The following is a 113,589-nucleotide window of genomic DNA, read 5'->3' as shown; positions in this document are numbered from 1 at the left end:
TCAGCGGGGGGATGGGCCGACGGCCGCTGCGGGGGCGCACCGCGGGACGGTCGGTCGGCGGCGCGCTCACGGGCTGTCTCCCCCTCGCTTGCTGGTGGTCGGCGGGAGTCTAGGGCCGGACGGCGGCGCTAGATCGCACCGTCGTCCAGAGCGGCGCGTCCCCGCTCCACGCAGGGATCGATGCGCTCTGCGTAGCCGGAAGTGTCCTTGCCGGCCATCGCTCCCGCCTTGGAGCGGGCGACGATGCCGGCGACGATCGCGGCGAACTTGAAGTAGGCGAACCCGACGTACCAGTTGAGGTCGGCGAGGTCCAGGCCGGTGCGGCCGGCGTAGCGCTCGGCGACGTCCCTGCGCGTGGGGAAGCCCGGCAGCGCCGTCACGCTGCTCTGGCCCGCGACGCTCTCCTCGCCGGGCTGGGGCCAGTAGACGAACAGCATCCCCAGGTCGGCGAGCGGGTCCCCGAGGGTGGACATCTCCCAGTCGAGCACCGCCCGGATCCGGCCAGGCGTGTCCGGGTCGAGCAGGCAGTTGTCCAGCCGGTAGTCGCCGTGGACGACGGCGTCCCGCTGGGTGGTCGGCACCGTCTCGGCCAGCCGGGCGGCCAGCGCGTCCAGGCCCGGGCGGTCGCGGTCGCGGGTGGCGTCCCACTGCTTGGTCCAGCGGCGGACCTGCCGGGCCATGAAGCCCTCGGGCCGGCCGAAGTCGCCCAGGCCCACGGCCTGGTGGTCCACCGAGTGCAGGTCGGCGAGGACGTCGACCAGGCCCTCGCCGATCCGTCGGCGCTGGGCGGGCTCGTCGGCGTAGCCGGGCGGGATCGTGTCCACGACGTGCAGCCCCACCACGCGCTCCATCACGTAGAAGGGCGCGCCCAGGACCTCGGGGTCGGTGCACAGGTGGAGGGTCCGGGGGACCGGGACGGGTGTCGGTCCCAGGGCGCTGACCACCTTGTGCTCGCGCTCCATGTCGTGCGCGGTGGCCAGCACGGCCCCGGTCGGCGGCCGGCGGAGGATCACCTCGTCACCGGGTGCCCCGCCGTCGGGCGTCACGACGTACGTGAGGTTGGACATGCCCGCGGCGATGAGGTCGATGCGCACCTGGCGCCAGCGCTCGTCGCCGAAGACCGAGGCCAGGTAGGGCCCCACCACGGACGGATCGGCACCCACGGGAGTCGACACGGCCGCAGGGTAACCTCTGGCGCTCCGCATCCCGTTCGACCCGATCCCGTGCCGATGTGTTCGACCCGTCGCACCGGGCACAAACGGGGACCGCGCGACGTTGGGGGGTCCGCCGGTCAGTCCCGAGCCGGAGTCCCCGTCGCCGGGGGCCGACCGGCGCGGACCGCAGCACCCGGTCGGTGCCCGCTCCCGCGGGTGCCGGCCACCCGACCACCGGTCGCCCCCGGCGACCGGCCAGGACGGCGGCGTTCCGGCGCCGTCGTCAGACGATGCGGGCGCCGACGCCCGAGAGAACCCCGGAGGAGGGGCACACCCCATGGCCACCGACTACGACGCCCCGCGTCGCAACGAGGCCGACGAGCTCGGCGAGGACTCGCTCGAGGAGCTCAAGGCCCGGCGAGCCGAGGCGCAGTCCTCGTCGGTCGACGTCGACGAGACCGACTTCAACGAGAACCTCGAGCTCCCCGGCGCGGACCTGTCCAACGAGGAGCTCACCGTCCGCGTCCTCCCCAAGCAGGAGGACGAGTTCACCTGCTCCCGCTGCTTCCTGGTGCAGCACCGCAGCCGGCTGGCCGCCACCAAGGGCGACCAGCTGTACTGCCGCGACTGCGCCGCCTGAGGAAGACCCCAGGAGGACCCCGTCCTCCCGCCGGAGGAGGCGCCCGTCCCCCTCACGGCCCGCGCGCCCGCGGTGAGCCGTGGGACGGGGCCGCGGCGGACCGGGGACGGGGCCGCCGGGACCCTGCGAGGGGCGGCTCGTCCCCTGACCGCCGCTCGCAGGCGCAGGACGGGCCAGGAGGCGCTCGATCGAGGAGGAGCCGATGACCGAGGACCGCGATCGCACCGCCGCGGTGCGGGACGTCCCGCCGCCGCGCCCGGTGGGGGCGGGCGCGGCCGACACCCCGGCCGAGGAGGGCCCGCTGGCCCGGGCCGGCCGGCTGGTCGCCGACGCGGTCTCCGGCCTGATCGGCGGCTCGGCCGGCGCCGCCACGGAGGACGGGCGCCGGCCGGCCGCCACGATGCTGCGGGAGGTCGTGTCCGCGGTCGCCGCGGCGGCCGGGGCGCGGCTCGGGGCCGGCGCCGACCGGGCTCGCGACCGCGCCGGCGCCGCCGCGGCTGCGGATGCCGACCCCGACCGGGCACCCGGTGCGGTCCTGGGCGACCTGCTCGCGGCCGCGGCCCCGCGGCTGCCCATCCGGGACCGTGCCCGGCTGCGGGCGGCCCACCCCGGGGCGACGGACGACGAGATCGCCGACGCCCTCATCGCCCGCGCCGCCCGGCTGACCGCGGGCATCGGCGCCGCCACTGGAGGTGTCACCGCCGCGTCCTGGTTCGCACCCGCGTCCCTGCTGGCGCTGCCGCTGGAGCTGGGCGCCGAGACGGTGCTCACGGCCGCCGTGGAGGTCGTGCTGATCGGCGAGCTGCACGAGCTGTACGGGCGGCCCGCTCCGGGCGACGCCCGCGCCCGCGCGGGCGCCTACCTGTCGAGCTGGTCGGCGCAGCGCGCCGTCGACGACTCGGCCGCGGTGCCGGCCCTCGGCGTCCTGCTGACCGGTGCCACCCTGCGGACCCTGCGCCGCCGCATGACCCGCCGGCTCGCCCGCACCGTCCCGGCAGCCGCTCCCTTCCTGGTCGGGGCGGCCCTGGGCGGGCGGGGCAACCGCAAGCTCACCGAGGCCCTGGCCCGCCGGGTGCTCGCCGACCTCCGGGCGGCCCGACCCTGACGCGGCCGGGCCAGGCGCGCGGCTAGGGTCGCCGACGTGCCCGACCCCGTCCTGCCCCGCCCTCCCGCGCCGGGACCACCCGAGCCCGAGGGCACCGTCCCGGACGTCGAGGTGCCGGTGCGGCTGACCTCCCCGGCGGACGTCGTCCCCGCCTACGCGCTGCCCGGTGACGCCGGTGCCGACCTCTCCGTCGCCGAGGACGTCGAGCTCGCCCCGCTGCAGCGCGCCCTCGTGGGCACCGGGGTGGCCGTCGCCATCCCGGAGGGCTACGCCGGGTTCGTGCACCCGCGGTCGGGCCTGGCCCACCGGCTGGGGCTGAGCCTGGTCAACGCACCGGGCACGATCGACGCGGGCTACCGCGGCGAGATCAAGGTCAACCTGGTCAACCTCGACCCCACCACGCCGCTCACCCTCCGCCGGGGTGACCGGGTCGCCCAGCTGGTGGTGCAGCCGGTGGTACGGGCCCGGTTCGTCCCCGTCGACCGGTTGCCGGACAGCTCGCGCGGCACCGGCGGGCACGGCTCCACCGGCGGGCACGCGAGCGCAGAGTCGAAGGGGCGCAGCTGAGATGCCGTTCGGACGCCGTCGCAACCGGATCGACCGCAGCCTCCGCGAGCGGGGGGTGCCCCCGGAGCCGCAGCACCGGCCGCGCGAGGTCGAGGAGACCACCGGCCCGTGGGACGACGCCGACGCGCCCGACGACGGCCTCGCCCGCATCGACCTGGGCTCGCTGCGCCTGCCCGCCATCCCGGGGACGGAGCTGCGGGTCGACGTCAACCCGCAGCAGAAGGTGGTGGGCGCGACCCTGCGGATGGGGGAGTCCCTGCTGCAGGTGTCGGCGTTCGCGGCGCCGCGCGCGGCCGGCATCTGGGACGAGGTCCGGGCCGACCTGGCCCGCAGCGCCTCCGGGCAGGGCGGGCGACTGCGGGAGGTGGAGGGGCCGTTCGGGCTCGAGCTGGTCGGCACGGTGCTCGCCGCCGCGCCGGCGCAGCCGGGACAGCCCGCTCCCAAGCCGGTGCGCCGCGCGGCGCGGTTCCTCGGCGTCGACGGTCCACGGTGGTTCCTGCGCGGCATGATGAGCGGGCCGGCCGCCGAGAGCCCCGAGGCGGCCGCCCCGCTCGAGGAGGCGTTCCGGCAGATCGTCGTCGTCCGGGGCAACGAGCCGATGCCGGTCCGCGAGCAGCTGCCGCTCACCCTGCCCCCGCAGGCGGCGGCACAGGTCGCCGCGCAGCAGGCGGCCCGGCGGCAGGCCCCCGGGGGCACGCCGCCGAAGACGGCCGGCCCGCCGTCGGCCCCCGGCGCGTGAGCACCACCACCGCCGCCTACGGGCCGCACCCCGACCAGTTCCTCGAGCTGACCGTGCCGGAGGGCCCCGTCCCCGTGCCGGTGGTCGTGGTGCTGCACGGCGGGTTCTGGCGGGCCGCGTACGGGGTCGAGCTGGCCCGCCCGCTGGCCGACGACCTGGCCCGCGCCGGCTTCGCGGCCGTCGCCGTCGAGTACCGACGCGTGGGTGCCGGCGGCGGCTGGCCGGCGACCCTGGAGGACGTCGCCGCGGCCGTCGACCTGCTGCCCGACCTGGACGACGCCGGCCGGCTCGACCTGACCGACGTTGCCGTCGTCGGCCACTCGGCCGGCGGGCACCTGGCCGCGTGGGTCGCCGGCCGCGGCCGGCTGCCCACGGGGGCACCCGGCGCACGGCCGCGGGTGCGGGTGAGCGCTGCCGTGCTGCAGGCCGGGGTGCTCGACCTCGAGCGCGCCGCCGTGCAGCGGCTGGGGGACGGGGCGGTCCAGGCGCTGCTCGGCGCCGAGCCCCAGGACGACCCGGAGCGGTACGCCGCCGCTGATCCGGTGCGGCTGGTCCCGGCCGGCGCCGACCTGCTGTGCGTGCACGGCACCGCGGACGACGTCGTCCCGCCGGAGCAGAGCGAGCGGTACGCGCGGGCCGCGGAGGCGGCGGGGGAGCGGGTCGACGTGCGCCTCGTGGACGGCGACCACATGGTGCTCATCGACCCCGCGGGAGCGCCGTGGGCCCTGGTCCGCGACTGGCTGCGGGAGCGCGCCACCGCCCGGCGGTCCCGATCTACGCTTCAACCGTGACAGAGACACGTTCGGGCGGTTGGCTCGCGCGGACCTTCCAGCGGCTGACCGCGGACGACCACACCATCGACGCCGAGCGGCTGCGTGCCGGGTCGGCCATGTCCGGCTGCGAGCCGGTGAGCGCCTGTCGCAAGGGCGAGGTCGTCACCGTCACCGGGCGGCTCAAGTCGGTGGTCTACACCCCGCGGGAGACCGTCCCCACCCTCGAGGCCGAGCTGTTCGACGGCTCGGGCTCGGTCACGCTCGTCTGGCTGGGCCGGCGCCGGATCCCCGGCATCGAGCCGGGCCGCACCCTCAGCGCCCACGGCCGGTTCGCCTCCTTCGACGGCCGGCAGGTCATCTACAACCCCCGGTACGAGCTGAGCGCCGGGTGACGGCTGCGCCCGAGGGGGACGGGCGGCCCGGTCCCGGCGGCTCCGAGCCGGCCGACGGCGGGACGGCGCCCGGCCCCGTGGTCTTCGACCGGCACCTCGTCCTGGACCAGCTCGGCGGCTGGCGGGGCATGCTCGACGCGTCCCTGCCCACGGTGGCGTTCATCGTGGGCAACTCCCTCGGCGGGCTGCGGGCCGGGATCTGGTCCGCCATCGGCGCCGCCGTCCTGGTGTTCGGCCTCCGGCTGGTGCGCCGGGAGAGCGTGCAGCAGGCGTTCAGCGGGCTGTTCGGGGTCGCGATCGCCGTCGCCATCGCCGCCGCCTCCGGCCAGGCCCGGGACTTCTTCGTGCCGGGGCTGATCCGCAACGCCGCGCTGGGCGTCGTGCTGATCGGGTCGATCCTGGTGCGCTGGCCCCTGGTCGGGGTGATCGCCGAGTTCCTGGCACCGAGCCACCTGGGCGCGATGGCGTCGCACTCCCTGCCGGGGCTGCGGCGGCGGATCGGCCAGGTGAACGCCACGCTGCACCACCGACCCCAGCCCGACCCGGCCACCGGGCAGCGGCCGCCCGAACCCCGCCCCGAGCGGCACTGGCGCGACGACCCGCGGATGTACCGGGCCTACGCCTGGCTGACGGTCCTGTGGGGCGTCACGTTCCTGGTGCGGGTCCTCGTGCAGTGGGTGCTCTACCGCGCCGACGAGGTCGAGCTGCTCGGCACCGCGTCACTCCTGCTCGGCCTGCCGGTCACCGCCGTGGAGGTGCTGGTGACCCTGTGGGTCGTGGCGCGGCTGCACCGGCACCGCGCCGAACCGGCCGGCCCGGAACAGGAGCCCGGCGGGGAACAGCGCCCCGCCGCCTGACGACAGCCCCGGGAGCATCGCAGCGAGCGCCGGCGAGCGAGGAGCGGACCGGGGCGCGGAGTCAGGCCATGGACGTCGCCTGACGACAGCACCGGGACGGGGTCCCCTCTCAGGCGATCGGCGCGGGGGAGAGCACCTGCTGCAGCTGCTCCTCGACGTCGGCGTGCGTGACGAACAGCAGCTCGTCGCCGACCTCGAGCGGCTCGTCGGGGCTGGGGGTGATGACCCGCTCGCCGCGCAGGATCGCGGTGAGCACCGTCTCCCGCGGCAGCGGCACCTCGCGCAGCGGCTTGCCGGCCCACGGGGTGTCCTCGGCGAGGGTGATCTCCACGAGGTTGGCCGCGCCCTTCCGGAAGCTCATCAGCCGGACGACGTCGCCGACGGTGACCGCCTCCTCGACGAGCGCGGCGAGCACGCGGGGCGTGGAGACGGCGACGTCGACGCCCCAGGCCTCGGTGTAGAGCCACTCGTTGCGGGGGTCCTTGACCCGGGCGACGACGCGGTTGACCGCGAACTCGGTCTTGGCCAGCAGCGAGACGACCAGGTTGGCCTTGTCGTCACCGGTGGCCGCGACCACGACGTCGCAGGTCGCCAGCTGCGCCTCCTCCAGCGAGGAGACCTCGCAGGCGTCGGCCTGGACCCACTCGGCTCCGGGCACCGCCCGCGTGCGCACCTTGCGGCCGTCCTTCTCGATGAGCATCACGGTGTGCCCGTTGGACAGGAGCTCACCGGCGATGGAGCGGCCGACCGCGCCCGCGCCCACGATGGCAACGCGCATCAGTGTTCCCCTCTCTCGGGGCCGCGCTCGACCACCTCGTGCACCCGCTCGGTGATCGCGTCGGTCGAGGCGACCACCAGTTGGTCGCCGTCCTGCAGGACCGTGGCGGGCGTCGGCAGCTGCGCCTCGCCGTAGCGGACCAGCCAGGCGGCGCGGGCGCCGGAGGCGGCCTCCAGCTCGGCCAGCCGGCGGCCCACCCAGCCCTCGGTGACGGTCACCCGCATGAGCAGCACCTGGCCGGTGGGCTCCCGCCACAGCTCGCTGACCTTGACCGACAGCAGCTCGCGGAGCAGCCGGTTCACCGTCCACGGGACGGTGGCCACGCTCGGGATGCCCATCCGCTCGTAGACCTCGGCGCGCTTGGAGTCGTAGATCCGCGCGACCACGTGCTGGACACCGAACGTCTCCCGCGCCACGCGGGCGCTGATGATGTTGGAGTTGTCCCCGCTGCTGACCGCGGCGAAGGCCCCGGCGGAGTCGATGCCGGCGTCCAGCAGCGTCTGCCGGTCGAAGCCGAGGCCGGTCACCTGGCGGCCGGTGAACTCGGGACCGAGCCGGCGGAAGGCCTCCGGGTCCTGGTCGATGACGGCCACGCTGTGGCCGATCTCCTCCAGCCGGCGGGCGATCGCCGACCCGACGCGGCCGCAGCCCATCACGACCACGTGCACTGGGTTCTCCCCGCTCGTGCGCCGGCGCCGTCCGCCCGCGCTGTCGGGCGCGAAGCTACACCCGGCCAGGGGGGACGCCGCCGTCCGCAGCGCCGCACGTCACCCTCGCGGCGGGGGCGCGGGAGCCCCTCCCGTCCGTACCATCGCCGCCGTGCCAACCCTGTCCGACCTCGGACACCTCCCGAAACGGCTGCTCCTCGGCCGTGCCGTCCGCAGTGACCGCGCCGGGGAGTCCCTGCTGCCGAAGCGGCTCGCCCTCCCCATCTTCGCCAGCGACCCACTCTCCTCGGTGGCCTACGCCACACAGGAGATCCTCATCGTCCTGACGCTGGCCGGCACCGCGTTCCTGTACCTCGCGCCGTGGCTGGCGATCGCCGTCGTCCTGCTGCTGGGGACCGTGGTGCTCTCCTACCGGCAGGTGGTCCGGGCCTACCCCTCCGGCGGCGGGGACTACGAGGTCGCGTTCAAGAACCACGGGCAGTTCGCCGGGCTCACCGTGGCCAGCGCCCTGCTCGTCGACTACGTGCTCACCGTCGCGGTGTCGGTCGCCTCCGGCACCGACAACATCATCTCGGCGTTCCCCACGCTCAACGAGCACCGCGTGACGATCGCCGTCGGGCTGGTGGCGCTGCTGGCCGCGGCGAACCTGCGCGGGCTGCGGGAGTCGGGCCGCACCTTCGCCGTCCCGACCTACCTGTTCATCACGGGGATCCTCGTGATGGTCGGGACCGGGCTGGTCCGCGACCTGTTCACCGCCTCCCCGGTGGTCGCCGAGACGGCGGCCTACACGGTCACCCCCGAGCCCGGGTACGAGAACCTGGCCGGGCTGGCGCTGCTGTTCTTCGCGCTGCGCGCGTTCGCCTCCGGCTGCACCGCGCTCACCGGCGTGGAGGCGATCGCCAACGGCGTGCCGGCGTTCAAGCCGCCGAAGAGCCGCAACGCCGCGACCACGCTGGCGCTCATGGGCGGGATCGCCGCGACCATGTTCGCCGGCGTCACCGCGCTGGCGCTGGCCGCCGACGTCAAGTACGTCGAGCACCCCTGCGACCTCGTGGGCTTCGCCGACTGCGAGACCGAGCCGCAGCGGACGGTCATCGCCCAGGTGGCCGCGGCGACGTTCGGCGGCGACACGTCGGTGGGCTTCTTCTACATCCAGGCAGCCACCGCGCTGGTGCTGATCCTGGCCGCCAACACCGCGTTCAACGGCTTCCCGCTGCTGGGGTCGGTGCTGGCGCAGGACCGGTTCATGCCGCGGCAGCTGCACACCCGCGGCGACAAGCTCGTCTACAGCAACGGCATCCTGCTGCTGGCCGGCTTCGCCGCGCTGCTGATGGTCGCGTTCGACGCCGACGTCAACCGGCTGATCCAGATGTACATCGTCGGTGTCTTCACCAGCTTCTCCATCGGCCAGTGGGGGATGGTGCGCCACTGGAACAAGGAGCTGCGCACCGAGACCGACGCCCTGGCCCGCCGCCGGATCCGCCGGTCGCAGGCGATCAACGCCGTGGGCGGGTCGCTGACCAGCGTCGTCCTGGTGATCATCGTCATCACCAAGTTCACCCGCGGCGCGTGGCTGGTCATCCTGGTGATGCCGCTGCTGTTCCTGCTCATGAAGGCGATCAACCGGCACTACTCGCACGTCGCCGAGCAGTTGGTGCCCGACCCCGAGTCCCGGATGCTGCCCAGCAAGGTGCACGCCATCGTGCTGGTCTCCAAGGTGCACAAGCCGACGCTGCGGGCGCTGGCCTTCGCGCGGGCCACGCGCCCCGACGCGCTGACCGCCCTCACGGTCAACGTCGACGACGCCGAGACCCGGGCGCTGCAGTCGCAGTGGGAGAAGTACGACATCCCCGTGCCGCTGACCGTGCTGGAGTCGCCGTACCGGGAGATCACCCGGCCGGTCCTCGACTTCGTCAGGGGCATCCGTCGGGACAGCCCCCGTGAGCTGGTGGTCGTCTTCGTCCCCCAGTACGTCGTGGGGCACTGGTGGGAGAACGTGCTGCACAACCAGAGTGCGCTGCGGCTGCGGGCGCGGTTGCAGTTCATGCCCGGCGTCATGATCACCACGGTGCCGTGGCAGCTGGAGAGCTCGGTCGGCCGGGACGACGACGGCCGCGGCAACGGGCCGGCACCCGGTGACCTGCGGCGGGGGCTGACCGAGCAGACCGAGGCGACCCCCTATGGCTGAGCACCCCCGGTCGACGAGGCCCGCAGGAGGCTGTTGTGGCTGAGCGGCGGCGTCGTCCCGGGCGGCGTCCGCCCCGCCCGGCCCGCCCGGACCGCGGCGGTGGCTGGACCGGCTCGGAGTTCGAGGTCACCGTCGGCCGGGTGGCCCACGGCGGGCACTGCGTGGCCCGGCACGAGGGCCGGGTGGTGTTCGTGCGGCACGCCCTGCCGGGGGAGCGGGTCGTCGTCCGGGTGACCGAGGACCGCCAGCCCGGCTTCTGCCGGGCCGACGCGGTCCGGGTCCTCGAGGCCTCGCCCGAGCGGGTCGAGCGGCCCTGCCCTTACAGCGGGCCGGGGCGGTGCGGCGGTTGCGACTGGCAGCACGTCACGCCGGCCGAGCAGCGGCGGCTCAAGGCGGCGGTGGTCCGGGAGCAGCTGAGCCGCCTGGCCGGTCTGCCGGACGTCGAGGTCGTCGTCGAGGAGCTGCCGGGCGGCCCGCTGCGCTGGCGGTCGCGGGCGCGGTTCGCCGTCGACCGGACCGGCGCGCCCGGCCTGCGCAGGCACCGCTCGCACGACCTGGTGCTGCTGGAGGACTGCCCGATCACCGTCGAGGCGGCCGCGCGCGCGGTGCTGGGCCGCCGCTGGCCCGGCGCCGGGGCCGTGGACGTCGCCGTCGACACGACCGGGACGATCACGACGACCCGGCTCGACCGGCAGGGCCGGGCGCAGTCCACCCGGGTGTCCCGCGCCGGTGAGGACGCGGGTGACGAGGGCGACGGCGCCGAGCCGGCCGGCCGCGCCGCGCGTACCGCGGCGGGGCGGGACTGGGAGGTCGAGGGCACCGGCTTCTGGCAGGTGCACCCGGCCGCGGCCGACGCCCTCGTCGGCGCGGTCGAGGAGTTCGCGGCCGTCCGGCCGGGGGAGACGGTGCTGGACCTCTACGCCGGCGCCGGCCTGTTCGGTGGCGCGCTGGCGCCCGCGGTCGGCTCGGGCGGCCGGGTGGTGTGCGTCGAGGCCGACCCCGGAGCCTGTGCCGCGGCCGACGCCAACCTGGCCGACCTGCCGCAGGCGGAGGTGTGGCAGGGCGAGGTGGACGCCGAGGGGCTGGCCGACCTGCTCGACGAGCTCGGCGCCCCGCCGGACGTCGTCGTGCTCGACCCGCCCCGGGCCGGCGCGGGTCAGGCGGTGAGCCGCGTGCTGGCAGGGGCGGGCCCGCGCGCCGTCGTCTACGTCGCCTGCGACCCGGCGTCCCTGGCCCGCGACGTCGCGGCGTTCGCCGCCGCCGGCTACCGGCTCGCGGCGATCCGCGGGTTCGACGCCTTCCCCATGACGCACCACGTGGAGTGCGTCGCGCTGCTGGTCAGCGACGCCGAGTCGTGAGTGGTGCCGGTGACCGCACCGCGCGGCGTCTCGTGCGGACCGGGGTCCGGGACCCGCGGTGATCGGCGCGGTCGCGGGTCCGGTCCTGCTCGGGGTCCTGGTGGCCTCCACCGGCGTCGAGGAGGCCGCCGAGTTCTCCGTGCCGTGACGGAGCTGCCGCGGCTGGGGTGAGCGCCCCACCGCCGGCGTCCTGTCGCCGTCGCACGGGGCCGGGACGACGTCCCGCACGGACCCGAGCAGGCACCGGCCGCGTCGGCGGAGCCGTCCTGGAGCACTCCGCCCGGTGCGCGCTCAGATGGCGCAGCCGCCGCCGCTGGCGATCGGGGCGGCCGTGACCGGCAGGCCGGGGGCGGGGTCGACGACGACCGGGTGCACGCCGGTCAGCCGGCCCATGCAGCTGTCCGCGGACGACGAGCTGCCGTCGCGCCCGTCGACCCACACGTCCAGCCAGGTGGACGCCGACGACGGGTAGCCGGTGTGGCAGGCGCCGTCCTGCGGGGAGTCCCCGTCGCCGCAGGTGTCCTCGACGATCAGGTAGCGCTTCATCGAGGGGACGTAGAACCGCGTGCCGGCGGCCCAGTCCAGGGTGTGCTGCCCGCCGGCCTTGGAGTGGCCCACCGCGACGGTGATCGGGTCGTCGTAGGTGCCGGTCCCGCCCGCGGTCCGGTGCACCTGGGGGTGGGAGATGCTCGGGCTGCCGGCAGGGGTGTTGTCGAAGTAGGAGTACCCGGTCAGGTAGGCCTGGATCTGCCGTCCGCCGGATGCCGCGGCGGCCGCGGGCTGGGGCGCCGGTGCGGGGGCCGGTGTGGTGCGGCGCGGTGCCGGGGCGGGTTCGGGGGCGTCGTCCGCGACGACCGGCTCGGGCTCGGGCTCCTCGACGACCGGCTCCGGCTCCGGCTCCGGCTCGGGTTCCGGGGTCTCGGCCGGGGTGGGCGGCGTCTCGACCGGGGGCGTCGTGGTCGGCGCGGCCGGGCTGGGGGTGGCCGGCGCGGTGGCCCGGGAGGCGTGTCCGATCGAGCTCTCGCGGTCCGCCGCCCGACCGGCCACTGCGTCCTCGGGCGCCTCTGCCGCGGCCGCCACCTCCGTCGCGGTGAACGAGGCCGGCCGGGAGGCGTCGAGGGCGATCGCGCCGAGCCCCGCGGCGATGCCGACCAGGGACAGGGCGCCGAGGACGGCCGTCGCCGTCCGGGATCCGCGCCGGTTCCGGGGGGAGACGGCAGGGCGGTGCGACGACGGCATGGGTGTCCCCTCGGGGCGGGTCCGGCAATGGGCAGCGCCGCGGCCGCGAGGCCGGGGGACGGAACTCGTTGGAGTCGGTCCAGCGCTGTGCGTCACCGTAGCCTGACCAGGGGAGGTGACGGAAGGGTCCTGCTCGGTTTCTCTCCGTGATCGGGGTCGCGGTCGCCGTCGGGAGGCCCGGAGGGCTCGACTACCGTGCGACGGGTGACCACCTGGGAGTACGCCTCGGTCATCACGGCCAACGACGCCGAGTCGCAGCGAGCCGGGGTGAGCGTGAAGCTCCCCGGCGGCCAGCTCGAGCGGCAGGCCGGTGACACCAGCTCGGTGCTCAACCGGCTGGGCAGCGAGGGGTGGGAGCTGGTCAGCTACCACTCCAGCGGCGCCGGGACCTGGGGCTTCGAGCAGTTCTGGCTGAAGCGGCCCACGTCCGCCTAGCGAGGACGCCGACACGGCGTCCCGCGCCGCGTCGTCGAACGTCTGTTCGACGCGTGCGGCAGGATGGCGGGGTGGACGGGACGCTGCCGCCGGGCTGGCCGGACGCGGTGCGGCCGCCGGGTGCTCCCGACTGGGAGCAGAGCGCGGTCGCCTGGCTGTTCGACCTGGTCCCGCCGGACTACCGGGCGCACGAGGTGCTGCGCCGCTACCCGGTGCTGCTGGCCCGCTTCGCGCGCGACCACGTGACGGCGGGCCTCGAGGCGGCGCGAGCAGGCTGGCGCACCGTGCGCGTGGAGCTCGCCGACGACCTGCCGGCCGACGCGATGGAGGCGGCGATCAGCGCCTACGAGCGCGAGGGCGCCCGTCTGGGAGCCGCCGCGCGCGGGGTCGAGGTGGTCGCCGGGGCGCTGCGCGGCGAACGCTGGGTGCCCCGGTTGTGACACCGGTCCCGGTCGGTCCCGCGCGGTGACCGAGGGCACCGGGAGCCCGCATCCGGCTCCGGTGCTCGACCGGAAGAGCCGGGTGAACGCGGCTACAGTTGATCGGCGGCCGTTGCCGAGCCGTGCACCTGCCGCCGATGGAGAGGACGCTCCCCCCTCGTGTCGCTCCTGCGATCGCTCCGCACCCCCGCCGACCTCAGGGCGCTGACCCCCGAGCAGATGCCGGCCCTCGCCGCCGAGATCCGCGACGCCCTGGTCACCAGCGTCGCCCGCACCGGCGGCCACCTCGGGCCCAACCTCGGTGCGGTCGAGCTGACCATCGCCCTGCACCGCGTCTTCGACTCCCCGCGCGAGCCGATCGTCTTCGACACCGGCCACCAGAGCTACGTGCACAAGATGCTCACCGGCCGCGTCGAGGGCTTCGAGCGGCTGCGCCAGCGCGGCGGCCTCTCCGGCTACCCCAGCCGGGCCGAGAGCGAGCACGACTGGGTCGAGAACAGCCACGCCTCCACCTCGCTGTCCTACGCCGACGGGCTGGCCAAGGCCTTCGCCGTACGGGGGGAGCGGCGGCCGGTGGTGGCGGTGATCGGCGACGGCGCGCTCACCGGCGGCATGGCCTGGGAGGCGCTGAACAACATCGCCGCGGCGAAGGACCGCCCGGTCGTGATCGTGGTCAACGACAACGGCCGCTCCTACTCGCCGACGATCGGCGGCGTCGCGGACGCGCTGGCCACCTTGCGGCTGCGGCCCGGCTACGAGCAGGCCCTGCTGCAGGTGCGCCAGGCGCTGCACCGGGCCCCGGTGCTCGGCTCGGCGCTCTACGACGCGCTGCACGCGATCAAGAAGGGGCTCAAGGACGTCCTCTCGCCGCAGGGCATGTTCGAGGACCTCGGCCTCAAGTACCTGGGCCCGGTCGACGGCCACGACGTCCGGGCGATGGAGTCCGCGCTGCGCCGGGCGCGCTCGTTCGGCGGGCCGGTCATCGTGCACGCCGTCACGACCAAGGGCTTCGGCTACCCGCCGGCCGAGACCGACCAGATCGACGCCTGGCACGCCACCGGCGTCTTCGACCCCGACAGCGGGGCCTGCGCCGCCACGGCCCGGGACTGGACGGCCGCCTTCTCCGACGAGCTGGTCCGGATCGGCACCGAGCGCTCCGACGTCGTCGCGATCACCGCGGCGATGCTGCACCCGACCGGGCTGGCGCCCTTCGCCGAGCGCTTCCCGGACCGCACCTACGACGTCGGCATCGCCGAGCAGCACGCCCTGACCTCCGCCGCGGGCCTGGCGATGGCCGGGCTGCACCCGGTCGTCGCCGTCTACTCGACGTTCCTCAACCGCGCCTTCGACCAGCTGCTCATGGACGTCGCGCTGCACCGCCAGCCGGTGACCGTCGTCCTGGACCGGGCCGGGGTGACCGGCACGGACGGCGCCTCGCACAACGGCATGTGGGACATGTCGATCCTGTCGGTGGTCCCCGGCCTGCGGCTGGCCGCCCCGCGCGACGAGCCGACCCTCCGCGAGGCGCTGCGCGAGGCCGTGGCGGTGACCGACGGGCCGACCGTCCTCCGCTTCCCGAAGGGCGCACCTCCGGTCGACATCCCCGCCCTGGAGCGGCGCGGCCCGGTCGACGTCCTCCGCCGTGGCGCGGCTCCGGAGGTGCTGCTGGTCGCGGTCGGGTCGATGGTGCCGACCTGCCTGGCCGCCGCCGAGCGCGCGGCCGACCACGGCATCGAGGTCACCGTCGTCGACCCGCGCTGGGTCCTCCCGGTCTCGCCCGAGCTGGTCGACCTCGCTGCCGAGCACCGGCTGGTCGTCACCGTGGAGGACGGCGGGCGCGCCGGCGGCGTCGGCTCCACGCTGACCCAGGCGCTGCAGGACCGCGGCTGCGACGTCCCGGTGCGGACGATGGGCCTGCCGCAGGAGTTCCTCCAGCACGGCAGCCGCGGTCAGGTGCTGGCCGACGCCGGGCTCACCGAGCAGGACGTCGCCCGCCGGATCACCGAGTGGACCGCGGTCCTCGCCGAGCGCAGCGAGGGCAGCGTCGCGGAGGCGGTGGAGGAGACCCCGTGACCGACGGGGTCACGGTGATCGCGGAGATCCAAGTCGCGCCGTCGCCGCCCGGTACGCCGGAGGACCCCCACGCACACGTGGAGGCCGCCATCGCCGTCATCCGGGCGTCGGGGCTGCACCACGAGGTCGGCGCCCTCGGCACGACCCTGGAGGGCGAGGCCGACGCGGTGTGGGCGACCCTGCGGGCGGCACACGAGGCGATGCTGGCAGCCGGGGCGACGAGCGGGATCTCGCACGTCAAGGTCGCCACGGTCGACCGGACGATGGAGAGCCTCACCCGCAAGTTCCGCTGACCCCTGGTCGACAGGCAGCCGGCGCCATCCGCGCCGCAGCCGAGCTCGCGCACGGCGTACCACGAGGGAGGACGCGCGGGGATCAGGTCCCCTGGCCGTCGCCGACCGCTGGCGGGCCCGGGACGGCAGCGGTCAGGCGCGGTCGAGTGCGTCGGTCAGCAGGTCGCGGGTGAGCTCGATCTGCCACTCGCGCGCACCGCCGGCGCGCAGGGTCGCCGCCACGCTGTCGGCGTCCCGCGACGGCGGCGGGCTCCACATCAACCGGCGGACCAGGTCGGGGGAGAGCAGGTTCTCCACCGGCACCCGGTGCTTCTCCGACAGCTCCGCCAGGCCGGCCCGGGCGACCTGCAGCCGGGTCGCCGCGGCGGGGTCGCGGTCGGCCCACCGGCTGACCGGCGGCGGGCCGTCACCGGGCTTGCTGTGCTGCGGGAGGTCCGACTCCGGCAGCTCCCGGCCGCGGGCCAGCGCACCGAACCAGGTGCCCACCAGCTTGCGGTTGGCCCGGCCGCGGAAGACCGGCAGCTCGAGCAGGGCCGCCTCCGACCGGGGGTCGGCCTGGACGGCGGAGACCATCGCGGCGTCGGGCAGCACCCGCCCCGGTGCGACGTCGCGGCGCCGGGCCAGGTCGTCGCGGGCCTGCCACAGCGAGCGCAGCATGCCCAACTGCCGGCGGTTGCGCAGGCCGTGGACGCCGGAGGTGCGCCGCCACGGGTCGGGCTTGGGCGCGGGCGGACCGGCGGCGAGGATCGCCTCGAACTCCTGGCGGGCCCACTCGGTCTTGCCCTGCTCCTCGAGGATCGCGGCGAGCGCGTCGCGCAGGTCCACGAGCACCTCGACGTCCAGGGCGGCGTAGACCAGCCACTCCTCGGGCAGCGGCCGGGTGCTCCAGTCGGCGGCCGAGTGGCCCTTCTGCAGCGAGTACCCGAGCAGCGACTCGACGACGGCACCCAGGCCCACCCGCGGCAGCCCGGCCAGCCGCGCGGCCAGCTCGGTGTCGAAGACGCGGGTCGGCACCAGGCCGATCTCGGCCAGGCACGGGAGGTCCTGGTTGGCCGCGTGCAGCACCCACTCGGCGTCGGCGATCGCCTCCTGCACCACCGACAGGTCCGGCAGCGGTACCGGGTCGACGAGCCCGGTCCCCGCACCGGCGCGGCGCAGCTGCACCAGGTAGGCGCGCTGCCCGTAGCGGTAGCCGGAGGCGCGCTCGGCGTCGACGGCCACCGGGCCGGTGCCGGCGCGCAGCGCCTCGGCGTACTCCACCAGCGCGGTCGAGGTCTCGATCACCGGGGGCAGCCCCTCGCGCGGGGCGAGCAGCGGGATGGCCGGAGGAGACGTCGGCTCCTCGTCCGGTGCCGGGATGGGCTCGGTGCTCAGCGCTCGTCCACCTTCTCGCCCGTGTCGTCGACCAGTGCGGTGCCGGGAGCACGCAGCCTGCGCGGAACGGGACCGCAGGAGGCCGGGGAGGGCAGCCGGCGCGGGGCCTGGCGCCCCCGTCGGACACCGATGTTACGGAGTCCCGTCGGCGGGGGGATCGGAGGGACCCAGCAGCCGCACGCCGGGCGGGGGGAGGCCGGCCGCGTTGCCGAGGACGTCGAGCCAGGCGGTGAGGTGGCGGTCGAGCGCGGAGTCCTCGGCCGTCCACGACGCGCGGATCTCGACGTCCACGGAGTGCTCGGGGCCGGCCAGCTCGCCGAACCGGGTCGACGCGGTGCGGGTGACCGTGCCGCCGACGGCGTGGTACGCGGCGCCCGCCTCGGTCAGCGCCTCGGTGAGCCAGCTCCACGCCACCTCGGAGAACATCGCGTCGTCCACCATGTGCTCGTCGGTGGCCGCCGACAGGTAGCCGACGCAGCGGGTCGTGCCGGCCCAGGACTCGTGGCCCGCGGGGTCGTGCAGCACGATGAACCGCCCGCTGGCGACCTCGACCTCCTCGTCGCCGTCCAGCTCGGTCACCAGCGCGCCGATGGCGTGGGCGTAGGGCGCCAGCCGCTGGGGCGCCGGGATGTGCTCGAGCTGGATCTCCGGGCGGACGGTCACGCCGGCCAGCGCCTGCAGGGCAGCGCGGAACTCCTCCGGGGGATCGTCGCCGGGGCGGTCCCCCGGGCCGCGCCCGGCGCCGGCCAGGCTGGAAGGCTCCACGCTCGCAGGGTAGGACCAGAACCGGGCCCGCGCCGCAGGCGCGCCGCACCGTTCTGGGAGGATGGACGGTCGTGACCCGCGCTGGCGACCCCCGGACCCTCCCCGCCGACTCGGACCTGGTCAGGGCCGCCCGCGGCCTGCCGGTGTCCCGGACCCCGGTCTGGTTCATGCGCCAGGCGGGGCGGTCGCTGCCGGAGTACCGGGCGCTGCGGGCCGGCACCCGCATGCTCGAGGCCTGCCAGGACCCCGACCTGGTCACCGAGATCACCCTGCAGCCGGTGCGCCGGCACGGGGTGGACGCCGCCATCCTGTTCTCCGACATCGTGCTGCCGCTGGTGGTGGCCGGGATCGACATCGAGATCAAGCCCGGGGTCGGCCCGGTCGTCGCCTCCCCGGTACGCACCGTCGCCGACGTCGACGCGCTCCCGCCGCTGGAGCCCGAGCGGCTGGCCTTCCTCGAGACGGCGGTGCGCCGTCTGGTCGCCGAGCTGGGGTCGACCCCGCTCATCGGCTTCGCCGGCGCGCCGTTCACCCTGGCGACCTACCTGATCGAGGGCGGGCCGTCGAAGGAGCACGCCCGCACCAAGGCGTTCATGTACGCCGAGCCGGAGGCCTGGACCCGCCTGCTGGACCGGCTGGCGGTCTCTGCGGCGACGTTCCTCCGCGCCCAGGTCGACGCCGGCGCCTCCGCCGTCCAGCTGTTCGACTCCTGGGCCGGCGTGCTCTCGGCCGCCGACTACGCCGAGCGGGTCCTGCCGCACTCGCGCGCCGTGTTCGACGGGCTCGGCGACCGCGACGTCCCGCGGATCCACTTCGGCGTCGGCACCGGGGAGCTGCTGGCGCTCATCGGGGACGCCGGCGCCGACGTCGTCGGCGTGGACTGGCGGGTGCCGCTGGACGAGGCGGCTCGCCGGGTGGGGCCGCAGCGCTCCCTGCAGGGCAACCTCGACCCCGCCGTCCTGCTGGCCGACCGGGGGACCGTCGACCGGGAGGTGCGCCGGGTCGTCGAGCAGGGCCGGGCCGCCCGCGGGCACGTGTTCAACCTCGGTCACGGCGTCCTGCCGGAGACCGACCCGGGCGTGCTCACCCACGTCGTCGAGCTGGTCCACGAGCTGACCGTCCGATGAGCCGGCTGGTCGTCGTCGGCGCCGGGATCACCGGCCTGGCCGCGGCGTTCGAGTGGCGTCGCCGGCGCCCCGACGACGAGATCGTCGTGCTCGAGGCCGGCGACCGGGTCGGCGGCAAGCTGGGCCGCGTCGAGCTGGCCGGACACTGGTACGACACCGGCCCCGAGGCGATGCTCGCCCGGGTGCCCGAGGCGGTGCAGCTGGTGGAGCGCCTGGGTCTCGCCGACCGGCTGGTCGCCCCGGCCACGACGCAGGCGGCCGTCGTCCTGCCCGACGGGCGCTTCCCCCTGCCGGCCGGGACGGTCCTCGGCGTCCCCGCCTCGGCCGACGGGCTCGACGGGGTGCTGACGCCGGACGGCGTGGCCCGGGTGGCCGGCGAGGCGCAGCTGCCGCCGCTGACCCTGGACGGCGACGTGGCGGTGGGGGCGCTGCTGCGCGAGCGGCTCGGCGACGAGGTGGTCGACCGGCTGGTCGAGCCGCTGCTCGGCGGGGTGTACGCGGGGCGGGCCGACGAGCTGTCCCTGACCGCCACGATGCCCGCCCTCGCCGCGCACCTCCCGCGCCAGGGCTCGGTGCTGGCCGCGGCCGCCGCCGCCCGGGACGCCGGCGCGCGCAGCCGGTTCGACGCCGACGGGCCGGTGTTCGTGACCGTGTCCGACGGCATCGGCGGGCTCCCCGACGCGCTGGTGGCCGCCGCGCGGGCCGACGTCCGGCTGCGGACCCCCGCGCACGCGCTCACGCGGACGGCCACCGGGTTCGAGCTGTCGGTCGGCCCGGTCGCGGCCCCCCAGCGGCTGACCGCGGACGCCGTGCTCGTCACCGCCCCGGCGCCCAAGGCCGCGCGGCTGCTCGGGCAGGTGGCGCCGGCCGCGGTGGAGCCGCTGCAGGGCATCCCGTACGCGTCGATGGCCGTGGTCGCGATGGCCTTCCCCGCGCAGGAGGTCGCCGCCGGGTCGGGCCTGCTCGTGCCGCCGGTGACCGGCCGGCTGGTCAAGGGCGTCACGGTGTCGTCGGCGAAGTGGCCCCACCTGGCGGGGGAGCACCTGCTCGTGCGCTCGTCGGTCGGCCGGTTCCGCGACGAGTCGGAGCTGCAGCGCACCGACGAGGACCTCACCGCGGCCGTGGTGGCCGACGTCGCCGACCTCCTGGGACTGTCCCGCCCGGAGCCGGTGGCCACGCGGCTGGTGCGCTGGGGCGGCGGGCTGCCGCAGTACCTCGTCGGGCACGCCGACCGGGTGGACGCCGTCCGGGCCGCGGTGAGCGACGTGCCCGGGCTGGCGGTCGCGGGCGCGGCGTTCCGCGGCGTGGGCGTGCCCGCCTGCATCCGCGACGCGTACCACGCCCTCGACGCGCTGGGCTGACCCTCAGGGTCCGCGCCGCTCGGCGACCGGCCGCTCGTCGCCGTCCTCCCGGTACAGGACGACGACGTCGTGCCCCAGCGCGTCGAGCTCGTGCTGCAGCGCGGAGGCCAGGTGCAGCCCGTCGCGGGTCCACGCCGCCCACTCGACCTCGTCGTCGGCACGGTGCTCGGGCGGGGGCGGGCCCCAGTCCCACCGGGCCGCGTGCTCCGCGTACCGCTCGTTCCAGCCGGTCAGCCGGGCGGTCAGCTCCGCGGAGATGCCCAGCGTCCCCGGCTCGACCTCGCCGACGCCGCCGGGGGAGCGGTCCCAGAGGAACGCCCCGCCGTGCTCGGCCATGAGCAGGACGACGGGAGGCGGCCGCCCGTCCCCGTCCTGCTGCATGCGCGCAGTCTCCCCACCCGCGCAACCGGCGTCCGGAGCCCGCGCGCGAGAATGGGCGCATGAGCGAGCAGACCGACCAGCGCAGCATCGGCAAGCGGGCCAACGACCTCAACGCGACCATCCGCTACACGATGTGGTCGGTGTTCCGGCTGGCCCGCCCGCTGGGCGACGAGGGGCGGCAGCGCGTCGCCGACGAGGTGGTCGAGCTCGTCGCGGAGCTGGCCGGCAAGGACGTCGTCGTCCGCGGGACCTACGACGTGAGCGGCCTGCGGGCCGACGCCGACCTCATGGTCTGGTGGCACGCGCCGTCGGCGGAGGCGCTGCAGGAGGCCTACACCCGGCTGCGCCGCACGGCGCTGGGCCGGCACCTGGAGCCGGTGTGGTCGCAGCTGGCGCTGCACCGGCCGGCGGAGTTCAACCGCAGCCACATCCCGGCCTTCCTCGCCGACGAGGAGCCGCGCCGCTACGTCTGCGTCTACCCGTTCGTCCGGTCCTACGAGTGGTACCTGCTGCCCGACGAGGAGCGCCGGGCGATGCTCGCCGAGCACGGGCAGATGGCCCGTGGCTTCCCGGACGTGCGCGCCAACACCGTCGCCTCGTTCGCGCTGGGCGACTACGAGTGGATGCTGGCCTTCGAGGCCGACGAGCTGCACCGCATCGTCGACCTCATGCGCGAGCTGCGGGCCTCGGCGGCGCGGCGGCACGTCCGCGAGGAGGTGCCGTTCTACACCGGCGTCCGCAAGCCGGTCGCCGAGCTCGTCGCCGACCTCCCCTGAGACCTCCCGCGACGATCATGGAGTTCGGGAAGGGACACCCCGTCGACGCGGGGCGAGTCGCTTCCCGGACTCCATGATCGCGGGTCAGGACTGGGCGGGCTCGAGTCGGATCGACACGCTGTTGATGCAGTAGCGGTCGCCGGTGGGGGTCTGCGGGGCGTCCTCGAAGACGTGGCCCAGGTGGCTGTGGCAGGTGCCGCAGAGGACCTCGGTGCGGACCATCCCGTGGCTGCGGTCCTCGCGCAGGACCACGTTGTCGGCGGTCGTCGGCTCGTAGAACGACGGCCAGCCGCAGTGCGAGTCGAACTTCGTCTCGGAGCGGAACAGCTCCGCCCCGCACGCCCGGCAGGTGTAGACGCCCTGCGTCTTGGTGTCGACGTACTCACCGGTCCAGGGCCGCTCGGTGCCGGCCTGGCGGAGGACGGCGTACTCCTCCGGGGACAGCTGCGCCCGCCACTCCTCGTCGCTCTTGGTGACCTTCGGCTGGTTCTCCGCGGACGTCGTCATGCGCTCCACCGTACGACGCCTGAAAGCGCCGGTCAGCGGCCCAGCCCGGCCTCCCGCGCCCGCACGATCGCCTGCGCCCGGTCGGTGACCTGCAGCTTGGTCAGCACGTTGGAGACGTTGTTGCGCACCGTCTTCGGCGACAGGTACAGCGCCGCGGCGATCTGCGCGTTGGACCGCCCGGCCGCGACCAGGTCGAGCACCTCCCGCTCGCGCGCGGTCAGCTGGGGGAACGCCGTCTCCGGGCCGGCCGGCCCAGCCGCGAAGAACTCCGCGATCCGGCGGGCCAGCGCCGCGCCGAACACCGCCCCGCCGCCGGCCACCGTGGTGATCGCGCGGACCACCTCCTCCTGGTCGGCGCCCTTGAGCAGGTAGCCGCGGGCCCCGGCGCGGACCGCGGCGAAGACGGTGCCGTCGTCCTCGCTCATGGTCAGCACCACGACGCCCACGGACGGCGACTCGGCGGTGATCCGCCGGGTGGCCTCGATCCCGTCGAGGACCGGCATCTGGACGTCCATCACCACGACGTCGGGCTGCTCCTCGCGGGCCAGTTCCACCGCCGCGGCGCCGTCGGCGGCGGTGCCCACGACGGTCAGCCCCGGCACCGAGCCGAGCAGCACCGCCAGCCCGTCGCGGTAGACCGGGTGGTCGTCCACCACGGCGATCCGCAGCGGTTCCTCCGGCTCAGCCACGGGACCTCCCTCCGTCCGCGGGCAGCACCGCCCGCACCACCGTGCCACCCTCCGGTGGGCAGCTCACCGAGCAGCGGCCGCCGAGCTCCGCGGCGCGCTCCCGCAACGACACCAGCCCGACGCCGGCCGGCGCGGCCGGGTCGATGCCGACGCCGTCGTCGGCGACGGTGACGACCAGCGCGCCGTCGCCGTCGCAGGCCAGGGACACCCTCACCGCGGTCGCCGACGCGTGCCTGGCGACGTTGGCCAGCGCCTCGGAGGCGATCCGGTAGGCGGCCACCTCGACCGCCGCGGGCAGGTCGGCGAGCTCCCCGGCGTCCACGGTGACGGCGACCCGCGGGGCCAGCAGCCGCTCGGCCTGCTGGCGCACCGCGCCGGCCAGGCCCAGGTCGTCGAGTGCGGGCGGGCGCAGGTCGTGCACCAGCCGGCGGACGTCGCCCAGCGCCGCGGAGACGTCGTCCCGAGCCTGGCGCAGCAGCCGGTCGGCGTCCTCGGGGCGGGACGCGGCCAGGTTGCGCGCGGTGTCGATGCGCAGGACCACGGCACCCAGCGAGGGCCCCAGCCCGTCGTGCAGGTCGCGGCGCAGCCGGCGGCGCTCCTCCTCCCGCGCGGCGACCAGCTGCTCGCGGCTGGCCTGCAGCTCGGCGGCCAGCGCGCTGGCCCGCGCCGCCGCCGCGGCCTGCCGGACGACGTCGGCGAGCAACCGCTCGTCCCGGTTGACCAGCTGCGCGCGGACGCCGTCCCGCGGGAGCAGCAGCCGGCCCACCTCCTCGCCGCGGTAGGCGATCGGCAGCGACTGCACCGCGGCCGGGTGCAGGCCGGACTCCGCCAGCAGCTGCTGCCCCCCGGGCTGGTCGACCTCGACCCCCACGTACGGCGAGCGGAAGGCCTCGGCGATGCCGGCCGCGACCGCCATGAGCTGCTCCTCGGCGCCGTCGGTGCGCTCGAGCCGCTCGGCCAGGCCCGAGACGACGCGGTAGGGGTCCTCCCGCTCGCCCAGCACCCAGCGCCGCACCAGCCGCCACGCCTGCGCGCGCAGCGGCACGTAGAGCCCGGTGACGACGAGCAGGGCCAGCAGGGTGGCGTCCCGGTCGCCGAGCCGGTCCCCGAGCAGCGCGCCGGCGGCGGCGATCACCGCCAGGTCGAGCAGGACGACGGCGATGGCCAGCCCGCCGTAGACGAGGGTGCCGCCGAGCAGCCGGTCGACGTCCACCGCCTGGGGACGCAGGACGCCGACGGCGATCGCGGCGCCGGTCAGCGTGACCGCCACGGAGAGGGCGAACGACGCCTCGTCGCCGGGGACGAACATCGTCGTGACCATCACCAGCAGGTCGACGACGGCCGCCCACAGCAGCCACCGCATCCGCCGCCGCTCCTCGCCGCCGGCCCGCCGGTACCGGGAGACGACGGCCGCGACCGGGACGACCACGCCCAGCAGGGCCGCGGGGAAGGCCAGCTGCAGCAGCGGCAGGGCGACGGCCTCGGGCAGCGGCAGGCTGGTGGGGTCGAGGTCCAGCGAGCGGTAGATCGCGGGGGTCTCCGAGCCGGCGCGGGCGTCGGCGATCTGCGACGGCACCACCAGCAGCAGCGTCGGCAGCAGCGCGGTGGACGCCAGGCTGAGCACGGCCACGGGGCGCCAGCGCCCGGCCGGCAGCCTCCCGTCGGGGTAGAGCAGGAGCAGCAGGGGCAGCCCGAGCAGCAGCCAGGCACCGAAGCGGTTCACGAACCAGAAGGACGCCGTGGCACCGGGCAGCGGCGGGTCGTACTGCAGCGCGAACGTCAGCCAGGACTGCGCGACGCCGTCCAGGGCCCACAGCAGGCCGGTGCCCCCCACCACCCAGGAGACGGCGTTGCCCGGCACGCGCCGCAGGAGGAGGGCGGCGGGCACCGCGAGCCCGACGGCCGGCAGCCCGATGATCCAGCCCGGTGTGGCATGGGCGGCCTCGCGAGCGGTGGCCGGGGTCAGCACGTCGAGGACGGTGGCGCCGACCGCGGCCACCACCGTGACGGTGACGAGCAGTCGGCCGAGCAGTCGCAGCCTCGCCGTCGGGCCCTCGTGCGGGCGCTCCGGTCGCGGCGCGGGAGGGGGCTCCGGCGCCGTGGGGGTCGACCCGGCGACCGGGACTCCTGCCTGCACGCGCGAGATCCTCGCCTGCCGGCGTCCCGGCCGTCACGAGGCAGGCGTCCCGTGTCGCCCGGGACGACGACGGGGACCGGATCGAGGGCGCCGCGCCCTGGCTGCCCGGGACGGCGCCCCGAGACGGTTCTCCCAGGCGGTGCACAGGGCACCGCGACCACGACCAGGGAGACCCGATGTCCCTCAGCACGACGCCCGCGCCGGCCCGCACCGACACCGCCGCGGTCCCGAGCACCCCCACGCCCCGGACGGCGTCCACCCGGGCGGTCCGCCGGGCCGGCATCGCGGTCGCCGTGGGGTCGTCGGCCTGGGCCGGCTGCATCCTGGCCTTCGGCTTCAACGGCGAACCCGGCTGGCAGAACGTCGTCTACGAGATGTCGGGGCTGCTGTTCCAGATCGGCCTCGTCGCCCTCGTGACCGTGCAGCTGCGCACCGGCGCCATCGGCACCGGCAAGCTCGCCCGATTCCTCCTCCACACCGAACACGTGCTGCTCGGCCTGGCGATGGTCTCCACCGTGCTCTACGCGCTCATCCCGCAGTACTACGAGGAGCCCTGGTTCCTCGCGCTCGACGCCTTCTGGCCCATCTCGATGATCGGCATGTTCCTCATCGGCATCCGGATCGCGATCGCGGGCCGCTGGACGGGCGCCGCCCGCTTCTGGCCGCTCGGTGCCGAGAGCTGGGCGCCGGTGAACATCCCGATCGCCCAGGCCCTCCCGACCCTGTCGCCCTACGTCGCCGCCGGTCACCTGCTCGTCGGCTACGCCGCACTCGGCGTCGTCCTGGCCCTGCGCCCCGAACTGACGGGTGCCCGCGACTGAGGAAGGGCCCGGCGCCCCGCCACCCCGTGACCCCGGGTGGCGGGGCGCCGCCGTGTCCGGCGGAGACTGGGCCGGTGAGCTCGCTGGACACGCCCCTGCCCGACGTCTGGTTCACCCGCGACCTGCCGGTGCTGCGAGCGATCGCCCGGCTGGTGGACGAGCCGAGGTACGGCGGCGCCCCGTACCTGGGGCAGGTGGTGCCGGCCAGCGGGCTGCCCAAGCCGGAGGTCGTCGCGGCGGCGCGGGCGCTGGTCTCGTCCGGCTACGTCGAGGCGCTGACCAACTACGCCGGGGAGATCGTGCGGTTCACCGGCATCTCCCCGGAGGCCCGCCGGCTCACCGGGCTGTGGCCGACGCCGCAGGGGGAGTGGGACCGGCTGCTCGAACAGCTCGCCGCGCGGGCGGAGAAGGCCCCCAGCGACGTCGAGCGCGCCCGCTGGCGGGCGTTCGCCGACGCCGCGGCCGCCGTCGGGCCCGACGACGGGGCGCTGCTGATGTCGGCGCTCATCGGCGGCTACGTGCCGCGGGCACGCTGACCCCGGACGCGACAGCGCCCCCGCCCGGCGAACCGGACGGGGGCGCTGCGACTGATCAGGAGATCAGAGCGGGTTGACGTTCGCCGCCTGCGGGCCCTTCTGGCCCTGCTCGATGTCGAACGAGATCCGCTGGCCTTCGTCGAGCGAGCGGTACCCGCTGGTCTGGATGGCCGAGTAGTGGACGAACACATCCGGTCCGCCACCGTCAGGGGTGGCGAAGCCGAACCCCTTCTCCGCGTTGAACCACTTGACAGTTCCTTCGGGCATTGCTCGCTCCTAGCTGAGGTGGTGCATCGGGGTCCTGCCATAGCGCAGGGCCTTCCCGACGCCGACGACCATAGCCGCCGAAGGGCGCTCGCGGGGGAGGGGGCAGCCGCCGGGGAGTTCCAGCCGGGTCTTGCGGGAATCGTGCGACTCCCTCGTGGGGAGCCTGCGGCGCGCCCCGGAGAGTCCTCGGTGCCGGGACGGACCCGGCGTCGACCACCGAGGAACGGACTCCCGCCATGACCGCCGCCCCGCTCCCCACCACCGCCTTCGCCCTCCGCGACATCGAGGACCTCGCCGAGGCCGACCTCGAGGCCGACCTCGCCGAGCGCATGGCGGCGGCCGGCTGGGTGCTGAGCGCGCCGGCCGACGTGCAGGCGCTGGCGCAGTCGATCGGCGAGGCCGCCGCGGACGCCGTCGCCGCCCACACCCTCGACCCGTGGGCGGTCGCCCTGCTCGGCTGAGCCCGACGGCCGGGGACCGCCCGGCGACCCTCCGCGCCGTGGGTGCGCCGTCCCCGCGCGGTGCGGCGAGGTCGGCGACGACACCGCGCAGCCGGCTCAGAGCAGGCGGCCGGGTTCCTCCGGGAAGGCGCGGCCGGACGACGGCGCCCCCGAGTAGTCCGGGTCGCGGACCGGGGACGACGGAGCGCCCACGGGCAGCGCCAGGGGCTCCGCACGCCAGGACGGGACCTCGATCGGCGGCTGCTCGGCCCAGTACTGCTCGGCCGCCCGCTCCCGCTCCTCGCGGCACTCCCGGACGGCGCGCCGCCAGCGCCGGCCGCCGACGTCGACCCCGACGAGGACGGCGATGCCCACGGCCACGGTCAGGCAGGCGTTGGCCACCGCGGTGGCGACGTCCAGCGGGGTCAGCTGCGGCCACCCGATGGTCTCGAGCTGGTGCCCGACGATCTCGACGAGGACGTAGAGCACGCCGTACACCAGGAACGACACCCGCACCGCGCTCACCTCCGCCCGAAGGAACCGACGCCCTCCCAACGGCAGGTCCGGTACCCGGGTGCAGGCTGGACGGTGCCCGGACGGGCTCCGCTCACCCTCCCGGGTGAGGGCTCAGGGCTGCAGGACCTCGTTCCACGGCCGCACCGTCCAGCTCGCGACCACCCCGTTCCGCACGAACGGGTCGCCGGCGATGAACTCCTCCGCCGCCTCGCGCGTGGTGAACACCCCCATCGCCTCGCCGTTCATCGGCTCGTCGAAGGTGCCGACCATGAGCAGCACGCCGCGGTCGCGGAACTCGTGCAGCCGGGCCACGTGCGCCGGGCCGTGCTGCTGGGCCAGGGGCAGGAAGTCCTCGACCGCGCGGTAGGTCATCACGTACTTCATGGCCCGGCATCCTGGCCCCCACCCCCGACCGTCCGGGCGGTTCGCGGCCACGCCGGGCGGTTGCCGGGCACGCCATCGTGGTCCTCGTGGCCCACGAGGGCGTCGAACAGCTGGTCGGTGCGCCGGGAGAGGACCGCGCGCAGCGGCCGGGCCCGCGTGACCGGTCCCGGGCAGCGGCCGAGCGATGAGTTCCACCGGTCGACGCCGTCCACCCCATGACCGACACCGGCCGACCGAGGAGATCGACCTGATGGGCCACACGACGAACGCCGAGCTGCTGGACGCCTCGTTCACCGCGGCCATCCAGGAGGACGGCGCCTTCCCGACCTACCTGGAGCTCGCGGACTCCCACGAGCTGCTCGGCACGCGTCGCGCCGTCAAGGTCACCGGCACCCTCGACGGTCATCCGTTCGAGGCCACGCTCATGCCCTCGGGCCGGGGTCCGCACTGGCTGCCGCTGCGGTCGGCGCTGTGCGAGCTCATCGGGAAGGCCCGAGCCGGCGAGCAGGTCGACGTCCACCTGCGGCAGCGGGTCAGCTGAGGCCCGCGCACCGTGACGAGGACCCCCGAGGCACCGCGCCGGCTCCGCGGCGCGGACGCGTGGGCGCTGGTCTCCGCCGAGCGCGCCGCCCTGGCGGACGATCTGGCGGACCTGGGCGACGAGCAGTGGGCCACCCCCTCGCTGTGTGAGGGACTGAGGTGCGCGAGGTGCTCGCCCACCTCACCGCGGCCGCGACGCTGGACCCGGTGCGGTGGATGGCGGGCGTCGTCCGCGCCCGGTTCGACTTCGACCGGCAGGTGGCCGACCGGCTGGCCGAGCAGCTCGGGAGGACGCCGGCCGAGACACTGGCCCGCTTCCGGCGCGTGGTCGGCAGCACCACCAAGCCGCCCCTGCCGACCGTCGCCATGCTCGGCGAGGCCGTCGTGCACGGGGAGGACATCCGGCGACCGCTCGGCCTGCGCCGACGTCAGCCGGTCGAGGCGGTCGCCGCGGTGGCGGAGTACTACGCGGGCTCCGACCTCGTGGTCCCCGGCAAGCGGCGGATCGCGGGTCTGCGGCTGGCCGCCGTCGACGGGCCGCTCGCCGTCGGGTCGGGTCCCCTCGTCGCCGGCACCACCCTGGCCCTGACCATGGCGATGGCCGGGCGGGCCGGCTACTGCGACGAGCTGCACGGGGACGGCGTCGCCACGCTGCGCTCCCGCTGCCGGTCGGTCACCTGACCCGCCGGGCACATCGGATCTCGGCGCGGGCCGACGCCGGAACGAGCCCGCCGGTGGGTCGGGCAGCCGCGAGGCGTCGTCCAGGGCGGGCCACGGTGGTCACCGACCCGACGCCGCCGGCTCGGCGGTCGCGCCGTCCCGGCCCGCCCTCTCGAGCGGCCGCCCGGGACCGGGACCGCGTCCCGGTCCGCGGTCGGCGACCTCGACGAGGGACGACACGTCCTTCCCCACGAGCGTGTCCCACGTCGTGTGGTCCTCGCTCGCCGGCAGGTCGACGTAGAAGGGCACCGCCACGACGGCCGCGCCGGCCGCGACCCCGGCGGCCACGCCCGGCGGTGAGTCCTCGAGGACGACGCAGCGGGTGATGTCGACACCGAGGAGCTGCGCGGCCCGGAGGTAGGCCTCGGGGTCCGGCTTGCCCCGGGCGACCTCGTCACCGGTGACCACGACGTCGAACGCGTCGAAGGGGATGTTCGCGACCACGGCGTCGGCGACGGTGCGGAAGGACATCGTCACCAGGCCGGTGGGGATGCCGGCGGCCCGGACCGCCGCCAGGAGCTCCAGCGCTCCGGGCCGCCACGGGATCCCCGTGGCCAGTCGTCGCTGCACGTCGGTGAGCACGTCCGCGACGATCGCGGGGGCCCTGTCGCGGGCGCCGGCCGCGATCGCGATCGCGGCCATGTCCCACAGGTTCGCCCCCACGAGGGCGACGTGGTCCTCGTCGGTCAGGACGCCTCCGGCCGCGGTCACCAGCCCGGTCACGGCGTCGGTGAAGTACGGCTCGGTGTCGACGATGGTGCCGTCGAGGTCCCAGAGCACCCCGGCGGGGAGGCTCACCGGGCGACCGTCGCCGCGCAGAGCGTCAGTGCCTCGTCGAGGCGCTCCAGCAGCAGCGCGACGTCGGAGTCGCTGTAGGTGAGCAGCGGGCGGATCTTGAGGACGTTGTTGTGCGGCCCGGCGACCGAGACGAGCACCCCCAGGTCGCGCAGGGTGTTGACGACGGCGAGCGCCAGCGTGCTGTCCGGCGTCCGGGCCTCGCGGTCGGCCACGATCTCGACACCGAGGAACAGGCCCGCCCCGCGGACGTCGCCGATGGCGGTCTGCCGCTCGGCCACCGCGCGCACGCCGCTGCGGACGACCTCGCCCAGCTCCTCCGACCGGGCGGCGAGGCCCTCACCCTGGATGACGTCGAGCACCACCTGCGCGGCCGCGATCGGGACCGAGCTGCCGCCGAAGGTGTTGAAGTAGGGCACCTCTGCGCCGAACCGGCCGACGGACTCCCGCCGGCCCACCATCGCCGCCACCGGGATGCCGTTGCCCATCGGCTTGCCCAGGGTCACCAGGTCGGGCAGCACGCCGTGCCGGGCGAAGCCCCAGAAGGCGGCGCCGGTCCGCGCGAACCCCGGCTGCACCTCGTCGGCGATGAACAGGGCGCCCGCCGCGTGGACGGCCCGGACCGCCGGCGCGAGGACGGCGGGGTCGGAGAGGACCCCGTCGGAGGCGAAGATCGTGTCGGCGAGGAACGCCGCCGGCCGGATCCCACGGCTGCGCAGCCCGTCGAAGGCGGCGGTGATCTGTGCGGCGAACCAGGCGCCCAGCTGGTCCCCGCCACCGAGCCGGTAGGCGTCCGGCGCCGGGACGACGGCGGTCGAGGGTCCGAGCGGGTGGTCCCTGCCCATCGCGGGGGAGACCTCGGCGACCAGCGCGGTCGTGCCGTGGTAGGCCTCCGCCGTCACGACGACCCCGGTCCCACCGGTGGCGTGGCGGGCGACCCGGAGGGCCAGGTCGTTGGCCTCCGACCCGCTGTTGGTGAACATCACCGTGTCCAGCGCGGCGGGGAACGTGGCCAGCAGCTGCTCGGCGTAGTCGAGGATGCCGCGCTGGAGGTACCGCGAGTGGGTGTTGAGCGTCCGCATCTGCCGCTCGACCGCCTCCACGACGGCCGGGTGGGCGTGCCCGATGCTCGCCACGTTGTTGTAGGCGTCGAGGTACTCCCGCCCCTCGGCGTCCCACACCCGTGTCCCGGCGCCGCGGACAAGGTGCAGCGGGCGGCGGTAGAAGAGCCGGTAGCTGGGGCCCAGCACCCGCTGCCGGCGGGCCACCAGGTCGCTGTCCGCGGCGGACAGCAGGTCGGCGTCGGTGGGGGAGAAGCTGTTGCCGTCGAGGATCGTGGAGGTCATGGACGGGCCTTCCGGGGCTCGTGGGGGGCGGGCGGCGGGGTGCGGCGGGTGGTCACAGAGCGGCCAGCCACTGCGGCCAGCGGGGGTCGGCCATCACCGCGCGGGCGCGGGCGAGCTTCCAGGTGCCGTACTTGTGGTAGTCGAAGTCCCAGCTGTCGTTGAGCTGCTGGTTGACGCAGCCCCACAGGCCCCACTTGACGTCGGCGAGTGCGACGCACACGCGGACCCGGGACACCACGTCCCAGGACGCCGTCCCGTAGAAGTCCTCGATGCACGCCATGGCCCGGGCCTCGTCGTAGAAGAACTCGGCCAGCACGAGGGCCAGGTCGTAGGCGCGCTCGTTGTTCGAGGAGAACTCGAAGTCGATGAGCTTCATCGGCCCGTGCGGCGAGGTCAGGAAGTTCCCCGGCATCGGGTCGTTGTGGCACGGGACCACGTCCAGCCCCGACGCCTCCAGGGCCGTCCGTGCGGCCCGTGCCTCGCGGAGGAGGGCCGGCGCCGTCGACGGGAGCACGACGCCGAGCTCTCGCACCTGCTCGAGGTGCTCGTCGATCATGTCGAAGACGGTCTTGGTGACCGGCAGCGCGCCGACCGTGTGGAACGTCCTGAACAGCGACGAGACGCCCTGCGCGATGTCCCAGGACTTCATGTCGCCGTTCGTGCAGGCCCGGTAGCCGTCGAGGAACTCGACGATCTCGACACCGGTCTCCGGCTGGAAGGCGACGATCTCCGGGCTGATGCCCGCCCGGGCGGCCAGCACCCCGGCGGTGTGGGCGTTGCCGCGGTCGATGAACGTCTCGGTGCCCGCACCCGGGAGCTTGACGAAGTACTGCCGCTCCTCGTCGTCGAAGCGGACCCGCCAGTTGCTGTTCTGCAGCCCACCGAACACCGGGGTCGCGGTGAACCGGCGGCCGTGCCAGCCGGGGACGGCGCGCACGGCGCGGCGCACCGCGTCGAGCCCCTCGGCCTCCGGGGTCGGCTCGGGATCCGGCGTCGCGGGCACGGCGACGGGAGCTGCCTGGTCGATGGTGGTCATGCCGTCCTCCTCAGAGGTTGCGCAGTCGGTCGTCGAGAACGGGGGCGGCCAGCGCCCAGCGGGCCCGCAGGAACTGCCAGTCGGAGAACTTCGAGTACTCGAAGGTCCCGGGGTCGACGCTGTCCACGTAGGCGCCGAGCAGCCCCCACCGGACGCAGTCGGCGGCGCCGTAGACGCGGGCCCGGTCGAACAGGGCGGCGTCCCACGTGCCCCAGGCCGACTCGAACAGCTCCCGCGCGTCGTCGTCGGACGGCGCGAGCTCGGCCAGGGCCACGCCGACGTCCTGCAGCGGGTCCATGACGGCGGCGCTGTCCCAGTCCACCAGCAGCGGGCGGCCGGACCGGTCCACCAGCACGTTGGAGACGTTGCCGTCCCCGTGACAGAAGGCGGTGTCGAAGCCGGTCGCGACGATCCGCCGCTCGACGTCCTCGAGGACGCGCAGCATCCACGGGACGTCACCGGGGAGCACCGTGCCGTGCGCCCGGGCGAGGGCGGTGAGGCTGCGGACGTCGTCGAAGACGGTGGCCCGCCGCGCTCCCGGGACCTCCAGCGACCGGACGTCGCGACGCAGGGACAGGTACCGGTGGACGAGGCCGGCGTCGAGGAAGTCGTCGAGGGTGGCCGTCTTCGCGCGACCGGTCAGGTCCTCCGTGACGAGGGTCCGCGCCGGCACGGAGGCCTCGACCACCGCCGGGCCGAGCCCCGCCCGGCCGGCGGCCACCGCGGCACGGAAGGTCGTGGGCAGGTCGACGTAGGCGGTCGCCGCCGGCCGCATGACCTTGACGAAGGCGGCCCGCGGCCCGTCCGGGCCGGGGGCGACCCGGTGGCGCTCGGAGTCGGCTCCCCACCAGCTGGGGCTGGCCATCGTCGGGGGCGCCGGCAGGATCAGCCCGGCGTCGAGGGTGGTCGTCATGTGCGTCTCCTCCGGGGGGCGGTGAGCGGGCGGCTCAGGCGGACGCCGGCACGGCGCTGGCGCGGGGGACGAGCGGCCAGTCGGGGGTGAAGCCGCGGTGGGCCTCCAGCCGGCGGGTCACGGCCAGCACCCGGCGGTCGGCGAAGCGCCGGCCCACGACCTGGACGCCGACCGGGTGGCCCTCGGCCATGCCGAAGCAGAGCGCCGCCGCCGGTTGGCCGGTCTGGTTGAACCAGCACGTGTACGCGCAGTGGGCCAGCGGCTGGTCCGGGTCGAGCCCGACGCTCTCGGCCGGGAAGGACACGACGGGGAGGACCGGCGCCAGGACGACGTCGTAGCGGGCGAGGTGCCGGGCGATCCGGTCCCGGGAGCGGGCGACCGCGTGTGTCGCCCGCTCGAGGTCCGTGGCCGACAGCCGGTCGGCCGCCGCCGACCAGGCGGCGAGCTCGGGGAGCACCCGGTCGCGCCCGGCGGCGTCGAAGGCCTCCCACTCGGTGCGGGCGCGGACCTGGAACAGCGCGTCGAGAGCCGGGTAGGGGTCCTCGTCGAACGGCGGCGGCACGAGCTCGATCGACGCCCCCGCCGCGGCGAGGGTGTCGGCGGCCCGCCGGACGACGTCGGTGACCGCGTCGACCGCCCGGTACCCGTAGCCCATGTCGAGGAGGAGCCCGACCCGGGACCCCCGCACGGTCGCGTCGGCCAGCGGGTCCCGGCCGGGAACGGCCTCCTCGCGCGGCAGGGACAGCTCGTCGCGCGGGTCGGGCCGGCTGATGACCGAGTAGAGGTCCTCGAGGTCGCCGACGGTCCGTGCCATCGGGCCGGCCGAGCGCACGGTGCTCGAGGGCAGGTGCGGGATGCGGCCCTGGGTCGGCTTGAGCGCGACCAGACCGCAGTGCCCGGCCGGCAACCGGACCGACCCGGCGATGTCGGAGCCCACCGCAGCCCAGCCGATGCCGGCGGCCAGGGAGGCACCGGCGCCGGCGCTCGACCCGCCCGGGCTGGCGGCGAGGTCCCAGGGGTTGCGGACGACCCCGTACAGGGAGCTGACCCCCGAGGCGAGCATCCCGAAGTCGGGCATGGTGGTCTTGCCCACGATCACCGCTCCGGCCTCCCGCAGCCGAGCTGCCGGCGGCGCGTCCACGTCGTCGTCGGGCAGCCCGTCGTTGGGCGCGGTCCCGTGGCGCCACGGCATCCCGGCGGTCCGGACGCTGTCCTTGACCGTCACGGGGACGCCGTCGAGCACCGAGAGGGGCGTTCCTGCGGCCCACCGGCGCGCCGACTCCTCGGCGGCCCCCGTCGCGCGCCCGGGGTCGACGGCCACGACGGCGTTGACCTCGTCGTTCACCGCCTCGAGCTGGGCGAGGGTCGCCTCGAGGGCCTCCAGCGGGGTGGTGGTCCCCGCGGCGAACCCCTGGCGGAGCTCGACGGCGGTGCAGGTGAGCGGCGGGTGCACGGAGTCGACCGTCCAGGGGGAGGGGATGGGTCCTCGTGCGGGCGGAGTGGTCCGGCCCGCGGACACCGAGAGGTTCGCTCGGGACCATTTCTGGTCGCGGTGGTCTGCGGTTACTTCGCCGTTAAGGTCCGCCCGCCCGGCGCCGCGGACGCGCGGCGCGCGGGAGGATCGCGCCTCACGACCACCGGCGGAGGAGCCAGACCGTGACCTACGAACAGGTCCACCGGGCGATCGTGCGGCTCGCCGAGGACCTCGCCGCGCGGGCGCACGCGAAGCTGCCCTCCGAGCGGGAGTTGGCGGCGCGGCTCGGTGCGTCGCGGGCCACGGTGCGCAAGGCACTCGCCGACCTGGAGGCGCGGGGGGTCGTCCGCAGGGTGCAGGGCCGCGCCGGCGGGGCCTTCCTCAACGGCGTGGACACGAGCCTCCGGGGACCGGAGCAGGTGGCGGTCCCGGGCTCCAGCCGCAAGGTGCAGCGCAGCCTCAACCGGGTCAACAGCGTCCCGGACATGCTCAAGTCCCAGGGCTTCAGCACCGGGACCCGCGTCGTCGCCGCCGTCCTCGAGCTCCCGCCGCCCCCGGTGGCCGAGTTCCTAGCGCTGGGGGCCGGTGACCTCGTCGCGTCCATCCTGCGGGTCCGGTTCGCCGACGGCGACAGCCTCTCGCTGGAGCGGATGTACGTCAGCTCGCGGCGCTTCCCCGCGCTCATCGAGTGCGACCTGCAGGGCTCGATGTACGACCTGTTCGAGACGCGGTTCGGCGTGGTCGTCGGGCGGGTGGAGGAGACGATCGAGGCGGCGGCCGCGCCACCCCAGGTCGCCGCGCTCCTCGGACTCTCCGACGGGGATCCGCTGCTCACGCTGACCCGGACCGCCCACGACGCCGACGGGGCTCCGTTCGAGTACTCCATCGACCTGTTCCGCGCCGACCGGACCCGCCTGACGGTGCAGACGAGCAACCCGGCCGGACGCGTGCGGTCAACGACCTCCGACGCGGGGGGTTCCCGGACCGACGGACCTTTTACGCGTTCGTAAAGAGCGACCGCTGCACCAGTAATGGTCTGCCCGCAGTCTCTGGGCACTGCCCCAGGGAGTACGGGCCGGCGCCGACGAGGGCCCGCGCGCCATCCCCGGCAGGTGTCCTGCAACTCCAGTTCCCGCCGGGTGCCGTGGCCTCCCGTCACGGTCGCGGCCGTCCGCGGACGGTCGCCCGGTGCGTACGACCACGAGGTGGACCGTGAAGTCCTTCATCAGAAGCCTGCCGTCGTCGGCCATCCAGACGACCTTCGGCGTGATCTACGGCATCACCCTGCTCATGGCCCTGTTCCCGCCGCTGTACCTGGCGGCCAGCGGGATCCGGGCGAGCGTGCTGGGGATGCCCTTCAGCATCTTCTACTGGATCGCCGACGCGGCGGTCATCGGCCTGGCCCTGTGGGCCAAGTACGCGATCGAGGACATCCGGGGCGAGCTCGACGAGGAGATCGAGCCGGTCCCCGCCGTCGCCCCGGCCCGGGCCGAGGGGAGCGCGGCATGATCACCATGCTCGGCATGCTGGCGGTGTTCTACGGCATCGTCATCGTCATCCTCTACGCCACGCAGCAGACGACGAAGCCCAGCTTCAACGAGTACGCGGTCGGCGGGCGCAGCTACGGCCCCTGGTACGTGGCCATGTCGTACGTCAACTCCTGGTGGCCGGGCTCCACCTTCATCGCCTTCTTCGGCCTGGCCGCCGGTGCCGGCGTCTTCGGCCTCTACGGGCTGGCCTACTCCACCCTCGGCGTCACGTTCATGTACCTGATGGCGACCCGGGCCTGGCGGTGGGGTGCCCGGTTCAACCTGCGCACCCAGCCGGATCTGCTCGGCATGCGATTCGGGTCCCCGGGCGTGAAGCTCGTCGCCAGCATCATCGGTGTCGTCTCGCTGTTCCCGTGGGTCGTCCTCGGGATGCAGGCTCTCGGCAGCCTCTTCGAGATCGCGAGTGGCGGGGCCTGGTCGGTCACCGCGTGCCTGGTCATCGGGTTGGCCGTGATCGTCGTCCGTCAGTTCTGGACGGTGAAGATGGGCATGCGCGGTCTGATCATGACCGACATGTTCCAGGGCGTCGTCGCCTACGTCGTCGCCGCCATCGTGTGCGTGGTGATGCTAACCGGCATCGGCGGCTCGCCGATCAGCTTCGCGGACCTGGGCCGCGTCGGTGACGAGATGCTGCGGATGCCGGGCGACGGCGGGGACTACGGGCCCTGGTACATCTTCAGCCTGATCTTCACCGGCGTCGTCGGCTCGCTGTGCTGGCCGACCAGCTTCCAGCGGATCTACACCGCCTCGGGCGTGCGCTCGGTGAAGGCCGGGACGATCCGGACGATCCTCATCTCCGGTGTCTTCTACACGCTCCTCATGCTGGTCGGCATCGCCGGCACGAGGATCCCGGAGGTGCTCGAGGACCCGCAGAACGGCTGGTTCACGCTGCTCGACCAGTTCGGCGGGACGTGGCTGCTGGGCCTGGCGGTGGTCATCGTCTTCGCCGCGTCGATGGGACACATCGACGGCGCCGTCCAGGTCTGCGGGCTGCAGATCGCCAACGACATCGTCAACAGCGGGAAGCGCACGTTCTCCGACAACCAGCTCACCGCGATCGCCAAGACCAGCATGGTCGTCTTCATGGCGCTGGCGGGGGTCGTCGCCTACCTGACGTTCAGCATGGACCGGCTGCAGCTGCTCGCGCAGATCTCCTACCAGGGCATCGTCCAGCTCGGTGTGCCGCTGTTCCTGGGCATCTTCTGGCGCGGTGGCAACAAGTACGGCGCCATCTCCGGCATGGTGTCCGGCTTCGTCGTCGCCGGCGTCCTCACGCTGGTCTACCCCGACGACATCCGCGTCCTGGGCAGCATCACCGGCGGCATCATCGGCTTCGCCGTCAACCTGGCCGTCTTCCTCGTCGTCTCGGCGGTCACCGGCCAGTCCGACGAGGAGCGCCGGCGGGTGTCCGGGATGTTCGAGGCCGCCAAGCGCTCGGTCGCGCGGATCCCGGAGCCGCGGCCGAGCTCGCCCGCGGCTGTCGCCGCCGAGAAGGACCCGGTCGGCTGACCGCCCGGCCGGCCCCGGGCGCAGGACCCGCCCGGGGCCGGCCGAGCGGGCCCCGCCACCCACCCACCGCGGTACCCGGTCGTGCGGCGCCGTCCCGCACCGCACGACCGGTGCCCGACGTTCCCGGGGTCACCCGGCCCGGGGACCACCCGCGAAGAGAGGCCCACCGTGAACGAGCAGGACGTCCTCGACGACTTCACCGCCTTGTCCGCCATCGGCGCGACCCCGGCCGGGGGCGTCGATCGCCAGGCCGGGACGCCGGCCGACGGCGAGGCCCGTCGCTGGCTGGTCGACTGGCTGACCCGGAGCGGCTTCACCGTCACGGTCGACCGGATCGGCAACGTGTTCGGGACGGTCGACCTGGTGCCCGGCGCGCCCTACGTCCTCGTCGGCTCCCACCTCGACTCCCAGCCGACGGCCGGGCGCTTCGACGGCGCCTACGGGGTGCTCGCCGCCGCGCACGCGGCCCGCCGGGTCGTCGCCGCGGTCGAGGCGGGCGAGGTGACCCCCCGCTACAACGTCGCCGTCGTCGACTGGTTCAACGAGGAGGGCAGCCGGTTCACCCCGAGCATCATGGGCAGCAGCGTCTACTGCGGCACCCTCGACCTCGACGCGGCGCTGGCCGCGCGGGACCTCGCCGGCACCAGCGTCGAGGAGGCACTCACCGCCATCGGGTTCCTCGGCGAGGGCACGCCCCCCACGGCGGCCTGCTACGCCGAGATCCACATCGAGCAGGGGCGCGTGCTGGAGCGGCTCGGCGTCGACATCGGCCTCGTGGAGTCGAACTGGTCCGCCCGCAAGTACGAGATCGTCGTCCACGGTCAGCAGAGCCACACCGGTGCGACGGTGATGGCCGACCGGCACGACGCCCTGCTGGGCGCCGCCCGCCTGGTCTGCTCCGCGCGGGACCTCGTCGACGGGTTCCCCGAGGGCGCGCTGCTCACCGCCGTCGGCCGGATGACCGTCCACCCCAACTCGCCCGTCGTCGTCCCGAGCGAGGTGCGGCTGAGCCTCGACGTCCGCTCGGCCGACGCCGAACTGATCGAGCAGGCGCACGGCCGGCTGCTCGCGGGCTTCACGGCCATCGAGCAGGAGGCCGCGGTCGAGGTGGAGGTCGCGAGCTCGTCCCTGCGGCCGGCCCGGCCCTTCCCGGTCGAGGGCGTCGACCTGGCCGAGGCGGTCGTGAAGGAGGCCGGTGTCACCAGCCACCGGATGCTCACGATGGCCGGCCACGACGCCATCCCGATGAACACGCTCGTGCCGACGGTGCTCCTGTTCGTGCCCAGCGTCGAGGGGGTCTCCCACAACGAGGCCGAGCTGACCCACGACGAGGACGTCCTGCGCGGCGTGGACGTGCTGACCCGGCTGTGCACCCGGCTCGTCGAGGGAGCCCTCGCCGGGTGACCCCCCGGCTGACCCACCAGTCATCGACCGACGAGGAGCGGCAGTGACCACCGGCTACGTCTGGCACGAGATCTACGCATGGCACGACACCAACCTCAACCGGCTGGGCCACGCCCCCGCCGGCCCGACCGCGCAGCCGTTCCCGCACGCGGAGAGCCCCGAGACCAAGGCCCGGCTGGCCGGGCTGGTGGAGGTCTCCGGGCTGCTGGACGAGCTGGTCAAGATCCCGGCGCGCACGGCCGGCGAGGAGGACCTGCTGCGGGTCCACACGAGCGCCCACGTGGAGTCGATCAAGGCGCAGAGCGCGGCCGGTGGGGGCGACGCCGGTGACGGCGTCACGCCGTTCGGGCGCGGGTCGTACGAGATCGCCCGTCTGGCCGCCGGCGGGACGATCGCGGCCACCGAGGCCGTGCTGCGCGGCACCGTCGACAACGCCTACGCGCTCGTCCGCCCGCCGGGACACCACGCCACCCGGGAGCAGGGCATGGGGTTCTGCCTGTTCGCCAACGTCGCCGTGGCGATCGAGTGGGCGCGGGCGCACCACGGCGTGGAGCGGGTCGCCGTCGTCGACTGGGACGTGCACCACGGCAACGGCACCCAGTCGGTCTTCGAGGCCGACCCCGACGTCCTCACCGTCTCGCTGCACCAGGACGGCCTGTTCCCGGTGCTGTCCGGGGGGTTGGAGGAACGCGGTGTCGGAGCGGGGGAGGGATCGGTCCTCAACGTCCCCCTGCCCGCGGGGACCGGGAACGGCGGCTACGTCGACGCACTCCGCGACGCCGTCGTCCCGGCCCTCACCGCTTTCCGGCCCGAGCTGCTCCTGGTGGCCAGCGGGTTCGACGCCAGCGCCATGGACCCCCTGGGCAACATGGTGGTGACCTCGTCCGGCTACCGGGCGATGACCCGCATCCTGCTCGACGCCGCGGCCGACCTGTGCGACGGGCGGCTGGTCATGTCCCACGAGGGCGGCTACTCGCCGGTCTACGTGCCCTACTGCGGGCTCGCCGTGCTGGAGGAGCTCTCCGGTCACCGCACCGGCGTCCTCGACCCCTTCGAGCACGGCTACATCGAGCTGCCGGCCCAGACCACGACCGAGGCGCAGCGGGCGGTCATCGAGGCCGCGGCCGACCTGGCCGCACAGCTCCGGATCACCGCCGCGCCCTGAGGGCCGGCCACCTCTCCGCGCGGGCCGGCCCGGCGTCGGCCCGCGACCCAGCAGGACTCACGAAAGGGAACCCCCAGTGATCGACCTCTCCGGGAAGACCGCCGTGGTGACAGGCGGGTCGCGCGGCATCGGCCGCGCCACGGCGCTCACGCTGGCGCGAGCCGGCAGCCGCGTCGTGATCGCCGACCGCAGCGACGCCCTCCGGACCGACGGCGCCTCCACCTCCGACCTGATCCGGGCCGCGGGAGGGAGCGCCGAGTCGGTGGTGCTGGACGTGTCCTCGTCGGCGGCCGTGGACGCGGTGTTCGACGACGTCGCCGACCGCCACGGCATCGACGTCCTCGTCAACAACGCCGGGGTCCTCGCCGCCGGCTCCGTGACCGAGACCTCCGACGAGGCCTGGCGGTCGCTGTTCGCGGTCAACGTCGACGGCACCTTCTACTGCATGCGGGCCGCGTTGCGGCACATGGTGGCGGCCGGACGCGGCGGCAAGGTGGTCAACGTGACGTCGATCAGCGGGCTGCGGGCCAATCCCGGGTTCGCCGGTTACTGCGCGGCCAAGGGAGCCCTGGTCAACCTGACCCGGCAGGCCGGGATCGACTACGCCGCGGCAGGCATCAACGTCAACTCGGTCGCTCCCGGGTTCGTCGAGACCGACATGACGGCGATCTACGACGCCCCGATCCGCCGGGCACTGGAGGGGCAGACGCCGAACGGCAGGTGGGCCACGGCCCAGCAGATCGCCGACACGATCCTCTTCCTCTCCTCGAGCCTGTCCGACCACATCTGCGGCGAGATCGTCACCGTCGACGGCGGCTGGCTGGTCGGGACCCCGGTCGTGGTGGAGGAGACGACGGCCGCGGTGGCCGCCGCGTGACCGGGGACCGGACGACGAGGAGGGGACGGCGATGACGCTGATCGAGGGGACCGGGCAGGAACTCCGGACGCCGGGGCTGGTGCCCGCACACCCGCTGGAGCCCCTGACCCCTGCGGAGCTGTCCGCCGCCGCGGCCGTCATCCGAGGGGCGGAGGTGATCCCGGACGACGTCCGGTTCGTCTACCTGGAGCTGGCCGAGCCGCCCAAGGACGTGATGCTGTCCTGGGTCCCGGGTGCCGACTGGGACCGGCAGGTGCGGGCGGTGCTGCGCAGCCCGCGCGAGCGGGCGACCTACGAGGCCGTCGCATCGCTCCGCACCGGCACCCTGGCGTCCTGGCGACACGTCGACGGAGTGCAGCCGCCGATGACGGCGGAGGAGTTCATGGCCTGCGAGGACGCCGTCCGTTCCGACGAGCGCTGGCGGTCGGCCATGCGGGCACGCGGCCTGGAGGACTTCTCCCTGGCCATGCTCGACCCGTGGGCATCGGGCTACACCGGCCCGGAGGACGACCCCGGCAGGCGCCGGCTCGCCCGCCCGCTGACCTTCGTCCGGACCACGCCCGACGACAACGGGTACGCCCGTCCGGTCGAAGGGCTGGTCGTCACGGTGGACCTGGACGCGATGACGGTGGTGGACGTCGTCGACCACGGCGTCGTCCCGCTGCCGCCGCAGCCGGGCAACTACCTGCCGGAGCTGCTGACCGAACCGGGGAACGTGCCTGCGTTCACCAGCGTGCGCGAGCCGATGAAGCCGATCAGCATCACCCAGCCGGAGGGCCCCAGCTTCACCGTCGCCGGGCACTCCGTCGCATGGGGACCCTGGCGGCTGCGGATCGGCTTCACCCCCCGCGAGGGCCTGGTGCTGCACGACGTCGGCTACGTGGACAAGGGGACGCTGCGCCCGGTGGTGTACCGGGCGTCGCTGTCGGAGATGTACGTGCCCTACGGCGACCCGCGGCCCACGCACTGGAACAAGAACGTCTTCGACATGGGCGAGTACGGGCTGGGCTGGCTGGCCAACCCGCTCGAGCTCGGCTGCGACTGCCTGGGCGAGATCCACTACTTCGACGCGTACGTCAACGACCAGGACGGCGAGCCGGTGCGCATCGGCAACGCGATCTGCATGCACGAGGAGGACGCCTCGATCGGCTGGAAGCACACCGACTTCCGCACCGGCCGGGCCGAGGTCCGCCGGAACCGGCGCCTGGTGATCTCCTTCATCGCCACGGTCGGCAACTACGACTACGGCTTCTACTGGAACCTGTACCTCGACGGGACGATCGAGTTCGAGGTCAAGCTGACCGGCATCCTCTCGACCGGAGCACTCCCGGTCGGGCAGGACCCCGTCTGGGGGACCACGGTGGCGCCGGGGCTGATGGCCCCCAACCACGAGCACTACTTCAGCGTCCGGCTGGACATGCAGGTCGACGGTCAGCGGAACAACCTCTTCGAGGTCGACTCGGTGTCCGAACCAGCCGGGCCGCAGAACCCGTACGGCAACGCGTGGCGCAGCCGCAAGCGGCACCTGACCAGTGAGTCGGAGGCCCAGCGGCTGCCCGACTCGCTGACCGGCCGCGCCTGGGTGGTCAGCAGTGCCGACACGACGACGTCCCTCGGCGCCCGGCCCAGCTACAAGATCGAACCCGGTCAGTACACGGCACCGCTGTGGCAGGAGGGTTCGGAGCAGGCCGCCCGTGGTGGCTTCGCCACCCGGCAGCTGTGGGCCACCCCGTACGACCCGGAGCAGCGGTTCGCTGCCGGCGACTACGTGGCACAGAACCCCGGGCCCGACGGCCTGGTCGCCTACACCGCAGCTGACCGGTCGCTCGTCGACGCCGACCTCGTCCTCTGGTACACGGCGGGGGCGCACCACGTCGTGCGCCCCGAGGACTGGCCGGTGATGCCGGTCAGCAGGGTGGGCTTCCACCTCAAGCCGTTCGGCTTCTTCGACGGCAACCCGATGCTGGACCTGCCCGCGGAGGGCGGTCACTGCGCCCCCACGGTCGCGGGTGGCTGCGGCGACGGCTGTACCTGCGGTCACTGACCGACCCGGGCGGGCGGTGCGGACCGCCGACCGCCACCCACGGCCGCACCGCCCGCCCGACGACGACCGACTCGTCGTCGGGCGGGCGGACCGGGCCTCGGCGGGTCGGCGGTAGCCGAACCGCCCGTGGCCCTGCCAGGCTCCCGCCATGCAACAGGCCTTCGGCATGACGATCCCGGACACGGTGGCCGAGATGTGCCGACCTCACACGACCGCGGTGCTGGTCTATGACGCGCAGGAGGGCATCCTGGCCCACGTCCGCGACCGCGTCGGCCTGGTCCAGCGGCTCACCGCCGTCCTGCGGGCGGCGCGGGCAGCCGGTGTGCCCGTGGTCTACGTCCGGCACGTCTCCCTGCCGCCGTCCCACATGGGCGTGGCCGCGCTGCGCACCGCGATGGCCTGGCAGCGGGTGAGCCGCGCCGAGGAGGTCACGGCGGCCTTCCCGCCGGGCGCGGCCCACACGGAGATCGTGGCGGAGCTCGCCCCCACCGGCGACGAGCCGGTGTTCGACAAGCTCGGCATGTCGGCGCTGGTCGGCACGCCGCTGGAGGCCGTGCTCCGCGACCGGGGCGTGACGACGCTGGTGTTGGTCGGCGCGGTGCTCGAGATCGGGATCGAACCCACCGCGCGGCATGCCGCCGACCTCGGCTTCCTCCCCGTCGTGGTCGAGGACGCCTGCGGCGTCGTGGACCGCGAGGCAGCCCAGCGGTCGCTGGCCAGCCTCGACTACAGCCTGCTGACCTACCGCTGCCGCAGCGAGGACGTCATCGACGCCCTGCGGCAGTGACCTGCCGACCCGAGGCGGCAGCCCACCGCTGCGGCACCCGTCGTCGGCCGCCGCGACCGGGCTGTCCGCTGCGGATGAGGCGGCGGTGTGGCCGGGTCTCGTGTTCCGTTCGGGCTCCGGCAGCGACCCAGCTCCGCAGGACTACCCCACTGGAGAGGCACAGGAGACTGCCGCGCAGGCTCGTGCGCGCCCGGTGGGAGAGCGCTGGGCGTGTGCGTCATCCAGCGTCCGGTCACCCGTCCGCGCTGGTCGGACGCTTCGCTCGGCTGGGCTGCACGCGCATCGGCTCGCCCGGCATCTTCGGGTAGTCCGGGGGATAGGGCAGGTCGCCGAGGCCCTCGTCCCGCGCCTGCCGCTCGGCGAGCTCCAGCAGCGGCTCGATGCCGAAGGCGTGGTCGGAGAGGCCGGCGTGCTTGTCGCCGACCTCCTTGAACCGGGCCGGCATCGTCAGGACGTCGAAGTCGAAGGGCGTGACGTCGGGCAGCTCGTCCCAGTCCAGCGGCGCGGAGACCGGCGCGTGCGGCTTGGGCCGGATGGAGTAGGCGCTGGCGATGGTGCGGTCCCGGGCCATCTGGTTGTAGTCGATGAAGATCTTCTCCCCGCGCTCCTCCTTCCACCACGACATCGTCACGCGGTCGGGGAGGCGCCGTTCCAGCTCGCGGCCGAAGGCGATGACCGCCCGGCGCACCTCGGGGAAGGTCCAGCGCGGCTGGATGGGCACGTAGACGTGCACCCCGCGCCCACCGGAGGTCTTCGGCCACCCCTGCATGCCGAACTCGGCCAGCAGCTCGCGCACGTGCGGTGCCACCCACACCGCGTCGGCGAAGTCGGTGCCCGGCTGGGGGTCGAGGTCGATGCGGATCTGGTCGGGGGACTCGACGTCCCCCTTCGACACCGGCCACGGGTGGAAGGTCAGCGTGCCGAGGTTGGCGCACCAGGCGACGACGGCCACCGAGTCCGGCGCGACCTCGTCGGCGGTGCGGCCGCTGGGGAAGGTGATGTGCGCCGTCGGCACCCAGTCGGGGGCGTTCTTCGGCACCCGCTTCTGGTAGAAGGCGTCGCCGGTGTTGTCCACGCGCGTCGAGATCCGCGCGCCTTCGAACACACCACCGGGCCAGCGCTCGAGCGTGGTCGGCCGGTCCCGCAGCGCGTGGAGGATGCCGCCGCCGACGGAGATGAAGTACTCGACGACGTCGATCTTCCGGATGCCGCGCTCGGCGAAGTACGGCTTCTCCGGGTTGGAGACCCGCACCTCGTGCCCGTCCACCTGCAGGACGACGGCGTCCTTCGACGACGCCATCAGCGCACCGGCCTGTCGCTCGTGGTCACCCGGCGCACCCTAGGGCGCTCAGGCCGGGCACGTCAGCCCGTCCTGCGGCACGGTCAGCCCAATGAGGTAGCCGTTGACCGCCGCGTTCACGCAGTCGGTCTTCGGGTAGGCGGTGTGCCCCTGGCCCTGCCAGGTCAGCAGGACGCCGGAGGTGAGGTCCTCGGCCATGTCCTGGGCGCCGGGCAGAGGGGTGACCGGGTCACCGGAGTTGCCGATGACGAGGATCGGCGCGCTGCCCTCCGCATCGCGCTGCGGCACGGGGGTCCGCTCGGCGTCCCAGACCGAGCAGGTGTACAGGCCGGCGGCGGCGCCCGCGCCGAACAGCGGGTAGCGCTGGCCCCAGTCGGCGGCGAGGGTGCGGATCTCCTCCTCCGACACCTGCTGGTCGGGGTCGGCGTCGGCGCAGTTGATCGCCAGGTTGGCGTCGATGAGGTTGGAGTAGGTGCCGTCCTGCAGCCGGCCGTAGTAGGAGTCGGCCAGCGAGAACAGCTGCTGGGAGTCACCCTGTCGCGCCGCGGCGAGACCCTGCGCCAGCTGCGGCCAGGCGCTGGTCGTGTACAGCGCGGCCTGGATCGCAGTCATCACCACGCCCGGGGTGGCCTGTCGCGTCTCGCCCTCGCGCGCGCTGGGGATGGGGGTCTGGGCGGCCTGGGCCAGCAGGTCGTTGACGAACGTCCGCGGGTCGCCGCCGAGCGGGCAGCCGGCGACCAGCGTGACGCAGTTGCCGCCGAAGGCGTCGAACCCCGCCTCGAAGCCGGCCGCGCTCGCCTCGGCGTCCGCCCTCGGGTCGGTGTCGGGGTCGACGGCGGCGTCGAGCACCAGCGCGCGCACGCGGTCGGGGAAGAGCTCGGCGTAGGTGGAGCCGAGGGTGGTGCCGTAGGAGTAGCCGAGGTAGGTGAGCTGCTCGTCGCCGAGGGACTGCCGGAGCAGGTCCATGTCCCGCGCCGTGTTGACCGTGGAGAAGCTGCCGAGCGCGTCGCCGTACTCCTCCTCGCAGCCGTCGGCGGCCTCGTCGGCCAGCGCGAACACCGTGTCGAGCTGCTGCTCGTTGGTCGGGCGGGGTTCGGCGGCCACGATCCGGTCCTTCAGCTCGTCGGGGACGCACTCCACCGGCGTGGACAGCCCGACCCCGCGCGGGTCGAAGCCGATCAGGTCGAAGCGACGCAGCACGTCCTCGGGCAGGGTCAGTGCGCGGCCGATCGCCGCGTCGGCACCGGAGGCGCCCGGTCCACCGGGGTTCATCACCAGCGAGCCGATCCGCTCGGTCTGGCCGGCGAGCCGTGCCCGCACCAGGAAGATCGGCATGGTCGCGCCCTGCGGCTCGTCGTAGCTGATCGGCACCTCGGTGCGACCGCACTCGAAGGCGATGTCCCGCTCGCTGCCCGGGCTGCCGGCGATCAGCCCCGAGATCTGCTCGTCGCAGTCGGTCCAGGAGATCTCGCGCGCCTCGGGCTCGGCCGGGGTCGTGGGGGACGGCGTGGGGTCCGCGGCCGTCGAGTCGGAGAACGAGGTGCAGCCGGAGACGGCCAGCAGCACTCCGGAGACGGCGGCGACGAGGCCGCGGGACAGGCGCATGATCACGAGCCTATGAGGCTCCCGGCGAGCCCGCAGGGACGGCCGTCAGCCCACCACGTGTCCTGGACGACACCCGGGCGCTGCGATGCTCCCCGGCTGTCAGCCGGCGGTGCCTCCTGGCCGGCTTCCGCGCCCGGGTCCGCTCCTCGCTCGCTGGCGCTCGCTGCGATGCCCCCCGGGCTGTCAGCCGGCGGTGCCTCCTGGCCGGCTTCCGCGCCCGGGTCCGCTCCTCGCTCGCTGGCGCTCGCTGCGATGCTCCCCGGGCTGTCAGCCGGCGGTGCCTCCTGGCCGGCTTCCGCGCCCGGGTCCGCTCCTCGCTCGCTGGCGCTCGCTGCGATGCTCCCCGGGCTGTCAGCCGGCGGTGCCTCCTGGCCGGCTCCCGCGCCCGGGTCCGCTCCTCGCTCGCTGGCGCTCGCTGCGATGCTCCCCGGGCTGTCAGCCGGCGAGGACCTCGGCGAGGTCGTAGCGCACCGGGACCTCCAGCTGCTCGTAGGTGCAGCTGCGCGGCTCCCGGTCGGGGCGCCAGCGCAGGAACTGCCCGGTGTGCCGCAACCGCCGGCCCTCCAGCTGGTCGTACTTGATCTCGACGACGAGCTCCGGCCGCAGCGGCACCCAGGAGAGGTCCTTGCCGGCGTTCCAGCGGCTGACCGCGCCCGGCATGCGGTCCCCGTTGCCGTTCCCGGTGTCCGCGTTGGCCCAGTCCGCCCAGGGGTGCCCCTCCAGGGCCTCGGTGCGGTAGGGCGCCAGCTCCTCGACCAGCTCGGCCCGCCGGGCCATCGGGAAGGAGGCAGCGACCCCGATCGACTGCAGGGTGCCGGCGTCGTCGTAGAGGCCCAGCAGCAGCGACCCCACGATCGGCCCGCTCTTGTGCCACCGGAAACCGGCGACCACGCAGTCGGCGGTGCGCACGTGCTTGACCTTGGTCATCAGCCGCTGGTCGGGTCCGTAGAGCACGTCGGCGGGCTTGGCGACGACGCCGTCCAGCCCGGCACCCTCGAACTCCTCGAACCACCGCTGCGCGGTCGCCTGGTCCTGGGTGATGGCGGTGACGTGCACCGAGTCCGTGCCCGCGCCGATCACCTCCCGCAGCCGCGCCTGCCGCTCCGCGAACGGGGTCTCCATCAGCGACTCGTCACCGACGGCGAGCAGGTCGAAGGCGACGAAGGACGCCGGGGTCTGCTCGGCCAGCAACCGGACGCGCGACTCGGCCGGGTGGATCCGCTGCAGCAGCGCCTCGAAGTGCAGCCGGTCACCCTGCGGCACGATGATCTCGCCGTCGACGACGCAGCGCTCGGGCAGCGCGGCCTTGACCGCCTCGACGACCTCGGGGAAGTAGCGGGTCAGCGGGCGCTCGTTGCGGCTGCCCAGCTCCACCTCGTCGCCGTCCCGGAAGACGATGCAGCGGAAGCCGTCCCACTTCGGCTCGTAGTACATGCCTTCTGCGGTGGGCACCTTGGTCACGGCCTTGGCCAGCATCGGCTTGACCGGGGGCAGCACGGGCAGGTCCATGCTGGTCAGTCAAGCAGTCACCGGGGATTCGGGGCATGCATCGGCAGAGTGACGGTCGACCGTGTCCTCGCCGACGCGTGCGGCGCTAGCGTGCGGGCGTGGACCTGCTGGAGCGGGACGGTCCCATCCGGTCGCTCACCGCGGCCTGCGACCGGGCCGCCCGCGGCCGCGGCGGCGTGGTGCTGGTGACCGGCGAGCCGGGCATCGGCAAGACCGCGCTGGCCACCGCCTTCGCCGACCGTCTCCTCGGCGGTCGGGTGCTGCTCGGCCGGTGTGACGACCTGGCCACGCCCCGTCCGCTGGGGCCCCTGAGGGACCTGGCCGGCGCCGTCGGCGGGCCGCTGTCGCGGTCGCTGGCCGAGGGGGCGCCGCCGTCCGAGGTGCACGACCGGCTCCTGGGCGAGCTGGCCGCCCCACCGCACCCGACGGTGCTGGTGCTCGAGGACGTGCACTGGGCCGACGACGCCACCGTCGACGTCATCACCACCGTGGGACGCCGGATCGCCGGGCTCCCCGCGGTCCTCGTGCTCACCTACCGGGACGGCGACCTGCCCGCCGGCCACGCCCTGCACCGTGCGGTCGCCGGCCTGCCCACGCCGGCCGTGACCCGGCTGCCGCTGGCGCCGCTGTCGCCCGAGGCGGTGGCCGTCCTCGTCGGGGAGGGCGCCGAGCGGGTGCACGCGGTCACCGGCGGCAACCCGTTCTACGTCACCGAGCTCCTCGACGCGCCGCGCGGAGAGCTGCCGCCGTCGGTGGCCGCGGCCGTCGCCGGCCGGGTCGCGTCGCTGGACCCTGCCGCCCGCCACCTCGTCGAGCTGGTGTCGGTCGTGCCCTCACGCATGGACGCGGGGCTGCTCGACACCGTCCTGCCCGGCTGGCCGGCCGCGGCCGAGCAGCCCGAGCAGCGCGGCCTGCTCCAGGTCGGTCCCGGGCACGTGGCCTTCCGCCACGAGCTGACGCGGCAGGCGGTGCTCGGCGCGCTGTCGGGAGCCGCCCGGCGCCGGCGGCACGCCGAGGTGCTGGCGGGCCTGCTCCGGCGCGGCGCCGACCCGGCCGACCTGGTGCACCACGCCGAGGCCGCCGGGGACGGGGAGGTCCTGGCCGCGTGGGCTCTCCCGGCCGCCCGGCACGCCGCAGCGCAGGAGTCCAGTCGGGAGGCCTACGCGCACTACCGGCGGGCGGGGCGGTTCGCCGGCCGGCTGCCCGATCCGGAGCGGGCCCGGGTCTGGGAGGAGGCCTCCTCCGCGGCGTACCGGGTCGGCCGGATCCCGGAGGCGCTGACCGCGGTCGACGACGCAGCAGCCGCCTTCGGAGCGGCCGGTGACCGCGCCGGGGTGGGCCGCTGCGCCCGGCTGCGGTCCCGGCTGCACTGGTACGCCGGCGAGGGCGACGCCGCGCGGCGGGAAGCACGCAGGGCCGTCGAGGTCCTGGAGCCGCTCGGCGAGTCACCGGAGCTGGCCGCCGCGTGCAGCAGCCTGTCCCAGCTCGCGATGCTGGCCGACGACCACGCGGAGTGCCGGAGCTGGGGACGGCGGGCCGCCGAGATGGCGCAGCGGGTGGGAGACCCGGCGACGTACGCGCACGCCAGGGTCAACATCGGGGTCACCGAGGCCTACGAGGACCCGGACGCGACGGCCACCCTCGAGGAGGCGCACCGTGCGGCCGACGCCTGCGGAGAGCGGCACGAGGCCGTGCGGGCCCTGGTCAACGCCGCCTGGGCGCAGCTGTTGTGGGTGCGGCCCGACGAGGCCCGCCGGCTGGCCGAGCGCGCGCGGGAGTACGCGACCGCCCACGAGGTCGACCAGCTCGGCGCCTACCTCGACGTCACCATCGCCTGGCTGCGGGCACGCGCGGGGGAGTGGGAGGCGGCTGCCCGGGTGGCCGGCGCGGCGGTCGGAGCGGAGGCCACGGTCACCCGGCTGCTGGCCGCCACGGTGCTCGCCGAGGTCGCCGTCCGTCGCGGGGACGCCGACGCCGCCGCGCGCCTGGCCGACGTCGCGGCCCGGGCCGACCGCACGGGGGAGCTGCAGCGGATCGAACCCGTGCTCGAGCTGGAGGTCGAGCACGCCCTGCTGACCGGCGGCCCGCTGCCCGTGGGGCGCATCGCCCGGGCGGTGACCCTCGCCTGGGAGACCGGCTGCACGCGGTGGGGTGGGGGCCGGCTGGCCGCGTGGGCGGCGGTGGCCGGGTACCCCGTCGACGTCGACGGCCCGGCGGCGGCACCGCACGCGGCGGTGCTGGCCGGGGACTGGGCCGCGGCCGCGGACGCGTTCGGCGCCATCGGCTGGCCCTACGACCGCGCCCTGGCGTCGTCCTTCCTCGACGACCCGACGGCGCTCGCCGAGGCGCTGGAGACCGCCCGCGCGCTGGGCGCAGCTCCGCTGGCGGCGCACGTGGGACGGCGGATGCGGGCCCTCGGCCACCCGGTGCCGCACGGCCGCCGCACCTCGACCCGCACCAACCCCGCCGGGCTGACCGCGCGGCAGGTCGAGGTGCTGCGACTGCTCGCCGAGGGGCTGACCAACACCGAGATCGCCGACCGACTGGTGGTGTCACCGCGCACGGCCGAGCACCACGTCGAGGCGGTCCTCGCCAAGCTCGCCGTCCCCACCCGGCGCGACGCCGCCCGGCAGGCGGCCGCGCTGGGGTTGCTCAGTAGCTGAAGGTCGTGGCCCCCTCGTCGCCGATCCACTCCCACAGCGGCACCGTCCCGGCGAGCTCGGCGCCCTTGATCAACCCGGCAGCGTCGAGCTGCTTGGCGTTGAAGCAGATGGGGCAGACGAACATCCGGCCGCCCGCCGCGGTGTAGCGCTCGAACAGGCTGGTCAGCGAGGGGCAACCCTCGCACGCGGTCCCGGTCGCCACCCCGTCGAGGGCCAGCCGCACCGCCTCCTTGGCGAGGAACATGGCGGTCGGCCGGCCGGACTCCGCCGCACCGACGGCCATGAGCATCGCGACGGTGACCTTCTCGGGGTCCTCGAGGCCGGTCGTCAGGCTCACCACTGCCTTGCCCATGTCGTCCTCCTGAGTCGAGGGCGGACCGCGCGGGTCCGATACGGGCGACGCTAGGGCGGAGGCCGGCCTCGTTCATGGGTCGCAGGTCCCCATCTGTGCGGTCCGGCTCCCCACGGGAGCGGTGCGCCGACAGAGCGGTGCGCAGGGCGTCGGAGGTACCGGACCGGAGACATGCAGGGGCTGCTCGGCTACGGGGACGCGGTGCGGCTGGTGGGCTGAGCCGAGGACGCGGTCTCGGGCGGCGCACCCGCGGAGGGACCGTTAGCGTGCGCGGGCATGGAGGTCTCGGAGTACCGGCCCGACATGACCTACCGCGCCCGCTCGGTGACCCTGGCCGGCGACGGGGACGCGCCGCTGCAGGAGGTGGTGGTGCGCTTCGCCGACGGGCTGCTGCTCGTCGAGGCGGAGGGGGCGGTGCGCGCGGTGCCGCTGCACCGGGTCGTCGAGGTGACCGGCCTCGAGCCCGCCGAGAAGGTCGACGCCGACCAGGTGACCGTCCCCGTCCGCGTCCGGTAGTCAGCCGACGGGCCACCGATCGGCTCCGGTCCTCGCTCGCTGCCCTCGCTGCGATGCTCCCGGGGCCGTCAGCCGACGGCGTACCGGGTGAACAGGACGCCGTCCTCCTCGAGCACCTGCCGGAGCTCCAGCCGGACGGCGTCGGGGAGCGGCGCCGTGAGCAGGTGCGGCTCCCCGGCGCCCACGAGGGCGGGCACCACGCTCAGGTCCAGCTCGTCCACCACCCCGGCGGCCAGCGCCGAGGCCAGCAGCGCCGGACCCCCCTCGCACAGCACCTGCTCGAGTCCGCGCGTGGCGAGCGCGTCCAGCGCCGAGGGCAGGTCCACGTCGTCTTCCCCGCAGACCAGGACGGTCACCCCCGCGTCGGCGAGCGCGGCACGGCGCCCGGGGTCGGCGGCCGCGCAGGTGACCAGCAGCGTCGAGGGCACGGCCAGCCGGTCGCCGGGGGTCAGGGACGCCCGCCGCGACACGACGGCGACCGGCGCCGACGCCGGCCGGCCCAGCGCGGTCCGCAGCGCCCCCACGGTCGGGTCGGCCGCCACGGGCCGGTAACCCTCGGTCGCCGCCGTCCCGTGCCCGACGAGCACCACGTCGGCCAGCGCCCGCAGCAGCCGGAAGACCCGCTTGTCGCCGGGCGACCCCAGGCCCCCGCTGCGGCCGCCGACGGTGATCGCGCCGTCCAGCGAGGCCACGAAGTCCACCCGCAGCGACCGCCCCGGCGGCAGCCGGTAGGCCTCGACCAGGGCGTCGTCGTCGAGGTCGGCCGCCGGCCCGGGCAGCAGGCGGCGCACGTCAGGAGGTGGTGACCACGGCCGCGCTCTCGGCCGGCATCGTCACCGTCGTCCGGTCGATCCGCGGTTCCTCGCCGGTGGCGAACAGGACCCCGGAGGCCGGCCGGTCCAGGTCGACCTCCCGCGGCTCGCCGGCCAGGTTGGCCACCACGCGCAGCGCGCCCCGGTGGACGACCAGCCAGCGGTCCTCGTCGTCCCAGCTGACCGCGACCCGGGACAGGTCGGGGTCGACCAGGTCCGGCTGCGCGCGGCGCAGCGCCAGGAGCGCGCGGTGCACCGCCAGCAGACGGGCGTGCGGCTCCTCCTCGACCTCGTTCCAGTCCAGCTTCGAGCGGGTGAAGGTCTCGGGGTCCTGCGGGTCGGGCACGACGGCGGCGTCCCACCCGTGCTCGGCGAACTCGCCGATCCGCCCCTCGGCGGTGGCCTTGCCCAGCTCCGGCTCCGGGTGGCTGGTGAAGAACTGCCACGGGGTGCTCGCGCCCCACTCCTCGCCCATGAACAGCATGGGGGTGAACGGGCTGGTCAGCACGATCGTCGCCCCGACGGCGAGCAGGCCGGGGGAGAGGGAGGCCGAGATGCGGTCGCCGACGGCGCGGTTGCCGATCTGGTCGTGGTCCTGCAGGTAGCCGAGGAACTTCCAGCCCGGCAGCTCGTCGACGTCGACCGGCCGGCCGTGGTGCCGGCGGCGGAAGCTGGACCACGCGCCGTCGTGGAAGTAGGCGCCGGTCAGCGTCTTGGCCAGCCCGGACAGGCCCGCAGCAGCGAAGTCGGCGTAGTAGCCCTGGCCCTCGCCGGTGAGGGTCGAGTGCAGCGCGTGGTGGAAGTCGTCGCTCCACTGCGCGGTCAGCCCCATGCCGCCGGCCACCCGCGGGGTGACCAGGCGCGGGTCGTTGAGGTCACTCTCGGCGATGAGGGTCAGCGGGCGCCCCTCGGCCACCGACAGCCGGTCGACCTCCTGCGCCATCTCCTCCAGCACGTGGGTGGCCCGCTCGTCGACCAGCGCGTGGACGGCGTCGAGCCGGAGGGCGTCGACGTGCATGTCCCGCAGCCACATGAGCGCGTTGTCGATGATGTACCGGCGCACCTCGTCGGAGTCCGGCCCGGACAGGTTGATCGAGTTGCCCCAGGTGTTGGCACCCTCGGCGAAGATCGGCATGAACTGCGGCAGGTAGTTCCCGGACGGGCCGAGGTGATTGTAGACGACGTCCTGGACGACGGCCAGCCCGCGCTGGTGGCAGGCGTCGACGAACCGCTGGTAGGCGGCCGGGCCGCCGTAGTCCTCCTGCACCGCGTACCAGAGGACGCCGTCGTAGCCCCAGTTGTGGGTGCCGTTGAAGCCGTTGACCGGCAGCAGCTCGACGAAGTCGACACCGAGCTCGACCAGGTGGTCCAGCCGTTCGATCGCCGCGTCGAGCGTGCCCTCCGGGGTGAACGTGCCGACGTGCAGCTCGTAGACCACACCGCCGGCCAGCGGGCGCCCCGTCCACGCCGCGTCGCCCCACGCGTACGCCGACGGGTCGAACCGGCGGGAGGGCCCGTGCACCCCCTCGGGCTGCCGGCGCGAGCGCGGGTCGGGGTGGACCTTCTCGTCGTCGTCGAGGAGGAAGCCGTAGTCGGCCTCCGGCCCGGCCTCGACCTCGGCGCGCCACCAGCCGCCGTCGTCCCGGTGCATCTCGTGCACGGAGCCGTCGACCTGGAGCCGGACCCGCTTCGGCAGCGGTGCCCAGACGGAGAACTCGACGGGTGCGGACATGCGCAGTGCCTCCACGCGGGACGAGACGGGGACTGGCCGGAGGGCCGGGATCGGGACGGATCATGCCCGCACACCCGGCGGCCAACCGTGGGTTCCGGGCACGGTCCGCGGAGGAGGGAGCGCAGGGCCGACCGGGCTGGGTCGCCCGTCCACGGCGGGAGCGGGACACCTCCGGACCAGCTGCCGGCCCCGCGCGCGGCGGGGCCCGGCCGGGAGCGCACCGGCCGGGCCCCGCGGTCCGGTCAGACCCGGAGCGTCTGACCCACGCGGATCACGTTCGGGTCGCTGACCTGGTCCCGGTTCAGCTCCCACAGCCCGCGCCAGCCGCCCTCGGTGCCGTGGCGGGCGGCGATGGAGCCGAGGGTGTCCCCGGCCTGGACGACGTGGCTGCCGGTCGCCGCCCGGTCCGCCCGCGAGGCCTGCTCCGGTTCGGCGGCCGGCGCCGGCGACTGGACCGCGGCGGTCAGGTGCCTGCCGCAGGTCGGCCACGCGCCGATGCCCTGGCCGTCGAGCGTGCGCTCGGCGACCACGATCTGCTGCTCCTTGCTGGCCAGGTGGGCGTTGGACGCGAACTCGCGGCCGCCGTAGGCGGCCCAGGTGCTGGCGCTGAACTGCAGGCCGCCGTAGTAGCCGTTGCCGGTGTTGATCTGCCAGTTCCCGCCCGACTCGCACTGGGCGACGCCGTCCCAGTTGTGCTCCGCGGCCTGAGCCGTGCCGGGGAGCGCGAGGGCGGAGAGCGCCGCCGCGCCGGTGAGGACGACGGCGCCGCGGCGCAGGCCGCGTGCGGGCGTGCGGGATCGGTCGTGCTGGGGCATGGGGGTCCTCCGATCGGCCGCCGGCGGGGTTAGCTGTCGGGTTCGGACGATCGGTGCCCGGCCGCGGATCGCGGCTTCACCCCCAGACGCGCTGCGCACACCTCGCGCGGGGCGTCGTAGGTGGGTCCCCCACCCCCGTCCACGGTCGTGCAGAGGTCCGCTCGCCGCCGGACGGGGTTGGGCGGGACGGCGCCGGGCCCGGCGGGGAGCCGGACGCCGCGAACGCTAGGTGGGCGTGCCGCACCCGGCCTGTCGGCAGGGGGGCGGGGCACGGCCCTCCTGCGACAGGCCGGGCGGGAGCGGCGCACCGCCCCCGCCCCGCTGCGCTTCGTGACGGACGTGGCCCCTGCGGGGTCCCGCCGCGAGCCCGGTGGCGTGGTGGTCCTGCGTCAGTCCCGCACGAGCAGGGCGACCGGCAACCGCTCCAGCGCTGCCCCGACGGGGAGCCCGGCGGCGTCCGAGACGTACCGCCCACCGGTGAGCAGGTCCCGCCACGCCCCGTTGGGCAGTTGCAGCGCGGTGTCGCCCCAGCCACCGGCGCCGGCCAGCCCGACCGGGAGGCGGGTCGCGACGGTCACCGCGCCGCCGCGGTCGAAGGCGACGACGTGGTCGGCCGCCGTGCCCGTGGCCGTCACCGGCTCGTACCCGGTGAACCACTCCGGGTGCTCGCGGCGGGCGCGCAGGGTCCGGGAGACCACGAGCAGCTTCGCCGCGCCCTCGGCGTCCACGGGCGGCACCCAACCCCCGTCGAGCCGGGCCAGCAGCCGCCGGCGCAGCGCGTAGTCCACCGGACGGCGGTTGTCCGGGTCGACCAGGGAGAAGTCCCACAGCTCGGTGCCCTGGTAGACGTCCGGGACACCGGGCATGGTCAGCTGCAGCAGCTTCTGCGACAGCGAGTTCGACCAGCCCGCCGGCGCGATCCGGGCGACGACGTCCTCGATCGCGCCGTGCGTCGCCTCGTCGTCGTAGGCCGCGTCGACCAGCGCGTGCAGCCGGGCCTCGAACTCCTCGTCCTGGTCGGTCCACGTCGTCGACGTGCCCGCCTCGCGAGCCGCCTTCTCCGCGTAGGCGTGCGCCCGCTCCCGGGACAGCGGCCAGGCGCCGACGAGGTTCTGCCACACCAAGGAGGCCAGCGGCCGGTCGGGCAGCGGGTGCCGGGCGAGCAGCTGGCGCACCAGCTGCGCCCAGTCGTCCGGCTGCTCGGCCAGCACCGCGAGCCGCGCCCGCACGTCCTCGCTGCGCTTGGTGTCGTGCGTCGACAGCGTCGTCATCGACTCCGGCTTGCGCGCCAGCCGGCGCTGCTGCGCCTCGTGGAACTCCGCCACCGTGCTGCCGAAGCGGGCCGGGTCGCCGCCGACCTCGTTGAGCGCGACGAACCGGGCCCACCGGTAGTAGGCGCTGTCCTCGACGCCCTTGGCCATGACCGGTCCGCTGGTCTGCTCGAAGCGGGTCGCCGCCTCGGTGCCGGCCTGGGACAGCACCGAGTGCAGCGCGTCGACGGCGCCGGCCAGGTCGGGACGGCGCTCCCGCACCGCGGCCACGGTCGCGTCGAGGTGCTCCCGGCCGTCGGGCAGGTAGGTGCGGTAGACCGGGAAGCTCGCCAGGAGCTCGGCCAGGGCCTCGGTCTGCTGCTCGCGGGAGATGCCGGGCAGCTCGCCGATGACCCGGACCAGGCGGGCCACCTCCGAGCCGAGCATCCCGTCGGTCACCTCGCGCTTGCAGGCGCGCACCAGCTCGGCGTAGTCGACCGGCCCGCCGGACAGCTCGGTGTCCAGCGCGGTGATCGCCGCCTCCCCGGCCGGGTCGACCAGCACGTCGTCGACCTCGGCCAGCGCGTCGTAGCCGGTGGTCCCCGCCGTCGCCCAGCTCTCCGGCAGGTCCTCCCCGGGCTCGAGGATCTTCTCCACCACGGTCCAGCGGCCGCCGGAGGCCTCGGCCAGCCGGTCGAGGTAGCCCTTGGGGTCGGCCAGCCCGTCGGGGTGGTCGATCCGCAGGCCGTCCACGGCGCCGGCCTCGACCAGCTCCAGGACCAGCCGGTGGGTCGCCGCGAAGACCTCCGGGTCCTCCGCCCGCAGCCCGGCCAGGGTGTTGATCGCGAAGAACCGCCGGTAGTTCAGGTCGGAGTCGGCCCGCCGCCAGTCGACCAGCTCGTAGTGCTGCCGGGCGTGCACCTCCTGCGGGGTGCCCTCCCCGGTCCCCGGCGCGATCGGGAACCGGTTGTCGTAGTACCGCAGCTCCCCGTCGACGACCTCGAGCTTCTCCACGTCCTCCGCCGAGCCGAGGACGGGGATGCGGACCTTGCCGCCGCCGAAGTCCCAGTCGATGTCGAAGGCCGCCGCGTGGGCGCTGTCCCGGCCGTGCTGGAGCACGTCCCACCACCACGGGGCCTCCGACGGGTCGGCGACGCCCATGTGGTTCGGCACCAGGTCCAGCACCAGGCCCAGGCCGCGCTCGTGCAGCGCGGCGACCAGCCGGTCGAACCCCTCGCGCCCGCCGCGCGACTCGTCGATGTGGGCGTGGTCGACGGTGTCGTAGCCGTGGGTGCTGCCCGCGGCCGAGCGCAGCAGGGGTGAGGAGTAGGCGTGGCTCACCCCGAGGTCGGCCAGGTAGCCGGCGAGCTCCGCGGCCCGGTCCAGGGGGGAGTCGGCGGTGACCTGCAGGCGGTAGGTCGCCGTCGGCACCTCGCGCCGGCGCTGCTCGCTGAGCGGCTCGCTCACAGCGCCGGACCCGTGAGGACGACGATCGAGCGCCCCTGCACCGTCACCGTCTCACCCGGCTTGCGCTCCACCGGCTCGACCTCGCCCATCTCCGCGGTGTCGAGCACCGTCGTCCAGCCCTGGGCGTAGTCCTCGCTGGGCAGGGTGAAGTCGATCGGCTCGTGGGAGGCGTTGAACGCCAGGTAGAAGTGGTCGTCCTTGACGTACTCCCCGCGCTCGTCCATCTCCCGGATGCCGAGGCCGTTGAGGTAGACCGCCAGCGACTTGGCGTAGCCGACGTCCCAGTCCTCGTCGGCCATCTGCTCGCCGTCGGGGGTCAGCCAGTCGATGTCGGCCACCGGCTCGCCCTGACCGCGGCGCACCGGGCGGCCGTGGAAGAACCGCCGCCGGCGGAACGTCGGGTGGTCGCAGCGCAGCTTGGTCACCGCCTTGGTGAACTCCAGCAGGCCCTCGTCGACGTCCTCCCAGTCGATCCAGGTCAGCTCGGAGTCCTGGCAGTAGCCGTTGTTGTTGCCGCCCTGGCTGCGGCCCAGCTCGTCCCCGTGCAGCAGCATCGGCACGCCCTGGCTCAGCATCAGCGTGGCGATGAAGTTGCGCCGTTGCTGCGCACGCAGCTGCAGGATCGCGGGGTCGTCGGTGGGGCCCTCGACACCGCAGTTCCAGCTGCGGTTGTGGCTCTCGCCGTCGTTGTTGTCCTCGCCGTTGGCCTCGTTGTGCTTCTCGTTGTAGGAGACGAGGTCGTTGAGCGTGAAGCCGTCGTGCGCGGTGACGAAGTTGATGCTCGCCACCGGGCGCCGCCCGGAGTGCTGGTACAGGTCCGCCGAGCCGGTGATCCGGCTGGCGAACTCGCCGACGGTGGCGTCCTCGCCGCGCCAGAAGTCCCGCACGGTGTCGCGGTACTTCCCGTTCCACTCGGTCCACAGCGCCGGGAAGTTGCCGACCTGGTAGCCGCCCTCGCCGACGTCCCACGGCTCGGCGATCAGCTTCACCTGGCTGACCACCGGGTCCTGGTGGACCAGGTCGAAGAAGGTCGCCAGCCGGTCGACGGCGTGCAGCTCCCGGGCGAGGGCCGAGGCGAGGTCGAACCGGAAGCCGTCGACGTGCATCTCGGTGACCCAGTAGCGCAGCGAGTCCATGATCAGCTGCAGCGACTGCGGCGTGCGGACGTTGAGGGTGTTCCCTGTGCCCGTGTAGTCCATGTAGTACTGCTCGTCGCCCTCGACGAGCTTGTAGTACGTGCGGTTGTCGATGCCGCGGAACGACAGCGTCGGGCCCAGGTGGTTGCCCTCGGCGGTGTGGTTGTAGACGACGTCGAGGATGACCTCGATGCCGGCCTCGTGCAGGGCGCGGACCATGCCCTTGAACTCCTGCACGTGCTGCCCGGCCGTCGTCGCGCTGGCGTACTCGTTGTGCGGCGCGAAGAAGCCGATCGTGTTGTAGCCCCAGTAGTTGCGCAGGCCCTTCTGCTGGAGGGTGTCGTCCTGCACGAACTGGTGCACCGGGAGCAGCTCGATCGCGGTGATGCCGAGGGACTGCAGGTGCTCGATCGTCGCCGGGTGGGCGATGCCGGCGTAGGTCCCGCGCAGCTCCTCGGGGATCCGCGGGTTGGTCATGGTCAGGCCCTTGACGTGGGCCTCGTAGATGACCGTCTTGTTGTAGGGCGTCTTCGGCGGGCGGTCCACGCCCCAGTCGAAGTACGGGTTGACGACGATGCTCTTGGGCATGTGCGCCGCGGAGTCCTCGTCGTTGCGCTCCTTGGTCTCGAAGTCGTAGCCGAAGACCGACTGGTCCCAGTCGATCTGGCCGTCGATCGCCTTGGCGTACGGGTCGAGCAGCAGCTTGTTCGGGTTGCAGCGCAGCCCCTGGGCGGGGTCGTAGGGCCCGTGCACGCGGAAGCCGTACTTCTGGCCGGGGTGCACCCCGGGGAGGAAGGCGTGCCAGACGTAGCCGTCCATCTCGGGGAGCCGGATGCGCTCCTCGTTGCCGTCGTCGTCGAACAGGCACAGCTCGACCTTCTCGGCGACCTCGCTGAAGATCGCGAAGTTGGTGCCGGTGCCGTCGTACGTGGCACCGAGGGGGTAGGCGCTACCGGGCCACACCTGGGTCATGAACGAGGTCCTCCTGCTTGGCGCCCCCTGCGGGTCGGGGGCCGGTGGCCTCCCGGCCGCGGGGCGTCGGCGGGGAGGTCGGTGCGTGCTGCTCCGCCGTCCCCGTTGCCCGCCCCCGCAGCCGCCCAACCCTCCGGTGACCGGCGTCGTGGAGATCTCGGTCACCGCGGCCGGCCGGGACGACGACGGCCCCCGCGGGGTCTCCCACGGGGGCCGTCGTGCGCAGGTCCGGCCGGGGCAGCGACGCCGGGGTCCGACCTCGCCCGGGCGGTGCCTCGGGTGGCGCTGGTCCTCGACGCTGACCGCTCCTGCGAACGGGGACGCTAGGGGGGCCCGTACCCCAGGGCAAGCACCGCCGGCCAGCCGGTCGGTCCCGCCCGTCCCAGGAGTGCGCGGCGGTCGCAGGGACGCCGTCCTGTCACACCCCCGTCGTACCGTCGTCGGCGTGCGCGCAGCCACCGACCTCCGTCCCACCCAGGGGCGCTTCCGTGTCGTCAGCGACTTCGAGCCCTCGGGCGACCAGCCGGCCGCCATCAAGGCGCTCGCCGATCGGGTCAAGGCCGGGGAGCAGGACAGCGTCCTCCTCGGGGCCACCGGTACCGGCAAGTCGGCGACGACGGCCTGGCTGATCGAGCAGGTGCAGCGCCCCACGCTGGTCATGGCGCCGAACAAGACCCTCGCCGCGCAGCTGGCCAACGAGTTCCGGGAGCTCCTGCCGGACAACGCCGTCGAGTACTTCGTCTCGTACTACGACTACTACCAGCCCGAGGCCTACGTCCCGCAGACCGACACCTACATCGAGAAGGACTCCTCGATCAACGAGGAGGTCGAGCGGCTGCGGCACTCGGCGACGAACAGCCTGCTCACCCGCCGGGACGTCGTCGTGGTCGCCACGGTCTCCTGCATCTACGGCCTGGGCACGCCCGAGGAGTACGTCGAGCGGGCGCTGAAGATCTCGGTGGGGGAGGAGCGCGACCGCGACGAGCTGCTGCGCACCCTGGTCACCGAGCAGTACACCCGCAACGACCTGTCCTTCACCCGCGGCACGTTCCGGGTGCGCGGGGACACCATCGAGGTGTTCCCGGTGTACGAGGAGCTCGCCGTCCGCATCGAGATGTTCGGCGACGAGGTGGAGCGGCTGTACTACCTGCACCCGCTGACCGGGGAGGTCGTCCGCGAGGTCGACGAGCTGTTCGTCTTCCCGGCCACCCACTACGTCGCCGGCCCCGACCGCATGGAGCGGGCGATCGCCTCCATCGAGGCCGAGCTCGAGCAGCGGCTGGCCGAGCTCGAGCGGCAGGGGAAGCTGCTGGAGGCCCAGCGGCTGCGCATGCGCACCACCTACGACATCGAGATGATGCGCCAGGTCGGGTTCTGCTCCGGCATCGAGAACTACTCGCGGCACATCGACGGCCGTGCCGCCGGCAGTGCCGGCGCGTGTCTGCTCGACTACTTCCCCGACGACTTCCTGCTGGTCATCGACGAGTCCCACGTGACCGTGCCGCAGATCGGCGGCATGTACGAGGGCGACATGAGCCGCAAGCGCACGCTGGTCGAGCACGGGTTCCGGCTGCCCTCGGCGATGGACAACCGCCCGCTGAAGTGGGAGGAGTTCACCGACCGGATCGGCCAGACGGTGTACCTGTCGGCCACCCCGGGCCCCTACGAGCTCGGCCGGGTCCAGGGGGACGTCGTCGAGCAGGTCATCCGCCCGACCGGCCTGGTCGACCCGGAGGTCGTGGTCAAGCCGACCAAGGGCCAGATCGACGACCTGGTGCACGAGATCCGGCTGCGGACCGAGCGCGACGAGCGAGTCCTGGTCACCACCCTGACCAAGAAGATGGCCGAGGACCTCACCGACTACCTGCTCGAGCTCGGCATCAAGGTCCGCTACCTGCACTCCGAGGTGGACACCCTCCGCCGGGTGGAGCTGCTGCGCGAGCTGCGGCAGGGCGAGTACGACGTCCTGGTCGGCATCAACCTGCTGCGCGAGGGCCTGGACCTGCCCGAGGTCTCCCTGGTGGCCATCCTGGACGCCGACAAGGAGGGTTTCCTCCGGTCGGGCACCTCGCTCATCCAGACCATCGGCCGCGCCGCCCGCAACGTCTCCGGGCAGGTGCACATGTACGCCGACACGATCACCCCGTCGATGGCGCAGGCGATCGAGGAGACCAACCGGCGGCGCGAGAAGCAGATCGCCTACAACCGCGAGCGCGGGATCGACCCGCAGCCGCTGCGGAAGAAGATCGTCGACATCCTCGACGGCATCTACCGCGAGGCGGAGGACGCCGAGGCCACCGAGCTCATCGGCGGGTCGGGCCGGCAGCAGTCCCGCGGCAAGGCGCCGGTGCCGGGCCTGTCGTCGAAGAAGGCGGGCAAGGCCGGGTCCATCGACGTCCAGGGCCTGCCGCGCAACGAGCTGGCCGACCTCATCGTCCAGGTGAACGACCAGATGCTCGCCGCCGCGCGGGAGCTGCAGTTCGAGGTCGCCGCCCGGCTGCGCGACGAGCTGGCCGAGCTGAAGAAGGAGCTGCGCCAGCTGGACGCCGCGCACGCCTGAGCGGCCGCGTCCGGAGGCTCGCCCCGAGCCTGCGAGGGGTGGGGAGGACGTGGTCCTCTCTCTCACGGGCTCGGCGCGGGACCCTGGGGCCGTTCCCGTCCGTCACGAGGGGGTCGCCGTGGAGCGTGAGGAGCTGGTCGCCCACTGCCTGGCCAAGCCGGGCGCGCAGGAGAGCTACCCCTGGGGCGAGGCCGAGCTGGTCGCCAAGGTGGGTGGCAAGGCCTTCGCGTTCCTCGGCCTGGACACCGGCACCGTCGGGGTGAAGTGCGGTCGCGACGCCGCTGAGGCCGCGGAGTGGCGCGACCGGTACCCCGGCGCGATCACCACCAGCGCCTACATCGGCCGCTACGGCTGGAACGCCGTCGACTGGACCGGCCCGGTGCCCGACGACGAGGTCCGCGAGCTGGTCGACGCCTCCTACGACGCGATCGTCGCCGCCCTGCCGCGGAGCCGGCGCCCGGCGGCGCGCTGACCCGCGCCGGGAGCCCCGCCGCACGCGATGCCCGACCGGCCGCCGCGGCGCGGCGGGAACCTCCCCGGGCGCCGGATCGTTCGACGTCCTGGATCCACGGTGTGAGCCGGCGATGACGCCTGCCCGTCCCCGGGGTCTGCACGTGGAGGGGAGTATCCCTACGCGGCGGGGTCGTCATCACGGGGTCTGCGGATCTCCGGTCCTGCCGGTCGCGGCCGCGGCGGGAGAGACCTCCGGCACTGACACATCTGCCAGTACCGGAGGTACACACCCCTTGGACGTCCCCTTCTGGATCTGGGCGGTCACCGTCGCCGCCATCGTCGGCATGCTCGTGTTCGACTTCGTCGGCCACGTCCGCACGCCGCACGCCCCGACCCTGCGCGAGTCGGCCACCTGGTCGGCGGTCTACGTCGGCATCGCCGTCGTGTTCGGCCTGCTCGTGCTGTGGTTCGCCGGGCCCCAGTACGGCGGCGAGTACTTCGCCGGCTTCGTCACCGAGAAGAGCCTCTCGGTCGACAACCTGTTCGTCTTCGTCCTGATCATGAGCAGCTTCGCGGTCCCGCGGGAGCTGCAGCAGAAGGTGCTGCTGTTCGGCATCGCCTTCGCCCTCGTCCTGCGGACGGCGCTGATCTTCGTCGGTGCCGCGGCGATCGAGAACGTCAGCTGGATCTTCTACGTGTTCGGCGCGTTCCTGATCTACACCGCCTACCTGCAGGCCAAGGGCGGTCACACCCACGACGAGGACTTCAAGGAGAACGGCGTCCTCCGCCTCACGCGCCGGCTGCTGCCGACCACCGAGGACTACTCCGGCGACCGCATGACCACGAAGATCAAGGGCAAGCGCCACATCACCCCGCTGGCCATCGCGCTGGTCGCCATCGGCAGCGCCGACATCCTGTTCGCCGTCGACTCGATCCCGGCGATCTTCGGGCTCACCCAGGAGACCTACCTGGTCTTCACCGCCAACGCCTTCGCGCTGCTCGGCCTGCGGCAGCTGTTCTTCCTGCTCGACGGCCTGCTCGACCGGCTGGTCTACCTGTCCTACGGGCTCGCGGTCATCCTCGGCTTCATCGGCGTGAAGCTGGTCATCCACGCGCTGCACACCAACGAGCTGCCGTTCGTCAACGGCGGCGAGCACGTGACCGCGGTGCCGGAGATCCCGACCTGGCTGTCCCTGGCGGTCATCCTCCTCACGCTGGTGGTCACGACCGTGGCCAGCCTGGCCCGGAACCGGCGCGCCGCGGCCGCCGGCCCCGACCGTGACCCCCTGCGCGACGACACCGTCGCGGTCCGGGGCGCCGTCAGCGACCCGGCCGCCGGCGTGGAGGCCGACCCGCTGTCCCGCCAGGACGCCGACCCGGCCCGCGGTACGGACGCCGACCCGGCGGACCCCCACGAGGCTGTCGACGCCGGCTCGGTGACCCGGTGAGCGCCGTGGGGGTCGCGCGGGGTGCGCGCGCGGGCGAGCTGCCCGGCGAGCGGCTGACGGCGGTCGTGGACCTGGCCGACGAGCTCGCCGGCATCGCCCGTGCCACCGAGCGGCTGGCCGTGCTCCTGGAGGAGGTCACGGGCATGCGCCGTGGCGAGGTGGAGGCCCTGCGGGCGGTCGCCGACGGCGCCCGGCACCCCCGGGAGGTCGCGCGCCGCACCGGGCAGGTCGACGACGCCGGGGGCGCCACGGCCGAGACGCTGGTCCGGCGCGGGCTGCTGCGCCGCGTCCCGCACCCCGACGCGCCGGCTCTCGCGCCCGGCTCCGCGGTCCTCGAGGTGACCGAGGCCGGGCGGGTCGTGCTCCAGCAGGCGGAGGGTGTCCGGATCCGGTTGCTCGACCGCGTGGTGGGCGCCCTCGGACGCCGGGACACCGCTGCGCTGCGCGCTTCCGTCCGGGTCCTCGCCGGGGCACTGCAATCCGGAGTCCCGGGGGGTCCCGGTCCGACGCGGCCCGTAGAGTCCTGAACCGTGCACGAGCTCCCGGTCTGGTTCGAGGTCTCGACGTTCGTGGGGCTCACGGTCCTGCTGCTCGCCGACCTCGCGATCGTCGCCCGTCGTCCCCACGAGCCCTCCTTCAAGGAGGCGGGCGTGTGGGTCAGCTTCTACGTGGGGCTGGCCCTGGTCTTCGGGGCGGTCTTCTGGGCGGTCACCGACGCACAGTTCGCGACGGAGTTCTACGCGGGCTGGCTGACCGAGTACAGCCTGTCGGTCGACAACCTGTTCGTCTTCGTGATCATCATGGCGCGGTTCCGCGTGCCCAGGCACCTCCAGCAGGAGGTCCTGATGGTCGGGATCATCATCGCCCTGGTGCTCCGCGGGATCTTCATCCTGCTGGGGGCCGCGCTCATCGCGCGCTTCACCTGGGTCTTCTACATCTTCGGCGCCTTCCTCGTGTACACCGCGATCAACCTGGTCCGGCACCGGGGCGAGGACGAGGACTACGAGGAGAACGCGCTCATCCGGCAGATGCGCCGGGTGCTGCCGATGACCTCGGAGTTCCAGGGCAGCAAGCTGCGGGTCACCGAGCGCGGCAAGAAGCTGTGGACGCCGATGATCGTGGTCTTCCTGGCGCTCGGGACGACCGACCTGGTCTTCGCGCTGGACAGCATCCCGGCGATCTTCGGTCTCACGAGGGAGCCGTTCATCGTCTTCACGGCCAACGTGTTCGCGCTCATGGGCCTGCGGCAGCTGTACTTCCTGCTCGGGGGCCTGCTCAAGCGGTTGGTCTACCTGTCGCTGGGCCTGGCGGTGATCCTGGCCTTCATCGGCGTCAAGCTGGTCCTGGAGGCGCTGCACGAGAACACGCTGCCGTTCATCAACGGCGGCGAGCACATCGACGCGGTGCCGACCGTCCCGATCTGGCTGTCCCTGACGATCATCCTCGGCGTCCTCGTGATCGCCACGGTGGCCAGCCTGGTCAAGACCCGTGGGCAGATGGTGGACGAGTCGCCGGTCGAGCCGGAGATCGCGGACCGGACCGGCTCCGTCGGCCCGGCCGCGTCGGCCGAGGCGGAGTCCGTGGTCGAGGCGCGGTCGGCCGAGCCCGAGTCCGGCGAGCAGCGCCGCCGTCCCTGATGGGGGGCGGTCGGGGCTGCCCGGGGCGGGGCTGACGGCGCGGCGATGCTGCCCGCCGACCTCGCCCTGCTGCGCACGCCGGGGGTCCCCACGGTCTCCCCGGACGGGCGCATCGCGGTCGTCGCCGTCACCCAGCTCGACCTGGACGGCGACGAGCCGCGCAGCCGGCTGTGGGCCGTGCCCACCGACGGGTCGGCGCCGGCCCGGGCCCTGACCTCGGGCGCCCGGGACACCGCGCCGGCGTTCTCCCCGGACGGCCGGTGGCTGGCCTACCTCGGCGCCGAGCCCGGCGGTCGGCCGCAGGTGCACCTGCTGCCGACCGCCGGCGGGGCGCCGCGCCGGCTCACCGAGCACCCGCTGGGCGCCGGTGCCCCGGTGTGGTCGCCGGACTCCCGGCGGCTGGCCTACACCGCACGCGTCCCGGAGGAGGGGCGCTACGGCACCGCACCGGGCGTCGGGCCCGAGGCCGAGCCGCCGCGGCTGATCACCACCCTGAAGTACCGGCTGGACGGCGTCGGCTTCGTCGCCGACCAGCGCAGTCACGTGTTCGTCCTCGACCTGCCCCCCGACGGGGTGGACGACGACGCGCCGCTGCCGCAGCCGCGGCAGCTCACCGACGGCCCGGCCGACGACTGCGACCCCGCCTGGAGCCCCGACGGCGCGGAGCTGGCCTTCGTCTCCGCCCGGCACCCGCGGGCCGACCGCGACCTGGTGCGCGACGTCTATGCCGTGCCGGCGGCGGGCGGGACGCCGCGGCGGGTCACCGACGGGCGGGGTGGGTGCTCCCTGCCCGCCTACGACCCCTCCGGCGCCTGGATCCACCTCACCGCCCGGCCCGACCTGGGGCCCGACGGCGTGGACGACGTCGCCCGCAGCGCCACGCTCTGCCGCGTCCCGGCGAGCGGCGGCCCCCTGGAGCCGCTGCTGGACCCCGCGTCCACCGACCGCGGGGACGAGACGCCGGCGACCGTGCTGGCCGGCGGGGCCGCGTACCTCGGTGTGCAGCGGCGCGGCGCGGTCGACCTGCTGCGGGTGCCGCTGGACGGCGGGACGCCCGAGGCGCTGGTCGACGGCCCGTTCACCGTCCGCGGGGTCGCCGTGGGCGGCGGCGTGGTGGTCGCCACCGTGGCGCACGACCGCTCCGCCGGTGAGCTCATCGCCATCACGCCCGGCCGTCGGCGGCTGCTCACCGCCTTCGGCCGTGCGCTGGGCGGCACCGGACGGCTGCACCGGGCCCGCGAGCACACCGCGACCGCGCCCGACGGGTACCCGGTGCACGGGTGGGTCACCGTGCCGGACGGCCCGGGCCCGCACCCGGTGGTGCTCGTGGTGCACGGTGGGCCGTACCGGCAGGTGGGCTGGTCACTCGTCGACGAGGTCCAGGTCCTCGTGTCGGCCGGGTACGCCGTCGTCCGGTGCAACCCGCGCGGCTCGTCGGGCTACGGGCAGGCGCACGGCCGGGCCCTCCGCGGCGCGTGGGGGACGGCGGACGCCGCCGACGTCCTGGCCTTCCTCGACGCCGTCCTGGAGGACCCAGCCCTGGACGCCGACCGGGTGGGTCTGATGGGCGGCTCCTACGGCGGCTGGCTCACCGCGCACCTGATCGGACGCACGACCCGCTTCGCGGCGGCGGTCGTGGAGCGCGCGGTGCTCGACCCGGTCAGCTTCGCCGGCTCCTCCGACATCGGGTGGTACTTCGCCGACCAGCACCTCGGGACCGACCCCGCCCGGCTGGCCGAGCAGGACGTGCTGGCGCAGGCCGGGGCGATCACCACACCGACGCTCGTCGTCCACTCCGAGCAGGACTGGCGCTGCCCGGTCGAGCAGGGGCTGCGGCTCTACACCGCGCTCAAGCGTCGCGGGGTCCCCTCGGAGCTGCTGCTGTTCCCGGGGGAGGGACACGAGCTGTCCCGGTCCGGCAGGCCGCGGCACCGGCGGGCGCGGCTGGAGCACCTGCTCCGGTGGTGGGACCGGTGGCTGCCGACCGTGCCGGAGCCCGACCCGGAGCTCGGGGAGCTGCCCGGCGAGGTGGTCGACGCCGATGCGCTGCCGGCCGCCGGCGACCGGCCCGAGCCGCTGACCGTGCGCGCCACCCGGGTGGACTGAGCGCGGTACCGGCGTGCGCCGGCCGGGCAGCCTCCTGCCCGGCCGGCTCGCCGGCGCGGTCCGCAGCTGTCAGCCGGCGGCGGCCCGCTCGGGCGCGTGCTGGGCCACGAAGTCGCGCAGCACCGGGTACACCTCGGCTTCCCAGCGCGAGCCGCTGAACACGCCGTAGTGCCCGACGCCCGGCTGCAGGTGGTGCCGCTTGTGCTCCTCGGGGATCCCGGTGCACAGGGCGTGGGCCGCCTCGGTCTGCCCGGGGGAGCAGATGTCGTCGCGGGCCCCCTCCACGGTGAGCAGCGCGGTCCGCCGGATGGCGCCGGGGTCGACCGGCTGCCCGCGCCAGGTGAACCTGCCCTTCGCGAAGTCGTGCTGCTGGAAGATGCGGCCGACCGTCTCCAGGTAGAACTCGGCGGGCACGTCCATCACGGCCCCGTACTCGTCGTAGAAGGCCCGGGTGGTGGCCGCCCGCTCGGCGTTGCCCGTCACCAGGTCGCGGTACATCTGCAGGTGAGCGCTCCAGTGCCGGCGCGGGTTCATCGACATGAAGGCGGTCAGCTGCACCACGCCCGGGTAGACCCGCCGCCCGGCGCCGGGGTAGCGCGCGGGCACCGTGTCGATGAGCCGGCGCTCGTAGGCCGACAGCGGCCGCTTCTCGGCCGCCTGGTTGACCCGGTTGGGGTTGACCCTCGTGTCCACCGGCCCGGCCATCAGGGTGAGGCTCGCCGGCTGGGCGTCGTCGTCCGCGGCGGCGAGCAGCGACACCGCCGCGAGCACCGGGACGGCGGGCTGGCAGACGGCCACGACGTGCGTGTCCGGCCCCAGGTGCCGCAGGGCCGCCATGACGTGCTCGATGTACTCGTCGAGCCCGAAGGGGCCGTGCTGGACCGGGATGTCGCGGGCGTTGTGCCAGTCGAGGACGTGCACGTCGTGGTCGGACAGCAGGGTCCGGATCGTCGGCCGGATCAGCGTGGTGAAGTGCCCGGACATCGGCCCGACGACGAGTACCCGCGGCTGGTCGGTCACCGAGGGCTTGCGGAAGTGCAGCAGGGTGGCGAACGGGGTGGCCGTCAGGGGCTCCTCGCGCACGTCGGCCAGCCGGCCGCCCACCGGCACGGCGGCGATGCCGTACTCCGGCCGGTCGTGCGTGGGGCGGGACCGCGCCACGATGTCGCAGGCCGCACGCAGGTGGCGCACCGGACCCCGGCCGGCCAGGGGCGACGGCAGCGTGGACAACACCCGGGCGGTGAGCCCGGAGGCGGCCACGACGGGCGCGCCCGCCCGGCGGTTCCACTCGTACGCGGTGTAGAGCATCGGGACCTGCCTGTTCCTCGGGTGCGGCGGCGACGGTGACGCGCGTCACTGTGGCAGGACGTTAACGGCGGTTCGCGTGCGGCGCGCGGTGAGGGGCGGTGCGTCGTCCCACGGGTACCGGCTGTCCCACGTGTCCTGGCAGGGTGGGCGCACGCCGACAGGAGGAGGCCCGAGTGGTCGAGCGCCGAGTGCCCCGCTGGTCCGAGCTGCGCGAGCTCATCCGTCCCCGACGGGTCCCCGGCGACGCGACCGACCGGCGGCTGGCCGCGGCGGCCTCCGTCGGCGACCTGCGGGAGATCGCCCGGCGCCGGGTCCCCCGGGCGGTGTTCGACTACACCGACGGCGCGGCCGGTGCGGAGGAGAGCCTGCGCCGCTCCCGCGCGGCGTTCACGGGCCTGGAGTTCCGGCCCAGCGTGCTGCGCGACGTCTCCGTCGTCGACCCGTCGACGACCGTCCTCGGCCGCCGGTCGGCCCTGCCGCTGGTCTTCGCCCCGACCGGCTTCACCCGGCTCATGCACACCGAGGGAGAGGTCGCCGTCGGCCGGGTGGCCGAGCGGGTCGGCATCCCGCACGCCCTGTCGACCATGGGGACGACGACGATCGAGGCCCTCGCCGCGGCCGCCCCGGGCGGGCGCCGGTGGTTCCAGCTGTACCTGTGGCGGGACCGCGAGGCCAGCGCGGCGCTGGTCGCGCGGGCGGCCGCGGCCGGCTACGAGGCGCTGGTGCTCACCGTCGACACCCCGGTGGCGGGCCCGCGGCTGCGCGACGTCCGCAACGGGTTCACGATCCCGCCGGCGCTCACCCTGCGGACGATGGCCAACGCCGCCGTCCACCCGCACTGGTGGCTCGACCTGCTGACCACCGAGCCGCTGGAGTTCGCCTCCCTGCGCTCGTGGGGCGGCACGGTCGCCGAGCTCGCCGACCGGGTGTTCGAGCCGGCCGCGACCCTCGCCGACGTCCGGGACCTGCGCGAGCGCTGGTCCGGTGCGCTGGTCGTCAAGGGCGTGCAGACGGCGGAGGACGCCCGGGCGGTGGTCGACGCCGGGGCCGACGCCGTCGTCGTCTCCAACCACGGCGGCCGCCAGCTGGACCGGGCGCCCACCCCGCTGCTGGAGCTCCCCGCGGTCGTCGCGGCGGTGGGGGACCGGGCGGAGGTCTACCTCGACGGCGGCATCCTCGACGGCGCGGACGTCGTCGCCGCCGTGGCCCTCGGTGCGCGCGCCTGCCTGGTCGGCCGGGCCTACCTGTACGGGCTGATGGCCGGCGGCGAGCGCGGCGTGCAGCGGGTGGCCGACATCCTGTCCCGCGAGGTGGCGCGCACGCTTCAGCTGCTGGGCGTCCCGTCGGTCGCCGAGCTGACCCCGGACCGCGTCCGGCTGCCCGCCGCGGCCGAGCCGTTGCCGACCCCATCTGCGGCTCCCTAGGGTGCGGCATGGACGTCGTCGAGGTCGTGCCCACGTTCGAGCAGTACGCGTTCACCTTCGGCGGCGTGGCCCCGCTGCGGCGCATCCGGCCGGGGACGGCGCTGCGGGTGTGGTCCGACGACGCGTTCTGCGGCGCGCTGCAGAAGACGACCGACCTGTGCTCCGAGAAGGTCGACCTGCGCTTCGTCAACCCGCAGACCGGTCCCTTCTTCGTCGAGGGTGCCGAGCCCGGGGACACCCTCGCGCTGCACTTCGTCGCGATGGAGCCGGCCCGCGACTGGGGCGCCTCGGCCGCGATCCCGTTCTTCGGCGGGCTGACCAGCACCGACCGGACGGCGACGCTGCAGGACCCGCTGCCGGACACCACGTGGATCTACGAGCTCGACCGGGCCGCCAACACGGTCACCTTCGCCGCCCAGCACACCGACCTGCAGGTCGCGCTGCCGGTGGCGCCGATGCTGGGCACGGTCGGGGTCGCCCCGCCCGGCGGCGAGGTGCGCAGCTCCCTGGTCCCCGAGCGCTTCGGCGGCAACATGGACACCCCGCAGATGCGCCCCGGCACCACCTGCTTCCTCGGCGTCAACGTCGAGGGCGCGCTGTTCTCCATCGGTGACGGGCACTACCGCCAGGGCGAGGGCGAGGCGTGCGGCACCGCCGTCGAGGGCGCGATGACCACCACCCTCGTCGTCGAGCTCATCAAGGGCGGCGCGCCGCTGTGGCCGCGGCTCGAGGACGACACGCACTGGATGACCGTCGGCTCCAGCCGGCCCCTGGAGGACGCCTGGCGGATCGGCCAGGTGGAGCTGGTGCGCTGGGTCGAGGAGCTCTACGGACTGCACCCGATGGACGGCTACCAGCTGCTCTCGCAGATCACCGAGGTGCCGATCGCCAACGTCGTCGACGCCAACTACAGCACCGTGGTGAAGGCCCGCAAGTCCCTCCTGCCGCGGGCCACGGCCTACGGCGGGCTGCACGACGACCTGCGCCGCCGCGCGGCCGCCCTGCTCTGAGAACCCCCACCCCGAGAGGACCCCGCCATGGACCTGCAGCTCACCGGCTCCCGCGTGCTCGTCACCGGCGGCACCCGCGGCATCGGCCGGGCCATCGTCGAGGCGTTCGTGGACGAGGGGGCCGTCGTCGAGTTCTGCGCCCGCGACGCCGGGGAGATCGAGGTGGTGGAGAAGGCCATCGCCGAGCGCGGGGGACGGGCGACCGGCGTCCAGCTCGACGTGCGGGACGGCGCGGCGCTGAGCGGGTGGGTGGACGCCGCGGCCGGCCGGCTCGGGGGCCTGGACGCCGTCGTCGCCAACGTGAGCGCGCTGGCGGCCGGCCCGGGAGAGGAGAACTGGTACGCCTCCTTCGAGGTCGACCTGATGCACACCGTGCGGCTGGTCACCGCCGCGCTGCCGCACCTGGAGGCCGGCGGGAACGGCTCGATCGTCGCGATCTCCAGCGTCTCCGGGCGCGAGGCCGACTTCGCCGCCGGCCCGTACGGGACGATGAAGACCGCCCTGGTCGGCTACGTCTCCGGGCTGGCGTTCCAGCTGGCCGGCCGCGGGGTGCGGGCCAACGTCGTCTCCCCGGGGAACACCTACTTCGAGGGCGGCTTCTGGCAGGCGGTCGAGAAGGGCCAGCCGGAGCTGTTCGCGGACTCCCTGGCCCTCAACCCGACCGGCCGGATGGGGACGCCGGAGGAGATGGCCAGGGCCGTCGTCTTCCTCTCCAGCCCGGTGTCCAGCTTCACGTCGGGGGCCAACCTCGTCGTGGACGGCGCCCTGACCCGCGGCATCCAGCTGTAGGGGTCCGGACATGGCGATCGTCTACCCGGTCCAGGCCGACGCCCCCGAGCCCGAGGACGGCACCGAGCCCGACTTCGGCGAGCTCGCCGCCGACCTCTCCGACACCTGGCTGGTCGAGGTCGCCCTCAGCGACGACGGCGACGACGCCTGCTTCGGCCCGCTCAGCGCCCGCGCGGCCTGGGACCTCGCCCTCGGCATCGACGAGCGCCGTCCGGCCTGGACGGTCTCGATCGTCCCGCTGCACGTGGCGTGCACCGCCGACGAGCTGGTCGCCCTGTTCGAGGAGTAGCCCCCGGGGCTGGGGCGTCCACCCCACGGACGTCCCGCGAAGGCGGGAGCCGGCGGCGGAGTGCGGGCGCCGGCTGGAGATGCGATCCCCTGCGGCGTCACTTAATGTCCTCAAGCCGTGTTGCAGGACACCTGGTGGGGCGCCAGTGCCGGACACGGACGTCCGGTCTGGGGAGAAGGCAGTGGCAGAGGTCCCGCGGGGTGAACCCGCCTCGGAGGTGGGCCTGCTGCGCCGTGCCGACGGCACGGCAACGGCGCAGGCCGACGCGGACGGCGCGCCGACGCGGCTGACCCTCGAAGCCCCGTGGCGGAGTCCCGAGCCGTGGTGGCTCCGCGGCGGCGTCCGGCCGTACCTGGTCCTGGCGGACATCGGGGCGTTCGTCGTCGCCACCGCGATCACCCAGCCGACCTCACCGGTCCACGGCGTGGTGCTGCTCGTCTACCTGGTGGTCTTCTACCTGGCCGGGCTCTACCGGTCGCGGCTGAACCTCTCCCTCCTGGACGACGTCCCCTACATCCTCGCCGCCTCGGTCGTCGGATTTGCGCTCAAGCTGGCCCTGATCTCCCTCTTCCCCGGTGTCGACCCACCGCCCCGGCAGGTCGTCCACGCCGTGGTGCTGCTCGCCGCCGTGGTCGTCGTCCGGCGGATCGCCTACACGGTCGTCCGCAGGGCGCGCTGCCGGGGTCACGTCCGTCACCGGACGCTCGTCGTCGGCGCCGGACCGATCGGTGTCCGCCTCGCCGACACGCTGCGGGAGCACAGGGACTACGGCCTGGACCCGGTGGGCTTCGTCGACTCGGAGCCGCCGTCAGGTGAGTCCCCGCTCTTCCCCGCTCCGGTGCTGGGGCGGTACGAGGAACTGGGGAGGGTCATCCGCGAGCACCGGATCCGCGACGTCATCGTCGCGTTCGGCGGGCTGGACGACGACCAGCTCGTCGACGTCCTCCGCACGTGCGACCGGCTGGACGTCGAGGTGTTCGTGCTGCCGCGGCTGTTCGAGCTGCACAACGCCAACCGGTACACCGACGAGGTCTGGGGGATCCCCCTCATCCGGGTGCGACGCGCCGTCTTCCGCAGCCCCTGGTGGAAGACCAAGCGGCTGGTCGACGTCCTCGTCTCAGGTGTCGCACTGGTGGTGCTCTCCCCGTTGATGGCAGTGGTCGCACTCGCGGTCCGGCGGGAGGGCGGGCCCGGCATCATCTTCCGGCAGCAGCGCGTGGGCATCGACGGGCGGCCGTTCGACGTGCTGAAGTTCCGGTCACTGAAGCCGGTGGACGACAGCGAGTCGCAGACCAACTGGAACATCAAGCACGACGACCGTCTCGGTCCCGTCGGCAGGTTCATCCGTGCGACGTCCTTGGACGAGCTGCCCCAGCTGTGGAACATCCTCCGGGGCGACATGAGCCTCGTCGGTCCCCGGCCGGAGCGACCGCACTTCGTCCAGCAGTTCTCGACGCACATCCCCCGGTACACGGCGCGGCACAGGGTGCCCGCCGGCCTCACCGGGTGGGCGCAGGCCCACGGCCTCCGCGGGGACACCTCGATCGAGGACCGGGCCCGCTTCGACAACTACTACATCGAGAACTGGTCCCCCTGGCTCGACATCAAGATCGTCCTCAGGACGGTGGGGCAGGTCCTCCGACGGCAGGGAGGTTGACGGCCCCCGTGCCCGCCGCTCCGGGGGCTCCCCAGCGCGCCGGACGGGCCGGTGGGGCGCGGACGCCGTCCACCGTGCTCCTCCGCGTCACCCTGGTGGCCACCCTCGCCCTGGCCCCGCTCGAGGGCTACCTGCTGGCCGTCGACGCGAACCTCAGCAAGGCGGCGCCGGCCCTGTTCCTGCTCACCTGGCTGGGGAGCCGGCTCCTCGCCGGCCGACCGGTCGGGCTCTCCCACCCGGTGGTCTGGTGCGCCGTCGCACTGGTCCCGCTGGTCCTGGCCTCGACCGCGGTCAACCTCGACAACGGTCACGCCCTCCTCTACATGGTCCGTTGGCTGCCCTTCCTCCTGCTCGTCGTGGCGCTGGTGGACGTCCTCACCCACGACGTCGACCCCTGGACGGGCCTGTACGCGCTGGTTGCCGGGGCCGCGGCCGCTGCCCTCGGCGCGGTCGTCAGCTTCGCGTTCCTCGGCTCCCCCCGAGCCACGGGACCGCTGGAGGACCCGAACGACCTCGCCTACGTCCTCACGGCCGCCGTCCCCATCGTGCTGCTGGCCGTCCGGAAGGCCGCACGCCCGCTCGCGGCGCTCGCCTGGGGCGCCGTCCTGGCCCTGCTCCTGGTGGGAGCGGCGGCCACGCTGTCCCGAGGCGGCATCCTCGCCACCACCGCCGTCCTCGTCTGGGCGCTGGCCCGCGGGGTGGTCCCGGCGCGCTTCCTCGCCGCGGCCGGTGCCCTGCTCGCCGCCCTCGCCGTGCCCATCCTCGTGCTGGCGCAGGACGTGGTGCAGCAGGCCCTGGACCAGAAGGAGTACATCGCCGCCAGCAACGTCGACACGCGGCTGCTCCGCTGGCAGGCGGCGGCCCGCATGCTGGCGGACAACCCGCTCCTCGGCGTGGGGCCGGGGGGTTTCCGCAGCGGCTACGTCGAGTACTCCGGGTTCGCCGAGCTGGCCGAACGGACGCCCGTCGCCCACGAGATGTACCTGGAGGTCGGCGCCGAGCTGGGGGTGATCGCCCTCACCCTGTTCCTCGGCGGGATCGTGGCAGCGGTCGTGGCCACCGAGCGCGCGGTCCGCCGACGCCGAGCCGACGGCGCTCCGGACCGAGACACCCAGGACCTCGCCGCACTGGCCGTCCAGGGGAGCCTGTTGGCCGTCTGCGTGTGCTCGGTCTTCCTGTCCGAGCAGTACTACATGCCGCTGTGGGCCGGGCTGGCGATCGCCGCGGCGGTCGACCTGCGGAGCCGGGGTGGGGGAGCCGCGGAACAGACAGGCGGAGAGGAGCAGGTGGATGCGCGTCCTGCACGCCATCGGTGAGATGGGGACCGGCGGCGCGGAGTCCCTCGTCGTCGAGCTCGTGCGACGAGGACCCGAGGTCGGGTGGGCGTCCGCGGTGGCGAGCGCCGGCGGCTCCCGGGAGGAGGAGCTCCTCCGCGCCGGGCTGGCGGACGTCCACCGCGTGCCCCTGTCACGTCGGAGGCCCGCGGGGCTGGCTCGCGCCGTCGCGGCGACCCGCCGGGCGCTGATCGCCAGCGCTCCCGACGTCGTCGTCGCCCACAACGTCGGGGTGACCGCAGCGGTGGCGCTGGCGCAGGCCACCCGGCGTCGGAAGGTCCCGGTCGTCACCGTCTTCCACGGTGTGGCGGCCGCGGACTACCGCACGTCCGCCCGGTTGCTCAGCACCGTCCCGCGGGCCGTGGTCACGGTCAGCCAGGCCATCGCCGGCCGGCTGCGGTCGGCGGGGCTCCGCCGCGAGCCGGTCGTCATCCCCAACGCGGTGACCGCGCCCGAGCTACCCGACCGGGAACAGGCCCGGCGCGAGCTCGGCGTGGACCCCGACACGCCCGTCGCGCTGTGCGCCGCCCGGCTGGTGGACCAGAAGCGCCACGACGTCCTGCTCCGGGCCTGGTCGAGGCTGCCACGGCACTGCGTCCTCCTCGTCGCCGGGGACGGCCCCAACCGGCAGGGGATCGAGGCCCTGCACGCGGAGCTCGGCCTCGGCGAGCGGGTCCGGCTGCTCGGCAACCGGACCGACGTCCCGCGGCTGCTGGCGGCCGCCGACGTCTGCACCCTGGCCTCGGACTGGGAGGGCCTCCCCGTCTTCGTCCTCGAGTCGATGGCTGCGGGCCGGCCGGTCGTGGCCACGGACGTCGACGGTCTCACCGAGGTCCTGCGGGGCGGCGGTGGGCTGCTCGTCCCCCCGGGGTCCCCGGATGCGCTCGCCGGCGCGCTGGAACGGCTCCTGACCGACACCTCCGCGCGCCGGGCCGCCTCCGACGCGGCGAGCCGCACGATCGCCGAGAAGTACGATCCCCTGCAGATGACCCGGCGATACGACGCGCTCCTCCGAGGTCTGGTGGGGACCCCGGCTCCCGGAGCCGCCCAGTGACACGGTCGCAGGCGCTGGCGGCGTTGCGGCGCGCCGTCGTTCCCGCCGTGCTCACCGCGGGTGCCGCCATGGCCCTCGTGCTGGCTCTGCTGCTCACCCGTGACCCGCTGTACCAGGCGAGGGTGGGCATCGTGGCGACGCCGGTGGCCGGCGGTGAGCAGGGCACCCCCGAGTACGGAGCCGTCGTGAGCTCGATCATGCCGGCCCTGCCCGAGGTCGCCGTGTCCACCCCGGTCCTGGACCGCCTGTCCGGCCGGCTCCCGGGGATCGACGCCGCCACGCTCGCGGAGTCGGTGTCGGTCGAACTCGTGCCCGCGTCCGGTGTGGCACGCGTGACCGTGACAGGGGACAGTCCGGAGACGGCGACGGCCGTCCTCGGCGCGGTCGTCGACGTCATCACGGGGAGCGACCTGCTCTCTCCCGTCGCGACGCTCACCGTCATCGGGGACGTCGACGCGGAGACGACGAAGGTCGACCCGGACCCCCTGCTCGCCGGGGGTCTCGGCGCGCTGGCCGCGGTGGTCGTGGGACTCCTCGCGGTCGCCGCGGTGCAGGTGCTGCGGCCCCGCCTGCTCACGCTCGCCGACGTGGCGCAGGTCGTGCACTCGGTCGCCTCCCCAGCGGTGCCCGTCATGGCCCTGGACCGGCGTCGCCGGCAACTGGACCTCGTCGCCTCCCGGCTGGCCGCGGCGGCCCCGGCGGCGACCCGGGTCCGTTCCTTCCCCGCAGGGCCCGACACGGAGGACGGCGTCGTCGAGGCGATCGACCAGTGGTTGGCCCAGCGCGTGGCACGCAGGGCACCGGCCGTCGGCTCTGCGGTCCAGGGGAACGGAGGGCCGGGAGGCAGCAACGGACGGGTGGGAGCCGTCGCGCGGCACAGCAGCCGCGAGGCCGCCGCCGCCGAGCCGGCGGTCGTCACCGTGCGGCTGCGCCGGGCGACGGCCGACGAGCTCACGGCGGCGGTCCTGGCGGCTCTGGACTCCGGCCACGAGATCGGTGCGGTGGTGGCACGGTGACCTCCGTCGCGCCGGGGGCGCCCAGGGGCCACCGCGGGAACCGACGCGCGGACCGGGGCCGCCCGTGAGCCGGGGACTGGCCGGCGCCGCCTCCCGGGGCGCGCTGTGGCTCGGGCTGGTCAACCTGCTGAGCAAGGGGTCGCAGGTCGTCGTCACCCTCGCCCTCGGGGTCTTCCTGACCGCGGGCGAGCTCGGCACGGTCACCGTCACCGTGGCGTTGCTCAACCTCGCGCTCGTGCTCCAGTCGGCGGGGGTGTACGACGTCATCGCGCGGACGCCGGAGGACCCCCGCCGGTTTGCCGGCACGGTCGCCACCATGTCCCTGGGCCTCGGCGCGCTCATCGCCCTCGTGACGGTCGTCCTGGCCCCGCAGATCGCCGGGCTGGCGGGCGCTCCCGGAGCGACCGACCTCCTGCGGGTGGCCGTGCTGAGCCTGCCCTTCACCGCCCAGGCCGGCGTCCAGATGGCCTACCTGCACCGGCACCTCGACTTCCGCAGACGGCTGGTCCCGGATGCAGGGAGCGCGCTGGCGGGAGCCGCGGTGACCGTCGCGGCCGCGGCCGCCGGGCTGGGCGAGTGGTCGCTGGTCGCCGGCCTGGTGACCACGGCCGTACTGGCCCCCCTGCTCGGCGTCGCGGTCGGGATCCGGCTGCGGCCACGCTGGTCCGGAGCGCACGCCCGGGTCGCCGGCCGCTGGGCCGCCGTCACCGGCCCGGGAGCGGTGCTGGGACTCGTGCTGCTGAACCTCGACTACGTCGTCATCTCCCGGGCTCTGGGTGAGGCAGCGACGGGTGTGTACTCCTTCGCCTTCCGCATCGCGTTCGTCCCCTACGTCATGGGCGCCGTGGTGCTGGGCGGCGTCGCCTTCCCCCTGTACGCGCGGCTCATGGAGTCGGGGGGCGAGCCGGCGATGGCCCCCGCCCTGGTGCGCTTCGTGCACGTGGTGGCGGCGACCACCGGCGGTGTCTGTCTGGCCCTCGCGCTGCTCGCCGACCGCATCGTCGTCATCGACCCGCGCTGGGCGGGGTCGGCACCGGTCCTGCGCGTGCTCGCCGTGTACAGCGTCCTGCTGGGCCTCGTGCTCATGGGTCACGAGGCCCTGCGGGCATCCGGCCGGCCCGGGCTCTACCTCCGGGCCCAGGTCGTCCACGTGCTCGTCCTGCTGGCCGCGGCTGTCGCGCTGGTCCGGTTCGGCATCGTCGGGGTGGCCTGGGCCCAGGTCGGGGCCGTCGCGGTGGCCGCCCTGCTGGTCGCCGTCATGCTGAGGCGGGTAGGGCTGCTCGGGGCCGGTCTCGGCCGGGCGCTCCTGGCGCCGCTGGCCGCCGCCGCCGTCGTCGCCGTCGTGCACGAGGTGGCGCGGGCGGCGGGTGCGCTGCCTCCGGCCACCTCCCTGGTGGGTGGTGCGGTGGTCGGGGTCCTCGTGCTCGCCGCCTACCTGGGTGCCCTGGTGCTGCTCGACCGGCCGCTGGTCCGGGACCTCAGGATGGCGGCGGCACGGTGACCGGGGCACGGACGGCTCGATGGGAAGGGGGGACGCGACGATGAGCAGCGGTCCGGGAAGAGCCCGGCGCCTGGCCTACCTGCTGACCCAGGACCGTGGTGGGCCGGTCGACGTGACGGTCGAACTGGCGCTGGCCATGAGCCAGGTGCCCGGGTGGGACGTCCGCGTCTTCGGCCCCCGACCGGCCCGGGGTGCCGAGCGCATCGCCGCCCTGCACACCGAGCTGCTGGTGGAGGGCAAGGGAGCGGTCGGGGCCATCCGACGGGCCCGGAGCCGGCTGGGTGCCTGGCGGCCCGACGTCGTGCACGCGCAGGACCGCCGCTCGGGCCTGGTGTGCGCCGGGATGGGCTGGGGGCCGGCGCGCGCGGGGCGGCCGGGGGCGGTGCTGCACACCTACCACGGGGTCCCTGACGACGTGACCGAGCCGTGGTTCCGCGGAACCGGGGGGGAGGCACCCTCGCGCTACACCCGCACGGTCCTGGCGGCCGACGCCCTCGTGGCGCGGTCCGTCACCCGCACCGTCGTCCCCGCGGCGTCGATGGGTCGCTTCCTGCGCGAGCGGCTGCGGGTGCCCGCGGGCCGCGTGGTGCACATCGACAACGGCCTGCCGTTGCCGCCGGCCTCCGTGCCGACCGGGCCGGTGCGACGACTGCTGTTCGTCGGGCTGCTCGTGCGCCGCAAGGGCGTGCACGTCCTCCTCGAGGCCATGGCGGGGGCCGCCCTGCCGCCCGACGTCACCCTGCAGGTGGCCGGCGACGGCCCGGAACGGGCGGACCTCGAGGGGTGCGCGTCGCGGCTCGGCCTCCGAGACCGGGTGGCCTTCCTGGGCTTCCGCTCGGACGTGCCGCGTCTGTTGGCCGGGTCGGACGCCTTCGTGCTCCCGTCGGCCATGGAACAGCAGCCGCTGGTGCTCATCGAGGCTCTCGGCGCCGGCAAGCCGGTGGTGGCCACCGACGTGGGAGGAATCCCGGAGATGGTCGCCGGCGCGGGGATCGTCGTCCCACCCGGGGACGCTCCGGCGCTCGGGCGCGCGCTGCAGGAGCTCACCACCGGCGACCAGGCCACCCGGTGGGGGGAACGGGGCGCGGCGGTCGCTCGGGAGAGGTTCTCGGTCGAGGCCACCCGCGAGCAGCACCTGGCCCTCTATCGAGCCCTGCTCGGGGACCTGCCGGAGGCACGCGGGTGACCGTCCACGTGGTCCACGTCGCCCAGCCGACGAGTGAGGGCGTCGCCCGTTGCGTCGTCGGGCTGGTCCGCCACCAGGTGGCCGCCGGGATCGACGTCACCGTCGTCTGCCCGGACGACGGGTGGCTGGCTGCGGAGGCGGTCGCGGGCGGGGCGCGGCACGTGTCCTGGACCGCGCGGCGCAGCCCCGGCCCCGTGGTGGCGCAGGAGACGGCCACGCTGCGACGGATCCTCAGCGGTCTGCGTCCGTCGCTGGTCCACCTGCACAGCGCGAAGGCCGGTCTCGCGGGCCGTCTCGCGATCCGCGGCCGGGTGCCGACGGTCTACCAGCCACATGCCTGGTCCTTCCTGGCGGTCCAGGGCCTGCTGCGGCGGGCCACCGTGGCCTGGGAGGTCTGGGCGGTGCGGTGGGCCCAGCGGGTCGTGTGCGTCAGCGAGGCCGAGTGCCGGGACGCCGCAGAACTGGGCCTCCCGCTGGACGGCAAGGCCCGGGTCGTGCCCAACGGGGTGGACACCGACCGGTTCCGGCCGGGGAGCCGCGACGAGGCACGCGCCGGGCTCGGGCTCGGCGACGGGCCGTTGGCGGTGTGCGTCGGCAGGCTCAGCGAGCAGAAGGGGCAGGACGTGCTGCTGGCGGCCTGGCCGGCGATCCGGGGGGCCGTGCCGGACGCGCGCCTGGCCCTCGTGGGGGAGGGGCCGTGGCGCGAACGGCTGGCGGCCACGGCCGGTGGGGGCGTCGTCCTCGTCGGCAACAGCCCCGATCCCCGGGACTGGTACGCGGCAGCCGACGTCGTCGTCGTCCCGTCCCGCTGGGAGGGGATGGCCCTCGTCCCCCTGGAGGCAGGGGCCAGCGGCCGCAGCGTCGTGATCACCGACGTGGCGGGAGCCCGGGAGGCCGTGCCCCCTGACGCGGGGGCCGTCGTGCCCGCCGAGGACGCGGCGGCGCTCGCGGAGGCGGTCGCACTCCGGCTGCGGGAACCCGCTGTCGCCCGACGCGAGGGTGCCGCGGCACGCCGGCACGTCACCGACGCCCACGGGCTGGACGCAAGTGGCGCGCAGATGCTCGAGGTCTACGCGGAGGTGCTCGACGGGCCCTGAGCGGGCTCCTCGCGCCGGTGCAGGTCCCACTCGACCAGGTCCCGGTGCTCGCTGAACGGCATGTCGGTCCCACGTGGGCACAGACTGTGAGGCGGAGGCCCTGGTCCAGGCGGAGGCGGACGGCACGTGGGGGGAGAGCCCGCTCCAGCTCACCCGGACGGAGGATCCAGTCCGGGGCGCGACCCGTCGACACCTGCTGGTGTGACCAGGTTCTCGAGGACGCGCAGGGTCTGGCAGGTGGGGGGTGCGGTGCTGTCGGCTGCGCTCATCGCGGTGCCGAGCGGTTCCACCGGCCGGTCGCCGGACACCTCGGCGACAGCGGCCTGCCGCCCGGTCTCCGCGAGCACCGGCGCGGGGGACGTCGTCGAGCGGCGGGGCTTCTGGTACGCCATCGGCGACCGACCGACCGAGCAGGAGATCGACGCCGCGCCCTCCCGTTACGGCGTCGTCGTCCTCAACTCCTGGGAGACCTGGGCCCTCGAGCGGCTCAAGCAACGAGACCCCTCCGTGGTCGTCCTCGTCTACAAGGACCTCTCCAGCACCCGCAGCTACCACACGGGGCCACAGCCGCCGACCGGCGTGGGCCACGCCGAGGCCGACCCGTCCTGGTTCGCCGTCGACGGCGCGGGGGAGCGCATCGAGTGGGACCCCTACCCGGGGCACTGGCAGATGGCGGTGTGGGACCCGGCGTACCAGCAGCGCTGGGTGGACGACGTCGTCGAGGAGGTCGTCTCGGCCGGCTGGGACGGCGTCCTGGCCGACAACGACCTGTCGACGCTGCGGTGGTACGACTCGGCACTGCTCGCGGGGACGACGTCGGCCGAGGAGACGGACGCGCAGGTGCGGCGGGGGCTCGACGGCCTCGTGACGCGTGCGGGGGAGGCCCTGCGCGCGCACGGCCGACTGCTCGTCCCCAACGTCTCCGACGCGCGCCTGCACGAGGGCCGCTGGGCGGCGCACGCCGCCTTCGGCGGGGCCATGGAGGAGAACTTCGTGCACTGGGGCACCGACCCGGGAAGCGGGCACGTCTGGGACTGGGGCCAGTCCGGGTGGGTGACCCAGACCGGGCAGTTGACCGCACCCGGGCTCGCCCTCACGGTGACCCGTGCCGCGCGGGGTGACACCAGGACCCTCCTGTACGGCTACGCCAGCACCCTCGTCCGCGGGGACGAACGGGACTTCTGGACCCCGTCGACCACGCCGGCCGGGGACTACAGCGAGCCGGAGGCGCTCGACGAGATGACGATCCCGCTCGGCCCGGCCGCCGACGCCGTCCGGGAACCGTCCGGCGTCTGGACCCGCCGGTTCGCCTCGGGATGGGCGGCGGTGAACCCCACGCAGGCCACCGTCACCGTCGTCCCGCCCCGGGGGACGGTGGACGGGAACGGCCGGAAGGTGACGTCGGTGTCCCTGCGGCCGGTGTCGGGCGCGGTCTTCCGCGTGGACGGTGCCTGCACCCGGTAGCGGGGTTCCCCCATCGAGTCGCCCGTTCCCCCCAGCCGGCGGGCCCACCGGCCGCGGGCTCGCCACTCCCCGGGGTGCGGAGGCTCGGCGCGGATCGTGGGGTCCCTGCCGTGAGCCGGGAGGACCCAGGCGTTGCCCACCCCGCTCGGGAAGAGGCGGTCGCCGGGCCGTCAGGGCTCCGGGCGCCCCGCCCGAGCCCCGGCCTCACCAAGGGTGATGCGGTGCACGTGGATGGCGGTGCCGGGCCGACCCGCCCGTCGTCCGGGGGTGGCGCGGAGAGCGGGTGGTTGCTCGGCCGTCCGCACAGGACGAGCATCCCGGCGCACCCAGCGGTGAGTTGGACACCGCGGGTGCCGAGGCGTGGAGTCCTCCGCGACTCGCGAGGCGACGACCGTCGACTGCGGCCGGGCTCGTGGCCGCGACGCGTGAGTTCGACCCGAGGAGGTGTGCGCGATGCTGGGTGAGCGTCTGGGTGGGGCCTCGGGGAAGTTCACGAGCATCCGAGTCCTGCCTTCGGAAGGAGACCAGGTCTGGCTGGAGGTGTCCTTCCAGGGGCGCGGGACCTTGCTGGGGCGGGAGATCACCGACACCGGCACCTATCGGCAGACCTTCCGCCCCGGAGGCGTCCTCGCCGGTGAGGGCCACGTGCTGATGATCACCGACACCGGAGACGTCGCCGACTGGGTCGGCGGTGGGGTTGGCCGCCGGACGGGCCCCGGTCACCAGGCCAGCTTCGGCGTGTGGGGCTCGTGCCCGTCGGCGACGGGTGCCCTGAGCCGTCTCGCCGAGGTCGCTGACGTCCTCGAGTACGAGGTCGAGGAGGACGGCAGCTACCACTGGACCATGTGGGCGTGGACGGGCGCCGGCGTCCCGTCGATCCCGCGCCAGGAGGTCCGGACCGGCGCGATGGCCTGACCGGTCTCGGTGACGGGGCCGGGGTCGCAGGCCCCGGCCCCGGTGACGCGGCCGGATCCGCGCCCACCGGTCTCCTCGGCCGCCGACCCGGCTCAGCGCGTCAGCGTCCGTGTCGCAGCCGCTACCAGCCGCGCTCCCGCCACTCGCCGAGGTGCGGGCGCTCGGCGCCGATCGTGGTGTCCCTGCCGTGGCCGGGGTAGACCCAGGCGTCGTCCGGGAGGACGCCGAACAGCCGTTGCTCGACGTCGTCGATCAGGCTGGCGAACCGCTGCGGGTCCTGCTGCGTGTTGCCCACCCCGCCGGGGAAGAGGCTGTCGCCGGTGAAGACGTGCGTGCCGGCGTCGCCGGGGCCGCGCCAGACCAGGGCGATGCTGCCCGGCGTGTGCCCGCGCAGGTGGACGACCTCGAGCGTCTGGCTGCCGACCGTGACCGTGTCGCCGTGCTCCACCGGCCGGTCGACGGGCACCGGCAGGTCGTCGGCGTCCGCGGGGTGGGCCACGGTCGTCGCGCCGGTGGCCTCGACGACCTGCGGCAGGGCGCGGTGGTGGTCCCAGTGCCCGTGGGTGGTGACGACGGTGCGGACGTCGGCGTCGCCGATGAACGCGCGCAGCGTCTCGGGCTCGGCGGCGGCGTCGACGAGCAGGGCCTCGCCGGTCTCCGGGTCTCGCAGCAGGTAGGCGTTGTTCGCCATCTCGCTCACGGCGATCTTGCTGATGGTCAGCCCCGGCAGCTCCCGGACGTCGGCGGGCCCGCCCACCTCGACGTCCCCGGTGTAGGTCCCCGAGCTCATCCCCAGACTCCGTTCGAGAAGTGTCGGCGGCCGCGGATACGGTCCTGACATGGACGCTAGCGGAGGTCTGCCGGTCGGTGCTCCGGGCGGAACGGTGGTGGGCCTCCCCGCGACCGAGCTGGCCGCCCGGGTGCGCTCCGGGGAGCTCTCCGCCGTCGACGTCGTCCGGGCCCACCTGGCCCACCTCGACGACGTCGAGCCCCGGGTGGGCGCCTTCCGGGTGGTCCGCCGCGAGGCGGCGCTCGCCGAGGCCGCCGCCGTCGACGCCGCGCCCGGCCGGGCGTCCCTGCCCCTGGCGGGGGTCCCGATCGCGGTCAAGGACAACGTGGCCGTGGCGGGGGAGGCCTGCACCGACGGCTCGCCGGCCTGTCCGGCGCGCCGGGCGGCGGAGGACCACCCGGTGGTCGCCCGGCTGCGGGCCGCCGGTGCGGTCGTCGTCGGCCTCACCCGCGCCCCGGAGCTGTGCCTCTACGCCTCGACCGACGGCCCCGGCGCGGTGAGCCGCAACCCGTGGGACACCTCCCGCTCGCCCGCCGGCAGCTCCGGTGGCAGCGCGGCGGCGGTGGCCGCGGGCGCCGTGCCGCTCGCCCACGGCAACGACGGGATGGGCTCGCTGCGGCTGCCCGCCGCCGCGTGCGGGCTGGTGACCCTCAAGCCCGGCCGCGGCGCGGTGCCGGCCGGCATCGGCGCGGACGACTGGTCGGGCATGGCCGAGAACGGCGCGCTGGCCACCACGGTGGCCGACCTGGCGCTCGCGCACGCGGTACTGGCGGGGGAGGAGCCGGTGCCCCCGGAGGCGCCCGGCCGCCCGTTGCGGATCGCCGTCTCCACCCGGTCGCCGGTGCCCGGGGTGCGGGCCGACGCCCCCGCCCGCGCCGCGGTGGAGCGCGTGGCCACCGCGCTCACCACGGCGGGCCACACCGTCGTCCGCCGCGACCCCCCGGTCCCTCCCGCGGCCGCCGCGGGCGCCGTCGCCCGGTGGCTGGCCGGCGCCGCGGACGACGCCGCCCACCTCGGGATCCCCCTGGCCGACCTGCAGCGGCGCAGCCGGACCCATGCCCGCCTCGGGCGGTGGGTGCGCGCCGCGGGGCTGGTGCGGCCGCGGACCGCCGAGCGCTTCCGGGAGCAGGTGGTGGCGTTCCTCTCCGACGTCGACGTGCTGCTCACCCCGGTCACGACCGGCCCGCCGTTGCCGGCCCGGCCCTGGCACGAGCGCTCGTTCCTCGCCAACGTCACGGCCAACGCGCGCTGGGCCCCGTGGACGGCGGCCTGGAACCTGGCCGGCCTGCCCGCACTGGTGCTGCCCGCCGGGACCAGGCCGGACGGGCTGCCGCTGGCGGTCCAGTTCGTCGGCCCCCCGGGTGCGGAGAGGCGACTACTCTGGCTGGCCGGAGAGCTGGAGCGTCGGCAGCCCTGGCGTCGTCATGCGCCGGTCTTCGACCCCGCGGGCGCCCCGTCCCCGGCTCCCGTCTGAGCACCTCCCGCCGCCGGCAACGTCGCCGTCGTCACGGATTGCGCCCGGACGGTGACGGCGTTGTCCGTACCGACACCTCGACACCTCCACCGCGGGCCCCGGACCGACCGGCCGGCCCGGCTGACCGACAGGGATCACATTGGACCGTCTCGTCGTCCGCGGCGCCCGCGAGCACAACCTCAAGGACGTCCACCTCGACCTGCCCCGTGACGCGCTGATCGTCTTCACGGGGCTGTCCGGCTCGGGGAAGTCCAGCCTGGCCTTCGACACCATCTTCGCCGAGGGCCAGCGGCGGTACGTCGAGTCGCTGTCGGCCTACGCCCGGCAGTTCCTCGGCCAGATGGACAAGCCGGACGTCGACTTCATCGAGGGTCTCTCGCCCGCCGTCTCGATCGACCAGAAGTCGACCAACCGCAACCCGCGGTCGACGGTCGGCACGATCACCGAGGTCTACGACTACCTGCGGCTGCTCTACGCGCGCGCCGGGCAGCCGCACTGCCCGAACTGCGGCAAGCCCATCTCCCGGCAGACGCCGCAGCAGATCGTCGACCAGGTGCTGGGGATGGCCGAGGGCACCCGGTTCCAGGTGCTGGCCCCCGTCGTCCGCGCCCGCAAGGGCGAGTACGTCGACCTGTTCAGCTCGCTGCAGACCCAGGGCTTCTCCCGCGTGCGCGTCGACGGCGTCGTCCACCAGCTCACCGACCCGCCGAAGCTCAAGAAGCAGGAGAAGCACACGATCGAGGTGATCGTCGACCGCCTCACCGTCAAGGAGAGCGCGAAGCGGCGGCTCACCGACTCGGTCGAGACCGCGCTGGGCCTGGCCGGCGGCCTGGTCGTCCTCGACTTCGTCGACCTGCCCGAGGACGACCCGTACCGCGAGCGCACCTTCTCCGAGCACCTCGCCTGCGTCGACGACGGGCTCTCCTTCGAGGCGCTCGAGCCGCGGTCGTTCTCCTTCAACTCGCCGTTCGGCGCGTGCCCGGAGTGCACCGGCATCGGCACCCGCAAGGAGGTCGACCCGGAGCTGGTCGTCCCCGACCCGGAGAAGAGCCTGGCGCAGGGCGCCATCGCCCCGTGGTCGACGTCGATGAGCAACGAGTACTTCACCCGGCTGCTCACCGGCCTGTCCCAGCAGCTGGGCTTCTCCATGGACGACCCGTGGGAGCGGCTGCCGGCCAAGGTGCAGAAGGCCGTCCTGCACGGCTCGCCCGACCAGGTGCACGTCCGTTACAAGAACCGCTACGGCCGCGAGCGCAGCTACTACGCCGCGTTCGAGGGCGTGCTGCCCTTCCTCGAGCGCCGGCACGAGGACACCGACAGCGACTACATGCGGGACAAGTACGAGGGCTACATGCGCGACGTGCCCTGTCCCGTGTGCCACGGCACCCGGCTCAAGCCGGAGATCCTCGCGGTCAAGCTCAACGGCCGCTCGATCGCCGAGGTCACCAACCTCTCCATCGGCGAGGCGGCGCAGTGGCTGGGTGCCCTGGAGCTCGGCGAGCGCGAGAAGGCGATCGCCGACCGCGTGCTGCGCGAGATCCAGGCGCGGCTGTCCTTCCTCGTCGACGTCGGGCTGGACTACCTCTCCCTCGACCGGCCGGCGGCCACCCTCGCCGGCGGTGAGGCCCAGCGCATCCGGCTGGCCACCCAGATCGGCTCCGGCCTGGTCGGCGTGCTCTACGTCCTCGACGAGCCGTCGATCGGGCTGCACCAGCGCGACAACACCCGGCTGATCGAGACCCTCGTGCGGCTGCGCGACATGGGCAACACGCTCATCGTCGTGGAGCACGACGAGGACACGATCAAGACCGCCGACTGGGTGGTCGACATCGGGCCCGGCGCCGGCGAGCACGGCGGTGAGGTCGTCGTCAGCGGCACGGTCGCCGAGCTGCTGGCCAGCGAGAAGTCCCTCACCGGGCAGTACCTGTCGGGCCGCCGGGAGATCGCCATCCCGCAGCAGCGCCGCGAGCCGACGCCGGGCCGCGAGCTGGTGGTGAAGGGCGCCCGCGAGAACAACCTGCGCGGGCTGGACGTCGCCTTCCCGCTCGGCTGCCTGGTCGCGGTCACCGGGGTGTCCGGCTCGGGCAAGTCCACGCTGGTCAACGACATCCTCTACACGACGCTGGCCAACCAGCTGAACCGGGCGCGGCTGGTGGCCGGCCGGCACCGCACCATCACCGGGCTCGACCAGCTGGACAAGGTCGTGCACGTCGACCAGTCGCCGATCGGGCGGACCCCGCGGTCCAACCCGGCCACCTACACCGGCGTCTGGGACCACGTCCGCAAGCTGTTCGCCCAGACCTCCGAGGCGAAGATCCGCGGGTACCAGCCCGGCCGGTTCTCGTTCAACGTCAAGGGCGGCCGCTGCGAGGCCTGCTCCGGTGACGGCACGCTCAAGATCGAGATGAACTTCCTGCCGGACGTCTACGTCCCCTGCGAGGTGTGCAAGGGCGCCCGGTTCAACCGGGAGACCCTCGAGGTCCACTACAAGGGCAAGACCGTCGCCGAGGTCCTCGACATGCCCATCGAGGAGGCCGCGGACTTCTTCGCCGCGATCCCGGCCATCGCGCGGTACCTGCGCACCCTCACCGACGTCGGTCTGGGCTACGTGCGGCTCGGCCAGCCGGCCACCACCCTCTCCGGCGGTGAGGCGCAGCGGGTGAAGCTGGCCAGCGAGCTGCAGAAGCGCAGCAACGGCCGCAGCATCTACGTCCTCGACGAGCCCACCACGGGCCTGCACTTCGAGGACATCCGCAAGCTGCTGCTGGTGCTCCAGGGCCTGGTCGACAAGGGCAACTCGGTCATCGTCATCGAGCACAACCTCGACGTCATCAAGAGCGCCGACTGGCTCATCGACATGGGCCCGGAGGGCGGGTTCCGCGGCGGCACGGTCGTCGCCGAGGGCTCGCCGGAGTTCGTCGCCTCGGTGCCGGAGAGCCACACCGGCCGGTACCTGGCCAAGCTCCTCGACCCCGAGGCCGTGGCGGCCGCGGCGGCGCCGAAGAAGCGGGTCCGCAAGAAGGCCAGCTGACGCCAGTCGGCAGACGGCGGCGGTTCCTCCTGCCCTTGAACGGGGAGTGGCCGCCGCCGTACTGTCGGCTGTGACGGACATCACGTCGGCGGACCGGTGTGGTGGGGCCCTCGAAGGAGGAGGCGCGCATGGGCGTTGTCCCGGAGCAGACCGGCACCCCGCGATGAGCGCGCTGACGCCCGACTGCGACCCCGACCTGTCCAACTGCGGCTCGCCGGTGGACGGCGCCTCGGGTGCCCGGGGCGGGTCCTCGCTGCGGTCGACCCTCGTCCTGCTCGCCGTCCTGGCCGGGTCGGTGTTGCTCGCCACCGGCGAGGCGGTGCCCGGCGCCGTGGCCTTCCTCGGCGGCGGAGTCGCGCTGGTCTCGGGCCTGGTCCTGGTCCGGCGGGGCGTCCGCCTCGCCCGCCGCGTCGGCGCGGCCGCGCCCGGGGCCGTCGCGGTGCGGCGGTCCCGTCCCGCGGGGTGACCGCGCCGCGGACACACCGCACGGCGCTCCCTGCTGGATCGACACCGAGCAGCCCGACCCCGACGCGGCCGCCCGCTGACACGCCGGCCTGTTCGGCTGGACGCTGACCGACGCCGTCCCGCGGACACCAGGGCCGCGGCTGTGACCCGGCTCGGCGGAACGGTGATCGCCGGCCCCGCCCGGCTTGGCGGACGTGATCGGCGGGCTGGTCGTGGTGCCGCCGGGGGCCCGGCCTCCTGGCACGTCACGTCCACCGTGGCCGACCGGGACGAGACCGTCGCCGAGCGGCTCGGTGCGACGACGGTGACCTCGTCCGACGACGTGTGGACGAGGAACGCGGTGCTGCGCGACTCCCAGGGCGCCGGGTCCACCGTCAGCCAGTTCACCCCGCCCGACGGCGACCGGTGACCGCGCCGGGGGGTCCCTGACCTGCGCGGGGGCTACTGTGACCCGTGTCACTCCCCGTTCCGGAGGGGGTCCGGTCGTGCCCGTGAGCCGCAGGTCCTTCCTCGCCGGCGTGGTCGTCGCGCCGGCCCTGAGCGCGCTGGCGGGCTGCGCGGGCACCGTGGTGCAGCCCGGTGACCTCTCCCGGCTGCGGATCATGGCGCCGGCCAGCCCCGGAGGCGGGTGGGACACGACCGCCCGCGTCATGCAGCGGACCATCCAGAGCAGCGGCCTGGCCCGCAACGTGCAGGTCTTCAACGTCGAGGGGGCCGGCGGCGTCATCGGGCTCGGGCAACTGGCCCGCGAGGACGACGACGCGCTGCTGATGATGATGGGGCTGGTCATGGTCGGCGCCGTCGACACCAACGACTCCTCCACCCGGCTCACCGACGTCACGCCGATCGCCCGGCTCATCGGCGAGACCGAGCTCATCGTCGCCCCGCCCGACGCCCCCTTCGACGACGTCGCCGGCTTCGTCGAGGTGTGGAAGGCCGACCCCGCGAACACGCCGATCGCCGGCGGGTCGGCCGGTGGCACCGACCAGATCCTCGCCGGGCTGCTCGCCCAGGCCGCGGGGATCGACCCGGGACAGATCAACTACATCCCCTACTCCGGCGGTGGCGAGTCCCTGTCGGCGCTGCTCGGCGGTCAGGTCACCGCCGGGATCTCGGGCACCGCCGACTACGGCCCGCAGGTCGCCTCCGGGGACCTCAAGGGCCTGGCCGTCTCCACCGCCGAGCGCAGCGACCAGGTGCCCGACGTCCCGACGCTGGTGGAGTCCGGGTTCGACGTCGAACTGTCCAACTGGCGGGGGGTCATGGCCCGGCCCGGGATGACCGACGGCGCCCGCGACGACCTGACCGCCCTGGTCGTCGACATGCACGACAGCGACGAGTGGGCCGAGGCCCTGGCGAACAACGGCTGGGACGACCTGCTGCTGACCGGCGACGACTACGGCGAGTTCCTCGTCCAGGAGGAGGCCCGGGTGCGCGAGATCCTGGTGCAGATCGGCCTGGTCCAGTGAGCACCGCGGCCGACCGCGAGCCGGCTCCGGTCCCCGCGGAGGAGCCCCCGGGGCGGAGCACCGGCGAGCTGCTCATGACCGTCCTGCTCGGCGCCCTGGGGGTCTACCTGGTCGTCGACGCCGGGACGATCGCCGTCCCCGGCTCGGCGAACACCGTCGGGCCGCGGTTCTTCCCCTACCTGGTCGGCGGCCTGGTCATCGCCACCGCGCTGGCGCTGGGCTACCGCGTGTTCCGCGGCGACCGCGGCCCCGCCGACGAGAGCGAGGACGTCGACCCCACCGCCGGCACCTCGTGGCGGGCCGTCGGCATCATCGCGGTCGCCTTCCTCGCTCACGCCCTGCTCATCAACGTGATCGGCTGGCCGCTGGCGGTGACCCTGATGTTCGGCACGGTCGCCTGGGCGCTCGGTGCGCGGGGCATCGTCCGGCCGTTGATCGCCGGCGGGATCACCTCGGTGGTGGTCTGGATCGTCTTCGTCAAGGCGCTCAACGTGGCGCTGCCCGGCGGGACGCTGCTCGAGCTGGCGACGAGCTGGTTTTGATGGACGCCCTCAGCGACCTCGCCGCCGGCTTCGGCGACGCCCTGACGCCGGTCAACCTGCTGTTCGCGTTCATCGGCGTCCTCCTGGGGACGGCGGTCGGCGTCCTCCCCGGCATCGGGCCCGCGATGACCGTCGCCCTGCTGCTGCCGATCACCTACGTGCTGGAGCCGGTCAGCGCGTTCATCATGTTCGCCGGCATCTACTACGGCGGCATGTACGGCGGGTCGACGACGTCGATCCTGCTCAACACGCCGGGCGAGGCCAGCTCGATCATGACCGCCCTCGAGGGCAACCGGATGGCCAAGGCCGGCCGCGGCGCGGCGGCGCTGGCCACGGCGGCGATCGGCTCCTTCGTCGCGGGCACGATCGCCACCCTGCTGCTCGCGTTGCTCGCGCCCACGATCGTCGACCTGGCCATCGGGATCACCGCGGCCGACTACTTCGCCCTCGCCGTCCTGGCCTTCGTCGCGGTGTCCACCGTCCTGGGGGCCTCGCCGCTGCGCGGGCTGGCGTCCCTCGGCATCGGCCTCTACCTGGGGCTGGTGGGCACCGACGTCCTCACCGGCCAGGAGCGGTTCACCCTGGGCATCCCGCAGCTGTCCGACGGGATCGACGTGGTCGTGGTCGCGGTGGCGCTGTTCGCCGTGGGGGAGGCGCTGTACGTCGCCTCCCGGCTGCGCCGCGGGCCGGTGGAGGTCATGCCGGCGTCCGGGCGGTACATGACCGGTGAGGACCTGCGCCGGTCCTGGAAGCCGTGGCTGCGGGGGACGGCGCTGGGCTTCCCGCTCGGGGCGATGCCGGCCGGCGGGGCGGAGATCCCGACGTTCCTGTCCTACGCCGCCGAGCGGAAGCTGACCCGGCACCCCGAGGAGTTCGGGCGCGGCGCGATCGAGGGGGTGGCCGGGCCGGAGGCGGCCAACAACGCGGCGGCCGCCGGCGTCCTCGTCCCGCTGCTGACCCTCGGGCTGCCGACCTCGGCGACCGCCGCGATCCTGCTGGCCGCCTTCCAGGGGTACGGCATCCAGCCCGGCCCGACGCTGCTGACCACGGAGTCCACCCTGGTGTGGACGCTCATCGCGGCGCTGTTCATCGGCAACACGATGCTGCTGGTGCTCAACCTGCCGCTGGCCGGGCTGTGGGTGAAGCTGCTGCGCATCCCGCGCCCGTACCTGTACGCGGGCATCCTGCTGTTCGCCTCGCTCGGTTCCTTCGCGGTCAACGCCGACCCGCTCGACCTCGTGCTGCTCCTCGTGCTCGGCTTCCTCGGCTTCGCCATGCGGCGCTACGGCTGGCCGGTGGCGCCGGCGGTCATCGGGCTGATCCTCGGCCCGGTCGCGGAGACCAACCTGCGCCGCGCGCTGGCCATCAGCGGTGGCGACCTCGGCGTCCTGGTCGACACGTGGTTCAGCCGGATCGTGCTGTTCCTCGCGCTGCTGGCGCTGGTGGTGCCGATCGTGCTGCGCGTCGTCCGCGGACGGCGCTCCACGCCGGAGGAGCTGCAGCACGGCGAGGGGCTCCGGCACCACGAGACCGCGGCCGCCGGTCGCGAGGGAGGGGAGGACTAGGTGGGCGGGGTCGTGGTCGTGGGGGTCGTCCCGAACCCGCGGGGGCGGGCCGCGCTGGAGCACGCGGTGCTGGAGGCCGAGCGACGGGCGGCCCGGCTGGTCGTCGTCAACAGCTCGCGCGGGGACGCGCTGGTGGACATGGAGTACCTGCAGGGCGAGCCCCTGCGGCAGCTGCTCGCGGATCTGACAGTGTCCGGGGTGCCCTTCGAGGTGCGCCAGCCGATCGGCCGCGACGTCGCCGAGGAGCTGTCCGCCGCCGCGCGGGAGACCGGCGCCGAGCTGGTGGTCATCGGGCTGCGTCGGCGGTCCGCGGTGGGCAAGCTGCTCATGGGCAGCGCCGCCCAGCGGATCCTGCTGGACGTCGAGTGCCCGATCCTGGCGGTGAAGGACCCACCTGCGGAGGCGACGTGACGAGGGCGACGCGATGACGGCGACGGACGAGGACCTGCGGGAGCTGGAGGCCGCCGACGGCGTCCGGCTGCGGTACCGGCGGTGGCTGCCGGAGGGCGCCGTCCGCGGCACGGTCCAGGTGGTGCACGGCGCCTCGGAGCACTCCGGGCGGTACGGCCGCCTGGCCGGGGCGCTGACGGCCCGCGGCCTGGCGGTGTACGCCCTGGACCTGCGCGGCCACGGCGGGACGGCGGAGTCCACCGGGCCGGGCCGGTTCGGTGCGGGCGGCGCCGACGCCCTGCTGGCCGACGTGCGGGCGCTGTCCGCGGTCGCCGCTGGCGAGCACCCTGGCGTCCCGCGGGTGCTGCTCGGCCACTCGATGGGCTCGATCGTCGCGCTGGCCGCCGCGGAGGAGGACGGCGGGGACCTGGCCGGCCTGGCCCTCTCCGGTCCGGTCGGCGTCGCGCCGCACCTCGCCGAGTCGGTCACCGCGCTGGAGGCCTCGACGGCGGCCGGCGCCGGCGACCAGCCGCTGGACGCGCTGGGCGCGTTCAACCAGCCGTTCGAGCCGGCCCGCACCCCGTTCGACTGGCTCTCCCGCGACCCGGCCGAGGTCGACGCCTACCTCGCCGACCCGCTCTGCGGGAACCGCATGCCGCTGACCACCGGCTACGCGGCCGGTGTCTTCGGCCTCGCCGTCCGCTCGGCCACCGCGGAGGCGGTCGCCCGGCTGCCCGAGGGCCTGCCCGTGCTGCTGCTGGCCGGGCAGCGGGACCCGGTCGGCGGGGTGGAGGCCGCCCAGGTGACCGCCCTGGCCGACCTGCTGCGCGCCCGCGGCCTCCCCGTCGAGCTGCACGTCTACCCCGACGCGCGGCACGAGGTGTTCAACGAGACCAACCGTGACGAGGTGACCGGCGACCTGCTCGCCTGGCTGGCCGGCCGGATCGGCGGCTGACCCTCATCCGGCCGGGCGCACGGACACCGGCGGACGGTCCGGGGAGGAGCGGGCGTCGTCCGGCGCCGGACGGGGCGGCGGCGTCGCGGCGGCCGCCACCTCCTGCCAGAAGTCGTCGACGCGGGCGTTCCACCGCTCGGGGACCTCCTGGAACGGCTGGTGCGACTCGGTCGCCCAGACCTCGAACTGCGCACCGGGGACCAGGTCGGCGACCACCCGGCCGAGCTCCGGCCGCGCGGTCGGGTCGATCCCGCCGGCGAGCACGAGGGTGGGGGCCTTGACCTGCGGCAGCCGGTCGGTGGTGTCGTGGGCCGCGAAGGCGTCGAGGTGCCGCTGGATGACCTCGGGGGGCTGCTTGTAGGGGAAGGCGAGGGCCTCGTCGATGAACGCGTCGACGGTGCCGTCGTCGTGCGCGCGGGGTGTGTAGACCACCAGGAAGAAGGCCTCCAGGAAGGCCCGCTCGTCCGGGACCGCCTCGACCAGCCAGCGGATGAACCGCACCCACCTCTGCATGTAGACGTCCATGGCCGCCCAGGTGCTCTGCAGCACCAGGCTGCGGACGAGGTCGGGACGGCGCAGCGCCAGCTCCTGCGCGATCTTCGCGCCGCCGGAGAAGCCGGCCACGTGCGCGGACGGGATGTCCAGGGCGTCCAGGACGGCGGCGGCGTCGTCGGCCATCTCGCCCACGCTGGTCGGGCCGTCGGGCAGCGCCGTCCGCCCCGCGCCCCGGTTGTCGAACGCCGTCAGCCGGTAGCGGTCGGCCAGCCCGTCGAGCTGGAACTGCCAGGACTCGACGGTGTCCCCGAGCCCGCCGATCAGCAGGACGTCGGGGCCCGACCCCACCTGCTCGGTCCAGATCTCCACGCCGCCGGCTGAGCGGATGTGCTGTCCCATGACGGGCTCCTTCCGTGCGGACGTGGTCACCCGCGGCCGGCGGCCTCGGGCGGGCGGTCGGGCGACGGGCGGTCGAGGTCCGGGGCCTCCCGGGGGCGTGGGGTGGTGGCCGCCTCGACCTGTTGCCAGAAGGCGTCGACGCGGGCGTTCCAGCGCTCGGGCACCTCCTGGAACGGCTGGTGCGACTCCTCCTCCATGACCTCGAAGACGGCGCCGGGGATCGCCTCGGCGACCGCCCGGCCGAGGTGCGGTCGGGCGGTGGGGTCGATGCCTCCCGCCAGCACCAGCGTCGGCGCGGCGACGCGGGGCAGCCGCTCGGTGCTGTCGTGGTGCCAGATGTCGGCGAGGAAGCGGTGCACGTCCTCCGCCGACTGCTTGTGCGGGAAGGCGACCACCTCGTCGATGAACGCGGCGACCGTGCCGTCGTTGTGCGCCCGCGGCGTGTAGATCCACAGGAAGAACGACTGCAGGAACGTCCGCTCGTCCGGTGCGTTGTCGACCAGCCACTCGACGAAGCGCAGCCACGTGCGGAAGAACGGGTCCATCGCCGCCCAGGTGCTCTGCAGCACCAGGCTGCGGACCACCTCGGGGTGCCGCAGCGCGAGCTCCTGGCCGATGAGGCTGCCGCCCGAGAAGCCTGCGACGTGCGCCGAGCGGATGCCCAGCGCGCGCAGGACACCCGCCGCGTCGTCGGCCATCGCCGCCACGGTGGCTCCCTCCGGCGGCATCGCCGTCCGGCCGGCGCCGCGGTTGTCGAAGGCGGTCAGCCGGTAGCGGTCGGCCAGCCCGTCGAGCTGGAACTGCCAGGACTCGACGGTGTCGCCCAGGCCACCGATCAGCAGCACGTCGGGCCCCTGCCCGACCTGTTCGACCCAGACGTCGACGCTGCCCACGTGGACGTGCCTGCCCATCGCCGTGCTCCTCTCAGGGGTGCCACCGCTGCTGGTGCTCGGCGTGCGTCCGCAGGTAGGCGCCCGGCCGGAAGAACCGGTCGTAGAACTCCAGGTCGAGGTGATGGGCCTGGACGTAGTTGAGGACGAACAGCGTCGGCACGGTGCCCGGGAACTTGCCGAAGGTGTCCAGCACGTACTGCGCCTGCAGGGTCACGCACGCCTTGAACTCCTCGTCGTGCACCTGGGCGCTGCCGCGGAAGCCCGGGCTGTCGGTCCACGGGCCCGGGGTGGCGGGGTGGAACGGGCCCCCCTCGCCGAACTTGCGCTCGGCGAAGGCCTCCACCGCCGCGGCCATGTCCGCGTGGTGCGGCGGGCAGAAGGCCTCGAAGACGCCGGGGAGGCCGGTGGGGTTGGGGACGGCCCACCGATCGTCGGTGTCGTAGCGGAACCCGAGACCGGGCACGTCGGGGTTGCCGGAGGCGCCCAGCACGGAGAAGCGGTCGATCCCGTCGAACATCCAGCCGCCCAGGCCCATCGCCTGCAGCAGGAGCACCCCGCCGTAGCAACTGGTCGCCAGCTCGGCGGTGGCCTCGGTGAGCGCGTACTGCTCGGCGAAGGTGAGCGGGAACGGGGCGTCGACGTCCACCAGGTCGCGGAACCGCTCCAGCCCCGGGATCTCCCGCCCGTTGACGTCGTCGAACACCGCGTACCCGTTCTGGGTGAAGAAGCAGAGGATCGCCAGCATGTGCTGGGCGATGTCGGCGACCGGGATGACCAGCAGCGAGCCGGGCACGTTCACACACCAGGTGTTGTGCCCCTCCATGTAGGGCTCCTCGGCCGGCAGGTGCAGCCGCCGGTCGGACAGCTGCCGCACCCGGCCGCGGTGGCGCTCGACCATCAACTCGGCCGTGACCTCCTCGGTGGCCGGGTCGACGAGGGCCCCGGCGTCCCGGGTGGGGAAGAAGTACACGCCGGTGTCGTCGGTGAAGAACAGCTCGGCGGTGTGGAAGCCGGCCGCGGACGGGAAGGTGCGCCCGGCGGCCCCACCCGCGTAGTTCGCCGCATGGGGCGCGTAGCGGGCGTTCCGGGTGATCGAGTAGTGCCAGCCGGTGGTCCCGCCCATGGCGCTCAGCACGAGCATCCGCTCGAGCTCGGTCAGCGGCATCGGCTCGTGCCGGGACCGGTGGGCCAGGGGGCCGTCCGGGATCTCGTCGCCCAGGGCGAACCGCCGGGAGCGCCGTCCGAACAGCGCCTCCACCAGGGGGAAGGTCGCCAGGTCGGCCAGCGGGTCGGTCAGCGGAGGCGGCGCGGTCCGGGCCTGGGGGATCCCCGTCGTGCGGGCCGGAGTCGTCGGGTGCTGCGTCGAGCTCATGGGCCCACCCCCGTCGGGACGACCTGACCGACCCGAGGTTCGGGCCGGGCCGGGCCGCCGGGCAAGGGGCGGAGGTCCCGGGGGGAATCCCACCGATGTGGTTCCCGTGGTCACATCCGCCCCCCGGGGACGGCGGACCGTCGTCCACCCGACCTAATCTGGGGCCATGCCCGACCCGTCCACCTACCGACCGGCGGTCGGCAGCATCCCGGAGGACCCAGGGGTCTACAAGTTCCGCGACCCCAACGGGCGGGTCGTCTACGTCGGCAAGGCCAAGAACCTCCGGCAGCGGCTGAACAGCTACTTCGCCGACGTCGCGGGCCTGCACCCGCGCACCCGCCAGATGGTGACGACGGCGGCGAGCGTCGAGTGGACCGTGGTCGGGACAGAGGTCGAGGCCCTCCAGCTCGAGTACAACTGGATCAAGGAGTTCGACCCGCGGTTCAACGTCCGCTACCGCGACGACAAGAGCTACCCGTCGCTGGCGGTCACCCTCAACGAGGAGTACCCGCGGCTGCAGGTCATGCGCGGCCCCAAGCGCAAGGGGGTGCGCTACTTCGGCCCCTACGCGCACGCCTGGGCGATCCGCGAGACCCTCGACACCCTGACCCGGGTCTTCCCGGCCCGGACCTGTTCCAACGGCGTCTTCAAGCGGGCCGGGCAGATCGGGCGCCCGTGCCTGCTCGGCTACATCGGCAAGTGCGCGGCGCCGTGCGTCGGCCGGGTGTCGGCCGAGGAGCACCGCGCCATCGTCGACGACTTCTGCGACTTCATGGCCGGCCGCACCGACTCGATGGTCAGGCGCCTCGAGCGGGAGATGGGCGAGGCCGCCGAGGCGATGGAGTACGAGAAGGCCGCCCGGCTGCGCGACGACCTCGGCGCCCTCAAGCGGGCGATGGAGAAGCAGGCGGTCGTCCTCGGGGACGGCACCGACGCCGACGTCGTCGCCTTCGCGCAGGACGAGCTGGAGGCCTCGGTGCAGGTCTTCCACGTCCGTGGCGGGCGGGTGCGCGGTCAGCGCGGCTGGATCGTCGACAAGGTCGAGGAGGTCACCACCGGGGAGCTGGTCGAGCAGTTCCTGCTCCAGGTCTACGGCGGGGTCGACGACCAGACCGGCGTCGTCGAGGCGGGGGAGACCGTGCCCAAGGAGGTGCTCGTCCCCGAGCTGCCGCAGGACGCTGACGTGTACGAGGAGCTGCTCAGCGAGCTGCGCGGCTCGCGGGTGTCCCTGCGGGTGCCGCAGCGCGGGGACAAGCGCGCCCTGCTGGAGACCGTCGAGCGCAACGCCAAGGAGGCGTTCGCCCGGCACCGCGTGAAGCGGTCCAGCGACCTCACCGCCCGCTCCCTCGCGCTCGCCGAGCTGCAGGAGGCCCTCGAGCTGCCCGACGCGCCGCTGCGGATCGAGTGCATGGACGTCTCGCACGTCCAGGGCACGAACGTCGTGGCGAGCATGGTGGTCTTCGAGGACGGGCTGGCGAAGAAGTCCGACTACCGCCGGTTCAGCGTCAGCAACGGAACCGACGACACCGCGGCGATGGCCGAGGTGGTGCGGCGGCGGTTCGCCCGGCACCTCAAGGAGGAGCAGGACCGCAGGGACGAGCAGGGGGTCGCCGCGGAGGAGGGCCGGCCGCGCCGGTTCGCCTACCCACCGAACCTGCTCGTCGTCGACGGCGGCGCGCCGCAGGTGGCCGCGGCCGCACGGTCCCTCGACGAGCTGGGCATCGTCGACGTCGCCGTCTGCGGGCTGGCGAAGCGGATGGAGGAGGTGTGGCTGCCCGGCGAGAGCGACCCGGTGATCCTGCCGCGCACCTCCGAGGCGCTGTACCTGCTGCAGCGCGTGCGCGACGAGGCGCACCGGTTCGCGATCACCTACCACCGGCAGAAGCGGTCCACCAGCATGCTGGTCTCCCTGTTGGACGACGTCCCCGGTCTCGGGGAGACGCGGCGGAAGGCGCTGATGAAGCAGTTCGGGTCCCTCAAGCGGCTGCGAGCCGCGACCGTCGAGGAGCTGATGGCCGTGCCCGGCATCGGCCGGCGGACGGCGGAGGCGGTGCAGGCCGCGGTGGCACAGCCGGAGGCGGAGCAGTCGGCGGGAGGACAGCCGGAGGCGGGAGGCCGGCCGGCGGAGGCCGCAGCGGTGGAGGAGGCGGTCGAGTCGACGACCGCGCCGGCCGGACCGGCGCAGCGGGGGACCCCGCAGCCGGGAGCCGGGGCCACCGCCGAGGTCGGGCTGGTGGCCTCGTGAGCGAGCTGGCGAGCTCACGGGGGGAGCAGGGCAGCGAGCCGGCGAGCTCAGGGGGGGAGCAGGGCAGCGAGCCGGCGAGCCCACCGGGTCAGCCGGGTGACGGGGACGCGCGGGACGGGCACGGCGGTGAGCTGACCGGTGCGCACGGGGCGGGGCCGTTCGGCACGGCCCCGGGCACGCCGGGGCACCCGCACACCGAGGTCTCGCCGCCGGTCGACCCCTCGTCCACCGAGACCCAGCCGCTGGACGTCGTCGTGGTCACCGGCCTGTCCGGCGCGGGCAAGAACAGCGCCGGACGGGTGCTGGAGGACCTCGGCTTCTTCGTGGTCGACAACCTGCCGCCGGCGCTGCTGCAGCCGATGGTCGAGCTCGGTGCGCGCGGTGACCTGCGCCGCTTCGGCGCCGTCGTCGACGTCCGCAGCCGGGCCTTCTCCAGCGACCTGCAGGAGGCCATCCGGGTCCTTGCCGAGGCCGGCCACCGGCCGCGGGTCGTCTACGTGCACGCCCGCGACGAGGTGCTCGTGCGCCGGTACGAGTCGGTGCGGCGGGAGCACCCGCTGCAGGGCGACGGCACGCTGATCGACGGGATCTCCGCCGAGCGCGCGCTGCTCACCGGGATCGCCGGCGAGGCCGACCTGTGGGTCGACACCAGCGACCTCAACGTCCACCAGCTGCGCGCCACCCTGGAGAACGCGTTCGCGCGGGAGGGGCAGGCTCCGCCGCTGACCGCGACCGTGCTCAGTTTCGGGTTCAAGTACGGCCTGCCGCTGGACGCCGACCTCGTCGTCGACGCGCGGTTCCTGCCCAACCCGCACTGGCTGCCCGAGCTGCGGCCGCACACCGGGCGGGACCCCGACGTCCGCGACTACGTCCTGGGCCAGGAGGACGCCGGCCCCTTCCTCGACCGCTACACCGACGTGCTGCGGCTGCTCGTACCGGGCTACCGCCGCGAGGGCAAGCGCTACCTGACCCTCGCCGTGGGCTGCACCGGCGGCAAGCACCGCAGCGTGGCGATCGCCGAGGAGTTCGCCCGCCGGCTCGCCGCCGAGGGCATCGCCACCACCGTCCAGCACCGCGACCTGGGCCGCGAGTAGTGGGGGCCGTGGGAGCCGGGTCCCAGCGCCCGTTGCGCGTGGTGGCCTTCGGCGGCGGGCACGGCCTGGCCGCCGCGCTGGGTGCGTGGAAGCAGCTGACGCCGGAGCTGACCGCCGTGGTCACGGTCGCCGACGACGGCGGCTCCTCGGGCCGCATCCGTCGGGAGATGCCGGTGCTGCCGCCGGGTGACCTCCGCATGGCCCTCGCCACCCTCGCCGACGACGGCGCGGACACCCGCCGCTTGGCGGCGCTGCTGCAGCACCGGTTCGGCGGCACCGGCGTGCTGGCCGGGCACCCGGTCGGCAACCTGGTCCTCACCGGGCTCACCGAGCTGCACAGCGGCGACGCGGTGGCGGCGCTCGACGACCTCTGCCGCCTGCTGGGCGCCCGCGGGCGGGTGCTGCCGATGGCCGACGTCCCGCTCGACCTGGTCGCCCGGGTGGAGAGCACCGACCCGGACGATCCGAGTCGGACGCGCACCATCCGCGGCCAGGTGGCCATCGCGTCCACCCCCGGCCGGGTCCGCGAGATCCTCGTCTCACCGCCGGACCCACCGGTGAACCCCGCGGTCCTCGACGCGATCGCGGCGGCCGACGTCGTCTCGCTGGGGCCGGGCTCCTGGTACACCTCGGTCCTGCCGCACCTGCTGGTGCCGCGGCTGCGCGCTGCCCTGGCGGCGAGCAGCGCCCGCGTGGTCGTCGTGCTCAACCTGGAGCCGCAGCCGGGGGAGACCGACGGCTTCTCGCCGGAGGAGCACCTGGCGGTGTTGCGTGCCCATCTGAGCGGGGTGGCGCTGCACTCGGTGATCGCAGATGTCGACTCGGTGGTTGACCGCTGTGGTCTCCTGTCTGCGGTGCGCGAGTGCGGCGCGGAGCTGGTCCTGGCTCCCGTCGCCGAGCCCGACGGGTCACCACGGCACGACCCGGTCCGCCTCGCGGCGGCGCTGACGTCGGCCGTCGGAGTCCGCTAGGGCACGACGGGCATTGGAATTCGGGGCCGGGTACCGCAACCTTCGGTACCGGCACCGGTACGAGGGGGAGAAGAGGGGACGCCGCACATGGGGCCTGGTTACCCCGGGGGAACGTGGGGGTGGACGGCATGGCGATGACGGCCATGGTCAAGGACGAGCTGTCTCGGGTGGAGTGCACGAAGACCTCCGAGCGCAAGGCGGAGGTCACCGCCCTGCTGCGCTTCAGCGGTGGCCTGCACATCGTGGGTGGCCGCGTGGTCATCGAGGCCGAGCTCGACACCGGGTCCGTCGCCCGCCGTCTCCGTCGCGACATCAGCGAGGTGTACGGCTACACCAGCGGCGTGAGCGTGCTGGCCGGCGGCAACATCCGCCGCGGGGTGCGCTACCTGGTGCGCATCGCCAAGCACGGCGAGGGGCTGGCCCGCCAGACCGGACTGGTCGACCAGCGCGGCCGCCCGGTGCGGGGCCTGCCGCCGGCCGTGGTCTCGGGCAGCATCAACGACGCCGAGGCCGCCTGGCGCGGGGCCTTCCTCGCCCACGGGTCTCTGACCGAGCCCGGCCGGTCGTCCTCGCTCGAGGTCACCTGCCCCGGCCCCGAGGCCGCGATGGCGCTGGTCGGCGCCGCACGGCGGCTCGGCATCGCCGCCAAGGCCCGGGAGGTGCGCGGCGCGGACCGCGTCGTCGTCCGGGACGGCGACGCCATCAGCGCCCTGCTGACCCGCATGGGCGCGCACGACGCCGTCCTGGCCTGGGAGGAGCGGCGGATGCGTCGCGAGGTCCGGGCGACGGCCAACCGGCTGGCCAACTTCGACGACGCGAACCTGCGCCGCTCCGCGCGGGCCGCCGTCGCCGCCAGCGCCCGGGTGGAGCGGGCGCTGGAGATCCTCAACGGCGACGCGCCCGAGCACCTGCTCGTCGCCGGCCGCCTGCGGCTGGAGTTCGGGCAGGCGTCGCTGGAGGAACTGGGTCAGCGCGCCGACCCGCCGATGACCAAGGACGCCGTCGCCGGCCGCATCCGCCGCCTCCTGGCGATGGCCGACAAGCGGGCCAAGGACCTCGGCATCCCCGACACGGAGTCCGTCGTCACCGAGGACATGCTGACCCAGTAGGAGGACCACCCTTCCCCCCACGCCTCGCACGCTCGGCGCGGGACCCTGGAGGGTGGCCGTTCCCGGTCGGCGCCGTGGCCCGGGCCGCCTCCAGGCGGCTCGGGCCACGGCGTACCCGGCCCGATAGGGTCTCGTCGGAGCGAGGCCGCCGGTGCGCGGCCCCCGAGGAACAGCGTCGACCGACATCGGAGGTCTGCAGTGACCGTACGGGTGGGCATCAACGGATTCGGCCGGATCGGCCGCAACTTCTGGCGGGCCGTCGCGGCCAGCGGCCAGGACATCGAGATCGTGGCGGTGAACGACCTCACCAGCCCCGAGGTCCTGGCGCACCTGCTCAAGTACGACAGCGTGCTCGGCAAGCTCTCCGAGGACGTCGCCGCCGACGGCGAGGCCATCAAGGTCGGTGGCAACACCATGAAGGTGCTCTCCGAGCGCGATCCGGCCAACCTGCCGTGGGGCGACCTCGGCGTCGACGTGGTCGTCGAGTCCACCGGCTTCTTCACCAAGGCCGCCGACGCCCGCAAGCACGTCGACAAGGGCGGCGCGAAGAAGGTCATCATCTCCGCGCCGGCGACCGACGACGACATCACGATCGTCATGGGCGTCAACGACGGTCTCTACGACGGCTCGCAGACGATCATCAGCAACGCCTCCTGCACCACGAACTGCCTGGCGCCGCTGGCGAAGGTCATCAACGACGCGTTCGGCATCGAGCGCGGCCTGATGACGACGATCCACGCCTACACCGCCGACCAGAACCTGCAGGACGGCCCGCACAAGGACCTCCGCCGTGCCCGCGCCGCCGCGCTGAACATGGTGCCGACCTCCACCGGTGCGGCGAAGGCGATCGGCCTGGTCCTGCCCGAGCTGCAGGGCAAGCTCGACGGGTACGCCATCCGCGTCCCGGTGCCGACCGGCTCGGCCACCGACCTCACCGTGCAGGTCACCCGCGAGGCCTCGGCCGAGGAGATCGACGCCGCCTACCGGGAGGCCGCCGCCGGCCCGCTGGGCAAGTACCTGAGCTACACCGACGCGCCGATCGTCTCCTCCGACATCGTCACCGACCCGTCGTCGTGCATCTACGACGCCAAGCTCACCAAGGTCTTCGGCCCGATGGTGAAGGTCCTCGGCTGGTACGACAACGAGTGGGGCTACTCGAACCGGCTGGTCGACCTCACCACGCTGGTGGGCGCGTCCCTCTGACGATGCGCTCCCTCGACGACCTCCTCGCCGAGGGCGTCTCGGGTCGGCGCGTGCTGGTGCGCGCCGACCTGAACGTCCCCCTCGACAAGAGCACCCGCGCGATCACCGACGACGGCCGCATCCGCGCCAGTCTGCCCACCCTGCAGGCGCTGCGTGACGCCGGCGCCCGGGTGGTCGTCGCCGCGCACCTCGGGCGGCCCAAGGGCGCCCCGGACCCGCAGTACTCCCTCGCCCCGGTCGCCGAGCGGCTGGGGGAGCTGCTGGGCACCGACGTGCCGCTGGCCGCCGACGTGGCCGGCGAGGACGCGCGGGCCCGGGCCGAGGCGCTCGGCGACGGCGACGTGCTGCTGCTGGAGAACGTCCGGTTCGAGGCGGCAGAGACGTCGAAGGACGACGCCGAGCGCGGCGCGCTGGCCGACCGGCTGGCCGGCCTCGCCGACGTGTACGTCGACGACGCCTTCGGCGCGGTCCACCGCAAGCACGCCTCGGTCTACGACGTCGCCCTCCGGCTGCCGCACGTGGCCGGGCGCCTGGTCGCCCAGGAGCTCGACGTCCTGACCCGGCTGACGCAGGACCCGGAGCGGCCCTACGTCGTCGTGCTGGGCGGCTCCAAGGTTAGCGACAAGCTCGCCGTGATCGAGGCCCTGCTGCCCAAGGTCGACCGGCTGCTGGTCGGCGGCGGGATGTGCTTCACCTTCCTCGCCGCCCAGGGCCACGGCGTGGGCCGGTCGCTGCTCGAGCAGGACCAGGTCGAGACCTGCCGGCGGCTGCTCTCCGAGGCCGGCGACCGGATCGTGCTGCCGATCGACGTGGTGTGCGCGCCGGAGTTCAGCGCCGACGCCCCGACCACCACGGTGACCGTGGACGCCATCCCCGGCGACCAGATGGGCCTGGACGTCGGCCCGCGGACGGTGGAGGCCTTCGGGCGCGAGCTCGGCGGGGCGCGCACGGTCTTCTGGAACGGCCCGATGGGGGTCTTCGAGCTCGCGCCGTTCCAGGCCGGCACCCGCGGCGTGGCCGAGTCCGTCTCCGCCGTCGACGGCCTGTCGGTGGTCGGCGGCGGGGACTCCGCGGCCGCCGTCCGCCAGCTGGGCCTGGACGAGTCCGCCTACGGGCACATCAGCACCGGCGGCGGTGCGTCGCTGGAGTACCTCGAGGGCCGGGAGCTCCCGGGCCTCGCGGTGCTGGCCGACCGAGAGGGCGAGTGATGGCACGCAGGAGCGCACCGGTGCGCCGCGAGGGGCGCCGCCCGCTGATCGCCGGCAACTGGAAGATGCACCTCACCCACCTCGAGGCCATCGGCCTGGTGCAGAAGCTCGCCTTCTCGCTCAAGGAGCCCGAGCTCGAGGCGGCCGAGGTCGTCGTCCTGCCCCCGTTCACGGCGCTGCGCAGCGTCCAGACGCTGGTCTCCGGCGACAAGCTGGAGATCGGCTACGGCGCGCAGGACCTCTCGGTGCACGACTCCGGCGCCTACACCGGCGAGGTGAGCGGGGCGATGCTCGCGTCCCTGGCGTGCACCTACGTCGTCGTCGGTCACTCCGAGCGGCGCGCGCTGCACGGCGAGGACGACGCGGTGGTGGCCGCCAAGGTGCAGGCAGCCCTGCGGCACGGCCTGGTGCCGATCCTGTGCGTGGGGGAGGGGCTCGACGTCCGCAAGGCGGGTGAGCACGTCGCGCACTGCACCACCCAGCTGGACGCCGCGCTCGACGGGCTCACCGACGACCAGGTGCGCTCGGTGGTGATCGCCTACGAGCCGGTGTGGGCGATCGGGACCGGCGAGGTGGCCACCCCCGACGACGCCCAGGAGGTGTGCGGTGCCCTTCGGTCACGGCTCGCCGAGCGTTTCGGCCCCGAGACGGCCGCGGTGGTCCGTATCCTCTACGGCGGGTCGGTGAAGGCCGCGAACACGGCCGGGATCCTGGCCGGGCCGGACGTCGACGGCGCCCTCGTCGGTGGTGCCAGCCTGGACGCCGACGAGTTCGCGCAGATCTGTCGGACAGCCGCCGACGGCAGCTGACCGCCGCCGCCGGCGAGGCGGGGAGCGGGTGGGTGGACGACACGCAGCAGGGACCGGCGGGGCGGGGCCCGGCCTGGGCCCGCGGCACCCGTGCCCGGGTCGCGGCCATCGCCGCCGCCGTCGTCCTCGTGGTCGTGGCGGCGGTCAGCTGCAGCACCGGCGGGGACGGCGCCACGGGGGTGCCCGTGCACGGCGACGGTCCGGACGCCGGTCTCACCGGCGTCCGGGCGCCGTCGGAGGCAACCGGGGGGACGCTCCGGGTGGTCGCGGGGGAGATCGACAACCTCGACCCGCAGCGCTCCTACCTCCCGGGCGTGTGGAACCTGATGCGGCTCTACACCCGCACGCTGGTCACCTACTCGACCGAGCCCGGGCGCACCGACGAGCTCGAGCCCGACCTGGCCACCGACCTCGGCACCACCCCCGACGGCGGCACCACCTGGACCTTCACCCTCCGCGAGGGGGCCCGGTTCGAGAACGGGCGGGTGATCACCTCCCGCGACGTCAAGTACGGCATCGAGCGGTCCTTCGCCTCCGACGTGGTGGTGGGCGGCCCCACCCACGTCGTCGAGCTGCTGGACGACCCGGCCAACCCCTACGCCGGCCCGTACCAGGACGAGTCGCCCGACAAGCTGGGCCTGGGCGCCATCGAGACGCCCGACGACCGGACGATCACCTTCCACCTGCGCACCCAGCAGCCGGACTTCCCCTACGTCATGGCGCTGCCGTCGAGCAGCCCGGTGCCGATCGAGGACGACCGGGGTGCCGACTACGGCGGGGACCCGGTCTCCTCGGGCCCCTACGCGATCACCAGCGTCGACCCGGTCACCGGCATCGTGCTCGACCGGAACCCCGAGTGGGACGCGGCGACCGACGAGGTCCGCACCGCGCTGCCCGACCGGGTCGTCGTCCGCACCGGGCTCTCCGGCGTCGAGCGCGACCAGGCCCTGCTTGCCGGGTCGGCGGACGTCGACGTATCCGGCACCGGGGTGCAGGCGGCGACGCAGGCGCGGCTGGCCGAGGGCACCGGCGGCGAGGTCCCGGTGACCGACCGGGTCGACGAGGTGACCAGCGGCGTGGTGCGGCTGCTCGCCCTGCCGACGAACGTGGCCCCGCTCGACAACGCCGACTGCCGCGCCGCGGTGGCCGCGGCGGTGGACCGGCGCGCGGTGCAGGAGGTCCTCGGCGGGGCGGTGAACGCGGTGCGGACCTCGCAGCTGTGGCCCCGCGGCCTGGCCGGCGGTCCCGAGGACCCCGACCCGGGGCCGGACCCGGACGCCGCCCGCGAGCACCTGGCCGCGTGCGGGCAGCCGGACGGGTTCAGCACCGTGCTGGCCGTCCCGGACGCCGCGAGCAGCGTGGCCGTGGCCGAGGAGGTCGCCGGCCAGCTGGCCGCGGTGGGCATCCAGGCCGAGATCCGGCCGCTGGCCGCGCCGAGCTTCTACGCGACCGACGTGGGCAACCCCGACAACGTCGCGGCGCAGGGCTTCGGCGTCGTCCTGGCGACCTGGACGGCGGACTTCCCGACCCCCGGCTCGTTCCTCGTCCCCCTGGTCGACGGGCGGTCGGTCAGCCCCGTCGGCAACACCAACTTCGCGCGGCTCGCCGATCCGGCGCTCAACGGGCTGATCGACACCGCGCGCACGGCCGGGGACCCGCATGAGGCCCGCGCCGCGTGGCGGGAGGTCGCGGCCGCGGCCACGGCGACGAGCGCGTACGTGCCGCTCGCCGAGGCCCGGGTGCAGCTGCTCGCGGGGCAGCGGCTGCGCAACGGCGTGGTGATGACGGCCTACAGCGGCTACGACGTCGCGACCGCCGGCGTCCGCTGACAGCCGCGGGAGCACCGCAGCGAGCACCGACGAGCGAGGAGCGCGCCGCGTCGCGGAGGCGGACCGGTGTGATCGTCCGCTGACCGGAGAGACCGTCCGCCGGCCCGTCCGGGTCGTGTCGGCCGGGGGCCGGAGCGGAGTCGGTTACCCTCGAAGCATGATCGAGCTGGTCCTCAACGTGCTGCTGGTGCTCACCAGCGTGCTCCTCGTGGTGCTGATCCTGCTGCACCGCGGCAAGGGCGGGGGCCTGTCCTCGATGTTCGGCGGCGCGGTGTCCTCGCAGCTGTCGGGTTCCTCGGTGGTGGAGAAGAACCTGAACCGCCTGACGGTGTTCACCGGGCTCATCTGGGCCGTCTGCATCGTCGGCCTCGGGATCCTGCTCAAGGTCTGACCCCGCCGCCTCCGCGATCCGCGGAGAAGGTGGGGGGAATCGCCCGGTCGAGGCCCTAGACTGCGCGCGCGGCCGGTCGACGCCGCAGTCCTCTCGAGACACAGGGAGCGCTCGTGGCTGGTGGGAACGCGATCCGGGGCACGCGGGTCGGCGCTGGGCCGATGGGGGAGGCCGAGCGCGGCGAGTCCGCGCCTCGCCGGCGCATCGCCTTCTGGTGCACACAGGGGCACGAGACGCGGGTCGCCTTCGCCAGCGACGCCGAGGTCCCCGAGATGTGGGACTGCCCGCGCTGCGGGCTGCCCGCCGGTCAGGACCAGGCGGCCCCGCCGCCCGCGCCGCGCACCGAGCCGTACAAGACGCACCTGGCCTACGTCCGCGAGCGGCGCAGCGACGCCGATGGCGACGCCCTCCTCGAGGAGGCCCTCGCCAAGCTCCGGGCCCGCCGCGGCGCCTGAGGCGAGGCCCCTCCGGCGGCCTCGGTCAGTCCAGCGGCGGCCGGGGGAGGGGCACCCGGCGGTAGGGCACCCACGCCGCCTGGTCGACGTCCCAGTAGCAGCCGCGGTGGTGCCGGTCTCGTGACGTGCCCTCCTCGGCGGCGACGCGCGCGAGGGCGTCCTCGGCACGGGCGGGGTGCGGAACGGGCGTGGCGGGGAGCGTCATGGGTCTCTCCGGGGGAGTGTCCGACGGAGTGACCTGAGGCTGCCGTCGGCGTCCGGGGCTCGCGTGCGATCTGCTTGCAGCGGCCGCGTCCGGGAGTGTGCTCCGCCGGGGCTGCGCGGACCAGGGCCCTCGGTCGCGAGGACGGCGCGCAGCGCGCCGCTCCACCGACCCCCGCGGTCGGTGCCGGGCCCGCCGGGACCCCGGCCGCTCGCCGAGGCCGGCGGCCCGGGCCCCGGCTATCCCCGGGGCAGGTCGCCGGCGGCCGCGGCGTCCAGCAGCCAGCGGGTGGCCCGCCGGCCGTGCACCCCAGCGGCGGGCAGTTGCTGCGGCCCGGTGTCGCCGCGCAGGGCTGCCGCGACGGCGGGGGCCTTCCCCTCGCCGGACACGAGCAGCCAGATCTCCTCCGCCGAGTTGATCGCGGAGAAGCCGAGGCTGGTGCGCGTCGGCGGCGGCTTGGGGCAGTCGCGGACCGCGACCACCAGCCGCTCGTCGGAGGCGGCCGGCGACTCGGGGAAGATCGAGGCCACGTGCCCCTCGGGGCCCATGCCCAGCAGCAGCACGTCGAAGCGCGGCAGCTGGGCACCCTCCGGCGCCGCGGCGGCCAGCTGCTCGGCGTACCAGGCGGCGGCGTCCTCGGGCTCGGCGAAGCCGGCGTCCGACGCAGGCATGGCGTGCACCCGCTCGGCCGGCACGCCGACGGGGTCGAGCAGCGCCCGGCGCGCGCCGGTCTCGTTGCGCTCGTCGTCGCCCGCGGGGACGAACCGCTCGTCGCCCCACCAGACGTCCACCGCCGTCCAGTCCACCCGCTCCCGCTCGGGCTCGGCAGCCAGGCCGGCGACCCGCTCCAGGACGGCGGTGCCGATGCCCCCGCCGGTGAGCACGACGGTCGCGGTGCCGTGCACGGCCTGGGCGGCGGCCAGGCGGGCGACCAGCGCGGAGGCCACCGCCCGGGCCAGCCGGTCGGCGTCGGGCTCGACGACGACGTCCGGCACCGGCCGGCCCTCTGTCGCCAGCTCGGCGGCGATCCGGTCGCCCGGCGGCAGACTCACGGGACGACCTCCTCGGCGTTGCGCTCGCCGTGCTCGGCGACCTCGTCGGTCCCCTGCGAGTCGAGCGGCACGGTCGGCAGCGGCTCGCCGTCGCCGCCGTGCGTCTCGGCCGGGTCGAACCACACGTGCTCGCGCACGGGCGAGCGGTCGGCGAGCCCCCGCACGCCGGTGGTCGCCTCCAGGGCCTCCGCGAACGGCTCGTCGGGGTCCAGGCGGCGCAGCTCCTCGCCGACCAGGTCACCCAGCTGGCGGTCGGGCAGGGCCACCATCGCCTCGGGCCGGTACGGCTGGGAGATCACCGCGCCCCCGCGGCGGTCGGCGGTCACCCGGACCTCCTCGTCCTGGTCGAGCTGGAGGAACACCGAGGAGACGCCGCTCGGCCCGGGCCGCCGCTCGCCCTCGACGACGTCGATGGGGCAGCCGCACCGGGCGCTCAGCCAGCCGGCCAGCAGCCGGGCGGTCGCGGAGCCGGGGTCGCCCTCGACCCGGCCGCCGTGCACCCGGACGGCGTCGCCGCGGCGGCCGGACACCGAGTCCACCGTCGAGGTGAGCGTGGCCCGCCACGGGGTGCTGCGGGTCCAGGCGAGGTCGGTGTCGCCGGGGGCGTAGTCCTCGGCGCGGGTGCGCAGGGCGGCCAGCTGGTCGCCGGCCAGCCCGCTGTCGGTGATCCGGCGGTCGGCGATGACCGCCAGCGCGTCGGTGCACAGCCGGTCGGGCGGCGTGCCGTGCCACCAGGTGACCACGGGGGCGTCGGCGGCCAGCAGCGGCAGCACCACCGACTCGGCGTGCAGCGCGAGCCGGCCGTACATGCGCATGACGACTGCCTCGCCGGGCCCCAGGCGGCCGCCGATGAGCACCTCGGCGTCCAGGCGGGGGGTGGGCGCCTCGATCTGGCGGCGGACAACGATGAGCAGTCGGCAGGGGTGCTGCTCGGCGGCGGCGGTCGCCGCCTCCTCGGCCTCGGCCACGCGCCCCTCGTCGGCGACGACGACCAGGGTCAGCGCCACGCCCGAGAGCACGGCACCGCCGGTGCGTCGCTGGGCGGCCAGTTCCTTGACCACGGCGGAGCCGGTGGTGTCCCAGAGGGTGGTCATCGGGTCTCCTCGGATCGCGTGGGCCGGCCGCTCACGGACGCCGCCACCGGCGTCCCTCGGCGGCGAGCATCTCGTCGGCGGCTCGCGGACCCCACTCGCCGGCCCGGTAGGGGTGCGGCGTGGTCCCGGCCCAGAACTCCTCCAGCGGGTCGATGACCGACCACGACGCCTCCACCTCCGCGTTGCGGGGGAAGAGCGTGGCGTCGCCGAGCAGCACGTCGAGCAGCAGCCGCTCGTAGGCCTCGGGGCTGGCCTCGGTGAACTGCTCGCCGTAGAGGAAGTCCATCGACACGTCGCGGACCTCCATGACGCTGCCGGGCACCTTCGACCCGAACTTGAGGGTGACCCCCTCGTCGGGCTGGACCCGAACGACGAGCTGGTTGTTCCCCAGCTCCTCGGTGTCGGTGTCGGCGAAGGGCAGGTGCGGTGCCCGCTTGAACACCAGCGCGATCTCGGTGACCCGCCGCGGCAACCGCTTGCCCGTGCGCAGGTAGAACGGCACGCCGGCCCACCGGCGGGTCTCCACGCCCAGCCGGACGGCGGCGTAGGTCTCGGTCGTCGAGTTCGGGTCGACGCCCTCCTCCTGCCGGTAGCCGTTCGCCCGCTGACCGGCCAGCCAGCCCTGCTCGTACTGGCCGCGGACGGCGGAGGTGCGCAGGTCCTCGGGCAGCGAGACGGCCCGCAGCACCTTGAGCTTCTCGGTGCGGATCTCCTCGGCGGAGAACTCGACGGGCTCCTCCATCGCCGTGAGCGCCAGCAGCTGGAGCAGGTGGTTCTGCAGCACGTCGCGGGCGGCGCCGGTCTGCTCGTAGAACTGCGCCCGCCCGCCGATGCCGACGTCCTCGGCCATCGTGATCTGCACCGAGTCGACGTGGTGGCCGTTCCAGACCGGTTCGAACAGGGTGTTGGCGAACCGCAGCGCCATCAGGTTCTGGACGGTCTCCTTGCCCAGGTAGTGGTCGATGCGGAAGACGTCCTCGGCGCTGAACACGGAGTCGACCAGCGCGTTGAGCTCCCGGCTGGAGGCCAGGTCGGTCCCGAACGGCTTCTCGACGACCACCCGCCGCCAGCGCTCGGGCGTGCTGTCGGCCATGCCGGTGCGCTGCATCTGCTTGAGCACCACCGGGAACATCGCCGGGGGGATCGACAGGTAGAAGGCCGCGTTGCCGCCGATCCCGTGGGTGCCCTCGAGCTCCCCGAGGGTGGCGGCGAGCTCGTCGAAGGCGTTGTCGTCGTCGAACGACCCCTGGACGAACCGGACGCTGCCGGCCAGCCGCTCCCAGACCTCCTCCCGCCACGGGGTGCGGGCGGCCTTGCGGGCCGCGTCGCGGGCCAGCTCGGCGAAGTCGGTGTCGCCCCAGTCCCGGCGGGCGAAGCCCAGGAGGGCGAAGTTGGTCGGCAGCAGCCCGCGGTTGGCCAGGTCGTACACCGCCGGCAGCAACTTCTTGCGCGCCAGGTCCCCGGTGATGCCGAAGACCACCAGTGCACACGGCTCGGGCACACGGGGCAGCCGCCGATCCCGCGGATCACGCAGCGGGTTGGGGATCATCGTCCGTCCTCAGGGTCGGAGGGAGTCGCCGTCCGGCGCGGCGGTGGACCGGACGGCGCGGCGGTACGGGTCTACTGCAGCGGACGCTCGGCGACCGGGACCGTCCGGGGCAGCGCGCCGGGCACCCGGACCGGGGGGGGGGGGGGGGGGGGGGGGGGGGGGGGGGGGGGGGCGCGGGGGCGGGGGGGGGGGGGGGGGGGGGCGCGGGGGGGGGGGGTGGA

Annotated in this window: 106 protein-coding genes and 1 riboswitch (1 of these 107 only partly in view); of the genes, 69 read left to right on the top strand and 37 right to left on the bottom strand. The window is 74.6% G+C overall.

Annotation, left to right across the window (positions count from 1 at the left end):
- Together ACI79I_RS12530 and ACI79I_RS12525 are read right to left on the bottom strand one after the other, a co-directional pair.
- A protein-coding gene (locus ACI79I_RS12530) for a LytR C-terminal domain-containing protein (RefSeq protein ID WP_456992666.1) crosses the window boundary here: on the bottom strand, window positions 1–70 show its 5' portion. 479 nt of this gene lie to the left of the window's left edge; the window shows 70 of its 549 coding nt (coding positions 1–70); its start codon is at window positions 68–70; its stop codon lies off the left edge, out of view.
- A gap of 58 nt (window positions 71–128) precedes the next feature.
- Window positions 129–1,175: a phosphotransferase family protein gene (locus ACI79I_RS12525; protein WP_456992665.1), complete on the bottom strand. Its 1,047-nt coding sequence runs from the start codon at window positions 1,173–1,175 to the stop codon at window positions 129–131.
- Window positions 1,176–1,491: 316 nt separating this feature from the next.
- Here ACI79I_RS12525 and ACI79I_RS12520 point away from each other — a divergent pair, with 316 nt between their 5' ends.
- From ACI79I_RS12520 to ACI79I_RS12490, 7 genes are all read left to right on the top strand, one after another.
- Window positions 1,492–1,794, top strand: a complete 303-nt coding sequence (locus ACI79I_RS12520) for a DUF4193 domain-containing protein (protein ID WP_089306675.1) — start codon at window positions 1,492–1,494, stop codon at window positions 1,792–1,794.
- Between the two features lie 202 nt (window positions 1,795–1,996).
- Entirely contained in the window at window positions 1,997–2,899 is a 903-nt protein-coding gene (locus tag ACI79I_RS12515) for a hypothetical protein (protein ID WP_456992664.1), read from the top strand.
- 36 nt (window positions 2,900–2,935) lie between these two features.
- Window positions 2,936–3,466, top strand: a complete 531-nt coding sequence (dut, locus tag ACI79I_RS12510) for a dUTP diphosphatase (RefSeq protein WP_456992663.1) — start codon at window positions 2,936–2,938, stop codon at window positions 3,464–3,466.
- A gap of 1 nt (window position 3,467) precedes the next feature.
- Window positions 3,468–4,205 carry a DUF3710 domain-containing protein gene (locus ACI79I_RS12505; protein ID WP_456992662.1) on the top strand — a complete coding sequence of 246 codons (738 nt, stop codon included), beginning with the start codon at window positions 3,468–3,470 and terminating at the stop codon, window positions 4,203–4,205.
- Window positions 4,202–4,996, top strand: coding sequence for an alpha/beta fold hydrolase (locus ACI79I_RS12500; protein WP_456992661.1), 795 nt, complete (start codon window positions 4,202–4,204; stop codon window positions 4,994–4,996). Before ACI79I_RS12505 ends, ACI79I_RS12500 begins: the two co-directional genes overlap by 4 nt.
- Complete coding sequence (locus ACI79I_RS12495; protein ID WP_456992660.1) at window positions 4,993–5,370, top strand: OB-fold nucleic acid binding domain-containing protein; 378 nt, start codon at window positions 4,993–4,995, stop codon at window positions 5,368–5,370. Before ACI79I_RS12500 ends, ACI79I_RS12495 begins: the two co-directional genes overlap by 4 nt.
- A complete protein-coding gene (locus ACI79I_RS12490; protein WP_456992659.1) occupies window positions 5,367–6,227 on the top strand; it encodes a DUF3159 domain-containing protein in 861 nt (286 codons plus the stop codon). Before ACI79I_RS12495 ends, ACI79I_RS12490 begins: the two co-directional genes overlap by 4 nt.
- A 109-nt stretch (window positions 6,228–6,336) precedes the next feature.
- Here the strand turns inward: ACI79I_RS12490 and ACI79I_RS12485 are convergent, their stop codons facing one another.
- Together ACI79I_RS12485 and ACI79I_RS12480 are read right to left on the bottom strand one after the other, a co-directional pair.
- Entirely contained in the window at window positions 6,337–7,005 is a 669-nt protein-coding gene (locus tag ACI79I_RS12485) for a potassium channel family protein (RefSeq protein WP_456992658.1), read from the bottom strand.
- Entirely contained in the window at window positions 7,005–7,673 is a 669-nt protein-coding gene (locus ACI79I_RS12480) for a potassium channel family protein (protein WP_456992657.1), read from the bottom strand. Before ACI79I_RS12480 ends, ACI79I_RS12485 begins: the two co-directional genes overlap by 1 nt.
- Window positions 7,674–7,824: 151 nt before the next feature.
- On the opposite strand from ACI79I_RS12480, the gene ACI79I_RS12475 reads away from it, so the two are divergent.
- Together ACI79I_RS12475 and ACI79I_RS12470 are read left to right on the top strand one after the other, a co-directional pair.
- Window positions 7,825–9,861, top strand: a complete 2,037-nt coding sequence (locus ACI79I_RS12475; RefSeq protein WP_456992656.1) for an APC family permease — start codon at window positions 7,825–7,827, stop codon at window positions 9,859–9,861.
- A gap of 35 nt (window positions 9,862–9,896) precedes the next feature.
- Complete coding sequence (locus tag ACI79I_RS12470; RefSeq protein WP_456992655.1) at window positions 9,897–11,219, top strand: class I SAM-dependent RNA methyltransferase; 1,323 nt, start codon at window positions 9,897–9,899, stop codon at window positions 11,217–11,219.
- A gap of 291 nt (window positions 11,220–11,510) precedes the next feature.
- On the opposite strand, the gene ACI79I_RS12465 is transcribed toward ACI79I_RS12470, so the two are convergent.
- Window positions 11,511–12,458, bottom strand: coding sequence for a hypothetical protein (locus ACI79I_RS12465; protein WP_456992654.1), 948 nt, complete (start codon window positions 12,456–12,458; stop codon window positions 11,511–11,513).
- Between the two features lie 204 nt (window positions 12,459–12,662).
- On the opposite strand from ACI79I_RS12465, the gene ACI79I_RS12460 reads away from it, so the two are divergent.
- From ACI79I_RS12460 to ACI79I_RS12445, 4 genes are all read left to right on the top strand, one after another.
- Window positions 12,663–12,893 (top strand): DUF4177 domain-containing protein, encoded by a 231-nt coding sequence (locus tag ACI79I_RS12460; RefSeq protein WP_456992653.1) that lies wholly within the window; start codon window positions 12,663–12,665, stop codon window positions 12,891–12,893.
- Window positions 12,894–12,964: 71 nt separating this feature from the next.
- Complete coding sequence (locus ACI79I_RS12455) at window positions 12,965–13,333, top strand: hypothetical protein (RefSeq protein WP_456992652.1); 369 nt, start codon at window positions 12,965–12,967, stop codon at window positions 13,331–13,333.
- A 159-nt stretch (window positions 13,334–13,492) separates the two neighbouring features.
- Window positions 13,493–15,406, top strand: coding sequence for a 1-deoxy-D-xylulose-5-phosphate synthase (gene dxs / locus ACI79I_RS12450; protein ID WP_456992651.1), 1,914 nt, complete (start codon window positions 13,493–13,495; stop codon window positions 15,404–15,406).
- Window positions 15,403–15,699: a thiamine-binding protein gene (locus ACI79I_RS12445; protein WP_456992650.1), complete on the top strand. Its 297-nt coding sequence runs from the start codon at window positions 15,403–15,405 to the stop codon at window positions 15,697–15,699. Before dxs ends, ACI79I_RS12445 begins: the two co-directional genes overlap by 4 nt.
- A gap of 132 nt (window positions 15,700–15,831) precedes the next feature.
- Here the strand turns inward: ACI79I_RS12445 and ACI79I_RS12440 are convergent, their stop codons facing one another.
- Window positions 15,832–16,983, bottom strand: a complete 1,152-nt coding sequence (locus tag ACI79I_RS12440) for a ribonuclease D (RefSeq protein ID WP_456992649.1) — start codon at window positions 16,981–16,983, stop codon at window positions 15,832–15,834.
- A 222-nt stretch (window positions 16,984–17,205) separates the two neighbouring features.
- On the bottom strand, window positions 17,206–17,838 hold the full coding sequence (locus ACI79I_RS12435; RefSeq protein WP_456992648.1) for a DUF3000 domain-containing protein: 633 nt from the start codon (window positions 17,836–17,838) through the stop codon (window positions 17,206–17,208).
- 71 nt (window positions 17,839–17,909) lie between these two features.
- Between ACI79I_RS12435 and hemE the strand changes: the two genes are divergently transcribed.
- Together hemE and hemG are read left to right on the top strand one after the other, a co-directional pair.
- Window positions 17,910–18,965 carry a uroporphyrinogen decarboxylase gene (gene hemE, locus ACI79I_RS12430; RefSeq protein ID WP_456992647.1) on the top strand — a complete coding sequence of 352 codons (1,056 nt, stop codon included), beginning with the start codon at window positions 17,910–17,912 and terminating at the stop codon, window positions 18,963–18,965.
- Entirely contained in the window at window positions 18,962–20,326 is a 1,365-nt protein-coding gene (hemG, locus tag ACI79I_RS12425) for a protoporphyrinogen oxidase (RefSeq protein ID WP_456992646.1), read from the top strand. Before hemE ends, hemG begins: the two co-directional genes overlap by 4 nt.
- A 3-nt stretch (window positions 20,327–20,329) precedes the next feature.
- Here the strand turns inward: hemG and ACI79I_RS12420 are convergent, their stop codons facing one another.
- Complete coding sequence (locus ACI79I_RS12420) at window positions 20,330–20,707, bottom strand: hypothetical protein (protein ID WP_456992645.1); 378 nt, start codon at window positions 20,705–20,707, stop codon at window positions 20,330–20,332.
- A gap of 59 nt (window positions 20,708–20,766) precedes the next feature.
- Between ACI79I_RS12420 and hemQ the strand changes: the two genes are divergently transcribed.
- A complete protein-coding gene (gene hemQ, locus ACI79I_RS12415) occupies window positions 20,767–21,483 on the top strand; it encodes a hydrogen peroxide-dependent heme synthase (RefSeq protein WP_456992644.1) in 717 nt (238 codons plus the stop codon).
- An 84-nt stretch (window positions 21,484–21,567) separates the two neighbouring features.
- On the opposite strand, the gene msrB is transcribed toward hemQ, so the two are convergent.
- From msrB to ACI79I_RS12400, 3 genes are read right to left on the bottom strand one after another with little or no spacing between them, the layout of a single operon-like run.
- Complete coding sequence (gene msrB, locus ACI79I_RS12410) at window positions 21,568–21,990, bottom strand: peptide-methionine (R)-S-oxide reductase MsrB (RefSeq protein WP_456992643.1); 423 nt, start codon at window positions 21,988–21,990, stop codon at window positions 21,568–21,570.
- A gap of 32 nt (window positions 21,991–22,022) precedes the next feature.
- Window positions 22,023–22,679, bottom strand: coding sequence for a response regulator (locus tag ACI79I_RS12405; RefSeq protein WP_456992642.1), 657 nt, complete (start codon window positions 22,677–22,679; stop codon window positions 22,023–22,025).
- Window positions 22,672–24,816, bottom strand: coding sequence for a histidine kinase (locus ACI79I_RS12400; protein ID WP_456992641.1), 2,145 nt, complete (start codon window positions 24,814–24,816; stop codon window positions 22,672–22,674). The genes ACI79I_RS12405 and ACI79I_RS12400 overlap by 8 nt, the downstream gene beginning before the upstream one ends.
- 176 nt (window positions 24,817–24,992) lie before the next feature.
- On the opposite strand from ACI79I_RS12400, the gene ACI79I_RS12395 reads away from it, so the two are divergent.
- Window positions 24,993–25,637, top strand: a complete 645-nt coding sequence (locus ACI79I_RS12395; protein WP_456992640.1) for a hypothetical protein — start codon at window positions 24,993–24,995, stop codon at window positions 25,635–25,637.
- 74 nt (window positions 25,638–25,711) lie between these two features.
- Window positions 25,712–26,173 carry a hypothetical protein gene (locus ACI79I_RS12390; protein WP_456992639.1) on the top strand — a complete coding sequence of 154 codons (462 nt, stop codon included), beginning with the start codon at window positions 25,712–25,714 and terminating at the stop codon, window positions 26,171–26,173.
- Between the two features lie 63 nt (window positions 26,174–26,236).
- Here ACI79I_RS12390 and ACI79I_RS12385 read toward each other — a convergent pair whose 3' ends face one another.
- Window positions 26,237–26,440: a cold-shock protein gene (locus ACI79I_RS12385; protein WP_012948038.1), complete on the bottom strand. Its 204-nt coding sequence runs from the start codon at window positions 26,438–26,440 to the stop codon at window positions 26,237–26,239.
- A 236-nt stretch (window positions 26,441–26,676) separates the two neighbouring features.
- Here ACI79I_RS12385 and ACI79I_RS12380 point away from each other — a divergent pair, with 236 nt between their 5' ends.
- Complete coding sequence (locus ACI79I_RS12380) at window positions 26,677–26,901, top strand: hypothetical protein (protein WP_456992638.1); 225 nt, start codon at window positions 26,677–26,679, stop codon at window positions 26,899–26,901.
- A 96-nt stretch (window positions 26,902–26,997) separates the two neighbouring features.
- On the opposite strand, the gene ACI79I_RS12375 is transcribed toward ACI79I_RS12380, so the two are convergent.
- Both ACI79I_RS12375 and ACI79I_RS12370 read right to left on the bottom strand, forming a co-directional pair.
- Window positions 26,998–27,396: a hypothetical protein gene (locus tag ACI79I_RS12375; protein ID WP_456992637.1), complete on the bottom strand. Its 399-nt coding sequence runs from the start codon at window positions 27,394–27,396 to the stop codon at window positions 26,998–27,000.
- A 111-nt stretch (window positions 27,397–27,507) separates the two neighbouring features.
- Window positions 27,508–27,780, bottom strand: a complete 273-nt coding sequence (locus tag ACI79I_RS12370; RefSeq protein ID WP_456992636.1) for a YciI family protein — start codon at window positions 27,778–27,780, stop codon at window positions 27,508–27,510.
- A 250-nt stretch (window positions 27,781–28,030) separates the two neighbouring features.
- On the opposite strand from ACI79I_RS12370, the gene ACI79I_RS12365 reads away from it, so the two are divergent.
- Complete coding sequence (locus ACI79I_RS12365) at window positions 28,031–28,321, top strand: DUF1905 domain-containing protein (RefSeq protein WP_456992635.1); 291 nt, start codon at window positions 28,031–28,033, stop codon at window positions 28,319–28,321.
- A 158-nt stretch (window positions 28,322–28,479) separates the two neighbouring features.
- On the top strand, window positions 28,480–29,001 hold the full coding sequence (locus tag ACI79I_RS12360; RefSeq protein ID WP_456992634.1) for a maleylpyruvate isomerase family mycothiol-dependent enzyme: 522 nt from the start codon (window positions 28,480–28,482) through the stop codon (window positions 28,999–29,001).
- Window positions 29,002–29,100: 99 nt separating this feature from the next.
- Here ACI79I_RS12360 and ACI79I_RS12355 read toward each other — a convergent pair whose 3' ends face one another.
- From ACI79I_RS12355 to ACI79I_RS12335, 5 genes are read right to left on the bottom strand one after another with little or no spacing between them, the layout of a single operon-like run.
- Window positions 29,101–29,838, bottom strand: coding sequence for an HAD family hydrolase (locus ACI79I_RS12355; protein WP_456992633.1), 738 nt, complete (start codon window positions 29,836–29,838; stop codon window positions 29,101–29,103).
- A complete protein-coding gene (locus tag ACI79I_RS12350) occupies window positions 29,835–31,181 on the bottom strand; it encodes an aspartate aminotransferase family protein (RefSeq protein ID WP_456992632.1) in 1,347 nt (448 codons plus the stop codon). Before ACI79I_RS12350 ends, ACI79I_RS12355 begins: the two co-directional genes overlap by 4 nt.
- Window positions 31,182–31,233: 52 nt before the next feature.
- The gene (locus ACI79I_RS12345) at window positions 31,234–32,217 is read right to left on the bottom strand and encodes a phosphotransferase (protein ID WP_456992631.1); all 984 of its coding nucleotides are present in this window, start codon (window positions 32,215–32,217) and stop codon (window positions 31,234–31,236) included.
- A 10-nt stretch (window positions 32,218–32,227) separates the two neighbouring features.
- Window positions 32,228–33,130 carry a phosphotransferase family protein gene (locus tag ACI79I_RS12340; protein WP_456992630.1) on the bottom strand — a complete coding sequence of 301 codons (903 nt, stop codon included), beginning with the start codon at window positions 33,128–33,130 and terminating at the stop codon, window positions 32,228–32,230.
- 34 nt (window positions 33,131–33,164) lie between these two features.
- Complete coding sequence (locus ACI79I_RS12335; RefSeq protein ID WP_456992629.1) at window positions 33,165–34,583, bottom strand: amidase; 1,419 nt, start codon at window positions 34,581–34,583, stop codon at window positions 33,165–33,167.
- A gap of 203 nt (window positions 34,584–34,786) precedes the next feature.
- Here ACI79I_RS12335 and ACI79I_RS12330 point away from each other — a divergent pair, with 203 nt between their 5' ends.
- From ACI79I_RS12330 to ACI79I_RS12295, 8 genes are all read left to right on the top strand, one after another.
- A complete protein-coding gene (locus tag ACI79I_RS12330; RefSeq protein ID WP_456992628.1) occupies window positions 34,787–35,614 on the top strand; it encodes a GntR family transcriptional regulator in 828 nt (275 codons plus the stop codon).
- Window positions 35,615–35,816: 202 nt separating this feature from the next.
- Window positions 35,817–36,113, top strand: coding sequence for a hypothetical protein (locus tag ACI79I_RS12325; protein WP_456992627.1), 297 nt, complete (start codon window positions 35,817–35,819; stop codon window positions 36,111–36,113).
- A complete protein-coding gene (locus ACI79I_RS12320) occupies window positions 36,110–37,663 on the top strand; it encodes a sodium:solute symporter family protein (RefSeq protein ID WP_456992626.1) in 1,554 nt (517 codons plus the stop codon). Before ACI79I_RS12325 ends, ACI79I_RS12320 begins: the two co-directional genes overlap by 4 nt.
- Window positions 37,664–37,831: 168 nt before the next feature.
- Window positions 37,832–39,067 (top strand): M20 family metallo-hydrolase, encoded by a 1,236-nt coding sequence (locus ACI79I_RS12315; protein ID WP_456992625.1) that lies wholly within the window; start codon window positions 37,832–37,834, stop codon window positions 39,065–39,067.
- Between the two features lie 43 nt (window positions 39,068–39,110).
- A complete protein-coding gene (locus tag ACI79I_RS12310; RefSeq protein WP_456992624.1) occupies window positions 39,111–40,232 on the top strand; it encodes a class II histone deacetylase in 1,122 nt (373 codons plus the stop codon).
- A 76-nt stretch (window positions 40,233–40,308) separates the two neighbouring features.
- Window positions 40,309–41,109, top strand: a complete 801-nt coding sequence (locus tag ACI79I_RS12305; RefSeq protein ID WP_456992623.1) for an SDR family NAD(P)-dependent oxidoreductase — start codon at window positions 40,309–40,311, stop codon at window positions 41,107–41,109.
- Between the two features lie 31 nt (window positions 41,110–41,140).
- Window positions 41,141–43,153, top strand: coding sequence for a primary-amine oxidase (locus ACI79I_RS12300; RefSeq protein WP_456992622.1), 2,013 nt, complete (start codon window positions 41,141–41,143; stop codon window positions 43,151–43,153).
- Between the two features lie 148 nt (window positions 43,154–43,301).
- Entirely contained in the window at window positions 43,302–43,940 is a 639-nt protein-coding gene (locus ACI79I_RS12295) for an isochorismatase family cysteine hydrolase (RefSeq protein WP_456992621.1), read from the top strand.
- A gap of 232 nt (window positions 43,941–44,172) precedes the next feature.
- On the opposite strand, the gene ACI79I_RS12290 is transcribed toward ACI79I_RS12295, so the two are convergent.
- From ACI79I_RS12290 to ACI79I_RS12280, 3 genes are all read right to left on the bottom strand, one after another.
- Window positions 44,173–45,240, bottom strand: coding sequence for a DNA polymerase domain-containing protein (locus ACI79I_RS12290; protein ID WP_456992620.1), 1,068 nt, complete (start codon window positions 45,238–45,240; stop codon window positions 44,173–44,175).
- A 48-nt stretch (window positions 45,241–45,288) separates the two neighbouring features.
- A complete protein-coding gene (locus ACI79I_RS12285) occupies window positions 45,289–46,845 on the bottom strand; it encodes an alpha/beta hydrolase (RefSeq protein ID WP_456992619.1) in 1,557 nt (518 codons plus the stop codon).
- Between the two features lie 435 nt (window positions 46,846–47,280).
- Window positions 47,281–48,354 carry an ATP-dependent DNA ligase gene (locus ACI79I_RS12280; RefSeq protein ID WP_456992618.1) on the bottom strand — a complete coding sequence of 358 codons (1,074 nt, stop codon included), beginning with the start codon at window positions 48,352–48,354 and terminating at the stop codon, window positions 47,281–47,283.
- Window positions 48,355–48,452: 98 nt separating this feature from the next.
- Here ACI79I_RS12280 and ACI79I_RS12275 point away from each other — a divergent pair, with 98 nt between their 5' ends.
- Window positions 48,453–51,017 (top strand): ATP-binding protein, encoded by a 2,565-nt coding sequence (locus ACI79I_RS12275; RefSeq protein ID WP_456992617.1) that lies wholly within the window; start codon window positions 48,453–48,455, stop codon window positions 51,015–51,017.
- Here the strand turns inward: ACI79I_RS12275 and ACI79I_RS12270 are convergent.
- Window positions 51,007–51,369, bottom strand: coding sequence for a peroxiredoxin (locus ACI79I_RS12270; RefSeq protein ID WP_456992616.1), 363 nt, complete (start codon window positions 51,367–51,369; stop codon window positions 51,007–51,009). The two genes, ACI79I_RS12275 and ACI79I_RS12270, sit on opposite strands and share 11 nt — an antisense overlap.
- Window positions 51,370–51,645: 276 nt before the next feature.
- Between ACI79I_RS12270 and ACI79I_RS12265 the strand changes: the two genes are divergently transcribed.
- Window positions 51,646–51,885: a hypothetical protein gene (locus ACI79I_RS12265; RefSeq protein WP_456992615.1), complete on the top strand. Its 240-nt coding sequence runs from the start codon at window positions 51,646–51,648 to the stop codon at window positions 51,883–51,885.
- Window positions 51,886–51,953: 68 nt separating this feature from the next.
- On the opposite strand, the gene ACI79I_RS12260 is transcribed toward ACI79I_RS12265, so the two are convergent.
- The 5 genes from ACI79I_RS12260 to glgX all read right to left on the bottom strand — a co-directional run bounded on the left by ACI79I_RS12260 (window position 51,954) and on the right by glgX (window position 60,069).
- On the bottom strand, window positions 51,954–52,676 hold the full coding sequence (locus ACI79I_RS12260) for a dihydrofolate reductase family protein (protein WP_456992614.1): 723 nt from the start codon (window positions 52,674–52,676) through the stop codon (window positions 51,954–51,956).
- A 1-nt stretch (window position 52,677) separates the two neighbouring features.
- Window positions 52,678–54,429, bottom strand: a complete 1,752-nt coding sequence (treZ, locus tag ACI79I_RS12255) for a malto-oligosyltrehalose trehalohydrolase (protein WP_456992613.1) — start codon at window positions 54,427–54,429, stop codon at window positions 52,678–52,680.
- A gap of 242 nt (window positions 54,430–54,671) precedes the next feature.
- The gene (locus ACI79I_RS12250; protein WP_456992612.1) at window positions 54,672–55,244 is read right to left on the bottom strand and encodes a transglycosylase family protein; all 573 of its coding nucleotides are present in this window, start codon (window positions 55,242–55,244) and stop codon (window positions 54,672–54,674) included.
- Between the two features lie 23 nt (window positions 55,245–55,267).
- Window positions 55,268–55,377: riboswitch (cyclic di-AMP (ydaO/yuaA leader) on the bottom strand.
- 256 nt (window positions 55,378–55,633) lie between these two features.
- A complete protein-coding gene (gene treY, locus ACI79I_RS12245) occupies window positions 55,634–57,961 on the bottom strand; it encodes a malto-oligosyltrehalose synthase (RefSeq protein WP_456992611.1) in 2,328 nt (775 codons plus the stop codon).
- On the bottom strand, window positions 57,958–60,069 hold the full coding sequence (gene glgX, locus ACI79I_RS12240; RefSeq protein ID WP_456992610.1) for a glycogen debranching protein GlgX: 2,112 nt from the start codon (window positions 60,067–60,069) through the stop codon (window positions 57,958–57,960). The genes treY and glgX overlap by 4 nt, the downstream gene beginning before the upstream one ends.
- A gap of 445 nt (window positions 60,070–60,514) precedes the next feature.
- Between glgX and uvrB the strand changes: the two genes are divergently transcribed.
- The 6 genes from uvrB to ACI79I_RS12210 all read left to right on the top strand — a co-directional run bounded on the left by uvrB (window position 60,515) and on the right by ACI79I_RS12210 (window position 68,273).
- A complete protein-coding gene (gene uvrB, locus ACI79I_RS12235; protein ID WP_456992609.1) occupies window positions 60,515–62,629 on the top strand; it encodes an excinuclease ABC subunit UvrB in 2,115 nt (704 codons plus the stop codon).
- A gap of 118 nt (window positions 62,630–62,747) precedes the next feature.
- Window positions 62,748–63,101 (top strand): MmcQ/YjbR family DNA-binding protein, encoded by a 354-nt coding sequence (locus ACI79I_RS12230; protein ID WP_456992608.1) that lies wholly within the window; start codon window positions 62,748–62,750, stop codon window positions 63,099–63,101.
- Between the two features lie 274 nt (window positions 63,102–63,375).
- Window positions 63,376–64,530, top strand: coding sequence for a TerC family protein (locus ACI79I_RS12225; protein ID WP_456992607.1), 1,155 nt, complete (start codon window positions 63,376–63,378; stop codon window positions 64,528–64,530).
- Complete coding sequence (locus ACI79I_RS12220; protein WP_456992606.1) at window positions 64,527–65,057, top strand: hypothetical protein; 531 nt, start codon at window positions 64,527–64,529, stop codon at window positions 65,055–65,057. Before ACI79I_RS12225 ends, ACI79I_RS12220 begins: the two co-directional genes overlap by 4 nt.
- 3 nt (window positions 65,058–65,060) lie before the next feature.
- Window positions 65,061–66,167, top strand: coding sequence for a TerC family protein (locus tag ACI79I_RS12215; RefSeq protein WP_456992605.1), 1,107 nt, complete (start codon window positions 65,061–65,063; stop codon window positions 66,165–66,167).
- Between the two features lie 45 nt (window positions 66,168–66,212).
- Window positions 66,213–68,273, top strand: a complete 2,061-nt coding sequence (locus ACI79I_RS12210; protein ID WP_456992604.1) for a S9 family peptidase — start codon at window positions 66,213–66,215, stop codon at window positions 68,271–68,273.
- 69 nt (window positions 68,274–68,342) lie between these two features.
- Here ACI79I_RS12210 and ACI79I_RS12205 read toward each other — a convergent pair whose 3' ends face one another.
- On the bottom strand, window positions 68,343–69,581 hold the full coding sequence (locus ACI79I_RS12205) for a polyhydroxyalkanoate depolymerase (RefSeq protein ID WP_456992603.1): 1,239 nt from the start codon (window positions 69,579–69,581) through the stop codon (window positions 68,343–68,345).
- 173 nt (window positions 69,582–69,754) lie between these two features.
- Between ACI79I_RS12205 and ACI79I_RS12200 the strand changes: the two genes are divergently transcribed.
- From ACI79I_RS12200 to ACI79I_RS12140, 13 genes are all read left to right on the top strand, one after another.
- Complete coding sequence (locus tag ACI79I_RS12200; protein WP_456992602.1) at window positions 69,755–71,005, top strand: alpha-hydroxy acid oxidase; 1,251 nt, start codon at window positions 69,755–69,757, stop codon at window positions 71,003–71,005.
- Between the two features lie 8 nt (window positions 71,006–71,013).
- On the top strand, window positions 71,014–72,015 hold the full coding sequence (locus ACI79I_RS12195) for an acetamidase/formamidase family protein (RefSeq protein WP_456992601.1): 1,002 nt from the start codon (window positions 71,014–71,016) through the stop codon (window positions 72,013–72,015).
- A gap of 27 nt (window positions 72,016–72,042) precedes the next feature.
- Window positions 72,043–72,804, top strand: coding sequence for an SDR family NAD(P)-dependent oxidoreductase (locus tag ACI79I_RS12190; protein ID WP_456992600.1), 762 nt, complete (start codon window positions 72,043–72,045; stop codon window positions 72,802–72,804).
- A 10-nt stretch (window positions 72,805–72,814) separates the two neighbouring features.
- Window positions 72,815–73,093: a hypothetical protein gene (locus ACI79I_RS12185; protein WP_456947527.1), complete on the top strand. Its 279-nt coding sequence runs from the start codon at window positions 72,815–72,817 to the stop codon at window positions 73,091–73,093.
- Window positions 73,094–73,274: 181 nt separating this feature from the next.
- Window positions 73,275–74,750, top strand: a complete 1,476-nt coding sequence (locus tag ACI79I_RS12180; protein ID WP_456992599.1) for a sugar transferase — start codon at window positions 73,275–73,277, stop codon at window positions 74,748–74,750.
- Between the two features lie 8 nt (window positions 74,751–74,758).
- Complete coding sequence (locus tag ACI79I_RS12175; RefSeq protein ID WP_456992598.1) at window positions 74,759–76,066, top strand: O-antigen ligase family protein; 1,308 nt, start codon at window positions 74,759–74,761, stop codon at window positions 76,064–76,066.
- Window positions 76,041–77,138 carry a glycosyltransferase gene (locus ACI79I_RS12170; protein WP_456992597.1) on the top strand — a complete coding sequence of 366 codons (1,098 nt, stop codon included), beginning with the start codon at window positions 76,041–76,043 and terminating at the stop codon, window positions 77,136–77,138. The genes ACI79I_RS12175 and ACI79I_RS12170 overlap by 26 nt, the downstream gene beginning before the upstream one ends.
- Complete coding sequence (locus tag ACI79I_RS12165; RefSeq protein ID WP_456992596.1) at window positions 77,135–78,154, top strand: hypothetical protein; 1,020 nt, start codon at window positions 77,135–77,137, stop codon at window positions 78,152–78,154. The genes ACI79I_RS12170 and ACI79I_RS12165 overlap by 4 nt, the downstream gene beginning before the upstream one ends.
- Before the next feature lie 64 nt (window positions 78,155–78,218).
- Window positions 78,219–79,655, top strand: a complete 1,437-nt coding sequence (locus ACI79I_RS12160; protein ID WP_456992595.1) for an oligosaccharide flippase family protein — start codon at window positions 78,219–78,221, stop codon at window positions 79,653–79,655.
- A gap of 40 nt (window positions 79,656–79,695) precedes the next feature.
- Window positions 79,696–80,841, top strand: a complete 1,146-nt coding sequence (locus ACI79I_RS12155) for a glycosyltransferase family 4 protein (RefSeq protein WP_456992594.1) — start codon at window positions 79,696–79,698, stop codon at window positions 80,839–80,841.
- Window positions 80,838–81,938 carry a glycosyltransferase gene (locus tag ACI79I_RS12150; protein ID WP_456992593.1) on the top strand — a complete coding sequence of 367 codons (1,101 nt, stop codon included), beginning with the start codon at window positions 80,838–80,840 and terminating at the stop codon, window positions 81,936–81,938. Before ACI79I_RS12155 ends, ACI79I_RS12150 begins: the two co-directional genes overlap by 4 nt.
- 237 nt (window positions 81,939–82,175) lie before the next feature.
- Complete coding sequence (locus tag ACI79I_RS12145; protein WP_456992592.1) at window positions 82,176–83,402, top strand: putative glycoside hydrolase; 1,227 nt, start codon at window positions 82,176–82,178, stop codon at window positions 83,400–83,402.
- Between the two features lie 453 nt (window positions 83,403–83,855).
- Window positions 83,856–84,317, top strand: a complete 462-nt coding sequence (locus ACI79I_RS12140) for a hypothetical protein (RefSeq protein WP_456992591.1) — start codon at window positions 83,856–83,858, stop codon at window positions 84,315–84,317.
- A gap of 121 nt (window positions 84,318–84,438) precedes the next feature.
- On the opposite strand, the gene ACI79I_RS12135 is transcribed toward ACI79I_RS12140, so the two are convergent.
- On the bottom strand, window positions 84,439–85,107 hold the full coding sequence (locus ACI79I_RS12135) for an MBL fold metallo-hydrolase (RefSeq protein WP_456992590.1): 669 nt from the start codon (window positions 85,105–85,107) through the stop codon (window positions 84,439–84,441).
- A gap of 49 nt (window positions 85,108–85,156) precedes the next feature.
- Between ACI79I_RS12135 and ACI79I_RS12130 the strand changes: the two genes are divergently transcribed.
- The 9 genes from ACI79I_RS12130 to ACI79I_RS12090 all read left to right on the top strand — a co-directional run bounded on the left by ACI79I_RS12130 (window position 85,157) and on the right by ACI79I_RS12090 (window position 94,998).
- Window positions 85,157–86,581, top strand: a complete 1,425-nt coding sequence (locus ACI79I_RS12130) for an amidase (protein WP_456992589.1) — start codon at window positions 85,157–85,159, stop codon at window positions 86,579–86,581.
- A 139-nt stretch (window positions 86,582–86,720) separates the two neighbouring features.
- Complete coding sequence (gene uvrA / locus ACI79I_RS12125) at window positions 86,721–89,612, top strand: excinuclease ABC subunit UvrA (RefSeq protein WP_456992588.1); 2,892 nt, start codon at window positions 86,721–86,723, stop codon at window positions 89,610–89,612.
- 163 nt (window positions 89,613–89,775) lie between these two features.
- Window positions 89,776–90,078 carry a hypothetical protein gene (locus ACI79I_RS12120; protein ID WP_456992587.1) on the top strand — a complete coding sequence of 101 codons (303 nt, stop codon included), beginning with the start codon at window positions 89,776–89,778 and terminating at the stop codon, window positions 90,076–90,078.
- 255 nt (window positions 90,079–90,333) lie between these two features.
- The gene (locus ACI79I_RS12115; RefSeq protein ID WP_456992586.1) at window positions 90,334–90,486 is read left to right on the top strand and encodes a hypothetical protein; all 153 of its coding nucleotides are present in this window, start codon (window positions 90,334–90,336) and stop codon (window positions 90,484–90,486) included.
- An 82-nt stretch (window positions 90,487–90,568) separates the two neighbouring features.
- A complete protein-coding gene (locus tag ACI79I_RS12110) occupies window positions 90,569–91,546 on the top strand; it encodes a Bug family tripartite tricarboxylate transporter substrate binding protein (RefSeq protein ID WP_456992585.1) in 978 nt (325 codons plus the stop codon).
- Window positions 91,543–92,088 carry a tripartite tricarboxylate transporter TctB family protein gene (locus ACI79I_RS12105; RefSeq protein WP_456992584.1) on the top strand — a complete coding sequence of 182 codons (546 nt, stop codon included), beginning with the start codon at window positions 91,543–91,545 and terminating at the stop codon, window positions 92,086–92,088. Before ACI79I_RS12110 ends, ACI79I_RS12105 begins: the two co-directional genes overlap by 4 nt.
- Window positions 92,088–93,653 (top strand): tripartite tricarboxylate transporter permease, encoded by a 1,566-nt coding sequence (locus ACI79I_RS12100; protein ID WP_456992583.1) that lies wholly within the window; start codon window positions 92,088–92,090, stop codon window positions 93,651–93,653. The genes ACI79I_RS12105 and ACI79I_RS12100 overlap by 1 nt, the downstream gene beginning before the upstream one ends.
- Entirely contained in the window at window positions 93,654–94,064 is a 411-nt protein-coding gene (locus ACI79I_RS12095) for a universal stress protein (protein WP_456992582.1), read from the top strand.
- A 13-nt stretch (window positions 94,065–94,077) separates the two neighbouring features.
- Entirely contained in the window at window positions 94,078–94,998 is a 921-nt protein-coding gene (locus tag ACI79I_RS12090) for an alpha/beta fold hydrolase (protein ID WP_456992581.1), read from the top strand.
- 3 nt (window positions 94,999–95,001) lie between these two features.
- Here ACI79I_RS12090 and ACI79I_RS12085 read toward each other — a convergent pair whose 3' ends face one another.
- Genes ACI79I_RS12085 through ACI79I_RS12075 form a run of 3 tightly spaced genes read right to left on the bottom strand, consistent with a single transcriptional unit; the run spans window position 95,002 to window position 98,157 of the window.
- Window positions 95,002–95,892 (bottom strand): alpha/beta fold hydrolase, encoded by an 891-nt coding sequence (locus tag ACI79I_RS12085; protein ID WP_456992580.1) that lies wholly within the window; start codon window positions 95,890–95,892, stop codon window positions 95,002–95,004.
- A 26-nt stretch (window positions 95,893–95,918) separates the two neighbouring features.
- On the bottom strand, window positions 95,919–96,803 hold the full coding sequence (locus ACI79I_RS12080; RefSeq protein ID WP_456992579.1) for an alpha/beta fold hydrolase: 885 nt from the start codon (window positions 96,801–96,803) through the stop codon (window positions 95,919–95,921).
- 13 nt (window positions 96,804–96,816) lie between these two features.
- Window positions 96,817–98,157 (bottom strand): hypothetical protein, encoded by a 1,341-nt coding sequence (locus ACI79I_RS12075; RefSeq protein WP_456992578.1) that lies wholly within the window; start codon window positions 98,155–98,157, stop codon window positions 96,817–96,819.
- Window positions 98,158–98,323: 166 nt separating this feature from the next.
- On the opposite strand from ACI79I_RS12075, the gene uvrC reads away from it, so the two are divergent.
- From uvrC to ACI79I_RS12025, 10 genes are all read left to right on the top strand, one after another.
- Window positions 98,324–100,402: an excinuclease ABC subunit UvrC gene (gene uvrC / locus ACI79I_RS12070; protein WP_456992577.1), complete on the top strand. Its 2,079-nt coding sequence runs from the start codon at window positions 98,324–98,326 to the stop codon at window positions 100,400–100,402.
- Window positions 100,399–101,496 carry an RNase adapter RapZ gene (gene rapZ, locus ACI79I_RS12065; RefSeq protein WP_456992576.1) on the top strand — a complete coding sequence of 366 codons (1,098 nt, stop codon included), beginning with the start codon at window positions 100,399–100,401 and terminating at the stop codon, window positions 101,494–101,496. Before uvrC ends, rapZ begins: the two co-directional genes overlap by 4 nt.
- An 8-nt stretch (window positions 101,497–101,504) precedes the next feature.
- Window positions 101,505–102,467 (top strand): gluconeogenesis factor YvcK family protein, encoded by a 963-nt coding sequence (locus ACI79I_RS12060; RefSeq protein ID WP_456992575.1) that lies wholly within the window; start codon window positions 101,505–101,507, stop codon window positions 102,465–102,467.
- A 128-nt stretch (window positions 102,468–102,595) separates the two neighbouring features.
- A complete protein-coding gene (gene whiA / locus ACI79I_RS12055; RefSeq protein WP_456947546.1) occupies window positions 102,596–103,576 on the top strand; it encodes a DNA-binding protein WhiA in 981 nt (326 codons plus the stop codon).
- A gap of 198 nt (window positions 103,577–103,774) precedes the next feature.
- Complete coding sequence (gene gap, locus ACI79I_RS12050) at window positions 103,775–104,779, top strand: type I glyceraldehyde-3-phosphate dehydrogenase (protein WP_456992574.1); 1,005 nt, start codon at window positions 103,775–103,777, stop codon at window positions 104,777–104,779.
- 2 nt (window positions 104,780–104,781) lie between these two features.
- Window positions 104,782–105,987 (top strand): phosphoglycerate kinase, encoded by a 1,206-nt coding sequence (locus ACI79I_RS12045; protein ID WP_456992573.1) that lies wholly within the window; start codon window positions 104,782–104,784, stop codon window positions 105,985–105,987.
- A 20-nt stretch (window positions 105,988–106,007) separates the two neighbouring features.
- The gene (gene tpiA / locus ACI79I_RS12040; RefSeq protein ID WP_456992572.1) at window positions 106,008–106,796 is read left to right on the top strand and encodes a triose-phosphate isomerase; all 789 of its coding nucleotides are present in this window, start codon (window positions 106,008–106,010) and stop codon (window positions 106,794–106,796) included.
- Between the two features lie 32 nt (window positions 106,797–106,828).
- Window positions 106,829–108,625 carry an ABC transporter substrate-binding protein gene (locus tag ACI79I_RS12035; RefSeq protein ID WP_456992571.1) on the top strand — a complete coding sequence of 599 codons (1,797 nt, stop codon included), beginning with the start codon at window positions 106,829–106,831 and terminating at the stop codon, window positions 108,623–108,625.
- 157 nt (window positions 108,626–108,782) lie between these two features.
- Window positions 108,783–109,016, top strand: coding sequence for a preprotein translocase subunit SecG (gene secG, locus ACI79I_RS12030; RefSeq protein ID WP_456947551.1), 234 nt, complete (start codon window positions 108,783–108,785; stop codon window positions 109,014–109,016).
- Window positions 109,017–109,129: 113 nt separating this feature from the next.
- A complete protein-coding gene (locus ACI79I_RS12025) occupies window positions 109,130–109,471 on the top strand; it encodes an RNA polymerase-binding protein RbpA (protein ID WP_456947552.1) in 342 nt (113 codons plus the stop codon).
- 25 nt (window positions 109,472–109,496) lie between these two features.
- On the opposite strand, the gene ACI79I_RS12020 is transcribed toward ACI79I_RS12025, so the two are convergent.
- The 4 genes from ACI79I_RS12020 to zwf all read right to left on the bottom strand — a co-directional run bounded on the left by ACI79I_RS12020 (window position 109,497) and on the right by zwf (window position 113,368).
- A complete protein-coding gene (locus tag ACI79I_RS12020; protein WP_456992570.1) occupies window positions 109,497–109,676 on the bottom strand; it encodes a hypothetical protein in 180 nt (59 codons plus the stop codon).
- Window positions 109,677–109,912: 236 nt separating this feature from the next.
- Entirely contained in the window at window positions 109,913–110,725 is an 813-nt protein-coding gene (gene pgl, locus ACI79I_RS12015) for a 6-phosphogluconolactonase (protein ID WP_456992569.1), read from the bottom strand.
- Window positions 110,722–111,819, bottom strand: coding sequence for a glucose-6-phosphate dehydrogenase assembly protein OpcA (locus ACI79I_RS12010; RefSeq protein WP_456992568.1), 1,098 nt, complete (start codon window positions 111,817–111,819; stop codon window positions 110,722–110,724). The genes pgl and ACI79I_RS12010 overlap by 4 nt, the downstream gene beginning before the upstream one ends.
- A 31-nt stretch (window positions 111,820–111,850) precedes the next feature.
- Window positions 111,851–113,368, bottom strand: coding sequence for a glucose-6-phosphate dehydrogenase (gene zwf / locus ACI79I_RS12005; protein WP_456992567.1), 1,518 nt, complete (start codon window positions 113,366–113,368; stop codon window positions 111,851–111,853).
- Between the last annotated feature and the right edge of the window lie 221 nt (window positions 113,369–113,589).

The organism is Geodermatophilus sp. SYSU D01105 (assembly GCF_054050095.1).
Note: the sequence above shows the minus strand (reverse complement) of the source record. Positions and strands in the feature narration are given on the sequence as shown.

Excerpts from the sequence above, each read along its gene's own strand:
- treZ (WP_456992613.1), bottom strand. The coding sequence starts at position 54,429 with ATGTCCGCACCCGTCGAGTTCTCCGTCTGGGCACCGCTGCCGAAGCGG.
- ACI79I_RS12270 (WP_456992616.1), bottom strand. The coding sequence starts at position 51,369 with ATGGGCAAGGCAGTGGTGAGCCTGACGACCGGCCTCGAGGACCCCGAG.
- ACI79I_RS12010 (WP_456992568.1), bottom strand. The coding sequence starts at position 111,819 with ATGACCACCCTCTGGGACACCACCGGCTCCGCCGTGGTCAAGGAACTG.
- ACI79I_RS12080 (WP_456992579.1), bottom strand. The coding sequence starts at position 96,803 with ATGGGCAGGCACGTCCACGTGGGCAGCGTCGACGTCTGGGTCGAACAG.
- ACI79I_RS12505 (WP_456992662.1), top strand. The coding sequence starts at position 3,468 with ATGCCGTTCGGACGCCGTCGCAACCGGATCGACCGCAGCCTCCGCGAG.
- glgX (WP_456992610.1), bottom strand. The coding sequence starts at position 60,069 with ATGACCCAGGTGTGGCCCGGTAGCGCCTACCCCCTCGGTGCCACGTAC.
- ACI79I_RS12365 (WP_456992635.1), top strand. The coding sequence starts at position 28,031 with ATGGGCCACACGACGAACGCCGAGCTGCTGGACGCCTCGTTCACCGCG.
- ACI79I_RS12295 (WP_456992621.1), top strand. The coding sequence starts at position 43,302 with ATGCAACAGGCCTTCGGCATGACGATCCCGGACACGGTGGCCGAGATG.
- ACI79I_RS12085 (WP_456992580.1), bottom strand. The coding sequence starts at position 95,892 with ATGGGACAGCACATCCGCTCAGCCGGCGGCGTGGAGATCTGGACCGAG.
- ACI79I_RS12485 (WP_456992658.1), bottom strand. The coding sequence starts at position 7,005 with ATGCGCGTTGCCATCGTGGGCGCGGGCGCGGTCGGCCGCTCCATCGCC.
- ACI79I_RS12185 (WP_456947527.1), top strand. The coding sequence starts at position 72,815 with ATGGCGATCGTCTACCCGGTCCAGGCCGACGCCCCCGAGCCCGAGGAC.
- ACI79I_RS12380 (WP_456992638.1), top strand. The coding sequence starts at position 26,677 with ATGACCGCCGCCCCGCTCCCCACCACCGCCTTCGCCCTCCGCGACATC.
- ACI79I_RS12350 (WP_456992632.1), bottom strand. The coding sequence starts at position 31,181 with ATGACCTCCACGATCCTCGACGGCAACAGCTTCTCCCCCACCGACGCC.
- ACI79I_RS12170 (WP_456992597.1), top strand. The coding sequence starts at position 76,041 with ATGCGCGTCCTGCACGCCATCGGTGAGATGGGGACCGGCGGCGCGGAG.
- ACI79I_RS12385 (WP_012948038.1), bottom strand. The coding sequence starts at position 26,440 with ATGCCCGAAGGAACTGTCAAGTGGTTCAACGCGGAGAAGGGGTTCGGC.
- ACI79I_RS12290 (WP_456992620.1), bottom strand. The coding sequence starts at position 45,240 with ATGGCGTCGTCGAAGGACGCCGTCGTCCTGCAGGTGGACGGGCACGAG.
- hemQ (WP_456992644.1), top strand. The coding sequence starts at position 20,767 with ATGAGCGAGCAGACCGACCAGCGCAGCATCGGCAAGCGGGCCAACGAC.
- ACI79I_RS12020 (WP_456992570.1), bottom strand. The coding sequence starts at position 109,676 with ATGACGCTCCCCGCCACGCCCGTTCCGCACCCCGCCCGTGCCGAGGAC.
- ACI79I_RS12265 (WP_456992615.1), top strand. The coding sequence starts at position 51,646 with ATGGAGGTCTCGGAGTACCGGCCCGACATGACCTACCGCGCCCGCTCG.
- ACI79I_RS12100 (WP_456992583.1), top strand. The coding sequence starts at position 92,088 with ATGGACGCCCTCAGCGACCTCGCCGCCGGCTTCGGCGACGCCCTGACG.
- ACI79I_RS12195 (WP_456992601.1), top strand. The coding sequence starts at position 71,014 with ATGGACGTCGTCGAGGTCGTGCCCACGTTCGAGCAGTACGCGTTCACC.
- ACI79I_RS12205 (WP_456992603.1), bottom strand. The coding sequence starts at position 69,581 with ATGCTCTACACCGCGTACGAGTGGAACCGCCGGGCGGGCGCGCCCGTC.
- ACI79I_RS12250 (WP_456992612.1), bottom strand. The coding sequence starts at position 55,244 with ATGCCCCAGCACGACCGATCCCGCACGCCCGCACGCGGCCTGCGCCGC.
- ACI79I_RS12320 (WP_456992626.1), top strand. The coding sequence starts at position 36,110 with ATGATCACCATGCTCGGCATGCTGGCGGTGTTCTACGGCATCGTCATC.
- ACI79I_RS12285 (WP_456992619.1), bottom strand. The coding sequence starts at position 46,845 with ATGCGCCTGTCCCGCGGCCTCGTCGCCGCCGTCTCCGGAGTGCTGCTG.
- ACI79I_RS12420 (WP_456992645.1), bottom strand. The coding sequence starts at position 20,707 with ATGCAGCAGGACGGGGACGGGCGGCCGCCTCCCGTCGTCCTGCTCATG.
- ACI79I_RS12045 (WP_456992573.1), top strand. The coding sequence starts at position 104,782 with ATGCGCTCCCTCGACGACCTCCTCGCCGAGGGCGTCTCGGGTCGGCGC.
- ACI79I_RS12280 (WP_456992618.1), bottom strand. The coding sequence starts at position 48,354 with ATGGACCTGCCCGTGCTGCCCCCGGTCAAGCCGATGCTGGCCAAGGCC.
- whiA (WP_456947546.1), top strand. The coding sequence starts at position 102,596 with ATGGCGATGACGGCCATGGTCAAGGACGAGCTGTCTCGGGTGGAGTGC.
- ACI79I_RS12465 (WP_456992654.1), bottom strand. The coding sequence starts at position 12,458 with ATGCCGTCGTCGCACCGCCCTGCCGTCTCCCCCCGGAACCGGCGCGGA.
- ACI79I_RS12075 (WP_456992578.1), bottom strand. The coding sequence starts at position 98,157 with ATGAGCTCGACGCAGCACCCGACGACTCCGGCCCGCACGACGGGGATC.
- ACI79I_RS12135 (WP_456992590.1), bottom strand. The coding sequence starts at position 85,107 with ATGAGCTCGGGGACCTACACCGGGGACGTCGAGGTGGGCGGGCCCGCC.
- zwf (WP_456992567.1), bottom strand. The coding sequence starts at position 113,368 with ATGATCCCCAACCCGCTGCGTGATCCGCGGGATCGGCGGCTGCCCCGT.
- secG (WP_456947551.1), top strand. The coding sequence starts at position 108,783 with ATGATCGAGCTGGTCCTCAACGTGCTGCTGGTGCTCACCAGCGTGCTC.
- ACI79I_RS12130 (WP_456992589.1), top strand. The coding sequence starts at position 85,157 with ATGGACGCTAGCGGAGGTCTGCCGGTCGGTGCTCCGGGCGGAACGGTG.
- uvrC (WP_456992577.1), top strand. The coding sequence starts at position 98,324 with ATGCCCGACCCGTCCACCTACCGACCGGCGGTCGGCAGCATCCCGGAG.
- ACI79I_RS12190 (WP_456992600.1), top strand. The coding sequence starts at position 72,043 with ATGGACCTGCAGCTCACCGGCTCCCGCGTGCTCGTCACCGGCGGCACC.
- ACI79I_RS12210 (WP_456992604.1), top strand. The coding sequence starts at position 66,213 with ATGCTGCCCGCCGACCTCGCCCTGCTGCGCACGCCGGGGGTCCCCACG.
- ACI79I_RS12120 (WP_456992587.1), top strand. The coding sequence starts at position 89,776 with ATGAGCGCGCTGACGCCCGACTGCGACCCCGACCTGTCCAACTGCGGC.
- ACI79I_RS12140 (WP_456992591.1), top strand. The coding sequence starts at position 83,856 with ATGCTGGGTGAGCGTCTGGGTGGGGCCTCGGGGAAGTTCACGAGCATC.
- ACI79I_RS12520 (WP_089306675.1), top strand. The coding sequence starts at position 1,492 with ATGGCCACCGACTACGACGCCCCGCGTCGCAACGAGGCCGACGAGCTC.
- ACI79I_RS12370 (WP_456992636.1), bottom strand. The coding sequence starts at position 27,780 with ATGAAGTACGTGATGACCTACCGCGCGGTCGAGGACTTCCTGCCCCTG.
- ACI79I_RS12395 (WP_456992640.1), top strand. The coding sequence starts at position 24,993 with ATGTCCCTCAGCACGACGCCCGCGCCGGCCCGCACCGACACCGCCGCG.
- msrB (WP_456992643.1), bottom strand. The coding sequence starts at position 21,990 with ATGACGACGTCCGCGGAGAACCAGCCGAAGGTCACCAAGAGCGACGAG.
- ACI79I_RS12090 (WP_456992581.1), top strand. The coding sequence starts at position 94,078 with ATGACGGCGACGGACGAGGACCTGCGGGAGCTGGAGGCCGCCGACGGC.
- ACI79I_RS12340 (WP_456992630.1), bottom strand. The coding sequence starts at position 33,130 with ATGACGACCACCCTCGACGCCGGGCTGATCCTGCCGGCGCCCCCGACG.
- ACI79I_RS12155 (WP_456992594.1), top strand. The coding sequence starts at position 79,696 with ATGAGCAGCGGTCCGGGAAGAGCCCGGCGCCTGGCCTACCTGCTGACC.
- ACI79I_RS12300 (WP_456992622.1), top strand. The coding sequence starts at position 41,141 with ATGACGCTGATCGAGGGGACCGGGCAGGAACTCCGGACGCCGGGGCTG.
- ACI79I_RS12515 (WP_456992664.1), top strand. The coding sequence starts at position 1,997 with ATGACCGAGGACCGCGATCGCACCGCCGCGGTGCGGGACGTCCCGCCG.
- hemG (WP_456992646.1), top strand. The coding sequence starts at position 18,962 with ATGAGCCGGCTGGTCGTCGTCGGCGCCGGGATCACCGGCCTGGCCGCG.
- ACI79I_RS12345 (WP_456992631.1), bottom strand. The coding sequence starts at position 32,217 with ATGACCACCATCGACCAGGCAGCTCCCGTCGCCGTGCCCGCGACGCCG.